Annotated in this window: 96 protein-coding genes and 7 pseudogenes (2 of these 103 running past the window's edge); 49 read left to right on the top strand and 54 right to left on the bottom strand. The window is 73.1% G+C overall.

Annotation, left to right across the window (positions count from 1 at the left end):
- Positions 1-366, bottom strand: the 5' portion of a protein-coding gene (locus ACFV9J_RS12050; RefSeq protein WP_385353569.1) for a PGPGW domain-containing protein. Its footprint begins 69 nt before the window's first position; 366 of the gene's 435 nt are visible here — the first part of the coding sequence; the start codon lies at positions 364-366; its stop codon lies off the left edge, out of view.
- Positions 367-663: 297 nt separating this feature from the next.
- On the opposite strand from ACFV9J_RS12050, the gene ACFV9J_RS12055 reads away from it, so the two are divergent.
- Both ACFV9J_RS12055 and ACFV9J_RS12060 read left to right on the top strand, forming a co-directional pair.
- Positions 664-2529: a CocE/NonD family hydrolase gene (locus ACFV9J_RS12055; protein WP_385353108.1), complete on the top strand. Its 1866-nt coding sequence runs from the start codon at positions 664-666 to the stop codon at positions 2527-2529.
- Between the two features lie 38 nt (positions 2530-2567).
- Complete coding sequence (locus tag ACFV9J_RS12060) at positions 2568-2807, top strand: DUF5302 domain-containing protein (protein ID WP_109030963.1); 240 nt, start codon at positions 2568-2570, stop codon at positions 2805-2807.
- Between the two features lie 85 nt (positions 2808-2892).
- Here the strand turns inward: ACFV9J_RS12060 and ACFV9J_RS12065 are convergent, their stop codons facing one another.
- A complete protein-coding gene (locus ACFV9J_RS12065) occupies positions 2893-3840 on the bottom strand; it encodes a methionyl-tRNA formyltransferase (RefSeq protein WP_385353110.1) in 948 nt (315 codons plus the stop codon).
- A 175-nt stretch (positions 3841-4015) separates the two neighbouring features.
- Between ACFV9J_RS12065 and ACFV9J_RS12070 the strand changes: the two genes are divergently transcribed.
- The 8 genes from ACFV9J_RS12070 to ACFV9J_RS12105 are packed head-to-tail and all read left to right on the top strand — an operon-like array spanning position 4016 to position 24057.
- Complete coding sequence (locus ACFV9J_RS12070; RefSeq protein ID WP_385353112.1) at positions 4016-5371, top strand: lysine N(6)-hydroxylase/L-ornithine N(5)-oxygenase family protein; 1356 nt, start codon at positions 4016-4018, stop codon at positions 5369-5371.
- A gap of 11 nt (positions 5372-5382) precedes the next feature.
- Entirely contained in the window at positions 5383-6447 is a 1065-nt protein-coding gene (locus ACFV9J_RS12075) for a FecCD family ABC transporter permease (RefSeq protein ID WP_385353114.1), read from the top strand.
- A gap of 11 nt (positions 6448-6458) precedes the next feature.
- On the top strand, positions 6459-7562 hold the full coding sequence (locus ACFV9J_RS12080; protein ID WP_385353116.1) for a FecCD family ABC transporter permease: 1104 nt from the start codon (positions 6459-6461) through the stop codon (positions 7560-7562).
- A 38-nt stretch (positions 7563-7600) separates the two neighbouring features.
- The gene (locus ACFV9J_RS12085) at positions 7601-8464 is read left to right on the top strand and encodes an ABC transporter ATP-binding protein (RefSeq protein WP_385353118.1); all 864 of its coding nucleotides are present in this window, start codon (positions 7601-7603) and stop codon (positions 8462-8464) included.
- 50 nt (positions 8465-8514) lie between these two features.
- A complete protein-coding gene (locus tag ACFV9J_RS12090) occupies positions 8515-9567 on the top strand; it encodes an iron-siderophore ABC transporter substrate-binding protein (RefSeq protein WP_385353120.1) in 1053 nt (350 codons plus the stop codon).
- A gap of 2 nt (positions 9568-9569) precedes the next feature.
- Positions 9570-11375, top strand: coding sequence for an ABC transporter ATP-binding protein (locus ACFV9J_RS12095; RefSeq protein WP_385353122.1), 1806 nt, complete (start codon positions 9570-9572; stop codon positions 11373-11375).
- Between the two features lie 57 nt (positions 11376-11432).
- Entirely contained in the window at positions 11433-22370 is a 10938-nt protein-coding gene (locus ACFV9J_RS12100) for an amino acid adenylation domain-containing protein (RefSeq protein ID WP_385353124.1), read from the top strand.
- On the top strand, positions 22357-24057 hold the full coding sequence (locus tag ACFV9J_RS12105; RefSeq protein ID WP_385353126.1) for an ABC transporter ATP-binding protein: 1701 nt from the start codon (positions 22357-22359) through the stop codon (positions 24055-24057). Before ACFV9J_RS12100 ends, ACFV9J_RS12105 begins: the two co-directional genes overlap by 14 nt.
- Before the next feature lie 32 nt (positions 24058-24089).
- Here ACFV9J_RS12105 and ACFV9J_RS12110 read toward each other — a convergent pair whose 3' ends face one another.
- Positions 24090-25181 carry an alpha/beta fold hydrolase gene (locus ACFV9J_RS12110; protein WP_385353128.1) on the bottom strand — a complete coding sequence of 364 codons (1092 nt, stop codon included), beginning with the start codon at positions 25179-25181 and terminating at the stop codon, positions 24090-24092.
- 88 nt (positions 25182-25269) lie between these two features.
- On the opposite strand from ACFV9J_RS12110, the gene ACFV9J_RS12115 reads away from it, so the two are divergent.
- Positions 25270-25482, top strand: a complete 213-nt coding sequence (locus ACFV9J_RS12115; RefSeq protein ID WP_385353130.1) for an MbtH family protein — start codon at positions 25270-25272, stop codon at positions 25480-25482.
- Positions 25483-25495: 13 nt separating this feature from the next.
- Here the strand turns inward: ACFV9J_RS12115 and ACFV9J_RS12120 are convergent, their stop codons facing one another.
- Both ACFV9J_RS12120 and ACFV9J_RS12125 read right to left on the bottom strand, forming a co-directional pair.
- Positions 25496-28876 (bottom strand): family 78 glycoside hydrolase catalytic domain, encoded by a 3381-nt coding sequence (locus ACFV9J_RS12120; protein WP_385353132.1) that lies wholly within the window; start codon positions 28874-28876, stop codon positions 25496-25498.
- Between the two features lie 102 nt (positions 28877-28978).
- Positions 28979-29503 carry a MarR family winged helix-turn-helix transcriptional regulator gene (locus ACFV9J_RS12125; protein ID WP_385353134.1) on the bottom strand — a complete coding sequence of 175 codons (525 nt, stop codon included), beginning with the start codon at positions 29501-29503 and terminating at the stop codon, positions 28979-28981.
- A 171-nt stretch (positions 29504-29674) separates the two neighbouring features.
- Here ACFV9J_RS12125 and ACFV9J_RS12130 point away from each other — a divergent pair, with 171 nt between their 5' ends.
- A complete protein-coding gene (locus tag ACFV9J_RS12130) occupies positions 29675-30898 on the top strand; it encodes an FAD-dependent monooxygenase (protein WP_385353136.1) in 1224 nt (407 codons plus the stop codon).
- Here the strand turns inward: ACFV9J_RS12130 and ACFV9J_RS12135 are convergent.
- A complete protein-coding gene (locus ACFV9J_RS12135) occupies positions 30880-31491 on the bottom strand; it encodes a TetR/AcrR family transcriptional regulator (protein WP_385353138.1) in 612 nt (203 codons plus the stop codon). The two genes, ACFV9J_RS12130 and ACFV9J_RS12135, sit on opposite strands and share 19 nt — an antisense overlap.
- A 148-nt stretch (positions 31492-31639) precedes the next feature.
- On the opposite strand from ACFV9J_RS12135, the gene ACFV9J_RS12140 reads away from it, so the two are divergent.
- Both ACFV9J_RS12140 and ACFV9J_RS12145 read left to right on the top strand, forming a co-directional pair.
- A complete protein-coding gene (locus ACFV9J_RS12140) occupies positions 31640-32806 on the top strand; it encodes an FAD-dependent oxidoreductase (RefSeq protein WP_385353140.1) in 1167 nt (388 codons plus the stop codon).
- A 100-nt stretch (positions 32807-32906) separates the two neighbouring features.
- Positions 32907-33311, top strand: a complete 405-nt coding sequence (locus tag ACFV9J_RS12145; RefSeq protein WP_385353142.1) for a hypothetical protein — start codon at positions 32907-32909, stop codon at positions 33309-33311.
- On the opposite strand, the gene ACFV9J_RS12150 is transcribed toward ACFV9J_RS12145, so the two are convergent.
- The 3 genes from ACFV9J_RS12150 to ACFV9J_RS12160 form a co-directional block, all read right to left on the bottom strand.
- The gene (locus ACFV9J_RS12150; RefSeq protein WP_385353144.1) at positions 33308-34042 is read right to left on the bottom strand and encodes a chitinase; all 735 of its coding nucleotides are present in this window, start codon (positions 34040-34042) and stop codon (positions 33308-33310) included. The two genes, ACFV9J_RS12145 and ACFV9J_RS12150, sit on opposite strands and share 4 nt — an antisense overlap.
- Positions 34043-34164: 122 nt before the next feature.
- Positions 34165-34683 (bottom strand): lytic polysaccharide monooxygenase auxiliary activity family 9 protein, encoded by a 519-nt coding sequence (locus ACFV9J_RS12155; RefSeq protein ID WP_385353146.1) that lies wholly within the window; start codon positions 34681-34683, stop codon positions 34165-34167.
- 282 nt (positions 34684-34965) lie between these two features.
- Complete coding sequence (locus tag ACFV9J_RS12160; protein WP_385353148.1) at positions 34966-35907, bottom strand: alpha/beta hydrolase family protein; 942 nt, start codon at positions 35905-35907, stop codon at positions 34966-34968.
- Between the two features lie 137 nt (positions 35908-36044).
- Between ACFV9J_RS12160 and ACFV9J_RS12165 the strand changes: the two genes are divergently transcribed.
- From ACFV9J_RS12165 to ACFV9J_RS12175, 3 genes are all read left to right on the top strand, one after another.
- Positions 36045-36422, top strand: a complete 378-nt coding sequence (locus ACFV9J_RS12165; RefSeq protein WP_385353150.1) for a MerR family transcriptional regulator — start codon at positions 36045-36047, stop codon at positions 36420-36422.
- A gap of 99 nt (positions 36423-36521) precedes the next feature.
- The gene (locus tag ACFV9J_RS12170; RefSeq protein WP_385353152.1) at positions 36522-37346 is read left to right on the top strand and encodes an inositol monophosphatase family protein; all 825 of its coding nucleotides are present in this window, start codon (positions 36522-36524) and stop codon (positions 37344-37346) included.
- Between the two features lie 135 nt (positions 37347-37481).
- Positions 37482-38615 carry a ferritin-like protein gene (locus ACFV9J_RS12175; RefSeq protein ID WP_385353154.1) on the top strand — a complete coding sequence of 378 codons (1134 nt, stop codon included), beginning with the start codon at positions 37482-37484 and terminating at the stop codon, positions 38613-38615.
- 52 nt (positions 38616-38667) lie between these two features.
- Here the strand turns inward: ACFV9J_RS12175 and ACFV9J_RS12180 are convergent, their stop codons facing one another.
- The gene (locus ACFV9J_RS12180; protein ID WP_385353156.1) at positions 38668-39060 is read right to left on the bottom strand and encodes a VOC family protein; all 393 of its coding nucleotides are present in this window, start codon (positions 39058-39060) and stop codon (positions 38668-38670) included.
- A 104-nt stretch (positions 39061-39164) separates the two neighbouring features.
- On the bottom strand, positions 39165-39923 hold the full coding sequence (gene aztA, locus ACFV9J_RS12185; protein ID WP_385353158.1) for a zinc ABC transporter ATP-binding protein AztA: 759 nt from the start codon (positions 39921-39923) through the stop codon (positions 39165-39167).
- A gap of 15 nt (positions 39924-39938) precedes the next feature.
- Between aztA and aztB the strand changes: the two genes are divergently transcribed.
- Genes aztB through aztD form a run of 4 tightly spaced genes read left to right on the top strand, consistent with a single transcriptional unit; the run spans position 39939 to position 44246 of the window.
- Positions 39939-40790, top strand: coding sequence for a zinc ABC transporter permease AztB (gene aztB, locus ACFV9J_RS12190; RefSeq protein ID WP_385353160.1), 852 nt, complete (start codon positions 39939-39941; stop codon positions 40788-40790).
- Between the two features lie 14 nt (positions 40791-40804).
- The gene (locus ACFV9J_RS12195; protein ID WP_385353162.1) at positions 40805-42049 is read left to right on the top strand and encodes a hypothetical protein; all 1245 of its coding nucleotides are present in this window, start codon (positions 40805-40807) and stop codon (positions 42047-42049) included.
- Complete coding sequence (aztC, locus tag ACFV9J_RS12200; protein ID WP_385353164.1) at positions 42046-43038, top strand: zinc ABC transporter substrate-binding protein AztC; 993 nt, start codon at positions 42046-42048, stop codon at positions 43036-43038. The genes ACFV9J_RS12195 and aztC overlap by 4 nt, the downstream gene beginning before the upstream one ends.
- Positions 43035-44246 carry a zinc metallochaperone AztD gene (gene aztD / locus ACFV9J_RS12205; RefSeq protein WP_385353166.1) on the top strand — a complete coding sequence of 404 codons (1212 nt, stop codon included), beginning with the start codon at positions 43035-43037 and terminating at the stop codon, positions 44244-44246. The genes aztC and aztD overlap by 4 nt, the downstream gene beginning before the upstream one ends.
- A gap of 172 nt (positions 44247-44418) precedes the next feature.
- Here the strand turns inward: aztD and ACFV9J_RS12210 are convergent, their stop codons facing one another.
- From ACFV9J_RS12210 to ACFV9J_RS12220, 3 genes and pseudogenes are all read right to left on the bottom strand, one after another.
- Positions 44419-45378 (bottom strand): helix-turn-helix domain-containing protein, encoded by a 960-nt coding sequence (locus ACFV9J_RS12210; protein ID WP_385353168.1) that lies wholly within the window; start codon positions 45376-45378, stop codon positions 44419-44421.
- A gap of 9 nt (positions 45379-45387) precedes the next feature.
- Positions 45388-46224 (bottom strand): alpha/beta fold hydrolase, encoded by an 837-nt coding sequence (locus ACFV9J_RS12215; RefSeq protein ID WP_385353170.1) that lies wholly within the window; start codon positions 46222-46224, stop codon positions 45388-45390.
- Positions 46225-46273: 49 nt separating this feature from the next.
- Positions 46274-46480: pseudogene (locus tag ACFV9J_RS12220) on the bottom strand (carboxymuconolactone decarboxylase family protein); the annotation flags it as partial.
- Between ACFV9J_RS12220 and ACFV9J_RS12225 the strand changes: the two are divergent.
- Positions 46480-46689, top strand: a pseudogene (locus tag ACFV9J_RS12225) (pirin family protein); the annotation flags it as partial. The pseudogenes ACFV9J_RS12220 and ACFV9J_RS12225 overlap by 1 nt on opposite strands.
- A 15-nt stretch (positions 46690-46704) precedes the next feature.
- Here ACFV9J_RS12225 and ACFV9J_RS12230 read toward each other — a convergent pair.
- Together ACFV9J_RS12230 and ACFV9J_RS12235 are read right to left on the bottom strand one after the other, a co-directional pair.
- Complete coding sequence (locus tag ACFV9J_RS12230) at positions 46705-47343, bottom strand: HD domain-containing protein (protein WP_385353172.1); 639 nt, start codon at positions 47341-47343, stop codon at positions 46705-46707.
- A 116-nt stretch (positions 47344-47459) separates the two neighbouring features.
- On the bottom strand, positions 47460-48428 hold the full coding sequence (locus tag ACFV9J_RS12235) for a GlxA family transcriptional regulator (protein ID WP_385353174.1): 969 nt from the start codon (positions 48426-48428) through the stop codon (positions 47460-47462).
- Positions 48429-48545: 117 nt separating this feature from the next.
- On the opposite strand from ACFV9J_RS12235, the gene ACFV9J_RS12240 reads away from it, so the two are divergent.
- The gene (locus ACFV9J_RS12240) at positions 48546-49376 is read left to right on the top strand and encodes an alpha/beta fold hydrolase (protein ID WP_385353176.1); all 831 of its coding nucleotides are present in this window, start codon (positions 48546-48548) and stop codon (positions 49374-49376) included.
- Between the two features lie 43 nt (positions 49377-49419).
- Here ACFV9J_RS12240 and ACFV9J_RS12245 read toward each other — a convergent pair whose 3' ends face one another.
- A complete protein-coding gene (locus tag ACFV9J_RS12245) occupies positions 49420-50034 on the bottom strand; it encodes a CGNR zinc finger domain-containing protein (protein ID WP_385353178.1) in 615 nt (204 codons plus the stop codon).
- A gap of 50 nt (positions 50035-50084) precedes the next feature.
- Here ACFV9J_RS12245 and ACFV9J_RS12250 point away from each other — a divergent pair, with 50 nt between their 5' ends.
- Positions 50085-51014 carry a ketopantoate reductase family protein gene (locus ACFV9J_RS12250; protein WP_385353180.1) on the top strand — a complete coding sequence of 310 codons (930 nt, stop codon included), beginning with the start codon at positions 50085-50087 and terminating at the stop codon, positions 51012-51014.
- 13 nt (positions 51015-51027) lie between these two features.
- Here ACFV9J_RS12250 and ACFV9J_RS12255 read toward each other — a convergent pair whose 3' ends face one another.
- A complete protein-coding gene (locus ACFV9J_RS12255) occupies positions 51028-51897 on the bottom strand; it encodes an alpha/beta fold hydrolase (protein WP_385353182.1) in 870 nt (289 codons plus the stop codon).
- Between the two features lie 139 nt (positions 51898-52036).
- On the opposite strand from ACFV9J_RS12255, the gene ACFV9J_RS12260 reads away from it, so the two are divergent.
- Positions 52037-52546, top strand: a complete 510-nt coding sequence (locus ACFV9J_RS12260) for a CGNR zinc finger domain-containing protein (protein ID WP_385353184.1) — start codon at positions 52037-52039, stop codon at positions 52544-52546.
- A gap of 18 nt (positions 52547-52564) precedes the next feature.
- On the opposite strand, the gene ACFV9J_RS12265 is transcribed toward ACFV9J_RS12260, so the two are convergent.
- From ACFV9J_RS12265 to ACFV9J_RS12300, 8 genes and pseudogenes are all read right to left on the bottom strand, one after another.
- On the bottom strand, positions 52565-53383 hold the full coding sequence (locus ACFV9J_RS12265) for a siderophore-interacting protein (protein WP_385353186.1): 819 nt from the start codon (positions 53381-53383) through the stop codon (positions 52565-52567).
- Between the two features lie 15 nt (positions 53384-53398).
- Positions 53399-55687 (bottom strand): glycoside hydrolase family 3 N-terminal domain-containing protein, encoded by a 2289-nt coding sequence (locus ACFV9J_RS12270; RefSeq protein ID WP_385353188.1) that lies wholly within the window; start codon positions 55685-55687, stop codon positions 53399-53401.
- Positions 55684-57618, bottom strand: coding sequence for a cellulase family glycosylhydrolase (locus ACFV9J_RS12275; RefSeq protein ID WP_385353190.1), 1935 nt, complete (start codon positions 57616-57618; stop codon positions 55684-55686). The genes ACFV9J_RS12270 and ACFV9J_RS12275 overlap by 4 nt, the downstream gene beginning before the upstream one ends.
- A gap of 68 nt (positions 57619-57686) precedes the next feature.
- Positions 57687-58730 (bottom strand): LacI family DNA-binding transcriptional regulator, encoded by a 1044-nt coding sequence (locus ACFV9J_RS12280; RefSeq protein ID WP_385353192.1) that lies wholly within the window; start codon positions 58728-58730, stop codon positions 57687-57689.
- Complete coding sequence (locus ACFV9J_RS12285; protein WP_361001839.1) at positions 58727-59554, bottom strand: carbohydrate ABC transporter permease; 828 nt, start codon at positions 59552-59554, stop codon at positions 58727-58729. Before ACFV9J_RS12285 ends, ACFV9J_RS12280 begins: the two co-directional genes overlap by 4 nt.
- A gap of 14 nt (positions 59555-59568) precedes the next feature.
- Positions 59569-60509: pseudogene (locus ACFV9J_RS12290) on the bottom strand (carbohydrate ABC transporter permease).
- 113 nt (positions 60510-60622) lie between these two features.
- A pseudogene (locus tag ACFV9J_RS12295) lies at positions 60623-61519 on the bottom strand (extracellular solute-binding protein); the annotation flags it as partial.
- A 507-nt stretch (positions 61520-62026) separates the two neighbouring features.
- On the bottom strand, positions 62027-62926 hold the full coding sequence (locus ACFV9J_RS12300; RefSeq protein WP_385353195.1) for an NAD-dependent protein deacetylase: 900 nt from the start codon (positions 62924-62926) through the stop codon (positions 62027-62029).
- Between the two features lie 214 nt (positions 62927-63140).
- Between ACFV9J_RS12300 and ACFV9J_RS12305 the strand changes: the two genes are divergently transcribed.
- Together ACFV9J_RS12305 and ACFV9J_RS12310 are read left to right on the top strand one after the other, a co-directional pair.
- Complete coding sequence (locus tag ACFV9J_RS12305; protein ID WP_385353197.1) at positions 63141-63995, top strand: PP2C family protein-serine/threonine phosphatase; 855 nt, start codon at positions 63141-63143, stop codon at positions 63993-63995.
- A 50-nt stretch (positions 63996-64045) separates the two neighbouring features.
- On the top strand, positions 64046-65035 hold the full coding sequence (locus tag ACFV9J_RS12310; protein ID WP_385353199.1) for an MASE1 domain-containing protein: 990 nt from the start codon (positions 64046-64048) through the stop codon (positions 65033-65035).
- Positions 65036-65134: 99 nt separating this feature from the next.
- Here ACFV9J_RS12310 and rhaS read toward each other — a convergent pair whose 3' ends face one another.
- The 3 genes from rhaS to ACFV9J_RS12325 form a co-directional block, all read right to left on the bottom strand.
- Entirely contained in the window at positions 65135-66214 is a 1080-nt protein-coding gene (gene rhaS, locus ACFV9J_RS12315) for a rhamnose ABC transporter substrate-binding protein (RefSeq protein ID WP_385353202.1), read from the bottom strand.
- Positions 66215-66377: 163 nt separating this feature from the next.
- Entirely contained in the window at positions 66378-67823 is a 1446-nt protein-coding gene (locus ACFV9J_RS12320) for an MFS transporter (RefSeq protein WP_385353204.1), read from the bottom strand.
- Positions 67816-68262 (bottom strand): MarR family winged helix-turn-helix transcriptional regulator, encoded by a 447-nt coding sequence (locus ACFV9J_RS12325; RefSeq protein WP_109031014.1) that lies wholly within the window; start codon positions 68260-68262, stop codon positions 67816-67818. Before ACFV9J_RS12325 ends, ACFV9J_RS12320 begins: the two co-directional genes overlap by 8 nt.
- A 103-nt stretch (positions 68263-68365) precedes the next feature.
- On the opposite strand from ACFV9J_RS12325, the gene ACFV9J_RS12330 reads away from it, so the two are divergent.
- The 3 genes from ACFV9J_RS12330 to ACFV9J_RS12340 all read left to right on the top strand — a co-directional run bounded on the left by ACFV9J_RS12330 (position 68366) and on the right by ACFV9J_RS12340 (position 70421).
- Positions 68366-68692, top strand: a complete 327-nt coding sequence (locus ACFV9J_RS12330; RefSeq protein WP_385353207.1) for a hypothetical protein — start codon at positions 68366-68368, stop codon at positions 68690-68692.
- On the top strand, positions 68623-69918 hold the full coding sequence (locus ACFV9J_RS12335) for a hypothetical protein (RefSeq protein WP_385353209.1): 1296 nt from the start codon (positions 68623-68625) through the stop codon (positions 69916-69918). Before ACFV9J_RS12330 ends, ACFV9J_RS12335 begins: the two co-directional genes overlap by 70 nt.
- Before the next feature lie 101 nt (positions 69919-70019).
- Complete coding sequence (locus tag ACFV9J_RS12340) at positions 70020-70421, top strand: DUF2809 domain-containing protein (RefSeq protein ID WP_385353211.1); 402 nt, start codon at positions 70020-70022, stop codon at positions 70419-70421.
- On the opposite strand, the gene ACFV9J_RS12345 is transcribed toward ACFV9J_RS12340, so the two are convergent.
- From ACFV9J_RS12345 to ACFV9J_RS12355, 3 genes and pseudogenes are all read right to left on the bottom strand, one after another.
- A complete protein-coding gene (locus ACFV9J_RS12345; protein WP_385353213.1) occupies positions 70408-71265 on the bottom strand; it encodes a biotin-dependent carboxyltransferase family protein in 858 nt (285 codons plus the stop codon). The two genes, ACFV9J_RS12340 and ACFV9J_RS12345, sit on opposite strands and share 14 nt — an antisense overlap.
- Before the next feature lie 539 nt (positions 71266-71804).
- Positions 71805-72440: pseudogene (locus ACFV9J_RS12350) on the bottom strand (allophanate hydrolase subunit 1); the annotation flags it as partial.
- Positions 72437-73189 (bottom strand): LamB/YcsF family protein, encoded by a 753-nt coding sequence (locus tag ACFV9J_RS12355; protein WP_385353215.1) that lies wholly within the window; start codon positions 73187-73189, stop codon positions 72437-72439. The pseudogene ACFV9J_RS12350 and the gene ACFV9J_RS12355, both read right to left, overlap by 4 nt.
- A gap of 238 nt (positions 73190-73427) precedes the next feature.
- Between ACFV9J_RS12355 and ACFV9J_RS12360 the strand changes: the two genes are divergently transcribed.
- The 4 genes from ACFV9J_RS12360 (at position 73428) to ACFV9J_RS12375 (ending at position 76884) form a co-directional block, all read left to right on the top strand.
- Positions 73428-74147 carry a DUF969 domain-containing protein gene (locus ACFV9J_RS12360; RefSeq protein ID WP_385353217.1) on the top strand — a complete coding sequence of 240 codons (720 nt, stop codon included), beginning with the start codon at positions 73428-73430 and terminating at the stop codon, positions 74145-74147.
- Positions 74144-75118 (top strand): DUF979 domain-containing protein, encoded by a 975-nt coding sequence (locus tag ACFV9J_RS12365; protein WP_385353219.1) that lies wholly within the window; start codon positions 74144-74146, stop codon positions 75116-75118. Before ACFV9J_RS12360 ends, ACFV9J_RS12365 begins: the two co-directional genes overlap by 4 nt.
- Positions 75119-75208: 90 nt before the next feature.
- Complete coding sequence (gene pcp / locus ACFV9J_RS12370; protein ID WP_385353221.1) at positions 75209-75859, top strand: pyroglutamyl-peptidase I; 651 nt, start codon at positions 75209-75211, stop codon at positions 75857-75859.
- Positions 75859-76884 carry a DUF2891 domain-containing protein gene (locus ACFV9J_RS12375; protein WP_385353223.1) on the top strand — a complete coding sequence of 342 codons (1026 nt, stop codon included), beginning with the start codon at positions 75859-75861 and terminating at the stop codon, positions 76882-76884. Before pcp ends, ACFV9J_RS12375 begins: the two co-directional genes overlap by 1 nt.
- Positions 76885-76889: 5 nt before the next feature.
- Here ACFV9J_RS12375 and rpmF read toward each other — a convergent pair.
- The 5 genes and pseudogenes from rpmF to ACFV9J_RS12400 form a co-directional block, all read right to left on the bottom strand.
- A pseudogene (gene rpmF, locus ACFV9J_RS12380) lies at positions 76890-76978 on the bottom strand (50S ribosomal protein L32); the annotation flags it as partial.
- Between the two features lie 86 nt (positions 76979-77064).
- On the bottom strand, positions 77065-78276 hold the full coding sequence (locus tag ACFV9J_RS12385; protein ID WP_385353225.1) for a MalY/PatB family protein: 1212 nt from the start codon (positions 78274-78276) through the stop codon (positions 77065-77067).
- Positions 78273-79922 carry a maltose/glucose-specific PTS transporter subunit IIBC gene (malX, locus tag ACFV9J_RS12390; RefSeq protein ID WP_385353227.1) on the bottom strand — a complete coding sequence of 550 codons (1650 nt, stop codon included), beginning with the start codon at positions 79920-79922 and terminating at the stop codon, positions 78273-78275. The genes ACFV9J_RS12385 and malX overlap by 4 nt, the downstream gene beginning before the upstream one ends.
- 167 nt (positions 79923-80089) lie before the next feature.
- Positions 80090-81094, bottom strand: a complete 1005-nt coding sequence (locus tag ACFV9J_RS12395) for a helix-turn-helix domain-containing protein (RefSeq protein ID WP_385353229.1) — start codon at positions 81092-81094, stop codon at positions 80090-80092.
- A 117-nt stretch (positions 81095-81211) separates the two neighbouring features.
- Complete coding sequence (locus ACFV9J_RS12400) at positions 81212-84949, bottom strand: S8 family serine peptidase (protein WP_385353231.1); 3738 nt, start codon at positions 84947-84949, stop codon at positions 81212-81214.
- Between the two features lie 203 nt (positions 84950-85152).
- Between ACFV9J_RS12400 and ACFV9J_RS12405 the strand changes: the two genes are divergently transcribed.
- Positions 85153-86481 carry an SGNH/GDSL hydrolase family protein gene (locus tag ACFV9J_RS12405; protein WP_385353233.1) on the top strand — a complete coding sequence of 443 codons (1329 nt, stop codon included), beginning with the start codon at positions 85153-85155 and terminating at the stop codon, positions 86479-86481.
- A 42-nt stretch (positions 86482-86523) separates the two neighbouring features.
- On the opposite strand, the gene ACFV9J_RS12410 is transcribed toward ACFV9J_RS12405, so the two are convergent.
- Positions 86524-87147: a TetR/AcrR family transcriptional regulator gene (locus tag ACFV9J_RS12410; protein WP_385353235.1), complete on the bottom strand. Its 624-nt coding sequence runs from the start codon at positions 87145-87147 to the stop codon at positions 86524-86526.
- Positions 87148-87231: 84 nt separating this feature from the next.
- Between ACFV9J_RS12410 and ACFV9J_RS12415 the strand changes: the two genes are divergently transcribed.
- Positions 87232-88179 carry an aldo/keto reductase gene (locus ACFV9J_RS12415; RefSeq protein WP_385353238.1) on the top strand — a complete coding sequence of 316 codons (948 nt, stop codon included), beginning with the start codon at positions 87232-87234 and terminating at the stop codon, positions 88177-88179.
- A gap of 60 nt (positions 88180-88239) precedes the next feature.
- Here the strand turns inward: ACFV9J_RS12415 and ACFV9J_RS12420 are convergent, their stop codons facing one another.
- The 3 genes from ACFV9J_RS12420 to ACFV9J_RS12430 form a co-directional block, all read right to left on the bottom strand.
- Positions 88240-88773, bottom strand: a complete 534-nt coding sequence (locus ACFV9J_RS12420; protein WP_385353571.1) for a TetR/AcrR family transcriptional regulator — start codon at positions 88771-88773, stop codon at positions 88240-88242.
- A gap of 22 nt (positions 88774-88795) precedes the next feature.
- The gene (locus ACFV9J_RS12425; protein WP_385353240.1) at positions 88796-89632 is read right to left on the bottom strand and encodes an alpha/beta fold hydrolase; all 837 of its coding nucleotides are present in this window, start codon (positions 89630-89632) and stop codon (positions 88796-88798) included.
- A 79-nt stretch (positions 89633-89711) separates the two neighbouring features.
- Positions 89712-89942 (bottom strand): hypothetical protein, encoded by a 231-nt coding sequence (locus ACFV9J_RS12430; protein ID WP_385353242.1) that lies wholly within the window; start codon positions 89940-89942, stop codon positions 89712-89714.
- A gap of 204 nt (positions 89943-90146) precedes the next feature.
- Here ACFV9J_RS12430 and ACFV9J_RS12435 point away from each other — a divergent pair, with 204 nt between their 5' ends.
- From ACFV9J_RS12435 to ACFV9J_RS12455, 5 genes are all read left to right on the top strand, one after another.
- Complete coding sequence (locus tag ACFV9J_RS12435) at positions 90147-91097, top strand: PmoA family protein (RefSeq protein ID WP_385353244.1); 951 nt, start codon at positions 90147-90149, stop codon at positions 91095-91097.
- A gap of 469 nt (positions 91098-91566) precedes the next feature.
- The gene (locus tag ACFV9J_RS12440; RefSeq protein ID WP_385353246.1) at positions 91567-93837 is read left to right on the top strand and encodes an MMPL family transporter; all 2271 of its coding nucleotides are present in this window, start codon (positions 91567-91569) and stop codon (positions 93835-93837) included.
- Between the two features lie 91 nt (positions 93838-93928).
- A complete protein-coding gene (locus ACFV9J_RS12445) occupies positions 93929-95125 on the top strand; it encodes a sensor histidine kinase (RefSeq protein WP_385353248.1) in 1197 nt (398 codons plus the stop codon).
- Complete coding sequence (locus ACFV9J_RS12450) at positions 95122-95793, top strand: response regulator (RefSeq protein ID WP_385353250.1); 672 nt, start codon at positions 95122-95124, stop codon at positions 95791-95793. The genes ACFV9J_RS12445 and ACFV9J_RS12450 overlap by 4 nt, the downstream gene beginning before the upstream one ends.
- Before the next feature lie 42 nt (positions 95794-95835).
- Positions 95836-96888, top strand: coding sequence for a homoserine dehydrogenase (locus ACFV9J_RS12455; RefSeq protein ID WP_385353252.1), 1053 nt, complete (start codon positions 95836-95838; stop codon positions 96886-96888).
- 32 nt (positions 96889-96920) lie between these two features.
- On the opposite strand, the gene ACFV9J_RS12460 is transcribed toward ACFV9J_RS12455, so the two are convergent.
- Both ACFV9J_RS12460 and ACFV9J_RS12465 read right to left on the bottom strand, forming a co-directional pair.
- A complete protein-coding gene (locus ACFV9J_RS12460; RefSeq protein ID WP_385353254.1) occupies positions 96921-97910 on the bottom strand; it encodes an NAD(P)-dependent alcohol dehydrogenase in 990 nt (329 codons plus the stop codon).
- Positions 97911-98041: 131 nt separating this feature from the next.
- Complete coding sequence (locus ACFV9J_RS12465; protein WP_385353256.1) at positions 98042-98656, bottom strand: dihydrofolate reductase family protein; 615 nt, start codon at positions 98654-98656, stop codon at positions 98042-98044.
- A 91-nt stretch (positions 98657-98747) separates the two neighbouring features.
- On the opposite strand from ACFV9J_RS12465, the gene ACFV9J_RS12470 reads away from it, so the two are divergent.
- Positions 98748-99494, top strand: a complete 747-nt coding sequence (locus ACFV9J_RS12470; protein ID WP_385353258.1) for a DUF1838 domain-containing protein — start codon at positions 98748-98750, stop codon at positions 99492-99494.
- Positions 99495-99555: 61 nt separating this feature from the next.
- Positions 99556-100161 carry a DUF998 domain-containing protein gene (locus tag ACFV9J_RS12475; RefSeq protein WP_385353260.1) on the top strand — a complete coding sequence of 202 codons (606 nt, stop codon included), beginning with the start codon at positions 99556-99558 and terminating at the stop codon, positions 100159-100161.
- Between the two features lie 6 nt (positions 100162-100167).
- Here ACFV9J_RS12475 and ACFV9J_RS12480 read toward each other — a convergent pair whose 3' ends face one another.
- Entirely contained in the window at positions 100168-100530 is a 363-nt protein-coding gene (locus ACFV9J_RS12480; protein ID WP_385353262.1) for a hypothetical protein, read from the bottom strand.
- Positions 100531-100631: 101 nt separating this feature from the next.
- Between ACFV9J_RS12480 and sigJ the strand changes: the two genes are divergently transcribed.
- Together sigJ and ACFV9J_RS12490 are read left to right on the top strand one after the other, a co-directional pair.
- Positions 100632-101528 carry an RNA polymerase sigma factor SigJ gene (gene sigJ, locus ACFV9J_RS12485; protein ID WP_385353264.1) on the top strand — a complete coding sequence of 299 codons (897 nt, stop codon included), beginning with the start codon at positions 100632-100634 and terminating at the stop codon, positions 101526-101528.
- Positions 101529-101580: 52 nt separating this feature from the next.
- Entirely contained in the window at positions 101581-102183 is a 603-nt protein-coding gene (locus tag ACFV9J_RS12490) for a GPP34 family phosphoprotein (RefSeq protein WP_385353266.1), read from the top strand.
- Positions 102184-102210: 27 nt separating this feature from the next.
- Here ACFV9J_RS12490 and ACFV9J_RS12495 read toward each other — a convergent pair whose 3' ends face one another.
- Together ACFV9J_RS12495 and ACFV9J_RS12500 are read right to left on the bottom strand one after the other, a co-directional pair.
- Positions 102211-102594, bottom strand: a complete 384-nt coding sequence (locus ACFV9J_RS12495) for a toxin Doc (RefSeq protein WP_385353268.1) — start codon at positions 102592-102594, stop codon at positions 102211-102213.
- A complete protein-coding gene (locus ACFV9J_RS12500; protein ID WP_003978454.1) occupies positions 102594-102833 on the bottom strand; it encodes a hypothetical protein in 240 nt (79 codons plus the stop codon). Before ACFV9J_RS12500 ends, ACFV9J_RS12495 begins: the two co-directional genes overlap by 1 nt.
- Positions 102834-102982: 149 nt before the next feature.
- Here ACFV9J_RS12500 and ACFV9J_RS12505 point away from each other — a divergent pair, with 149 nt between their 5' ends.
- Together ACFV9J_RS12505 and ACFV9J_RS12510 are read left to right on the top strand one after the other, a co-directional pair.
- Complete coding sequence (locus ACFV9J_RS12505; protein ID WP_385353271.1) at positions 102983-104053, top strand: NAD(+)/NADH kinase; 1071 nt, start codon at positions 102983-102985, stop codon at positions 104051-104053.
- A gap of 136 nt (positions 104054-104189) precedes the next feature.
- On the top strand, positions 104190-104654 hold the full coding sequence (locus ACFV9J_RS12510) for a spore-associated protein A (protein WP_385353573.1): 465 nt from the start codon (positions 104190-104192) through the stop codon (positions 104652-104654).
- 96 nt (positions 104655-104750) lie between these two features.
- Here the strand turns inward: ACFV9J_RS12510 and ACFV9J_RS12515 are convergent, their stop codons facing one another.
- The 3 genes from ACFV9J_RS12515 to ACFV9J_RS12525 are packed head-to-tail and all read right to left on the bottom strand — an operon-like array spanning position 104751 to position 107219.
- Positions 104751-105497 carry a class I SAM-dependent DNA methyltransferase gene (locus tag ACFV9J_RS12515; RefSeq protein WP_385353273.1) on the bottom strand — a complete coding sequence of 249 codons (747 nt, stop codon included), beginning with the start codon at positions 105495-105497 and terminating at the stop codon, positions 104751-104753.
- Positions 105498-105539: 42 nt separating this feature from the next.
- Positions 105540-106544, bottom strand: a complete 1005-nt coding sequence (locus tag ACFV9J_RS12520; protein ID WP_385353275.1) for a MerR family transcriptional regulator — start codon at positions 106542-106544, stop codon at positions 105540-105542.
- A gap of 3 nt (positions 106545-106547) precedes the next feature.
- Entirely contained in the window at positions 106548-107219 is a 672-nt protein-coding gene (locus ACFV9J_RS12525; protein WP_385353277.1) for a HEAT repeat domain-containing protein, read from the bottom strand.
- Positions 107220-107317: 98 nt separating this feature from the next.
- Here ACFV9J_RS12525 and ACFV9J_RS12530 point away from each other — a divergent pair, with 98 nt between their 5' ends.
- The gene (locus ACFV9J_RS12530) at positions 107318-108136 is read left to right on the top strand and encodes an SAM-dependent methyltransferase (protein WP_385353280.1); all 819 of its coding nucleotides are present in this window, start codon (positions 107318-107320) and stop codon (positions 108134-108136) included.
- On the opposite strand, the pseudogene ACFV9J_RS12535 reads toward ACFV9J_RS12530, so the two are convergent.
- Positions 108124-108282 (bottom strand): annotated as a pseudogene (locus ACFV9J_RS12535) (HAD-IA family hydrolase); the annotation flags it as partial. The gene ACFV9J_RS12530 and the pseudogene ACFV9J_RS12535 sit on opposite strands and share 13 nt — an antisense overlap.
- A 310-nt stretch (positions 108283-108592) precedes the next feature.
- On the opposite strand from ACFV9J_RS12535, the gene ACFV9J_RS12540 reads away from it, so the two are divergent.
- Positions 108593-109345, top strand: a complete 753-nt coding sequence (locus ACFV9J_RS12540; RefSeq protein ID WP_385353282.1) for a phosphatase PAP2 family protein — start codon at positions 108593-108595, stop codon at positions 109343-109345.
- 42 nt (positions 109346-109387) lie between these two features.
- Here ACFV9J_RS12540 and ACFV9J_RS12545 read toward each other — a convergent pair whose 3' ends face one another.
- The 4 genes in view from ACFV9J_RS12545 to ACFV9J_RS12560 are tightly spaced (at most 7 nt apart) and all read right to left on the bottom strand, a layout consistent with a single transcriptional unit that may run on beyond the window.
- Positions 109388-110713: a glutamate-1-semialdehyde 2,1-aminomutase gene (locus tag ACFV9J_RS12545; protein WP_385353284.1), complete on the bottom strand. Its 1326-nt coding sequence runs from the start codon at positions 110711-110713 to the stop codon at positions 109388-109390.
- A 7-nt stretch (positions 110714-110720) separates the two neighbouring features.
- A complete protein-coding gene (locus ACFV9J_RS12550) occupies positions 110721-111272 on the bottom strand; it encodes a dTDP-4-dehydrorhamnose 3,5-epimerase family protein (protein WP_385353286.1) in 552 nt (183 codons plus the stop codon).
- A complete protein-coding gene (locus ACFV9J_RS12555; protein WP_385353288.1) occupies positions 111269-112501 on the bottom strand; it encodes a polysaccharide pyruvyl transferase family protein in 1233 nt (410 codons plus the stop codon). Before ACFV9J_RS12555 ends, ACFV9J_RS12550 begins: the two co-directional genes overlap by 4 nt.
- Positions 112498-112650, bottom strand: partial view of a glycosyltransferase family 2 protein gene (locus ACFV9J_RS12560; protein ID WP_385353290.1) — the 3' portion only. The gene runs 795 nt beyond the window's last position; only the last 153 of its 948 coding nucleotides appear in the window; its start codon lies off the right edge, out of view; it ends in the stop codon at positions 112498-112500. The genes ACFV9J_RS12555 and ACFV9J_RS12560 overlap by 4 nt, the downstream gene beginning before the upstream one ends.

Below are 112650 nucleotides of genomic sequence, written 5' to 3' on the forward strand. Positions count from 1 at the left end.
GAGCAGGGCGAACAGCACGAAGCCCGAGATGATCAGACTCGCCCCGGTGGCCCATCCGGAGTACGGCAGCTCGGGCACGAGACCCCAGGCCACGCCGGCGGCGAGGAGGAACAGACCCACGAGCACGGAACCGGCGATACGCCATCGGGAGGAGACGCTCTCCTCGGCGGCACGCATCGCCCGGACACGGACCGGGGCGACGAACCGGTCCAGTGCCGGAACGGCGCGCGCCAGCAGCACCACTCCGGCGAAGACGAGCAGCAGGCCCGGCCCGGGCAGCACCAGCAGCGCGACGCCGATCAGCAGCAGGACGGCACCGAGGACACCCAGGGCGGTGCGCCGGATCGACTCGACACCCCGCGCCATGGCGCCCCACTCTCCTGCGGTCGGCAAGGACTCCGGTTCCGTCGGCGTGCCCAGCCTAGGCAGGGATCGGGGCGCGGGCGATTCCGGCGCGGCCGCGGCCGCGGAGCCGGATGCCCGGCCGGTGCGGGCCGGCTGCCGTCGTCCCGCGGGCCCGGCCGGACGCGGGTGGCCGGTCGCGTCCGTCAACGCCCGGTGTGGGAGGGGTAGTTGCGATTCGGCCCCATCGACGTGCGGGGGACTTCGCTGCTAGACCTGCACCACCCGTACCACCTGCACCCGCCTTCCAAGGAGGAGCATGTGAGACCACGTCGCGCGGTCGTCCGGACCGCCTCGGCACTCGTCGCCGCCCTCGCCCTCACCGTCGGCCTCGGGGGCCCCGCCGTCGCGGCGCACGAGGCGGAGGCCGGGCCGTCCGCCACCGGGGACGGTCCCGTCACGCACGAGGAGAACGACCGCGTCCCGGAGGGCTCGGTCTGGACCCAGCACTACTTCCCGTCCGCCGACCGCTCCGGCACCCGGCTGCACGCCGACGTCCTGCTGCCCGAAGGGCTGAAGCGCAAGGAGAAGGTGCCGGTCATCCTGTCGATCGGCCCGTACTTCGCCCACGCGGGCCAGACCGGCCCCGAGGGCTGGTCCCACACCGGCCCCTCCGCCCGCTTCCAGGACTTCGTCGAGGGCACCGACCTGTTCGACCAGGGGTACGCCTTCGTCATGGTGGACCTGCGCGGCTTCGGCGGCTCCACCGGCTGCCTGGACTGGGGCGGGCCCGGGGAACAGGCCGACGTCGAAGCCGCGATCGACTGGGCCGCGAAGCAGCCGTGGTCCACCGGCGCGGTCGGCATGTACGGCAAGTCGTACGACGCCGTCACGGGTCTCATCGGCAACAACCTGGACCAGCGGGCGCTCAAGGCCGTCGTGGCCCAGGAGCCGCTGTGGGACATGTACCCGTACATCTACTCCAACGGGGTGCCCCGCCCGAACGTCACCGGTACGGCCGGTGCCTACAACTCCATCGCCTCGATGCCCCCGATGGCGGACGACGACCCGCGGTACCGGGCCGCCGCCCGCTACGAGGAGACCCACCCGGAGTGCCTCACGGAGAACTCGGCCGGATACCGGATATCCGACCGGCGGGACGAGCACTGGGCCTCCCGTGACCTCGCGAGGATGGCCCGGGGCAGCGACACCCCGCTCTTCGTCACACAGGGCTTCGTCGAGAACAACACCAAGCCCGAGGAGATGGAGGAGTACCTCGACAACCACCGCGGCCCCGAGCGCGGCTGGCTCGGCCAGTGGGACCACGTGCGCGGCGGCGACCGGGTCGAGGACGGACGTCTGGCGATGGGCCGGGCGGGCTGGTACGACGAGACCCTCGCCTTCTACGACCAGTACCTGAAGGGGACCAGGCCGACGGTGCGTTACCCGGCCTACTCCGTCGAGGACTCCACCGGCGCCTGGCGGGCCCAGCGCACCTGGCCCGTCACCAAACGGACGGTCATGCTGCCGCTCGGCGGCGGCTCCTACGTGGACGACGGCGGGGCGTCCGCCCGTGCGGCCCTGACCGCGTCCGGCGGTCCGGCGCCGAAGGCTCCGCCGCAGCCGGCCGGCAGGTGGGACATGGAGAACGCGCCCGCGACCGAGCAGCCCGCCCCGGCGGGGCTGGCCGCGGAACTGGCGAAGCGTCAGCGCACGGGCGAGATCGCCTCCAGCTTCTTCGTGTGGTCGAAGCCGCTGAAGAGCACCGCGCGCGTCACCGGCACCCCGCGGGTGTCCCTGACGGCCCGCGGCGAGGGCAACGTCATGCTCAAGCTGTACGACGTCGCCCCCGACGGCACCGCGGTCATGTTCGACGAGCAGGTCTCCCTGGTGAGGTCCGGCCGGATGAGCGTCGACCTGAAGGCGACCGACTGGACCCTCGCCGCCGGTCACGTCCTGGCGGTGGAGATCGGTTCCATCCAGACCGGCTCCTGGCGCGACACGCCTTCCGGCGAGACCGTCGAGGTCAAGGGGGCCAGGCTCAGGCTGGCGCTGGACAACCCGGCGCACGACGTCGCCACCGCCGGTGACCGGTCGCCGTACCTGGACACGTATCTGCGCCAGTACACGGTGAGCCTGCCGGCCGGGCCGGGAACATTCTCGGTGGTTCCGGGCGGCCGGTCGTGACAAGCTGGGCTCCTGTTGTCCGAGCCCAGGAGGTCGCCATGACGGAAGAGTCTTCATCGCAAGCAGGTTCGGAACCGGCGGAGGCCGAAAGCACCGCCCTGACACCCGATGCCGACGGTCAGTACAACCTGAAGGACAAATTCCGCGAGGCGCTGGAGCGCAAGCGCGGCAAACAGGCGGAGGCCGCGGCCCTGGCCGCGAACGCCGATGTGGCGAAGATCCGGGGCACCCACGGTCCGGCCGCCAGCCAGCGGTCGTTCCGGCGCAAGAGCGGCTGAGGCCGCGCGGCACCCGTAACCCGGCAGGGCCCGACCGTGACGGCACGGTCGGGCCCTGCCCGTCATGGATGTCCGGTCGCGGCGCTCAGGGGCGGGCGGTCAGGTAGCCGCCCATCGAGGTGAAGTACTCCGTCGCGGCCAACTCCCGCCCGTCCTCGGTCCGTACGCGCGTGACGGCGAGGCCGTGGTTGCGGCCCCGGCGCGCGTCGGCCCCGGCGACGATCACCACGCCCTCGCCCTCGCGGTAGAAGATCCGGCCGGGCGTGCCGCCGTAGCGGCCCTCGGAGACCACGGCCGCGAGGATCTCCAGCCGCCTGCCCCGGTGGAAGGTGAAGGCGCTGGGGTACGGCTCGGACTGGGCCCGGACCAGACGCTCCAGATCCTCGGCCGGCCAGTTCCAGTCCATGCGGATGTCCTCGGCGGACCGCTTGTGGAAGAAGCTCGCCCGGGACCGGTCCTGCTTGGTGAACTCCGTCTGCCCGGACGCGATGAGCCCGAGGGCGCCGACGGTGACCGGGGCGATGAGATCGACGGTCTTGTGGAACAGGTCGGTCGCGGTGTCCGCCGGGCCCACCGGCACGGCCTCCTGGCGGACGATGTCACCGGCGTCCAGCTCGTCGTTCATCATGTGCGCGGTGACGCCCACCTCGGTCTCGCCGTTGATCAGCGCCCAGATCAGCGGGGAGAACCCGGCGTACTTCGGCAGCAGCGAGTCGTGCACGTTGAGCGTGCCGTGGCGCGGGAGGCCGAAGATGCGCGGGGGGATCCAGGTCCGCCAGTTGTTGGCGACGATGATGTCCGGATCGGCGTCCTTGAGGCGCTCGAACAGCTCGTCGTCGTCCGGGCGGTTGCGGATCAGCACCGGGACGCCGTGCTCCTCGGCGAGGTCGGCGACGGAGTCGCTCCAGATCTTCTCGTACGCGTGCTCGCTCTTGGGATGCGTGACCACGAGGACCACGTCGTGCTCGGAGTCCAGCAGGGCTCGCAGGGTGCGGTGGCCCCAGGTCTGGTAGCCGAACATGACGACCCGCATGGGGTTCCTCCTCAAGGCAGGGGCTGACCCGGGCAGTTAAGCAAGGCTTACCTTAGTGCGCAACACCGCCTTGGAGTTCCCCAGTTGGCCGGAACCGGCCTCTGGTGCGCCCTATCGACAGCCGTATCTCATTAGCTTAGGCTCACCTAAGTTTCCGGCGCACGATGGGAGTGACATGTCACAGGTTCTTCCTGCTGACTCAACGCTGGTCCACGACCTCATTGGTATCGGCTTCGGACCGTCCAATGTCGCCATGGCGATCGCGATCCGCGAACACAACGCACAGGCCGGCGGGCAGGAGGAACTCGACGCCCGCTTCTTCGAGCAGCAGCCGCGCTTCGGCTGGCACCGCGGCATGCTGATCGACGACGCGACCATGCAGGTGTCCTTCCTCAAGGACCTGGTGACCCTGCGCAATCCGGCCAGCAAGTACAGCTTCCTCTGCTACCTGCAGAGCAAGGGGAGGCTGATCGACTTCATCAACCACAAGAACCTCTTCCCGCTCCGGGTCGAGTTCCACGACTACTTCGAGTGGGCGGCGGCCAAGGTCGACGACATGGTCTCCTACGGCCACGAGGTCGTCGGCGTGGCACCCGTCGTGCGGAACGGCGTGGTGGACCACCTGGAGGTGACGGTGCGCTCGGGGGAGGGGCTCGAGGTCCACCGGGCGCGCAACCTCGTCGTCGGCACCGGGCTGCGCCCCCTGGTGCCGGAGGGCGTGGAGCGCGGCGACCGCGTCTGGCACAACTCCGAACTGCTGGCCAGGGTCGACACGTTGGAGGGCACCTCACCCTCCCGGTTCGTCGTCGTCGGCGCCGGGCAGAGCGCCGCCGAAAACGTCGCCTACCTGCACCGCCGCTTCCCCTCGGCCGAGGTCTGCGCGGTCTTCGCCCGCTACGGCTACAGCCCCGCCGACGACAGCGCGTTCGCCAACCGGATCTTCGACCCGGCGGCGGTCGACGACTACTTCACCGCGCCCGGCAGCGTCAAACGCCGGCTGATGGACTACCACGGCAACACCAACTACTCCGTGGTGGACATCGACCTGATCGACGACCTGTACCGGCAGATGTACCGGGAGAAGGTCCTCGGCACCGAGCGGCTGCGCTTTCTCAACGTGTCCCGGCTCTCCGACGTCAAGGAGACGCCCGACCGGGTGCGCGCCACCGTGACGTCGCTGGTCACCGGCGAGGAGAGCCACCTGGATGCCGACGTCGTGGTCCTCGCCACCGGCTACGGCCCCGCCGACCCCCTCGGCCTGCTCGGCGAGGTCGCGGACCGCTGCCTGCGCGACGACGAGGGCCGCGTGCGCGTCGAGCGCGACTACCGCGTCGCCACCGACCCCGCCCTGCGCTGCGGCATCTACCTCCAGGGCGGCACGGAGCACACGCACGGCATCACCTCGTCGCTGCTCTCCAACACCGCCGTCCGGGTCGGCGAGATCCTTGAGTCGCTCCTCGGCAGGGGCCTCAAGTCCGCTTCCGACGAGGCCCGTACGGTCGCCGACGGGACCGGCACCGGCGCGCGTTAATGTACGGCGCTATGACCACGACCGAGGTGGAGCGTCCCGCACCCACTCCCAGGGGCCCAACAGAGGCGCGCAGGCGCCGCGTTGCCGGTCTGGGGCTGCTCGCGGCGCTCCTCCTCGTCGCCGCGGCGGCCTCACTGGCCGTCGGCGCCCGTGCGCTCAGCCCCGCCGAGGTCTGGCACGGGCTGTTCGCGGCGCCCGAGTCCGACCAGCGCCTCACCGAGATCAGGCTCATCGTCCAGACCGTGCGGGTGCCCCGCACGGTCCTCGCCGTCGTGGCCGGCATCGCGCTGGGCGTCGGAGGGGCGCTGATCCAGGGGTACACACGCAACCCCATCGCCGACACGGGGCTGCTGGGGGTCAACTCCGGTGCCTCGTTCGCCGTGGTGTCGGGGATCGCCGCCTTCGGGTTCACCAGCCCGTTCCAGTACGTCTGGTTCGGCTTCGCGGGCGCTGCGGTCGCCGGTGTCGTCGTGTTCGGGCTGTCGAGCATCGGCCGGGGAGCGGGCAACCCGCTGACGCTCGCGCTGGCCGGGCAGGGCGTCACGGTGTTCCTGGCGGCGATGACCACGGCGGTCGCGCTGACGGACAAGGCCTCGCTGAACGCTCTGCGGTTCTGGAACGCGGGCTCGCTGACCGGGGTCGGCTTCGACGTCATCTGGCCCGTGTCGGCCTTCATCGCCGCCGGGCTGCTGCTGGCGCTGACCACACTGCCCTCGGTCAACCTGCTCAACCTGGGCGACGACGTGGCACGGGGACTCGGGGTGAACATCGCGCTGACCCGCACCCTCGGCATCGTCGCCATCACCCTGCTGGCCGGCGCGGCGACGGCGGCCTGCGGCCCCATCGCCTTCCTCGGGCTCATGGTGGCCCACGTGGCCCGGTACCTGACCGGCCCGGACTACCGCTGGCTGGTCCCGTACGCCGGTCTGCTCGGGGCCGTGGTGCTGCTGGTCTGCGACATCGTGGGGCGCCTGGTCGTACGGCCGGGGGAACTGGACGCCGGGGTCGTCGTCTCCCTCCTCGGCGCACCGTTCTTCGCCGTCCTGGTGTGGCGCGGGAAGTTCAAGAGCGCGTGAACGGGGCGGACATGAGGACGAACGGGGCGGATGCGGCGGTGGACGTGAAGGCGGACGTGAAGGCGGACGTGCGGACTCCGGTGGCGCCCGGCGTGCGGTTCGGCGGCCTGTCCTTCGTGTGGCGGCCCTGGATCGCGGGCGTCACCCTGCTTCTGGCGGTGGCGGGCTTCCTGGTGTTCTGCCTGTCCATCGGGGTCGGGGACTTTCCCATCGCCCTGCCCCGGGTCGTCGCCACCGTCTTCGGCGGGGGCGAGCAGGTCGACCGGTTCGTGATCATGGATCTGCGGATGCCCCGCGCCCTCGCCGGGCTCGTCGTGGGCGTCGCGCTCGGAGTGTCCGGCGCCCTCACCCAGTCGATCGCCCGCAATCCGCTGGCCAGCCCGGACGTCCTCGGCATCACCAGCGGCGCCGGCGCGGTCGCGGTGTTCCTGGTGACGGTGTCCGGCGGCGCCGCCACGGCCGTGGCCGACTCCGTGGGCCTGTCGGCGGCGGCGCTCGCGGGCGGTCTCGGCACGGGGCTGCTGGTGTACTTCATGGCGTGGCGCCGCGGGATCGACGGCTTCCGGCTCATCCTCATCGGCATCTCGGTGAACGCCGTGATGCAGGCGATCACGACGTGGCTGCTGGTCACCGCCGACATCAGGGACGTGGCCCGGGCCCAGGCGTGGCTGGTGGGCTCGCTGGACAACCGGTCGTGGGACGAGGTGCACGTCGCGCTGTGGTGCACGCTCGTCCTGCTGGTCGTCGTGGCCTCGGTCGCCTTCCAGTTCAAGCCGCTGCACTTCGGCGACGAGGTCGCCGCCGGACTCGGCGTCCGGTACGGGACGGTGCGCGCGGTCCTGCTGCTGTGCGCGGTGCTGCTGGCCGGTGTGGCGGTGAGCGCGGCGGGACCGGTGCCGTTCGTCGCGCTGGTGGCGCCGCAGGTGGCGATGCGGCTGGCCAGGTGCCCGACCCCGCCGCTGGTGGCCTCCGGCCTGGTGGGGGCGCTGCTGCTGACCGGCTCCGACCTTGTCGCGCGCACCGCCCTGCCCGTCTCGCTGCCGGTCGGCGTGGTCACCGCCGCCATCGGCGGACCCTTCCTCGTCTATCTGCTGGTGCGGGCGAACCGCAGATAGCTGGTACAAAGTAAGGCGAGCCTAATCGAGGGGGCCTTGTGGTCGTTCAGTCCATCACCGGGACCGAAACGGAAGTTGACGGCGCCTCACGCCTGGCGGCCAGGGCCGTCACCGTCGGGTACGGGTCCAGGTCCGTCATCGACGGCCTCGACGTGGCGATCCCGCCCGGGGTGATCACCACCATCATCGGACCGAACGGCTGCGGCAAGTCGACCCTGCTGCGCACCCTGTCCCGGCTGCTCAGGCCGACCGGCGGAACGGTCGTGCTGGACGGCGAGGACATCGCCGCGCTCCGGACCCGCGACGTGGCGAAGAAGCTCGGCCTGCTGCCCCAGGCACCGGTGGCCCCGGAGGGACTGACGGTGTCCGACCTGGTCGCCCGGGGCCGTCACCCGCACCAGAGCTGGCTGCGGCAGTGGTCCTCGGACGACGCCGACGTCGTACGGCGGGCGCTGGCCATGACCGGCGTGTCCGACCTCGCGGACCGGCCCGTCGACTCGCTGTCCGGGGGGCAGCGCCAGCGGGTGTGGATCTCGATGACCCTCGCCCAGGGCACCGACCTGCTGCTGCTGGACGAGCCGACCACCTATCTGGATCTCGCGCACGCGGTCGACGTGCTCGACCTCGTCGACGACCTGCACGAGTCCGGGCGCACCGTGGTCATGGTGCTGCACGACCTCAATCTGGCCGCGCGCTACAGCGACAACCTGGTCGTCATGCGGGAGGGCGCGATCCTGGCGCAGGGGCACCCGCGCGACGTCATCACCGCCGGCCTGCTGCACGAGGCGTTCGGGCTGCGCGCCAAGGTGATCGACGACCCGGTCGGGGGCCGCCCGCTCATCGTGCCGATCGGACGCACCCATGTCGAAGTCGACCGAACCGCACCCGAGTTGCTGAAGTGAGGGTAGGCTTACCTCACACTGGTTGGCGCGACAGCAAAGGGATGCCCGGGATGCTCCTCAGAACGACGCGTATGAAGCCCTGGCGACGACTCGCGGCGGCGCTGTCCGCCGCCGCGCTCGGCGTCGGACTCCTCGCGGGGTGCGGTTCCGACTCCGACGACCCGGCGGACGAGGCGGGCGGCGGCACCCCGGCCGCGGCCGGCGCCTTCCCGGTCACCGTGGAGCACGCGTTCGGAACGACGAAGATCGACAAGGCGCCCGAGCGGGTCGTCTCCGTCGGGTACACCGACGACCAGACCGTCCTGGCCTTCGGCATCAAGCCCGTCGGCATGGTCGACCAGTACCCGAACCCGGCCGGCCAGAGCCCCGACATCAACACCCAGTGGCCCTGGGTGAAGGACAAGTGGGGTGACACCAAGCCCGAGGTCATCATGAAGAACGGTGACACGGGCCCCAACTACGAGAAGATCGCCGCCCTGCGCCCCGACCTGATCGTCGCGGTCTACTCCGAGATCGACCAGGCCGCCTACGACAAGCTCTCCAAGATCGCGCCCACGGTGGGCCGCACCAAGGGCGAGAAGGAGCCGTTCAGCGCTCCCTGGCAGGACAACGCGCTGCACATCGCCAAGGCGCTCGGCAAGGCCGAGGAGGGCGAGAAGATGGTGGCCGACATCCAGGGCAAGCTGGACGCGGCCAAGCAGGCGCACCCCGAGTTCGCGGACCAGACCGCGGTCGTGCTGTCCTGGTACAAGGACTCGGTGGCCCCGTTCACCTCCACCGACGTGCGCGGACGGCTGGTGACCGGCATCGGCTTCAAGTACCAGACCGAGATCGACAAGGTCGCCGGCGGCGACTTCTACACCACGCTCTCGCCCGAGCGCGTCGACCTGGTCGACGTGGACCGCATCTTCGTCATCAACGACAAGGCGGACCAGGACGCGTTGAAGAAGTTCGAGCTGTTCACCAACCTGGACGCCGTCAAGAACGGCAAGGTGTCGTACCTGCTGGACAGCGAGGGCCCGGCGGTCGGCGCGGCGATCTCCCAGGGCACCCTGCTGTCCATGCCGTACGCCGTCGACGAACTCGTCAAGTCGGCCGGGTAGGTGTGAGCGTCAGCGACACCCGCGTCGCCACGGCCCCGGCCGTCCTGCGTACGGCGACCGGACGCGAGTCCGGCCGGTGGGTCGCGGCACACTGCCGCGAGGTGCCGTGGCTGACGGCCGCCACGGTGCTCACCACGGTGGCCGGAGCGGCACTCCAGGTGCTCCCCGTGCTGCTGCTCGGCCGGGTGGTCGACGCGGTGGCCGGGGGCGACTCGCAGTCCGTCCTGGTCGCGATCGGGGCCCTGATGGTCGCCGCGGCGCTGCTCGGCGCGGTGGCGACCGCGGTGTCGACCTACCTGATCGGGCGGCTGGGCGCCGACCTGCTCGCCCGGCTGCGGGAGGGCGCCGTCCGCGCCGTCCTGGCGATGCCCAGCGCACGGGTCGAACAGGTGGGCCGCGGCGACGTGCTGTCCCGGGTCGGCGACGACGTCGCGGTGATCTCCAAGGGGATCCGCACCGCCGTCCCCACGGTGTTCTCGGCCGGAGTCCTCGTCGCCATCGCCACGGCCGGCATGTTCGGGCTCGACTGGCGGCTCGGTCTGGCGGGCGCCGGTGCGCTGCCCGCGTACGCGCTGGCCCTGCGCTGGTACCTGCCGAGGTCCGCCCCGCTGTACCAGAAGCAGCGGGTGGCCCAGGCCGACCGGGCGCAGGCCCTGATCAGCGGCCTGAACGGCATCGACACCGTCCGCGCCTACCGGCTCGAAGGCGCCTTCCGCGAGCGGGTCACCCGGGAGTCGTGGCGGGTGCGCGAGCTGGGCATCGAGGTGTTCCGGTTCTTCGGCCGGTTCGTCGGCCGGGAGAACCGCGCCGAGTTCATCGGACTGACCCTCATCATCGTGGTGGGCTACGCGCTGCTGGAGGCGGACGCGGCCACCCTGGGCGAGGTGTCCGCGGCACCGCTGCTCTTCCACCGGCTGTTCACCCCCCTGGGCGCCATCATGTTCACCTTCGACGAGGCGCAGAAGTCGGGCGCGAGCCTGACCCGGCTGGTCGGCGTGCTGGGGGAGGACGCGGCGGACCGGCTGGTCGGCGACGCGTCCGTCGGGCCGGCGGCGGTCGGCGCGTACCCGGTGACCGTGCGGGGGCTGACGTTCACCTACCCGGGCGCCGACGAACCGGTCCTCAGGGACGTCGACCTGACGATCCCGGCAGGGGGCTCGCTCGCCCTCGTGGGGGCGACGGGCGCGGGCAAGACGACGCTGGCCGCGCTGGTCGCGGGCGTCGGCACCCCGCAGGCGGGGTCGGTGCGCGTCGGGCCGGTGGACCTGGCGGAGCTGGACGAGGCCGGGGCGCGGGCCCTGGTGAGCATCCTGACCCAGGAGACGCACGTGTTCTCCGGTCCGCTCGCCGACGACCTGCGGCTGGCCGCGCCGGAGGCGACCGACGCCGAACTCCTGGCCGCCCTGCGCACCGTCGGCGCCGGTCGGTGGGTGGACGCGCTGCCCGACGGGCTGGACACGCCCGTCGGTGAGGGCGGCGAGCGCCTCGACGTGACCAAGGTCGCCCAGATCGCGCTGGCCCGGCTGGTGCTCGGCCGGGCGCCCGTGGTGGTGCTCGACGAGTCGACCGCCGAGGCGGGCAGCGAGGGCGCCGCGGAGCTGGAGCGGGCCGTGCTCGCCGCGTGCGCGGGACGCACCACGCTGTTCGTGGCGCACCGCCTGACCCAGGCGATGGCGGCGGACCGGATCGCCGTCCTGGACGCCGGACGGGTCGTCGAGGAGGGCACGCACGCGGAGTTGGTGGCTCTGGGCGGGCGCTACGCACGGCTGTGGCGGGCCTGGCGGGAGGGCAGCCGGGCGGGGTGTTAGGCATGCCTAAGTTAGGTTAGCCTGCCTTCATTCCTTGGAAGGGGCGTTGAGTCTTCGATGATGGAACCGACCGCTTCTCTCGTACGGCTTTCTCCCGCGCAGCTGACCGGCCTGCGCCGCCGCACCGGCGACTTCTCCGACCAGGTCATCACCGAGGCGTGCGCCGTCGCCCTGGCGTACTGGGCCGAGGGACGCGGCCCCGCCGGACTCGACCTCACCCCGGGCACCCTGTTCACCGACGTGCTCGGCTGGGCCGACAACGCAGGTACCGCGCCCACCGGTTGGAGCGTCGACGCGACCGGCCGGACCATCACGCTCCCGGACGACGTGGTGCCGCACGAGGCGCAGCTCGCGCTCGACGACCTGGCCGACTTCCCGGACCGCCCGCTCGGCACCGTCGGCCCCTGTGGCCCGGCGGAGCGGCTGGAGCTCCTCGCCGGGTGGAACGACACCGACGCCGACCGGGTCCGCCCCGGCCTGGTGGAGATGTTCCGCGAACAGGCGCGCGCCAGGCCGGACGCGGTGGCCGTCGTCGACGAGCACCGCACCCTGACCTACCGTCAGGCTGCCGAACGATCGGCCCAGTTGGCCCACCACTTGATCGCACAAGGGCTCACCGCGGAAGACGTCGTCGGCATCTCCCTGGAACGCTCCGCCGAGATGGTGATCGGACTGCTCGCCGTCCTCCAGGCGGGCGGCGCGTTCGTCCCGCTCGACCCGCACTGGCCCGCCGAGCGCCGGGCCGTCGTCATCGAGGACGCCGGGGTCGCCGTACAGCTCAACGCCTCGGGCGAGAGCGCCCCGGGCGAACCGGAGGCCGTGGCCGTCGACCTCGGCGACTGGCGGTTCGGCGACCGTCCCACCGAGGGGACCGGCGTCACCGTTCCCGGCGACGCCCTGGCCTACGTCATCTTCACCTCGGGCTCGACCGGTCGTCCCAAGGGCGCCATGATCCGGCACGAGGCGATCAGCGAGCGCCTGCTCTGGCAGATCCACGAGATCCTGGGCTTCGGCCACGACGACGCGTCCCTGTTCAAGGCGCCGCTGTCCTTCGACATCTCCATCAACGAGATCTTCCTGCCCCTCGTCAGCGGCGGCAGACTCGTCGTCCTGCGGCCCGGCGGCGAACGCGACCCGCACCACCTGCTGAGCGTGATCGACGAACAGCGCGTCACCTTCACCTACCTGGTCTCGTCCATGCTGGACGTGCTGCTGGAGATGGCCGGCGACTCGGGGCGCCTCGGCAGCCTCCGCCACGTCTGGTGCGGCGGCGAGGTGCTCACGCCCGAACTCTACGAGCGCTTCCGCACCCGGCTCGACATCCCCCTCTACCACGGCTACGGACCCGCCGAGACGACGATCGGCGTGTCGCACGTCGTCTACCGGGGCGCGGCGGAGCGTCTGTCGACGTCGATCGGCCGGGCCAACCCCAACACCCGGCTGTACGTCCTGGACGACGAACTGCGCCCCGTCCCGGTCGGCGTCGGCGGCGAACTGTACGCGGGGGGACTGCTGCTGGGCCGCGGCTACGTGAACGCGCCGGGCCTGACCGCATCCAGGTTCGTGGCGAACCCCTTCGCCGACGACGGCTCCAGGCTCTACCGGACCGGCGACCTCGCGCGGTTCGCCCCCGACGGCTCGCTCGACTTCCTCGGCCGCGCGGACAACCAGGTCAAGATCCGGGGCATGCGCCTGGAGATCGAGGACGTCGAGGTCGGCCTCGCCGAACACCCCCGCGTGCGCCACACCTGCGTCGTCGCGAAGAAGAACACGGCGGGCGGCACCTACCTGGTGGGATACGTCATCCCGGCCGCCGGACACGAGGACCTGCGGGCGGACGAGGTCAAGGCCTGGGCCGGCCGGCACATGGTGGAGTACATGGTGCCCACCCACGTGGTCGTGATGAGGGAGTTCCCGCTCACCGCGAACGGCAAGCTCGACCGGAACGCGCTGCCCGAGCCCGTGATCCCCGCGGGCTCGTCCGCCCCGCCCGCCACCGACGAGGAGCGGACGGTGTGCGCGGCGGTCGCGGCGCTGCTCCAACTCGACCGGGTCGGCGTCGACCAGGACTTCTTCCAGCTCGGCGGCGACAGCATCCTGGCCATCTCGCTGCTCGGCAGGCTGCGCGACGCGGGACTCTACGTCACGGCCCGCCAGATCTTCACCCACAGCACGGTGGGAGCGCTGGCGGCGGTGGCCGGCCGCGAGGACACCACCGTCGTGGACCACCGTGACGTGCCCACCGGAAGCGTCGTGGGGTCGCCCGTCGTGCAGTGGCTCGGCGAGACCACGGACGCCGTCGACGGATTCGTCCAGTCGGTCGTGCTCAACACCCCGGCGGACCTGACCGCCGACGCCCTCGACGTGATCCTCGCCGCCGTGGTCCGGCGGCACCCCATGCTGCGGGCCAGGCTGGTGCGCGGCGAGCGCTGGGGATTCGACATCCCGGAGGCGGAGGCGGTCCCGGCCGCGGCGCTCTGGCGGGAGAGCGACCAGTCGCTCGACGCGTGCCTCGCCCTCGCCACCGAGGAACTGGACCCGGCGGGCGGCGCGATGCTGCGCGCCGTCTGGCGCCGCGAGGCACGGCAACTGGCCCTCGTCGTCCACCACGTGGTGATCGACGGTGTGTCCTGGCGGGTGCTGACGGACGACCTGGCCACGGCGTGGCGGCAGTTCACCTCGGGCACGGCGGTGGAACTCCCCTCGGCCGGAACGTCGTTCCGGCGCTGGACCCAGCTCCTGGAACGCGCGGCGTTCGACGCGGACAGCGCCTACTTCCGCCGCGCCCTGCCGGGACCCGACGAGCCGTTGGGCGGGCGCCCCCTGAGCGCGGACGACACGGTGGCACGCGAGCGGATCCGGACCGTGTCGATCGGCGCCACGACCACGGCCGCGCTCCTCGGCGACACGCCCGCGAAGTTCCACGCGGGGGTCAACGACGTCCTGGTGACCGCGCTCGCCGTCGCCCTCGCCCGACGGCGCCACGACCTCGGCCAGACCCAGACCTTCGCGCACATCGAACTGGAGGGCCACGGCCGCGAGGCCGCGTTCGTCGCCCCCTCCGCCGGCTTCGAACCGGAACTCTCCAGGACCGTGGGCTGGTTCACCACCCTCTTCCCGGTGACCGTCGACCCCGGCACCGCCCCGGACCCGACCGCACCCGCGTACCTGTCCGCCGCGCTCAAGGCGGTCAAGGAGGACCTCGCCCGCGTACCGGAGAACGGTGTCTCCTACGGCGCGCTGCGCCATCTGGCCCGGGTCGCCTTCGACACACCCGCCCCCCAGGTGCTCTTCAATTATCTGGGCCGCTTCGACGCGGGCTCCTCGGGCGACTGGCAACTCGCCAGTGTCAACGGACAGTTGGGCGAGAAGCGCGACCCGCGCATGCGGCTGCCCCGCGCCCTGGAGTTCAACGCGATCGCCGAACCCGACGCCACCGGCGCGTACACACTGGTCACCGCCATCTCCTGGCCGGACGGCATGTTCTGCGACACGGACATCACCACCCTCGGCGCGTACTACCTGGAGGCGCTCACGGGGCTGGCCGCCCTGGACGACGGCGGCCACTCGCCCAGCGACTTCCACCCGCTGCCGCTCACCCAGGCGGACGTCGACGCCCTCGACGGCCCGGCGCTGCGGGACATCCTCCCGCTGACCCCGCTGCAGGAGGGCCTGTACTTCCACTCGGCCTACGACGACGACACCACCGGCAGCTACGTCGAGCAGCAACTGCTCACGCTGGAGGGCGAGGTGGACCCCGGCCGACTGGCCGCGGCGGCCACCCGCCTGCTGGCCCTCCACCCGAACCTGGCCGCGCGCTTCGTGCCCCTGGCCGACGGCCGCGTCGTCTCCGTACTGGAGAGCGGGCACGAGGCGCCCTTCGCCGTCCTTGACCGCCCAGGCATCACCGACGACGAGATCCGTACCCACGCAGAGCGCGACCGCCGCGCCGGATTCGACCTGGCCACCGGTCCGCCGATGCGGTACACCCTCGTCCGCGCGGGAGCCGGCAGACACGTGCTGGTGCAGACGGTGCACCACATCGTCGCCGACGGCTGGTCCGTACCGCCCATGCTGCGCACCCTGCTGGCCGAATACCGGGCGCCGGGTTCCGGCCACGCGCTGGGCGGATTCCCCGAGCACGTGCGGCGGCTCGCCGCACGCGACGACGCGGTGAGCGACCGGGTGTGGGACGAGCAACTGGCGGACCTCCCCGGCCCGTCGCTGATCGCCGAGGGGCAGCCGCCCTCCGCCCACTTCGCCGACACCGCGACGACGGCGGACGCCGACGTCGACGCGGCCGCCCGGTCGGCCGGTGTGCCGCTGAGCGTCGCCGTGCACGGCGCCTGGGCCCTCACCCTGGGCGGCATCCTGCACCGCGACGACGTGGTGTTCGGCTCCACGGTCTCCGGACGGGACGCGGACGTGCCCGGGGTCGAGGACATGGTGGGCCTGTTCATCAACACGATCCCCCTGCGCGCCCGCTGGGCCGCCACCACCACCGCGCGGGAACTGCTGGCCGCCGTCCGGGCACACCAGGGCGCGGTACTGCCGCACCAGCACGTCTCGCTGGCCCGCATCGCCCGCCGGGCCGGTGCCGGACCGCTCTTCGACACCCTGGTCGTGTTCGACGTGGCGACCGACGTGGACGGACTGCGGCGCCCCGGCGACACCCTCGCCGTCACCGGCATCGTCAACGAGGGCGCCCCGCACTACCCGCTGACGTTGGTGGTGGAGCGCACACCGGACGGCCGCCCGCGCTTCAACCTGATCCACGACGCGGAGCTGCTGCGGGAACCCGAGGTCCGCGAGATCCTGCGCACCTTCACCCGGACCCTCACCGGTCTGCTCACCCGGCCGGAGGCACCGGTCGGCGCCCTGGCGTCCGAGAGCGCCGGGCGGGCCGAGCCGGTCTCGCCGACCACCCTGGGCGAACTGTTCGACGCCGCGGCGCGCCGCGACCCGGCCGCCACCGCCGTCACCCAGTGCGCCCTCGACGGCGCCACCCGCTCCTTGACCTACGGCGAACTGGTGCTGGCCAAGGACGAGTTGGCCGCCGTCCTGCGCGCGGCCGGGGTCGGTCCCGGCAAGCGGGTCGCCGTCGCCGTGCCGCGCTCCGTCGAGCAGGTCGTCGCCCTGATCGCCGTCGTCGGCGCGGGCGGCGCCTACGTACCACTGGACCTGGCCTACCCCGACGAGCGCCTGGAGTACGTCCTCGCCGACTCCGCCCCGCAGGTCGTCCTCGTGGCCCCGGAGCAGCGCGACCGGTTCACGCGGCTGCTGGACCGCGCGAACGTGCGGGCCCGCCTGCTCGTACCGGGACAGGAGCAGCCGCCCACCGCCGCGGAGCCCGGACCCGGAGGCGGCTGGCACGACCCCGCGTACGTGATCTACACCTCCGGATCGACCGGCCGCCCCAAGGGCGTCGTCGTCCCCCACTCCAGCGTGGTGACGCTGCTCGCCAACACCCGGCCCGCCATGGCCTTCGGCCCGGACGACGTGTGGGTCCAGTTCCACTCCTTCTCCTTCGACTTCGCCGTCTGGGAGCTGTGGGGCGCTCTCACGCACGGCGGTGAGCTGCTGGTGCCGGACTACGGTCTGACCCGTTCCCCGGTCGACTTCCACCGCCTGGTCCGCGAGCGCGGGGTCACGGTGCTCAACCAGACCCCTTCGGCGTTCCACCAATTCGCCGAGGCCGACCGGCACGCGGGCGAGCCGCTGCCCGCACTGCGCAGGATCATCTTCGGCGGCGAGGGACTGGACCTCGCACGGCTGCGCGACTGGGTGGCGCGGCACGGCACCGAATCGCCCGAACTGGTCAACATGTACGGCATCACCGAGACCACCGTCCACGTCACCCACCGGGTGCTGACCGCCGCCGACTTCGCCCCCGGCGACCGTGCCGCCAGCCCGATCGGCGGCCCGGTCCCCGGTCTCGTCACCCACGTGCTCGACGACCGGCTCCGCCTGGTGCCGCCGGGCCGGGTGGGCGCCATCTACGTCGCCGGCGACCAGGTGTCGCTCGGCTACCTGGGCAGGCCGGGGCTCACCGCCGGCCGGTTCGTGGCGAACCCGTTCACGGCCGACGGCTCCCGCATGTACCACACCGGCGACCTCGCCCGCCGCACCCTCGACGGGCAGCTGGAGTTCGCCGGCCGCGCCGACGACCAGGTGCAGCTCAAGGGCTTCCGCATCGAACCGGGCGAGGTGGAATCCGCGATCCGCGATTTCGACGGCGTGGTGGACGCCGCCGTCACCGTGGCGGACACCGACGACCACCTGGTCGCGCACGTCGTGGGCCGGGTGCCCGCGGACCTCACCGGTCTCCTGTCGGCGAAGCTGCCCGCCCACATGGTGCCGGGCCGGGTGCTGCCCGTGGACGCCCTGCCGCTGACGGTCAACGGGAAGCTCGACCGCAGGGTACTGACCGAGCGCGCGACCCGCACGCCGAGCGCGGAGGCCGCACCGCAGGGCGGGAACGACGCCGTACTCGCCACACTCGTCGACCTCTTCGCCGAGACCCTGCCCGGCTCCGCACCGGACGCCGACACCGACTTCTTCGGTGCCGGAGGCGACAGCATCGTCGCCATCACCGTGATCAACCGAGCCAGGGCGGCCGGCCTGCCCGTCGCACCCCGCGACGTGTTCCTGCTCCGGACACCCCGCGCGCTCGCCGCGCACCTGGCGACGCGCACACCGCCGCCCGAGGCGCCCCCCGCATCCACCGGCCACCAGGACGGCCCGCTGCCACCCACACCGATCATGCTGCGCCGGCGCGAACTGGGCGGATCACTCACCCGGTTCGCCCAGGCCAGGACACTGTCCGCACCCGAGGGAACCGGGTTCGCCGACGCGGAGCGCGCCGCGCGTGCCGTCGTCGCCACCCACCCGGCACTGCGGCTGCGGCTGCGCGTCGAGCACGGGGTGTGGTCCCTGAGCACCGCACCCGTCCGCGAGGTCACGGTGACCCGCGGGGCCGGAACCGACGTGACGCGGACCGCCGACGAGGCGGCCGGCCGGCTCGATCCCGAGAACGGCGGCATCGTCGCGTTCACCTGGCTGGACACCAGCCGCACTTTGGTGGTCGCCGTGCACCACCTCGCCGTCGACGCCGTGTCCTGGCTGATCCTGCTGGACGACCTGGCCGCCGCGATGCGCGGGGCCGTCCCGGCACCGCCGACCACGTCCTACGGCGAGTACGCACAGGCGCTCACGCGGCGGGCCGCGCAGGAGACCGACGGCCTGGACCACTGGATCACCACGCTCCGGGCGCCCGCACCGCTGCCCGCCGCCGGGAAGCGGCGCGAGACGACGGTCGTCCTCGCCCCCGAGATGAGCGACCGCGTGACCCGCACCGCTCCCGCCGCACTGGGCCTCGGCCTCACCGAGCTGCTGTGCGGCGCGCTGCGCACCGCGCTGACCCGCGTGCAGCCGACGCCCACCGACCTGGCGGTCGACCTGGAGCGGCACGGCCGGGTCCCGGCTCTCGGCCACCACGACTACACCCGCACCGTCGGCTGGTTCACGGCCATCGCGCCCGTACGGCTCACCGCGCACACCGACCCCGTCGCCGCGGCGCGCGAGGTCGCCGAACGCCAGCCGGACGAGCAGGCGCACGTCGCCTACGGCGGCCTCAGGTACCTCAACCCGCAGACCGCGCCGCTGCTCGGCACCGCCCGGCCGCAGGTCCTGTTCAACTATCTGGGCCGCGGCGGCGAGTCGGACGCACCGCGCCTCACCGGCGGCGACGCGGGCAGCCCGTACGCCGTCGAGGTGAACGCCTGGACCGACGCGGCCACCGGCAGCCTGCACGCGGTCTTCACCCTCGCCGAGGGCGTCCCGGACGAGATCACCGAGCACTGGCACCGCGCCCTGGAACGGATCGCCGAGGCAGCCGCGACGGCCGAGCGCACGGCACCCGTCACCCCCCTCCAACGGGGCCTGTACTTCCAGGCCCAGCTGACGGGCCCGGCCGGACACTACGTCGCCCAGAGCTACTTCACCTTCGAACGGCGCCTGGACCCGGACGCGTTGTCCCGGGCGGCGGCGTACGTGCTCGCCCGGCACCCGGCCGCCGGCGCGGGCTTCACCACGGACGAGGACGGCAACCCCGTCCAGGTCCTCGCCGCGGGCCGCCGGGTCGACGTCCACACGGCCGAGGCGGCGACGGAGGCCGAGGCCGACGCCCTGCGCCTCCGGGACCGGGAACGCGGATTCGACCCCGCCGAGCCGCCGCTGATCCGCCTGACCGTGGTGCGGCTGCCCGACGACCGCGACGGCCTGCTGCTCAGCTACCACCTGCTGCTGTGGGACGGCTGGTCGCGCGAGATCGTACTGCGCGACCTGTTCGACGCCTACCGTGCCGTCCTGGCGGGCGAGCCCCTCGACCCCGGGCCGGCCGCGCCGGGCTTCGAGGACCACGCCCGGGCCCTGGCCGCCAAGGACCCGGCCGCCTCGGAACGCTTCTGGGCGCGGCACCTGGCCGGCCTGCCCGGCCCCACCCTGCTCGCCGGACCGGCGCCCGCCCTCCCCGACGACCTGCCGCGCGCACTCGCGCACACGCTGACCGCCGAACGGTCGGACGCGCTGAGGGCGGCCGCCAGGACGTACGGCGTCACGCTGAACTCGGTGCTGACCGGCGCCTTCGGCCTTCTCCTCGGCGCCCGCACCGGCCGCGCCGACGCCGTCTTCGGCGTGACCGTCTCCGGCCGCGAGGGTGAGGGGCTGGCCGACATCGTCGGCGTACTGCTCAACACCGTGCCCATGTGGACCCGGGCCCGGCCGCACGACACGGTCCGCGCCTACCTCACGGCCGTGCAGCAGGCCAGGGTCGACGCCATGGAGCACGAGCACCTCGGGCTCGGCGAGATCCAGCGGGCCGGCGGCCACGACACGCTGTTCGACAACCTGTTCGTCCTCCAGAACTTCCTGGACCTGGACGCCTTCGCCGAGATGAACTCCCGGCACGGCATCACCTCGGTGCGGGCCGACGATTCCACCCACTATCCCTTCACCTGGGTGGTCACCCCCGGCGACCGGCTCACCGTCAAACTGGAGTACCGCGACCACGACACCGCCCACGCCCGGGCACTCCTCGACGACTACCTGCGGGTGCTCGACGACCTGGCCGGAGCCACCGGGGCCGCCGAGTCCCGTGCGCCGATCGGCGCCCTGCCCCCACTGGCCCCCGCCCCCGAGCCCGCGCCGCGCACCGGGATCGGCACGGACACCGTCGTGGACCGCTTCGACCGGGCGGCCGACCGGGAACCGGACCGGACGGCGCTGGTCGCCCACGGCTGCACGACGACCTTCGCGCAGCTGCGGGACCGCAGCCGGGCCGTGGCGGGTGTGCTGGCCCGGCGCGGCATCGGCCCCGGGGCGACGGTGGCCCTCGCCCTCCCGCGCTCCCTGGACTCGATCGTGGCCCTCTTCGCCGTACTGCGCACCGGCGCCGCCTATGTGCCGCTGGAACTGGACCACCCGGACGAGCGGATCGCCGCGATCGTCGCGGACGCCTGCCCCGACGCCGTACTCACGGTGAGCGCCGTGACGCCCCGGCTCACCGGCGGCCCGGACCTGATCGAGCTGGACCGGCCGCTGCCGGACGCCGAGCCGTGCGTGACCTTCGCGCCGGACGATCCCGACCGGCTGCGGCACCCCGCGTACACGATCTACACCTCCGGCTCGACCGGCCGGCCCAAGGGGGTGGTGACCGAGTACGCCGGACTCACCAACATGCTCGTCAACCACCAGCGCCGGATCTTCGAACCGGTCCTGGCACGGCACGGTCACCGCACCTTCCGCGTCGCCCACACCGTGTCCTTCGCCTTCGACATGTCGTGGGAGGAGCTGCTGTGGCTCGCCGACGGCCACGAAGTGCACATCTGCGACGAGGAGTTGCGCCGCGACGCACCCCGGCTGGTCGCGTACTGCCTGGAGCACGGGATCGACGTCGTCAACGTCACCCCGACCTACGCGCAGCAACTGCTCGCCGAGGGCCTGCTCGACGACCCGGCCCGCCGGCCCGCGCTGGTACTGCTGGGCGGCGAGGCGGTCACCCCGGCGCTGTGGCGGCGGCTGGCCGAGACCGACGGCACCGTCGGCTACAACCTGTACGGGCCCACCGAGTACACCATCAACACCCTCGGCGTCGGCACCTTCGAGTGCCCGGACCCGGTCGTCGGCGTCGCGATCGACAACACCGACGTGTACGTGCTGGACCCGTGGCTGCGGCCGCTGCCCGACGGCGTGCCCGGCGAGCTGTACGTCGCGGGGGTGGGCATCGCGCGCGGCTATCTCGGGCAGCCCGCCCAGACCGCGCACCGCTTCGTCGCCTGCCCGTTCGGCGCACCCGGCGAGCGCATGTACCGCACCGGTGACCTGGTGGTGCGACGCCCCGACGGCAACCTGATGTACCTCGGCCGCACCGACCAGCAGGTCAAGATCCGCGGCCACCGGGTCGAACTCGGCGAGGTCGAGGCCGCGTTCGCCGCCCACCCCGCGGTGCGGTTCGTGGCCGCGGTCGCCCAGCCCGACCCGCAGGTCGACGGCGCCCACCGGCTGGCCGCCTACCTCGTGCTGGACGGCGCCGGTCTGGCCCAGGTCGCCGCCCAAGTGGGGGCCGCGCTGCCGGACTTCCTGCGTCCCACCCACTACGCCCAGGTCGACCGCATCCCGCTGACCGTGAACGGGAAGGCCGACACCAAGGCGCTCCCGGAGGCCAGGCCGCTGGGCGCGCTGACCACGGCGGGGGAGCGCGCGCCGGAGACGGAGGCGGAGACGACGGTGTGCGAACTCTTCGCCGAGGCCCTGGACCTGGACGACGACGAGGTGAGCGCCGTGAGCGACTTCGTGGCCCTCGGCGGCCACTCCATGCTGGCGGTGCGGCTGACCGGGCTGCTCCGCCGGGAGTACGGTCCAGTGATCACCATCCGCGATCTGTTCACCCTGCGAACCCCGGAAGCGATTGCCCGCCACCTCGATGACCACTCCTGACACCCAGCGGCCCCGCGCGGGGTCCGACATCCTCCGCACCGCCCTGCGGCGCAACGTCGGCGCGATGGCGTGGGGCACCCTCCTCATGGGCCTCTACCAGGCCGGTGAGACCGCCTTCCCCATCGCGCTCGGCCTGATCGTCGAGCACACCATGCGGGACCGGAGCCCGCAGGCGCTCGGCGTCTCCGTCGCCGCCCTTGCCGTGATCATCACGACGGTGTCCCTGTCCTGGCGGTTCGGGATGCGGATCCTGCAGAAGGCCAACACCACCGAGGCGCACCGCTGGCGGGTCCGGGTCGCGGGCCGCGGACTCCAGCCGGTGGCCAGGGACGTCGACCTCAAGTCCGGCGAGGTGCTGACCATCGCCACCGAGGACGCCGACCAGACCGCCGACATCATCGAGGTGGTGCCGCTGCTGATCAGCTCGCTGGTGGCGGTGGTGATCGCGGCGGTGGCGCTGGGGCTGGCGGACGTCCGGCTCGGACTGCTGGTCATCGTGGGCACCGTCGCGATCCTGTCCGTCCTGAGCGTGATGTCCAGGCGCATCGGCTCCAGCACCCGCGAGCAGCAGGCCCGGGTGGCCCGGGCCGGCGCCAAGGTCGCCGACCTCATCATCGGCCTGCGCCCGCTGCACGGCTTCGGCGGCAACCACGCGGCGTTCCGCTCCTACCGCGAGATCAGCACGGAGGCGAAGCGCCAGTCCGTCACCGTCGCCCGGGTGAGCGGCGTCTACGCGGGCACGGCGCTCGCCCTCAACGCGGTGCTCGCCGCCGCGGTGACCCTCACGGCGGGCTGGCTGGCCTTCCGGGGCCGGATCACCATCGGTGAGCTGGTCATGGCCGTGGGCCTCGCGCAGTTCATCATGGAGCCGCTGAAGCTGTTCTCGGAGATGCCGAAGTACGTGATGATCGCGCGTGCCTCGGCCGAACGGATGGCGCTCGTCCTCACCGCGCCGCCGGTGACGACACCGGGGACGGAACGACCGGCCCCGGGCGGGGACCTGGAGGTCGCCGGCGTGCGGCACGGAGCGCTGCGCAAGGTGGGGTTCCGGGTGCGCGCCGGCGAGTTCGTGGCCGTCGCGGCGTACCAGCCGCGCGCGGCGGACGATCTCGCCGCGGTCCTGGCCCTGAACGTCCCGCCCGACACCTACGAGGGGACGGTGCGGGTCGGCGGACGGGACCTCGCGGAGCTGGCGGTCGAGGAGGTCCGCGAGCACCTGCTGGTCAACCCCTACGACGGCGAGATCTTCGCGGGCACCCTCCGTTCGAACATCGACCCGTCCGGCACCAGCCGGTCCGTCCCCGAGGCCGTCGAGGCGTCGATGCTGACCGATGTCGTCGCCCTGTACCGCGAGGGACTCGACTACGCCGTCCGCGACCGCGGTGCCAACCTCTCCGGCGGGCAGCGCCAACGGCTGTCCCTGGCCCGCGCCCTGGCCGCCGACACCGAGGTCCTGGTGCTGCGCGACCCGACCACGGCCGTGGACGCGGTCACCGAACAGCTCATCGCGCGGGGCGTCGCCAAGCTGCGCCGGGACCGCACCACCCTGGTGATCACCAGCAGCCCCGCCCTGCTGGACGCCGCAGACCGCGTCCTCGTCCTGGACGAGGGCGTCATCACCGCCGAGGACACGCACCGCAACCTCCTCGCCACCGACGAGGCGTACTGCCTGGCGGTGACGCGGTGACCCCTGCGCGGTGACCCCCGCGCGAGGGGCCTTTACGCGAGGGCCCAGGCCACGTCCCGGAGCAGCGCGTGCCGCCAGCCCGCGCGGTCGTGGCCCGAGGCCGACCTGGAGACGCGTACGGTCGCACCGGACTGTTCCGTCAGGGACTCGACAAGGGCGCAGTGGGGGAGCATCCGCTGCTCGTGTTCCCCCACGTCGAACGCGATCCGCAGCCCGGACAGGTCGGGACGCGCGCGCAGCCGCGCCGCGATCGTGCCGCCGACCGGGCCGCCCAGGGGGTCCGGCAGATCCGCGGCGCCGGGCGTCCACCACAGGGACGCCGACTGACAGGCGACCCGCGACACCAGGTCCGGGAACTCCAGCGCCGCGTACAACGCGCTCAGACCGCCGAGGCTCTGCCCCGCGACCACCGTCCGGCCGGGGTCGGCCCGCACCCCGCTCCCGGCCACCAGCGGCAGCAACTCGTCCCGCACCGCCTCCCACAGCGCGGGACGGCACCCGAACTCGGCGCCGCGGTCCCCGGCCGGGAGGAAGACCAGGGTGACCGGAGGCATCTCACCGCTCGCGACGGCCGACTCGAAGGCGGCCGTCGCCGGGTGCAGGTACAGCCAGTCGTCCCCGTCGAGCAGCAGGACCACCGGCCCGCCCCCGCCCACCGGATGGACCCGCACGGTGCGCCGCCCGCCGAGCCGCTCGCTGGTCCAGCGCAGCCGGGTGCGGGGCAGGGGCAGGACGTCGCCGGCGCCGACCAGGGGCCAGTGCGGCTGGGCCGGGGCGTCCGGGGTCGCGGCGACGGACCGTTCGCCGCCCGCGCCCGCGGGGTTGTACGGGTCGGCGTACGCGTCCTCGCCGACGACGAACCGGTACGTCACCCGCAGCCGCGCCGGCATGCGCACCTCGGCGTACCAGCAGTCCGTGTCGCGCCAGCGCCGCAGGGGCACCGGGGCCGACCAGCTCTCGAAGACGACGCTCGCCGCCCGCGGCCCGCGCCACAGGAACAGGGTCGTCCACCCGTCGCCGTCGGGTACCGGCAGGGGCGTCGACAGACCGTCCCAGAAGGCGTCGGTGCCGGGCACGGCGGTCAGCCCGAACGCGGCGAAGGAGTTCGCCTCCGCCCACCTCATGAACGTCTCCTTGTGGAGCGGAAATCCGGAAGGCTAAGCTCATCGCACATTAGGCGAGCCTAACCTAATCCACTGGGAGGTACCGGGTATGAGCACCAACCCCTTCGACGACGCCGACGGCCGCTTTCTCGTCCTGGCGAACGACGAGGGCCAGCACTCGCTCTGGCCGTCCTTCGCGGCCGTGCCGGGCGGGTGGACGACCGTGTTCGAGGAGAACACCCGGGACGCCTGCCTGGCCTACGTCGAGGCCAACTGGACCGACCTGCGCCCGCGTTCCCTCGCCCGGTCCGCGGACGCCTGAGGCCCGGCCCCCGTCACGCGTCGCCGGTGAACTCCCAACTGCCGTGGGCGGCCCGGAGGATGTCGAAGCCGGGCACCGACCGCACGAACTCTGCCCCGCGAGGGACGGTCGCGCGCCCTCCCTCGGACACCGGCACGTGGACCTCCGCCCGCGACCCGACGGGCACGCGGACCGTCAGCCGCAGCCTCCCGTCGACGGCGGACCACGCCACGGCCGCCTCCCCGCGCACGGTACGGATCGAGGTGTGCGCCCACTCCACCCCCGTACGGGCGTCGGGGCGCACGGTGAAGGTGCGCCACCCCGCGTCGCCCGGCCTGAGCCCGGCCACGTTCTCGTACAGCCACTGGGCCACGGTGCCCTGGAAGTAGTGGTCGCGCGAGCGGGAGTCCAGCGGCCACATCTCCCACATGGTGTCGGCACCGTTGTCGTGCCAGTAGCCCCAACCGGGGTACGTGCGCCGGGTGGCCACGGCATGGGCGACGTCCGGGCGGCCGTGGGCGCACAGGACCCGCAGCAGCACACTCGTGCCCAGGGCGCCCGTGTTGAGGTGGTTCCCGCGCTGCTCGATGTCGGCGACCAGGCTCTCCACGACCGTGGCCCGGGCTCCCGGCGGCACCAGCCCGAACGCCAGCGGTATCGCGTTGGACGTCTGCCGGTAGTCCGGGTCCTTGGCCGTGCGGTAGTACCCGTCCGGCCCGAGGAACGCCCCGTTGAACGCGTTGCGCAGTCCCTCGGCGGCGGCACGGTAGCGGCCGGGGACATCGTTGTCGCCGGGCAGGCCGGAGAGCGCCTCGCCCAGCTCCGCCGTGTGCAGCAGCGCCCGGTACAGGTAGGCCGTCGCGGTCAGCCGGGTGTCCTCGGGCGGGTTGCCGCCGTAGCCGGGTGCCAGATAGTCGCCGAGCGCGGTGACGGCCAGGCCGTCCCGCAGCCGGCCGAGTTCCCAGTCCAGGTAGCGGGTCAGCGTCTCCCAGTGCTCCCGGGCCGCCCGCTCGTCCCCGTACACCCGGTACAACTCACGCACCACGAAGGGGTACACGGTCGTCCACTCGGGCGAGGGCCCGAGGTCGCCGTAGCCCCAGCCGCCGCTGGGCACGATCACGGGGAGCTGTCCGTCGTCGTTCTGGCTGTCGGCGAGGTCCCCGAGCCACTTGGACAGGAAGCGCTGCATCCCGAAGGCGTACGTCATGACCGGCGTGCCGAGCTGGGCGTCGCCCGTCCAGCCGTTCTTCTCGTACATCGGCGTGTCGGTGGGGATGCCGTGCAGGTTGTTCAGGACGGTGCGCCGCATGGCCCGGTCGAGCCACTCGTAGAACGGCTCCGAGCAGGAGAACGAGCCGACCTCGTCCACGCGGGAGTGCACCAGCCGCCCCAGCACGTCCTCCGGGGCGGGCCGCGCGGGCAGGCCGTGGACCTCGACATACCGGAAGCCCTTGTACGGGAAGCTCAGCTCCCACACCTCCTCGTCCCGGCCGGCGCACACGTATTCGTCGGTCTGGAAGCGGCCCGGCACGTGCCCGGTCTCGGCGTGCACACCGCCGTCGGCCTCGAGCTTCTCGCCGTGGACGAGCCGGACCACCGTGCCCTCGGCGGCCCCGCGGACGGTCAGCCGGGTCCAGCCGGCCATGGTGCGGCCCATGTCCACGACGTACACGCCGTCGCGCAGCTCCTCGACGGCCTTCGGGCGGACGGTGTCGACGATCCCGATCGGGTCGTGCGGCTGCGCGCGCAGTGTGCCGCCCGGCGCCCCGCGCACTCCGGCCGGCCGCCACGCCGAGTCGTCGAACCCGGCCCGGGACCAGCCGTCGGGTGCCCGCCGGGAGTCGTAGGTCTCCCCGGCGTACAGGGAGTCGGACAGCGTCGGCCCCTCGGTGATGCGCCACTCGCCGTCCGTGGCGACGGTGGTGCGGGTCCCGTCCGGGTGGTCGATCTCCAACTGCGCGAGCAGCCGGGGCTCGCCGTGCCAGGGCGCGCGGTGCCAGTTCCAGACGTTGGGCGTCGTCATGCCGTAGAAGCCGCGCCCGAGGGCGACCCCGATGGCGTTCTCGCCGCGCCGCAGCAGCTCCGTCACGTCGTGGACGGCGTACAGCACCGTCTCGTCGTAGTCGGTGAATCCGGGGTCGAGGACCTGGTCGCCGACGCGCATGCCGTTGATCTCCGCCTCGTAGTAGGCGAGTCCGCTGATGTGCAGGCGTGCGCGCGCGACGCGGCCGCGGACGGTGAAGGAGCGGCGCAGCAGCGGGGCGGGCGCCTCGGGGCCGGTGACGGTGACGTCGCCGCCCCAGGGGCCCTGGCCGTAGGGGGCCAGTACGGCGGCCGCCTCCCAGTCGCCGTCGTCGAACCCGGGCCGTTCCCAGCCCTCCTGCGCGGCGCCGGTGGTGCGCCAGCCGTCGCCGGTGCGCAGTTCAAGGGTGCCTTCGTCGTCCGTCTCGACGAGGAGGCGGGCGAGGAGTCCGCCGGGGTTGACACTGGCCCCGGGCCGGTTGGTGGCGAGGGCGGCGACGAGGATCCCGCCGTCGGCGGAGCGCGCCTGCTCCGTGACGTCCGCCGTGCGGCCGGTGCGCCAGCCGTCGGTCTGCGACGGTGCGTGGAGCACCTGCTGCCCGCCGACGTAGAGGGTGAAGTCGTCGTCGGCCGTGGCACTCACCACGGCACGCTTCACCACGGAGCCCGCGGGCAGGGTGAGCGTGGCGCGGAACCGGGCTTCGCCCTCCGGGGCGTCCGAGGAGGTCGCGCCGGGGGACCAGATCCAGGACGCGCCCGCCAGGGACGGCGGCGCGGGCGGCTCCTCGGCGCCGATCCAGCTCGCCCGCCAGCCGTCGGCCGGCAGTGAGGTCTCCCACCAGCGGGTCTCGCTCCAGCGGGAACGGCGCCCGGCGGCGTCCCAGACCCGGACCTGCCAGTGGTAGCGGGTGCGGGGGAGCAGTGCGGGCCCGCCGTAGGGGATGCCGACGCTGCGGTCGGAGGCGACCTTGCCGGAGTCCCACACCGTGCGGGTGCGGCCCCTGCCACCGGAGTCCCGGGTGACCCGGACGTGGTAGGCGGTCTGCCGGGCGCCGTGCCCGGGGGCGGCCAGCTCCCAGGAGAGCCGCGGGCGTTCGACGTCCGTGCCGAGCAGGTTCTCGGTGTACTCGACGCTGGTGCGCACGACGCGCAGTCCGGCCGTCTTCGTCCCCGTCTCCGCCGGGCGGCCGGCCGTTTTGCCGCCCGCCGCCGCGACCGCGCCGCCGCCTGCCAGCGCCGTGACGCCCGCGGCACCCGCGGTCGTCACGGTGCCGCGGAGGAAGACTCTTCGGTTCCAGCCCTCGGTCCCGTTCCCGGTCGGTTCCCCGGCCGATCCTTCGGTCGATTCCTCGGTCGATTCCTCGGTCGTTTCCTCGGTCGATTCCTCGCTCATGTGGATCCGCCTTTGCGTTTGAAACGATTCAACCGCTCGCTTCACGATCCTATGCACCCGCTGTGGACCGCATCAAGGGATGCGACGACGGTCGCCGAGCGCTCAGTCCTCCGCGTCGAGCCGGGCCAGCCGTGCCGTCACGTCGTCCGCGAGGCGGGTGAGCAGGCGCGTGAGGTCCTCGCGGTCCTGCCGCGGCCAGTCGGCGAGCGCCTCGGCGAACCAGCCGAGCAGGGACGTCACGTACCGGTTGGCGGCCTCCAGTCCGTCCCCGGTCGGTTCGATGAGGCTCGCGCGGCGGTCGTGGGGGTCGGCGACCCGGCGTACCAGGCCGCGCTTCTCCAGCGCCTGTACCTGGCGGGTGACGTGCGGGCCCACGACCTGCATCCGGTCGGCGATCTCGCCGATCCGCAGCGGCTGGTCGGCCGTACGCAAGGTCACCAGCACGCCCATGGCGGGTCGGTCGAGGGCGAGCCCGGCCGCCTCGGCGGCGCGTTCCGTGAGCCGTCCCCTGTTGAAGGCGGCGCTGAGCTGGGTGAGCCGGGGCAGCACGGTGAGCAGGCCGTCGTGCGGATCGTCCGGTCCGGCGGGTCCGGCGGGTCGGGCAGGGCCGGCGGCTTCGGGGGTCATGAGATCTCCATTTGCATACCTGACTTAGGTATCTATATCATGGGGAGCGGCCGGTGTCCGGGAGGGCGCCGTATGGCCTCCATAAAGATACCTAAGGTACGCATATTTGCCGCTGGTGCGGCACGTGCCTCCGTCTTCCCGGGATTCGTCCCGGTGGAAGGGTGAGAAGCCATGGTCCACACATCCCGTCCCGCTCGCCGCGTACTGATCTCCGGGGCAAGTATCGCGGGCCCCGCGCTCGCGCACTGGCTCGACCGGTACGGCTTCGAGGTGACCGTCGTCGAGAAGGCGGCCGCCGTGCGCGGGGGCGGCTACGCGATCGACGTGCGCGGCACGGCCCGCGAGGCCGTCGACCGCATGGGTCTGCTGCCGGCGCTGACCAAGGCACACGTCGACAGTCAGCGCATCACCTTCGTGGACGCGGCGGGGGAGAGGGTCGGCTCGCTCCAGCCCGAGCAGCTGACCGGGGGAACGGCGGGGGTCGACCTCGAGGTCCGGCGCGGCGACCTGGCCGACGCGCTCTACTCCCCGCTGCGGGAGCGGGTCGAGTTCCTCTTCGAGGACTCGATCGCGACGCTCGACGACGCCGGCGACGCCGTGCACGTCGTCTTCGACAGCGGCCTGCGCCGGACCTTCGACCTCGTGGTCGGCGCGGACGGACTGCACTCGAACACGCGCAGGCTGGTCTTCGGGCCCGAGGAGCCGTTCCACCGCTACCTCGGGCACGTCTTCGCGGGCTTCACGCTGCCGAACGAGTTCGGGCTCGCGCACGAGGCCGTCATCTGGAACGAACCGGGACGCAGCGCCGTCCTCTACGCCCACGAGCCCGCCGGCCGGCTGCACGGCTTCCTCACCTTCACCCGCGACACCCCGCCCTTCAACGCCTTCCGCGACCCCCGCGCCCAGCGGGACCTGGTGGCGGCGCGCTTCCCCGAGCGGGTCTGGCACCTGCCGCGGCTGGTCGAGGGCATGCGCGAGGCCGACGACCTGTTCTTCGACATCGTGAGCCAGATCCACATGCGTACCTGGTCGCACGGGCGTGTCGTCCTCGCGGGCGACGCGGCGCACGCCACGTCGTTCATCTCCGGCCAGGGGTCGAGCGTCGCGCTCGTCGGCGCGTACGTCCTGGCCGGCGAACTGGCCACGCACGCGGACCACACGGAGGCCTTCGCCGCCTACGAGCGCCGAATCCGTCCCTTCGCCGAGCGCAACCAGGCGCTGGCCACCAGCGGCGGCTCGGCGGTCACCCCCGCCACACGTGAGGAGCTGGAAGCGCGCAACGCCCTGCTGCGCGATCCTCAGGCGGCGGCGCGGGCCATGGTGACCACGAGCGCGCGGGAAGGGCGCGCCGCCCACTCCTCCCTGGACCTGCCCGACTACCCGCGGTCCGGCTGAGGGGGAGGCGGGTCTTCCTGCGACCGCCAGCCGTGCAGGAGCAGGTCGAACACGGTCTCCACGGTCGCCCGGGGATCGTGCCGTCCCGTGGTCAGGGCGGGGATCTCCAGGACGAACCGGGCCAGCGCCGCGCACGCCAGGTCGTCCGGCTCCCGATCGAGTTCCTCCGCGATCACGGTGCTCAGGGTGTCGGCGTGTCGCATCCACATGCGCTCCCCGTACTCGCGGAGCGCGGGCGTGTCGCTGACCAGGGCGGTGAAGCTCGCCCGGCGCGGATCGGTCACGATCGGCACCCAGGACTCCAGGGCGTGTGCCCGCAGCGCCTCGACCACGCCCCGTCCGTCGGGCCGTTCCCGCACGGCGGCGGCCAGTGCGGCGTCGACGTCCTGCTCGCGGTCGAAGACCAGCGACTCCTTGCTCGGGAAGTGCGCGAAGAGGGTCGTCGTCGAGACGTCGGCCTGCTCGGCGACGTCGCGGACGCTGACCCGGTCGAAACCGTGCTCCAGGAACAGCTCCAGGGCGGCGTCGGCGATGGCCTGCCTGGTCGCCGCCTTCTTGCGCTCGCGGCGGCCGGGGGTCGAAGAGTCGGGCATGGCGCCACCCTAACCCACGACTGGAACGACACAGAAACCGAACCGAGACTGGAAGTGCAGTGAATAAGAAACTGGAACAGTTGCAGTTTCTCACTCGTTTCTGCTTTGGTGGTTTCCACGGGGGACCCGCCAACGGAAGGAAGCCACCATGAACTCTCCGACGCCCGCCGCCGCGCGGATCAGCATCATCGGTGCGGGCCCGGGAGGGCTCACCTGCGCACGTGTGCTGCGCCGGCACGGCATCGCGGTCACGGTGTACGACCGCGATCCGGACGCCGCCTCCCGCGACCAGGGAGGCTCGCTCGACCTGCATGAGGAGGACGGCCAACTCGCGCTCCGCGAAGCAGGCCTGCTGGAGGAGTTCTTCGCGCTCGCCAGGTGCGAGAGCCAGGAGGAGCGCCGCTTCGACACCGCGGGGCGGCTCCTCGGGCACCGGCTGCCGGACGAGGGCGAGACGGCCCGCCCGGAGATCGACCGCGGTCAGCTCCGGGAGCTCCTGCTGGGATCGCTCGACGCCGGGACGGTGCGGTGGGGACACGGCCTGGAATCGGTGGGCGGGCCGGCCGACGGACCGCGGACGCTGACGTTCGCCGACGGGAGCACCGTGGTGACGGACCTCGTGATCGGAGCGGACGGCGCGTTCTCCCGAGTTCGCGCGGCGGTGTCCGACGCGGTACCGCGCTACACCGGGGTCGGCTTCCTCGAGGCCTGGTTCGACGACATGGAATCCACGCACCCCAAGCTGTCCGACCTGGTCGGCCGGGGCAGCGCCCATGTGGCCGACGGACAGCGGGGCCTCTTCGCACAGCGGAACAGCGGTGGGCACATGCGCGTCTACCTCATGCGGAGGGTCGCCCTGGACTGGATGACGGCGAGCGGGCTGCGTCCGGACGACACCGACGGCATCCGGGCCCGGCTCCTCGCCGAGTACGCCGGCTGGTCACCCCGGATACTCCGGATGATCACCGAGAACGACGGCCCGTACGTCGACCGCCCGCTCTTCGCCCTGCCGGTGCCGCACACCTGGCGGCCCACACCGGGCGTGACCCTGCTGGGCGACGCCGCGCACCTCATGCCCCCGCTCGGGGTCGGAGTGAACCTCGCCATGCTCGACGCCGCGGAACTCGCGCTCGCCCTCGCGGCGTCCGCCACCGTCGACGACGCCGTGCGCACCTACGAGAAGACGATGCTCCCGCGCTCGGCCGAGATCGCCGGCATGCTCGAGGGAGGTGCCGGTTTCCTGCTGGAGGAGCCGGACGCCGAAGACCTCGCGCGGCTCGGTGCGCCCGGAGCGGAGGGCGGACCCCGGGAGTGACGCGGGCCCGGAGAGCTGCGCCTGCCCGGGGAGTGCGGCCCGCCCGGGGAGCGGTGCCTGCCCGGGGCGTGAGGCCCGCCCGGCCGGTAGGGTCGAGCTCATGGGTGCGCTCCTGCCGTTCGTGCTCCTCGCCGGTGGCCTCGCCGCGGTCCTCGGCTGCTTCACCCGGCTGGCGTCGCGCGTGCGCCGCCGGGGCCTGGCGGGCGGGGCGATGAGCGCGGCCCTCGCCTCCTACGAGGAGGCGTTCCGCACCACGGCGTACGCGTCCCACGTCGAGATCCGCAGCCAGGCGGAACGCAGGTCCCCGCTCCTTTCGCCCGACGACGACTGGCGCCGGGCTCCCGCCGCGCCGGACGGGACCGGTGCGGCGGCGGGCCGGACGGCTCGCCGCGCGCCGCGCCGGACCCGACGCGGCCCGGGCCGCTGGTTCCGCCGCCGACGCGGCCCCCTCGCGACCGGGCGCGCCGGTGGGCACGAGGGGGCGGGCGGGCCGGACGGGTCCTAACAGCTCAGGTTGCCGCCGGGCTCGACGCCGAGGAGCTGGGTGAAGCGCTCGTAGTTGTCGATCCGGCTCTGGACCTGCCCGGGATTGCCCCCGTCGCACTCCAGGCTGCCGTTGATGGACCGGATGGTCTCCCCGAAACCGGCGCCGTTGACCATGGCGTCGTGCGGGGTCATGGTGCCGGGCCCGGTCTGGGTGTTCCAGTACCACAGGCCCGTCTTCCAGGCCACGGCCGAGTCGTTCTGGACCAGGTCGGGGTTGTTGAGCAGATCGATGCCGAGGGCGTCTCCGGCGGCCTTGTAGTTGAAGTTCCAGCTCAGCTGGACGGGCCCGCGCCCGTAGTACTTGTCGTTGCCGGCCGGGCAGCCGTACGGCTGGGACGCGTCGCAGTAGTGCGGGTAGTTGGCGGTGTTCTGCTCCACCACGTACACCAGCCCACCGGTCTCGTGGCTGACGTTGGCGAGGAAGGCGGCGGCCTCCTGCTTCTTCACCGTGTCGCTGCCGGTGTTCGAGAACCCCGGGTAGGCGCTGAGCGCGGCGGTGAGACCGCTGTAGGTGTAGAAGGAGTTCCGGCTCGGGAACATCTGGTCGAACTGGGCTTCGCTGACCACGAATTCGGCGGCGGTGGTCCGGGTGTCGGACTTCTCGGCGACGGCCGACGGCGCCATGGTCAGCGTGCACAGGGCGGCGGCCGCACCGGTGGCGGCCAGCAGCGCGAGCTTGCGGTGCTGCACGGTATCTGCTCCTGCTCGATGGGAGGGAGGGCCGGGGGAGGGCGGAGGCGGCGGGCGGCGGGGGAGCGGTCGTGCACCCTCGAAGGGGCTGTGACCGCTCCCCGACCACTCCGACCGGCCCGTCAGCCCCCGACGTTGACGTCGATGCAGGCGTAGAACGCGTTGGACGTGTCGGCGACGTTCCACACGGCCAGCACCTTCTGCTGTCCGGTGAGTCCGCCGAAGTCGACCTGGTGGTTCACGACCGCGCCCGGCTTCGCGCCGCCGTCGTCGAACAGCGCGATCCGCTGACCACCGACGTAGTACTCCCAAGTGCTGGTGGCGTGCTGCGCGGTGAGCCGCCACGAGAACGTCGTGTTCTTCGACACCGGGGTGACCTGCCAGCCCTTGCTGTCGTCGTCCAGTTCCGCGAAGCGGCTGTTGCCGCCACTGCAACTGGTCAGGCCCTTGGGGCCCTCGACGCTCTGGGGCTCGTACGTGATGTCGCCGCAGGACACCGTGCCCGCGGCGCACTGGGCCTGGCGGCTGGGCGGGTCGGAGATGTAGCCGTGCGCGCTCGCCGAGGAGGCGGGCAGGCTCACGGCCACGACAGGGGCGAGGGCCGCGCCGATCAGGGCAGCGGTCTTCCGACGTGCGTGCATGGGAACTCCTTCACATCCGGCCGTCCCAGGCGCGCGCGGCCATGTGTGGGGGGACCGCGCGCACGCCGAGTACGGCCTCTCGTGGGTGGGGCCAGGAGGCGCGAAGGTGACGCGCACTCACCGTCCCCGCCGGGGCGTGGGACCCCGGCAGGGCTCAACTCCGTAAACGGAGCGGCGAGTTCTGTTGGACTAGACCATACAAGCGATCGACGTGACCGTGTCAAGAGTGTGTCAACGACGGTGTCCGGCGCGCGGGGTGCCGGGCGATCTCGCGCAGTGGGCTCACTTGGATTCGAGCCGGCCGAGGGGATGGGTCGTCCCGGTGAGGGTCTTGCGCGTGGCAGTCCAGTCCGTGCTGTCGATGCCGAGGGTGTGGCGGAGGTAGGCCAGGGTCACCCGTTGGACCAGGGCGACGTGGGCGGGGTTCTCGTCGGTGGTCTCCGCGGCCTGGTAGCCGGAGATCCCGCCGAGGAAGTGTTCCGCTCCGTAGAGGGTGAGGAGGCTCTTGCGGCCGGGGCTCAGGACGTACGGATCGGCCGTCCAGTCCGCGCCGCGTACGGTGAACGGCAGGTCGTCCCGGTCGCCCGCGACCACGAGTGCCGGGGTGGTCATGTGCGTGAAGTCGGGGTGCCTCAGCCACGGGAGGCGCTGGGCCGCGAACGGGGTCAGGTCGTCGCCGCCGTTGCCGGCCGTCGCGAGCAGCACGCCCGCCTTGATCCGGGAATCGGACAGGTCCTCCGCCTCCCCGGTCGCGGGGTCGCGCACGCGCAGGCCCAGCAGGAGACCCGCGGTCTGGCCGCCGAAGGAGTGACCGGCCGCCGCGACACGGCTTCGGTCCGGGCGCCCCCGGAGGCCGGGAACGGCCGCCTCCACCAGGTCCAGGCCGTCCAGGACGCGCTTCATGTCCTCCACGCGCGAGCGCCACAACCCCGGCCGGCGCGGGTCGTCCTCGGGAAGGGCCACGCTCTTCGAGTCGAGGTGGGTGGGCTGGATCACCACGAAGCCGTGGGCGGCCCAGTGGTCGGCGAGTGGGCCGTATCCGTCCAGCGACGAGCCGAAGCCGTGCGCGAGGAGTACGACGGGCAGACCGTGCCCGGTCACCGGGGCGGACACCCGCAGGCGCAGATCCTCGCCACGCTCGGGTGCGGGCAGCACCACGGGCTTGACCGAGACGACCGGAGCGGTGGCGGCGGCGCCGGTCGCCGCGAGGGCTGGTGCGGTCATGGAAGGGCCTTCTTTCTGCTGGTCAAGGGGGTTCGGAGCGGGACCCGGGACGAGTCGGGGGCCTTGGGGGTTACGCTAAAACCTGACGCCGACGTGAGAGGCAAGTCGTACGACCGCCTCACGAGAGGAGGCGCGGGATGCGCATCGGGGAGCTCGCCGCCAGGACGGGCGTCAGCGTGCGGGCGCTGCGCTACTACGAGGAACAGGAACTTCTCGTCCCGGAGCGCAGCCACAGCGGCCAGCGGCACTACCCCGAGGGCGCGGTCGACCGCGTCGGGCTGATCCAGCAGCTCTACGCCGCGGGCCTGTCGAGCAGGACCATCGTCGGACTCATGCCGTACGCGGCCGACGGCAGGGCCACGCCCGAGCTGCTCGACCGGCTGTCCACCGAGCGGGAGCGTGTCGAGGGCCGGATCGCCGAACTGGTCGGCACCCGGGACCGGCTGGACTCCGTCATCACCGGCGCCACGGGGAACCTCCGCACCGGCCGCTCCTGCCGCGCCGGGACCTCCTGAAGCAGACCGGCACCCCCGGCACCCCCGGCGCCGTCGGTGTAGGCCCGTACGCCTGTAGGCCCGTAGGCCCGGAATGCTTCGGCCGTTACCCTGCACACCGTGATCAACTTGCCTGTGCCCCATGACGACACCGGTGCGCGTCATGACGACACCGAAGTCGCGATCGCCGCCGCGCGGGCCGGCGCCGAGACCGTGCGAGCCCGCTACGGACAACGGCTGACCCGATTCGACAAGGGTGGCGGGGACTTCGCCACCGACGCCGACGTGGCCGCCGAGGAGGCGATCCTCAACGCCATCCGTGCCGCGCGGCCCCACGACGCGATATGCGGTGAGGAGGGCGGGCGGCGGGGAGCGGCCGACGCGGCACGCCAGTGGCTGGTGGACCCCCTGTGCGGCACGCTCAACTACGCCGCGGGCACCATGGCGGTGGCCGTCAACGTGGCGCTGCGCGGAGGCCCGGCGGCCGTGGCCGACCCGTTCGGCGGCGAGATCCTCTTCACCGACGGCGAGAGGGCCCGGGTCCGGCGCGACGGCCACGACACACCGCTGGCGCCCAGTGCGGCGACCCGGCTGGTCGACGTGAACCTGGACCCGCCCTTCCCGGGCGCGCCCGCGTTCCGGGCGGCCGACCTGCTCGCCCACCCCGGCTTCGTGCGGCGCCTGCGGCCGCGGGTCCTGTCCACGACGCTGGCCCTGGCCTGGGTCGCGGCCGGGAAACGCGCCGCCTACGTCACCGACGGCACCGGCCTGACCGAAAGCGTGCACTTCGCCGCCGGTATCGCGCTGTGCCGGGCGGCCGGCTGCGTCGTCACCGGAGTCGACGGCGAGCCCGTCGGCCCCGCGGGCCGCGGTCTCGTGGCGGCCGCCGATGCCGGGACGCACGCGCTGTTGCTGTCGCTGATACGTGAGGGGCGTCCCCGGTAGGGCCGACCGGGTAGAGGATGCCCCACCCGGTGCCGCCCGCCCGGGAAACGACCTCACCGCTGCTAGTTTCGCCAGCCGTCGGACGAATGCGGACGTCCCGGTCGGATGCGGCCGCCGCCTGCGGGAGGAGTACGGGTGACTGGTGTGCGCGAGGAAGCGTCGGGGACGGGTGCCCCGTTCGGGCGACGGACCTTCATGGCGTCGGCCGTCGTGGCGGCCGCCGCGTCCGTCCCGGCCGCCGCGCCCGCGCCTGCGGCCGGGCGGCCGGAAGGCGCCGCGCCGGGCTGCCGGTCCGTGGCGCACCTGCTCGCGGTCCCCGAGAGCGGACGCGGTGTCGACTGGCTCAGGGATGCCCTTCAGGTCGCCGTGGCACTCGAACTCGCCACCATCCCGCCCTACCTGTGCGGATGGTGGTCCGTGGGCGACCGCACGAGCCACGTCGCACGGCTGATCCGGCGCATCATCGGCGACGAGATGTACCACATGGGCGTCGTCTGCAACCTGCTGGTGGCGGTGGGCGGCCGGCCGCGGATCACGGACGCCGCCCTCGCCTACCCCGGCCCGCTGCCCGGCGGCGTGCGCGCGGAGGTGAACGTCTACCTCTCGGGTCTCAACAAGCCCTTCGTGCGCGACGTGATGATGGCCATCGAAGCCCCGGAGGCCCCCCTGGCCCGCGGCGTGAACAACTCACCCGGCATCGGCCACTTCTACGACGGCCTGCTGCGCGCCTTCCGGGCCACGGCACCGCCACTGTCGGCCGACGGGCAGTTGTCCCAGCGCATCGGCTCCGACGTCCTGGAACCCGTGTCCGACCTCGACGGCGTCGAGCGGGCGATCGAGATCATCAAGGAACAGGGCGAGGGCACAACCAGCTCCCCCGAGGACGCCTTCGGCGACGACCACCCGGCCCACTACTACGCCTTCGGCGAGATCTACCACGGCCGGCAACTGCGCCGGGAGGACGACGGCTGGCGGTTCACCGGCGCCCCCGTGCCCTTCCCCGACGCGCGCCCCATGGCCCGGGTCCCGGCCGGTGGCTGGCCCGACCCCTCGCAGCGGGTCGGGGACCTGCTCGACCGCTTCGACACCGCCTACGCCAAGGTGCTCGGCACCCTCGAGGCGGCCTGGGCCCACGGCGACGCACGCACCCTGGGCTCCGCCGTCCGGACGATGCGCGGGCTGGAGGGCCCCGCCGTGGAGCTGATGGAAACCGGCATCCCGGGCGGCCGGGGCACCTACGGCCCCCAGTTCCGCCCGCCCCGCGCTTGACGCCGGACGGCGCGAGCCGAGTCGACACGCGGGGCAGGGCGCGCCCCGCCGGCTACTGGACCTGCATGATCTGGATGAGGTTTCCGCAGGTGTCGTCGAGGACCGCCGTGGTGACCGCGCCCATCTCCATCGGATCCTGGGTGAAGTGCACCCCGAGCGAGCGCAGCCGGTCGTGCTCCGCCCGTACGTCGTCCACGGCGAAGGAGGCGGCCGGGATGCCGTCCTGGGCCAGCGCCGTCCGGTACGGCCGCACCGCGGGGTGACCGGACGGTTCGAGCAGCAGCTCGGTCCCGTCGGGGGCCTCGGGCGAGACCACGGTCAGCCACCGGTCCCCGCCCGCCCCCACCGGCACGTCGTGCTTCTTCAGGAAGCCCAGGGTCTCGGTGTAGAAGCGCAGCGCGTGCGCCTGATCGTCGACGAAGACGCTGGTGAGGTGGATCTTCATGGGGTCATCTCCGGTGCGTGGGTTCCGGGCCGTCGGGTCACGAGGTGCTCGGGCGGGCCGGAACCCTCCTGACTCTCCGGACCCTCCGGGACATCACCTGCCTATCAAGGGCCCGCGTGTCCGGCAACGGCCCAGACCTCGGCGAGGGCCGAGGTGGTGAGCACGCGGTCCGGGCGGCCGTGTCCCGCCAGGGTGCCCGCGCGGAGCAGGAGACAGGCCTCGGCCGAGCGTGCGGCCGCCAGGTCGTGGGTGGCGTGGACGACCGTCACGCCGTCGGCCGCCAGGTCCGTCAGGAGGTCGGTGATGCGCTCTCTGGCCTCCGGGTCGAGGCCGGTGGTCGGCTCGTCCAGGAGGAGCAGGTCGGACCGCTGGGCGAGTCCCTGGGCGAGGAGGGCGCGCTGCCGCTGTCCGCCCGACAGCTCCCCGAGCTGACGCGGGGCGAGGTCTGCGACGCCGAGCCGGTCCAGGGCCGAGTCCACGATCAGCCGGTCCCGGCGGTTCAGCCGGCGCCAGGGGCCGCGCTCGGCCCACCGCCCCATCTCCACGGTCTGGCGGACGGTCAGCGGCAGGGCGTCCGCGACGGCGCCGCGCTGCGGAACGAAGGCGGGCGGCCGCTCGCCGTCCCGGTGCAGATCTCCCGATGTCGGACGGATCACACCGGCCAGCACGCCGAGGAGCGTCGACTTGCCGCTGCCGTTCGGCCCGACCAGAGCCGTGACGGCCAACGCCGGTATCTCGCAGGTGAGTTGCTTCAGGACCGGTCGCCCCGAGTAGCCGGCGCACAGCCCGGTCAGGCGGACTCGTGACGTCCGGCCGGGCGCGGCGGGGGCCGAGGGGCGGGATTTGTTGAACATGATTTTCATTGTAGTGTCCTCCGCATGGATTGGTTGACGGCCCCGTTCGAAGTGACGTTTGTGCAAAGAGCCTTGTGGGGCGGCATCCTGGTGTCCGCCGTCTGCGCCCTGGCCGGCACCTGGGTCGTCCTCAGGGGGATGGCCTTCCTGGGCGACGCCATGTCCCACGGGCTGTTGCCCGGGGTCGCGCTGGCCGCCCTGCTCGGCGGCAACCTGCTGCTGGGAGCGGTGGTGAGCGCTGCCGTCATGGCCGCGGGCGTCACCGCGCTCGGGCGCACCCCGAGACTCTCCCAGGACACCGGCATCGGTCTGCTCTTCGTCGGCATGCTCTCGCTCGGCGTGATCATCGTGTCGCGCTCGCAGTCCTTCGCCGTGGATCTGACCGGCATCCTCTTCGGCGACGTCCTCGCCGTCCGCGAGCAGGACCTGCTCGTACTGGGCGGGGCACTGCTGGTGGCGCTGCTCGTCTCCGTGCTCGGCCACCGGGCCTTCCTCGCCCTCGCGTTCGACCCGCGCAAGGCCCACACCCTCGGACTGCGCCCGCGGCTTGCCCACGCGGTACTCCTCGCCCTGCTGGGCCTCGCGATCGTGGCCTCCTTCCACATCGTCGGCACGCTCCTCGTCCTCGGCCTGCTCATCGCGCCGCCGGCCGCGGCCCTGCCCTGGGCGCGCGGTGTCCGCGGCGTCATGGCCCTCGCGGCACTCCTCGGCGTCACCGCCACGTTCGGCGGGCTGCTCCTGTCCTGGCACCTGAGCACCGCCGCCGGCGCGACCGTCTCGGCCGTCGCGGTGGCCCTGTTCTTCCTCTCCCACACGGCGTCCGGCCTGCGGCACCTCCGCACGCGCCCCGCCACCCCCCACCCGACAGCCGACTGAAGGAATCCGAGGCGATGGAACCGACCGTCCGCAGAAACACAACCCGCCGGCTCCCGACCGCACTCGTCCTCAGCGCCGTACTGCTCGCCACGGGCTGTTCGGAGCAGTCGGACGACGGCCGGAAACCCGCGGCGACCGAGTCGTCCGCCACCCCGCACGGCTACGTCGAAGGAGCGCGGGAAGCGGCCGAGGAGCAGTCCCGGCTGATCCTCGCCGACCCCCGCACCGGCGCGAGCCGGGTGCTCGACCTCGTCACCGGCAAGGTGCACGAGAGCGCGCCGGTGACCGGCGCCGACGGGCTGAGCACGGACGGCCGCTTCGGCTTCTTCCACACCGACCGCGGCACGCACGTGGTCGACGGCGGTGCCTGGACGGTGGACCACGGCGACCACGTGCACTACTACCGGGCGGCGATACGCGACGTCGGCGACCTCCCGGGCGGCCGCGGCGCCGAGATCCGCAGCGACGCCGCGGTGACCGCGGTGACCGGCCCGGACGGCCGGACGACGCTGTACGACCGGACGGCGCTGGAGAAGGGCGAGGTCGGGCCCGCCCGGACGCTCGACGGTGTGCACGCCGGCGCCGTCGTGCCGTACGAGAAGCACCTGGTCGCGCTCGCCGGGGACGACGAGTTGGCCGAGGTCGCCGTGTACGACCGTACGGGCCGCCGGGTCGCCTCGCCCGACGCGACGTGCGAGCGGCCCAGGGGCGACGCCGTCACCCGCCGCGGCGTCGTCCTCGGGTGCGCCGACGGGGCCCTGCTCGTGAGCGCCGAGGACGGGACGTTCACGGCCGAGAGGATTCCGTACGGACAGGACGTACCCGAGAAGGAACGGGCCGCGGCCTTTCGCCACCGGGCCGGCAGCGACACGCTGACCGCACCCGCCGGCGAGCGGGCCGTGTGGGTCCTGGACGTCACCGACCGAGACTGGACCCGGGTGCAGACCGGACCGGTCCTCGCGGCCAACACCGCCGGCGAGGGCTCACCGCTCCTCGTCCTGGAGACCGACGGCGCGCTGCACGGCTACGACATCGCCACCGGCCGGAACACGGCGCGGACCGAGCCCCTCCTGACCGGAACCGCGAAGACCCCCACCGCCGCGGGAGCACCGGTCGTCGAGGTCGACCGCAGCCGCGCCTACGTCAACGACCGCACCGGTAAACGCGTGTACGAGATCGACTACAACGACGCCCTGCGCGTCGCGCGCTCCTTCGACCTCGACATCGCACCGGGGCTGATGGCGGAGACCGGACGATGAGGAGGGGAACGGGACGCACCCGGACCCGGGTGGCACGGCTGCGCCGCCTCCTGGTGGGACTGCTCGCCCTGGTCACGGTCGCCACCGCCACGGCCTGCAACGGCACGGACGAAGAACCCCGCATCGTTGTGACCACCAACATCCTGGGCGACATCACCCGCCAGGTCGTGGGCGACCAGGCGGAGGTCACCGTCCTGATGAAGCCCAACGCGGACCCGCACTCCTTCGGACTGTCGGCCGTGCAGGCCGCCCAGCTGGAACGCGCGGACCTCGTCGTCTTCAACGGACTGGGCCTGGAGGAGAACGTCCTGCGGCACGTGGACGCCGCCCGCGAGGCGGGTGTGGCGACCTTCGAGGTCGGCAGGGCGGTCGACCCGCTCACCTTCCACTCCGGTGACGACGGCGGACCCGAGGGGGAGTCCGGCCGGCCCGACCCGCACTTCTGGACCGACCCCGACCGGGTGCGCACGGCCGCCGGACTCATCGCCGACCGCGTGAGCGAGCACGTGACGGGCGTGGACGACGACGCGATCCGGGCCAACGCCGCCGAGTACGACGAGCAACTCGCCGACCTCACCGCCTTCATGGAGAAGTCCTTCGACCGGGTGCCCGAGGACCGACGCAACCTGGTGACCAACCACCACGTCTTCGGCTACCTCGCCGACCGCTTCGGCTTCCGCGTCATCGGCGCGGTGATCCCCAGCGGCACGACGCTGGCCTCCCCCAGCTCCTCCGACCTGCGCTCGCTCACCCGGGCCATGGAGCGGGCCGGGGTCCGGACGGTCTTCGCCGACTCCTCCCGGCCGGGGCGGCTCGCCGAGGTCCTGAGCAACGAACTCGGCGACGGCGTACGGGTCGTGGAGCTGTACTCCGAGTCCCTCACCGCCGAGAACGAGGGCGCCGCCACCTATCTGCGGATGATGCGCGCCAACACCACCGCCATGACCGACGGACTGACCGTCGGCAGCCCGAAAGGAACGCACAGTTGAACACGTCCATACGCAACAGGGCCGTCACGGGGACGGCACTCTCCCTGGCGGTGTCCGCGGTCCTCACCGCCTGCGGCGGCGGCGACACCTCCTCCTCGGACGCCACGTCCAAGGGCGACGGGAACCCCGCGGCGGCGACACCCGCGGCCTCGGTGCGGGACCCCCTGGTCGCCACCTTCGACGGCGGCCTGTACATCCTCGACGGCAAGAGCCTCGAACTCACCAAGACCATCGACCTGCCCGGCTTCAACCGCGTCAACCCCGCGGGGGACAAGGACCACGTGGTCGTCTCCACCGACAGCGGCTTCCGCCTGCTGAACGCCGCCCGGCAGACCCTCACCGACATCGAGTACAAGGGCGCGAAGCCCGGCCACGTCGTCCGCCACGCCGGGAAGACCGTGCTCTTCACCGACGGCACCGGTGAGGTCAACGTCTTCTCGCCGGAGGACCTGGGCACCGGCGGGAAGCCGGACGGGCGCACCTACAGGTCGGCCGAGGCCCACCACGGCGTCGCCATCGAACTGAGCGACGGCCGGCTCCTCACCACCCTCGGGGACGAGGAGAAGCGCACCGGCGCCCTGGTGGTGGACAAGGACGGCAAGGAGATCGCCCGCAGCGAGAACTGCCCGGGCGTCCACGGCGAGGCGGCCGCCCGCGGCGAGGCGATCGCCCTGGGCTGCGAGGACGGCGTCCTGATCTACAACGACGGCGGGTTCACCAAGGTCGACGCCCCCGACGACTACGGCCGCACCGGCAACCAGGCGGGCAGCGACGCGTCCCCCGTGCTCCTCGGCGACTACAAGACGGACCCGGACGCCGAACTGGAACGGCCGACCCGCATCTCCCTGATCGACACCGAGACGGCGAAGCTGCGCCTGGTCGAGCTGGGCACCAGCTACTCCTTCCGCTCCCTCGCCCGTGGACCGCACGGCGAGGCGCTCGTCCTCGGGACCGACGGCGCCATCCACGTCGTCGATCCGGACAAGGGCACGGTCGAGAAGAGGATCCCCGCCGTGGGGGAGTGGCAGGAACCCCTGGACTGGCAGCAGGCCCGGCCCACCCTGTTCGTCCGCGGCAACACCGCCTACGTGTCGGAACCGGGCAAGAAGGCCGTGCACGCCATCGACCTCGAATCCGGCCGGAAGCGAACCTCGGTGACCCTGCCGCAGGGCACCAACGAGCTGTCCGGAACGGTCGCGGGCCACTGACGGGCGCGTCCCCCCGACACCGGGGCCGGGGGGACGTACCGAACAGCGGCCCTAGGACTGGGGCCGTCGTCCGTGGTTGGCCGGGTGATTGCGGCGTGCCTTCTTCTTCCGGCGTCGCTTCGAGGACATGCGTGCCTCCTTCGGAAGACGTCCGATCGGTGCGCGTTCCGTGTCAGTGCGCATCCGTCCATGCCGTCCGTCCACGATTCCACGCACGTCCGTGCCGTGCCATTCGGCGAGGCACGGACCTCACGGACGCCGTGGCGCTCACGGACCGCGCCGGTGACGAGCCCGGCCAGGCGACGTCGTCGATCGCGAGCCACGGCGCGCCGGCCACGGCCGTGGGGGTGAGGCCGGTGAACGCCCTGACCTCCCGGTGCAGGTGGGACTGGTCGGCGTAGCCGCTCTCGAAGGCGACCGAGGCCGGGGCCAGGCCGGCCGCGAGCAGATGGGCGGCATGGTCGAACCGCACCAGCCGGGCGGCCCGCTTGGGCGTGATGCCGAGCTGGGCGTGAAAGCGGGCAGAAAGCCGCTTGCGGCTCCAGCCGACCTCCTCGGCCAGACCCTCGACCCGTACGCGCCCCCGGCCCGCGAGCGTCGTCCGCCAGGTGTGGGCGACCTCCGGATCGACCGGACGCCGGTCCGCCGCGCGGCGGCGCAGGATGTCCGCGGCGACCGCGAACCGCTCGTCCCAGGACCCGGCGGCGCGCAGCTCGTCCCGGACCCGCTCCGCATCCCGGCCCCAGACGTCCTCGAACGACTCCACCCTCCCGCCGAGCCCCGCCGACGGGCCGAACACCGCGGCCGCCACCGCCGGTTCCAGCCGGATCTGCAGGCACGCGCCCACCCGGCCCGCCACCCTGAGATCCCCCGGGGCGAGCCCGACGACGAAGCTGCCGTGCCCGGGCCCGTGCCGGTCCCTGGCGCTGTGCAGGATGCCGTCGCCGTCGCTCAGGTCGATGAGCAGGGTGACGGACGGATGCGCGACCATGGCCATGTCCACGAAGGCGGACACGTGCTGACTGAACCCGGCCATGGCGACCCCCGCGAGCCGGGCCGACGGACGCGGGACCGCGACGTCCACGATCGACCAGTCCGGCGGCGCCCCGGTCGGTGTCCCGGTGGACAACACGCCGCCAGTCTAGGTCTCGGGACCGACGGCCGGGAGGTCCGCGTCCCGGGCGGAGAGGCCGAGCAGCAACTCGCCGGTCGGTCCGGGCGCTTCCAGCGGCGGCAGGTGCCCGACGCCCGGCAGCAGCTCGAGCCGCGCGTTCGGTACAGCCTCGTACCGGTGCGCCGACGACGGGTCCCAGCGCGGGTCGGCGGCGCCGAAGAGCACCAGCACCGGGACGGTGAGGGCGGCGAGGCGTTCGGGCACGCCGCGCTCGGCGAGGTAGGCCGTGTTCCCGCGGGCCACCGTCCGGAAGGAGCGGTACGAGATGTCCCGCACGTCGTCGATCATCTCGGCCGGGACCTCGACGGGGCCGGCGGCCGTCGCGGCGATCGCCTTGCGGAGCATCGCGTCCGTGCGCCGCGGCCACAGGAGCGGACCGAAGGGCGGGGCCAGCAGCAGCCGGAGGATCACCGGCTGCGGAAGGAGCGCGTCCAGGCTCGGGCCCGTGCTCACCAGGGCGAGGGCGCCCACCAGGTCGGGACACCGCTCCGCGAGCGCCGTGGCGACGTAGCCGCCGCTCGAGTGGCCGGCCACGGTCACGGAACGCAGGCCGAGGTCGTCCAGGAGCGCCGCCAACCGGTCCGCCTGCCGCGGCACGTCGTACGACGGGGTGGGCGGCGACTTGCCGCAGCCCGGGAGATCGACGCGCAGAACGCGCCGGTGCTCGGCCAGCGCCGGGACCACCCGGCCCCACGACGCGCCCGAGGCGCCGGAACCGTGGATGAGCAGGACGGGCGGCGCCTGCGGCGGGCCGTCGTGGACCACGTGCATGCCGTGCGAGAGGTCGGCGTCGTACTGACTCATGCCGCAAGGGTGCGCCCGGTGCCGGACACGGGTCTTGTACGAATGTCGCCGCACCCGCCACCCTCGGCGCCCCCGCGTCGGCGGGATGCGTGGTGGCCTCCGCGAGGGCCAGCGCGGCGCGTTCCCTGGGCGAGAACAGCTCGGTGTCGCGCCAGGCCGGCAGCACGCCGAGCCGTTGGGTGGTCTCGTCGCCGCGCAGCGCGGCCCTGGTGTGCGCGTTGAGGCAGTAGGCACAGGCGTTGAGCTGGGAGACGCGCCGCGCCGGGACGAAGGACCCTCACGCTGACGAACGCGGCACCCGGGGACGCCCGACTGGTGGTGCTGGGCGGTCCGCCCTTCCCGGAGGAGAGCGGCATGTGGTGGAACTTCGTCGGACGCACCCACGATGTCTACCCCGGTGACCGCCTCCCGGCGCCCGTACTCCCCAACGCCACGCTCTCCCCGCGCAGGAACCCGAAGTCGTAGGAGCCCCGCAAGGAGTCACTCCGGCCAGGCGGAGTTCTCGATCACCTCGACGAAGTCCGTGCGCCGGAAGCCCGGCAGGAAGTGTTCCAGGACGTCCGCGTTCACCGTGCCGAAGGTGGTCTGCGGACGGTGCCCGAAGCCGTCGGTGAACGCCTGGAGGATCTGCTTCTTGAAGTCCGGGCGGGGGTGGGCGGCGGTGACCGCGTCGATCTCCGCCCGGGTGAGGCGGGCCAGGTTCAGACCGAGCACGTCCGTCTCGACGCCCGCGGTGGTCGCCGCGATCTCCGGTGCCAGCTTGTAGGGGACCTCCGGGGTGGTGTGCAGCGCGACGGCCGTCCACACGGTGTCCGCGTCGGTCTCCGGCACGCCGTGGGCCAGCAGGAACGCCCGTGCCTGGTCCGCGCCGTCCATCTCGAAGCGCTGGTCGTCGCCGCGGTAGGGCGGCACCAGGCCGGTGTCGTGGAAGAGCGCGGCGACGTACAGCAGCTCCGGATCCGGCCGCAGGCCCAGGGCGGCGGCCTGGAGACTGCCGAACAGGTAGACGCGCCGCGAGTGGTCGAAGATCAGCGGCGGTGTGGTGTCACGGACGAGTTCGGTCGCCTCCCGCGCCAGCGAGCTGTCGGGAATGTCGATTCCGGCGATGGTCTCCGTCATGGTGGTCCTCCCGGGACGATGCCTGTCGTGTCGGTTCCCACCCTGCGCCGGGAGGCCGGACCGCGTCCGCTGCCCGATGGCCACGAACCCCTCGGAACCGGTCATGACTCCGCGCGTCACGTCTCCCGGGAGGTGGTGGCGAAGCGCTGCTGGTACCGGATCGGGGACAGCCCCAGGTGCCGGGCGAAGGCCCGGCGCAGACTCTCGTAGCTCGGGAAGCCCGATCGGGTGGCGGCCTCCGTGGCGTTGTGCCCGGCGTCGAGCAGGGCCTTGGCCATGTCGAAGCGGATCAGTTCCACGTACTTCATCGGCGTCGTGTCCAGCTCGGCCCGGAACATCCGCGTCAGATGCCGCGGGCTGACCCGCACCCGGGCCGCCAGCGCCTCCAGACCGTGGTCCGCCGCCGGATCGCCCTGCACCGCCTCCTGGACCAGCCGCAGCACCGGCGTGCGGGGCGCCGGGCCCTGGAGCGAGGCGGAGAACTGCGACTGGCCGCCGGCCCGCTGCATGTACACCACCAGTGAGCGGGCGACCCGACGGGCCAGGCCGGGGCCGTGGTCCTCCTCCAGCAGGGCGAGGGCGAGGTCGATGCCCGCGGTCACCCCGGCGGACGTGTACGTGCTGCCGTCCTTCACGAACAGCGCGTCGGCCTCGACCCGCGTCGACGGAAACCGGCGGGCCAGCGTCGCGGTGTGCTGCCAGTGCGTCGTCGCCCGCCGGCCCTCCAGCAGGCCCGCCGCGCCGAGCACGAAGGCACCGGTGCACACCGAGGCGATGCGCCCCGCCCGTTGTGCCAGTGCCTTCGCGGCCGCCCCGAGGCCGGGGTCCACGGGGGAGTCGGGCAACGCGTCGCCGCCGACGACGACCAGCGTGTCGTGGGCGGCGGCGGCCTGCGCGTCCGTGTCCGCCGGCACCCGCATGCCGATGGACGAGCGCACCGGCGATCCGTCCGCCGAGACGATGCTCAGCCGGTAGTCCGCCCCGAACCGGTTGGCCTCGCTGAAGACCTCCGCCGGACCGGACAGGTCGAGCAGCTTCATGCCGTCGAACACGAGGACGACCACCCGGTGCGGTCCCGCTGTCATTGCTTCCTCCGCGTTGAGCTTTGCGCGATTTGATGAATATGAGTGAAAAATGAGGTATGCCGGTTCTCGGCGTAAGGTGGCTGCCGGGGATCAGTCACACATGCGGAAGGGTCAGCCATGGGTACGGTCGCCACCTCCGACGGCACGAGCATTTTCTACAAGGACTGGGGTCCGCGCGACGGGCAGCCGATCGTGTTCCATCATGGTTGGCCCCTGAGCGGCGACGACTGGGACAACCAGATGTTGTTCTTCCTCTCCCACGGCTACCGCGTGATCGCCCACGACCGGCGCGGTCACGGACGGTCCGGCCAGCCGTCGACCGGCCACGACATGGACACCTACGCCGCCGACGTCGCGGCCCTGGCCGAGGCGCTCGACCTGCGGGACGCCGTGCACATCGGGCACTCGACCGGCGGCGGCGAGGTCGCGCGCTACGTGGCGCGAGCCGAGCGGGGCCGCGTCGCGAAGGCCGTACTCCTCAGCTCCGTGCCTCCGGTGATGGTCAAGTCCGACTCCAACCCGGGGGGCACGCCGATCGAGGTCTTCGACGGGTTCCGTGCCGCTCTCGCCGCCAATCGCGCGCAGTTCTACATCGAGGTGCCCTCCGGTCCCTTCTACGGCTTCAACCGGGAAGGCGCGAAGGTGTCCCAGGGCCTCATCGACAACTGGTGGCGGCAGGGAATGAGAGGCGCGGCCAACGCGCACTACGAGTGCATCAAGGCGTTCTCGGAGACCGACTTCACCGAGGACCTCAGGCAGATCGACGTACCGCTCCTCGCCGCGCACGGCACGGACGACCAGGTCGTGCCCTACGCCGACGCGGGGCCACTGTCCGCCGAACTCGCGCCGAACGGCACCCTCAAGTCGTACGAGGGGTTCCCGCACGGTATGCACTCGACGCACCCGGAGGTCGTCAACCCCGACCTGCTGGCCTTCGTGAAGTCGTAGCAGCGGGTGCCCCGCCCGGCGGCGTGGGACCCTCGGGCGCCCCTCAGAGCGCCGATTCCCGCAGCCGGCGCCCGGCCGCCTTGGCCTGGTTGCCGCAGCGTCGCATGGAGCACCACTTGCGCGGTCGGCCGCCACCGGAGTCGAGGCAGAGCATCCGGCACGCCTCCGAGGCACAGGCGGTCAGCCGGGACCGGCGTGCCTCGTCGGTCATGAGATCGATCAGGTCCCGTGCGACCAGCGACAGCAGGGCCTCCTTGCTCAGTGTCCGGCGCCCCTCCGTCACCCACGCGCCTTCGGCCGACAACTTCAGTTGGGGAGCCGGAGGTTCGGTCCGCGCGAGACGATTGACCAGGTCCACCGACTCTTGCCGTGGCCGGTGTGCGTCGAGGGCACCGGAAGCGATGTCGTGGGCGGCCGCGCGCAGTGCGTGCAGCGACCGCAGGACGTCCTGAGGGTCGTAGTCGTCCTCCAGTGCCAACCCCACGCCGCGGCACCAGGCTTCGAGGCGTTCGGCGTCGCCCATCCGCTCGACGGGGGCCCCGGGCCTGCGGCCCACGGTGGCCACCAGGTTCAGGCACAGTGTTCCGGCGTCGAAGCGAAGCGCCCGCAGTCGGGCGGTGACCCTGGTGCGGGGCGGCTCGTGCTGCTCGGCGTCCATGGTTCTATAGTAACCGTTCAGGTGGTTACTAAGGGAGCGGGGGCGGAGCCATGCGTATCGCGGTGATCGGGGCGGGCGGCGTCGGAGGCTACTTCGGGGCGCGGTTGGCCGCCGCGGGGAACGAGGTCACCTTCGTGGCCCGCGGCGGGCACCTGGAGGCCATGCGCCGGTCCGGACTGGTCGTCCACAGCCCCCTTGGGGAGCTGCGCACCTCGCCCGGCTCCGTCGTGGCGAGCGTCTCGGAGCTGGGCCCCACCGATCTGGTCCTGGTCGCCGTGAAGCTGTGGGACACCGAGGCCGTGGCCGAGGAGCTGCGGACCTCGGCGGCGCACGGGGCGCCGGTGCTGTCCCTGCAGAACGGCGTCCACAAGGACGAGATCCTGCGCGGCCGACTGACGGACGAACAGGTCCTGGGCGGGGTCTGCTTCATCTCCGCGTTCATCGAGGAACCCGGGGTGGTCCGGCACAACAGCGCCTTGCAGAAGGTCGTGCTCGGCCCGTACCGGTCCGCCTCCGCGGCGACCGGCCGGGCCGTGCTGGCCACGTTCCGTGACGCCGGGATCGACGCGGAGGGCAGCGACGACATCGAGCGGGCGATCTGGGAGAAGTTCGTGTTCCTGGTGGGCCTGTCGGCCACCACGGCGACCGTCCGGCAGCCCGTAGGAGTCGTCCGCGCCAACGAGCGGAGCAGGCGCCTCCTGTACGACGTCATGGCCGAGACGGTGGCCGTGGCGCGGGCGTCCGGGGTGCGGCTGGACAGCGACTTCGCCGAGGACCGGCTCGCTTTCTGCGACACCCTTCCCGCGGCCATGACCTCCTCCATGCACAACGACCTGGAGAAGGGCAACCGCCTCGAACTGCCCTGGCTCAGCGGGGGAGTGGTGGACCTCGCCGACCGGCTGGACGTGCCCGTACCGCGCAACCGGACGGTGGCCGACATCCTCGCGCCGTACGTCCTCGGCCGGCCGACCGGGTCGTGACCGGCGCGGAGGTCTACTTCCCGACCCGGGCGAGGAAGTCCCGCATGTGACCGGTGATCTCCTCCAGGTGGGTCTCCAGGGCGAAGTGCCCGGTGTCGAGGAGGTGGATCTCGGCGTCGGGCAGGTCGCGCCGGAAGGCGTGGGCGCCGTCGGGGCCGAAGATCTCGTCGTTCGCTCCCCACACGGCCAGCAGCGGCACCCGGCTGTCGCGGAAGTACTGCTGGAGCCGGGGGTAGAGGCCGACGTTGGTCGGATAGTCGCGGAACAGCGTGAGCTGGACGGCGTCGTTGCCGGGCCGGCCCAGCAGGGCCAGGTCCAGGGACCAGGTGTCGGGGCTGACCAGGCTCTGGTCGCGGACCCCGTTCAGGTACTGCCAGCGGATCATCCCGGGGCTCAGCGCCGCCCGGGCGGGAGCCTCGGTCTCGGGGGTCGGGTCGTCGGTGTAGGCGAACAACCCGTCCCAGAAGTCCTTGACGAAGCCGTCGGTGTAGCCGTTGCCGTTCTGCGTGACGATCGCGGTGATGCGGTGCGGGGTCCGGGTGGCGATCCGCCACGCCACCGGGGCCCCGTAGTCCTGCACGTACACCGCGAAGCGCTCCACCCCGAGCTGGTCCAGCAGGCCGACGGTCACGTCCGTGAGGGAGTCGAAGCTGTAGTCGAACGCGTCGGCCGAGGGCATGGCCGAGTACCCGAAGCCGATCATGTCGGGTGCGATCACGTGGTAGGTGTCCGCGAGCTTCGGGATCAGGCGGCGGAACATGTGGCTGCTGGTCGGGAAGCCGTGCAGCAGCACGACGGCCGGTGCCCGCGGGTCACCGGCCTCCCGGTAGAAGACGTCCAGGCCGTCGACGGTGGCGGTCCTGTGGTGCACGGCGACGCCCATGGCAAACCCCTTTGGTCTCTTTTAGTGGTTAGGTAGAGTTCAGCACTCCGGGCTTAACCTGTCAAGTGCATTTAAGGGGTTAGGTCAAGGTTGTTGTTGTAACCTGCCAATGTCGACGAAACAGTTAGGGGTGAGAGCGGTGACCGACAGGGCCGCGGAGGACGTCCTCCTGGAGCTGCTCAACACGACACCCCTCGTGCGGGGCTCGGTGAGCGACGCTCTGGGGACGCCCGCCGAAGGCCGCGCGTGGGCGCGTGGCCGTGGGGGCACCGGGTCGGACGACGAGGTCGCCCTGCTGGTCGCCGTGCGCGACGCTCTCCAGGACGTCGTCCGGGGGCGGCGGGACCCCGCCTGTCTGGGCGGGTTCCTCCAGGGCGTCAGCAGGCTGCCGGTCATCGAGGACGGCGGGCTGCGATGGGTGCTTCAGGTCCCCGACGCGCACCGCATGGCCGTCGAGCTGGTGCTGACCTGGGCGCACGTCGAGGAGGCCAGGCCAGGACGGCTCAAGCCGTGCGGCAACCCGGAGTGCCGGCGCTTCCTGCTGGACCGGAGCAAGCCCAACAGCGCCCGCTGGTGCTCCATGGCCGAGTGCGGGAACCGGATGAAGGCCCGGCGGCACTACCAGCGCGCCAAGGGACCCCAGGCGTAGGGGGAGTGGACCCGGGCGTCAGGCCGCCGCCATCGCCTCGTGCTTCCAGAAGCCCGAGAAGGTGATGCGCTCCTTCGGCAGTCCCAGCCGGTGCAGGTGCCTGCGTCCCTCGGTGGCCAGAGTCGACTCGCCGACGACGAAGGCGTAACCCGACGCGTCGGCGCGGGTCAGCCGGCGCAGCTCACGGAGCGCGGCGGCCCCGGGGACCGAGGCGCCGTCCCGTCGCACGACCCAGGAGACCGCCACCCCGGCCGGGGCGTTCAGCTCGCGGCGGTCGGCGTCGGTGGGGATCTCCTGGATGAGCCGTCCCACGGTGCCCTCGGGGAGCGAACGCATGATGCTCGCCGTGGCCGGCAGCCCGGTCTCGTCGGCCACCACGGTGACCTCGGAGGCGTCGTGCGGGCAGTCGAAGAGGATGCCCTGGTCGAGCAGGGCGAGCGCGTCCCCGGCCCGGGCGCCGCAGGCCCAGATCGCGGCCCTGCCCTCGATCTCGCCGGTGGGGCCGCGGTGGACGACGAAGTCGATGTCCAGCTCGGCCGCGGTGCGACGGTAGTCGGCCACCGAGTAGTTGGCGCAGTGCGGCCGCTCGTTTTCCGGGATGGCGAGGTACGGCTGCCACCACTGCGAGCCCGTGAACTCCGGCAGACGCAGGTCCCGTTGGTGGGGGAGCTGGAGGAACAGACGGAACCAGTGGTCGTACCCCAGCCACGGAAAGCCGCCGAGCCCCGGCCCGGTGACCGTGACGCGCTGCATGGACGGGGAGACCCGCCGGGTCCGCACGACGCGGGCGCGGAACATCTCCGGATGCTGGGGCGTGAGCCGCCGAACCTTCGCCATGAAGGCAAGGCTAGCCTAAGTTGTCTTCGATTCCGAGTCCGTGATCTCCAGCCGCGCGCCCCGGGTCCGGTCGGACGCCGGGCCCGTCTCCAGCTCGACCGACCCCGGCTCCACGACCGGGCGGAGGTCGCGCCCCACCGAGGCCAGGGTGTCCGGGCCCACCTCGAAGACCGCGTCGGCCTCCGCACCGGGCGCGAGGCTCAGGCGGACGAAGCCCCGCAGCTCGCGCACGCGCGGCCAGGAGGAACCCCCGGACAGGCGACGCACGTAGAGCTGGACCGTCTCCTCGGCGGTCCGGGACCCCGTGTTGCGGACCGTGACCCGGCAGGTCAGTCGCGGTGCGCGGGTGCCGACCCGGTCGTGCGACAGGCGCGGTGCCCCGTACGCGACGCTCGTGTACGACAGACCGTGCCCGAAGGCATGCAGCGGCCGGGCACTCTGGTCGACGTACCCGCGGTAGCGGTGGTCCTTCCCGTTGTAGTAGACGGGCAGTTGGGCGGCCGAGCGGGGCACGGAGACCGGCAGCCGTCCGCGGGGTTCCGCGTCGCCGAACAGCACCTCGGCCACCGCACGCCCGCCCCGCGGCCCGGGATACCAGGCGCTCAGCACCGCCGCCGCGGGTGCGTCCAGCTCGGGCAGGGCGTGCGGCCGGCCCTGGACCAGCACCGCCACGACCGGGGTCCCGGTCGCCGACACCGCCGCCAGCAGGGCCCGTTGCCCGGGCGGCAGTGCCAGGTCCGCCAGGTCCACCCCCTCGCCGCACGTCATGCCGGACGCCGTCCCGGAACCGGTGACGGCCGCCCCGTTCGCGTCGAAGACCGTGTCCGGGGAGCGGGCACTGGAGCCCCCCAGCACCAGCACGGCCACGTCGGAACCTGCCGCCAGCGCGACGGCCGCCGGGACGTCCGACACGTCGTCACCCACCAGGCCGCACCCTGGGCCGTGCACCACCTCGGTGCCCGGCCCGACCGCCGCGCGGATGCCCGCCAGCACGGTGATCCCGCCACCGGGCCGCTGCGGCGCCGTGTAGTCGCCGGTCTGCTGCGCCACGGAGTCGGCGCCCGGACCGAGCACGGCGATCCGCCGCACCGCACGGGACAGCGGGAGGACGCCGCCCTCATGGGCGAGCAGCGTGACCGACGCACGGGCCACCCGCTCGCCCAGCTCGGCGGGGTCCGGCAGATCCACCGCCTCGGAGCGGGCCGGAGCCGGCGGCTGTTCGAACAGGCCGAGACGGAACTTCAGCGTGAGGACCCGCGCCACCGAGGCGTCCAGCACCGACTCCGGCACCAGACCCCGCCGCACCGCCTCGCCCAGGTGGGCGAAGGAGTCGTCCCACAGACTCAGGTCACACCCGGCGTTCAGGGCCAGCGCCCCGGCCCGCACCGGGTCGCCGGTCAGCCGCACCAGGCGGTCCACCGCGGTGCCGTCCGCCATGACGACGCCCTCGAAGCCCCACTCCGCACGGAGCAGGTCGGTCAGCAGGTACCGGTTCGCGACGCAGGGCAGGCCGTCGAACTCGTTGTAGGCGGCCATCACCCCGGCCGCACCGGCGGCCACCCCGGCCCGGGCCGCCGCCAGGTGCACCTCGTGCAGTTCGCGCGCCCCCAGCTCGGTCGCCGCGCTGTTGCGGCCGCCGACCGTGGCGCCCTGCCCGGCGAAGTGCTTGAGGACCACCGCCACCCCCGCCCGCCGCGCACCCTCGACCAGCGCCTCGGTCATCCGCGCGGCGAGGTACGGGTCCTCCGTGAAGCACTCCTCGCTGCGCCCCCAGCGCGGGTCGCGCACCAGATCGAGCGCGGAGACCAGCGCGATGTGCGCGCCGCGCGCCCGCAGTTCGGCGGCCGCCCCCGCCACCGCGTCGGCGTACAGGTCCGGATCCCAGGTGGCGCCGACCGCGAGGTTCACCGGCAGCACCGTCCCGTCCAGCGCCTGGTGGCCGTGCGGCATCTCCTCGACCAGCAGGACGGGGATGCCCAGCCGGGTGTGGTCCACGACGTACCGCTGCACGGCCGCCGCCGTCCGCGCCCCGTCCCGTGCGTCGAGGCCGTCCGCGAAGCCGACGCCGGACCAGGCGTCGGCCCGCTGCAACCCGTACAGCGCGCCCATGCCGTCGAAGGCGGCGACCTCGGCGCGGAAGGCGTCGGTGAGGCGGTGCCCCTCCCCGGCGCGCTCGTAGGCGTCCCAGCCGTACATGCGCTGGTTGACCTGGCCGATCTTCTCCGCGAGGGTCATGCGGCCCAGCAGGTCACGGACGCGGTCCGGCACCGGCGCGGCCGGGTCGCGGTAGCGCGGGAGGGTCATCGCAGCTCCAGCACGGCCACGCCGTACGCGTCGAGCGCCACGTCCTCCACCGGCACGCCGTCCGTCAGGCCGTGCAGCTTCCCCTCGGCGGCCGGACGGACCACCAGCGGGTCGGGACTCTGACTGACCAGCCACACGAAACGGCGGCCGTCGGCGTGCACCAGGACGTCCGCCGACACGTGCGGGTCGGTCACCGTGACGGGCCGCCGCACCCCCGCCACCTGCGCCAGCGCGCCGTAGAGACGCTGCGTGACATCGGGGTTGACGCGCGCCGTGCGGGCCGCCATGTGCTCCAGCGGATAGGTGGACAGCACCGTCTGGCCCGCCCCCGTCTCGTGGACGACCAGGGCCGGCCGCCCGTGGGCGTCCACCGCGACGACCCGGCCCGCCCGCGGTACGACGGGCAGGTAGGCGCGGCTGTCCTCGTTCCCGGCCACCGGGAAACGCAGCACCTCGCCGGCCCGCAGGTCGCCGAAGTCCTCGGTGAACGTCATCTCCAGCACGTCGTCCTCGATCGGCTCGGCGACGCCGTAGGACAACTGCAGCTCCACGCCGAAGAGCCCGTCGAGGTCGTCGAACCAGGGACCGCGGGTGGCCGGGTGCTCACCGGAGCAGAAGGACAGGTACATGGTGGCGCCCTCGGCGGCCCGGCGGGCCAGCTCCCTGCGGGTGCGGGTGGTGAGCTGCCGGGTGGCGGGCAGCAGGTAGAGCGACGCCTCGCCCGGCATCCCGTCGGCCTCGCGGGTCAGCGCCACCGGCAGGTCGGCCGCGCGCGCGGTGACGTAACCCTGGTGCAGGGACGTGAAGATGAGCGGCCGGTCGGCGGGACGGCTGTAGGGGTAGCCCCGTTCGAGGAAGGCGGGGACGACGAGGGCGGCGTCCGCGTCGGTCCGGGAGCAGCGCGGGAAGTCCACCGCCTTCAGCACCCCCGCGAAGGCGGCCAGTTCCCGCAGGGGCTCCTTGGGTGCCCCGGTGGAGTCGGTGATGCCGAAGTGCATCTCGAAGGGGTGGTGGTCGTAGGGGGACCGGTCCCACAGGTCGTCGTAGTCGGTGTTGTTCCAGGCGAGCCAGCCGGTGGCCCCGCCCAGCAGCGAGTTGTGCAGCGTCTGCCGGTAGAAGACCCCCGCGTTGGCGGCCGAGACCGTGTCGGTGGACAGCCCGAACTCCTCCAGCACGACCGGCTGTCCGGTCACCGAGGCCAGCTCGCACTCGAAGGCGGCCCGGTAGTGCTGCCGCGGCCGGTCGGTGTCCGAGCGGTACACGTGCGGGCCCACGAAGTCGACGTACTCGGCCGTCTCCCGCAGCGAGAAGCCGTTGTCGCGGCCGGTGACCTCGATGCCCCACGCCCCGTCGCCCAGCGACACCGGCTGCGTCGCGCCGGTCGCCCGGACCGCGTTGCACATGGCCTGGGCCCACGCGGTCACCACGTCGGTGGAGGGCGGGTCGACCTGGTAGATCCGCCCGTACCCGGGCATCTCGTTGGTGATCAGCCAGCCCGTGACCGCCGGATGGTCCTTGAAGCGGCGCGCCATGCGGGAGACGAACCACGCCTGCCGGCCCACCATCCACACGTCCTCGTAGAGGTCGCGGTTGCCGCGCCAGACGGGGTCCCAGTTCTCCCCTGACATGTGGCCGACGATGAAGGTCGGTATGGTCCCCATCCCCGTCTCCGCATGGGCGTCGAGGAAGTCCTCGAACCGCGCGCAGAGTTCCTCGTCGATCCGGTCGGGCTCCGGGTGGAAGTCCGGCCAGTAGAAGAAGGACCGGGTCGTGTTGAGGCCGTGGCCGGCGAGCACGCGCAGTTCCTCGCGCACGGTCCTCGGGTCGTAGTTCCGCCACATCAGCGGGCCGCCGGTGCGGGACCAGAAGTTGGCGCCGAGCCAGGGCAGGACGTCGGGCTGGTGGGTGAGCTGGGCGCTGTGGCGTCGCATGGTCCTTCTCGGGTGGTGGGGGTGCGGATGGTGCGCGGCCGCGGCGACGTGCCGCGGCCGGGTGGTTCTCAGGTGGGGGCGGGCCCCGTGGACTCGCGTACGACCAGACGGGGGCGCTCGGCGAGGGCGGTGTCCTCGACCTCCTCGCCGCACAGGGCGAGCAGCATGCGCGCGGCCGCCGCGCCCACCCGCTGCACCTGCTGGTCGACCGTGGTCAGCCGGGGATGGAGCCAGGAACCGAGCGGCAGGTTGTCATAGCCGACGACGGACACGTCCCTGGGAACGGCCAGTGCGGCGCGCTGCGCGGTGCCGATGCCGCAGACCGCCATCGAGTCGTTGGCGTACACGATCGCGGTGGGCCGGTCGGCGGAGTCGAGGAGCGCCTCGGTGGCACCGACGGCCCGCCGCTCGCTGAAGTCGGTGGGCAGCACCGCGAACGGGCGCAGGCCCGCCTCGCGCAGGGCGCCCTCGAAGGCCGCCCGGCGCACACGCGTGTGCTGGAGCTCGGGCGGCCCGCTGACGTAGGCGACCCGCCGGTGACCGAGGCCCAGCAGGTGCGCGACGGCCTCGGCGATCCCAGCACCCTGGTCGCGCAGTCCGACCCGCGGGACGACGGCCGTGTCGTCGGGCGAGCCGAGCAGCACCGCGGGGAGTTCCAGGCGGGCGAGCAGTGCGGGACGGGCGTCGTCGTCGCGGGCGTCGGTGAGCACGGCGCCGTCCACCCGGCCCTCGGCCGCGAGCCGCTCGTACAGCGCGTTCTCCTCCCGGTGACCGCTGACCAGGTGCAGCAGCAGACCGTAGCCGCGCGGCGCCAACTCGCCCTCTATGCCGGTGATCAGCTCGCTGAAGTGCGGGTCGGAGCCCAGCACGTCCGTGGGGCGCCGGACCACCAGGGCCAGACTGCGGGTACGGGCGTTGCGCAGCGCCGCGGCGGAGGCACTGGGCGACCAGCCCAGCTCCAGCGCGGCGTCCAGGATCCGGCGGCGGGTCGCCTCGGAGAGCCGGCCCTTGTTGTTGAAGGCCTGGGACACGGCGGCCGTCGACACCCCGGCCGCCGCCGCGACCGCCTTGATGGTGGGCCGGCGTCCCGACCGCTCGATGGAGACGCTCACATCTTCACCGCCCCGCTGACCAGGGCCTGCTGCATGCGCTTCTGCAGCAGGGTGTAGACGAGCCACACCGGCACCAGGGTCAGCACCGTGCCCGCCGTCAGCACGCCGTAGTCCGTGCCGGTGATCGACTTCAGCGTGGGCAGCGCCACCTGGACGGTGCGCTGCGCCGGGTCGGGGCCGATGATGACCAGCGAGTACAGGTACTCGTTCCAGAAGGTCAGGAAGTTCAGCAGCAGCACCGTGGCGATGCCCGGCAGGCACATCGGCGTGTACACGTGCCGCAGCACCGCGAAGGTGGACGCCCCGTCCAGCCGGGCGGCCTCCTCCATCTCCGGCGGGATGGTGCGCATGAACTGCACCAGGATCACCACCGACAGCGGCAGCGCCGTCGCGGGCAGGAACAGCACCATGAAGATCCGGGTGTGGAACAGTCCCGTGGCCGCCGCGAGCAGGAAGGTGGGGAAGAGCGCCGCGAACGTCGGGATCAGGAAGCCCAGCGAGAAGACCTTCTCGACCACGCCCGCCAGCCGCCCGGTCGAACGCGCCAGCGCGAACGCGGCCGGGATCGCCAGCAGCAGGGTCAGCGCCAGCGAGAAGACCGTCACCAGCGCCGAGTTGACGACCGCGAGCCCGAGGTCGGCGCTCTCGAACGCGGTCCGGAAGTTGCCGAGCCCCAGGGAGGACGGCGGCGCGAAGGGGTGCGCGAAGATCTCGTCGTTCGACTTGAACGCCGAGGCGAGGAAGTAGTACAGCGGGACGACGAGCAGCACCGCGTACGTCCACACCAGGATGTGGGCCGGGAGCCAGCGCTTGCCGAGCTTCATCAGTGCTGCTCCGATCAGTAGTTCTGGCGGAAGACGCGGCGGATCGTCAGCAGCCCGACGAGTCCGGCGAGGAAGAGGAGGACGCCGACGGTCTGGCTGTAGCCGAGGTCGGCGGCGATGAACGCCTTCTGGTAGACGAGGAACGACAGCGTGGTGGACGACGTGCCGGGGCCGCCCTGCGTGAGCAGCAGCACGTGCTGCGCGGAGCCGAACAGCGTCCACAGGAACTGCAGCATCGTCACCACGCCCACGTAGTCGCGGATGACGGGGAAGTGGACCGACCACATCGTCCGCCAGTGCCCCGCCCCGTCCAGTTGCGCGGCCTCACCCAGCTCGTCCGGCACACTGCCCAGCCGGGCGGCGAACAGTACGGCGGTGAAGCCGATGCCCGCCCAGATGTCCAGGGCGATCAGACACGCCAGGGCCGTCGACGGCGAGGCCAGCCAGGCGTCGGCGAGGGAGCCGAGGCCGACGCTCTCCAGCCCGCCGTTGAGCAGACCGTCCGGGGAGAGGGCCGCGTAGAACACCATTGCCTTCGCGGGCGTCGAGATCAGCCCCGGGATGAAGAGCAGGTACCGGATGACCCGGTGACCGGGCGGGCGCTGGGCCACGTAGTACCCCAGCATGAACGCGCAGACGATCATCACCGGGACGGCTACGGCCAGTTGCACGGCGGTGTTGCGGACCGCGTCCCAGAACACCGGGTCGTCCAGCACCGTCCGGACGTTGTCGAGACCGGCGAAGGACACCGGCTGGAGCATGCCGGGCCAGTGCAGGGCCGCGATCACGAAGATCGCGAGCAGCGGCCCGACCATGAAGACCAGGTACCAGACCAGCGCGGGCACCGCGAGGACGGTGCCGCCCTGCCGGCGCCGGCCCGCGGCCGGGGCGGGGGAGGCGGCGGGACGGACCTGCGGGCCGCGCTCCCGTCCGGCGTCGTCGTGAGCGTCGTCATGCGGTGACTCCCGGGGAACGGGTGGAACGGGGGAGGGGGAGGGAGAAAGGGAGAGGGAGGGCGAGGGGGGGCGAGGGAGAACCGGGCGGCGGATCCGTCGGTGTCCGGGCGGGTCATGCGGACCGGTACGCGGACTCGAGGGCGGCGCGCACGCGGGCCGGACTGGTGCCCCGGGTGAAGGAGGTGCTGGTCGCGGTGATCAGCGGCTGCGCGGCGGCGGGCGGCACGTACACGTCGGGCAGCAGGACCTGGCTCACCTCGGAGCCCAGCCGCTGGGCCGCCCCGACCAGCGGGAAGCCGGTGGAGACGGCGTCCGTGCGCAGCGCCATGTCCCGGCCGCTCTCCGTCACGAACCGCGCCACGACGTCCGGGCGGTACATGAACCGCAGGAACTTCTCGACCTGCTCGATCTTGCGGACGCCGTTGGGGCTGATCCAGAAGCCGATGAGGGTGTAGGCGCGGATGACGGTGGGACCGTCGTGCGCCGCCCCGTCGGCCAGCGGCCAGCCGCCGACCTCCGTGTGCCGGGCCACCTTCTCGGGCACCTTGGCCAGGGCGGAGGACATCGCCGACTGGACGGCCGCCTCCTCGGTGTTGAACTGCGTGGTCATCGAGTCGGAGGTGAGACCCTGGGCCTTGTCCGCGAACACACCGGCGTCGCGCAGGTGCGTGAAGTACTCGATGCCCAGGCGTGCGCCGCGAACGCCGAAGTCACCCGTGGAGTAGACGTGCCGGGCCTCGTCCTGGGACAGGAACGTCTGGATGATCTGCGCCAGCAGCTTCTGGCCGGTCCAGTCGTTGCCGCCCACGGTCACCGGGGCGATGCCCTTGGCGCGGAGCTTGCGGGCCGCGGCGATCAGCTGGTCCCCCGTGGTGGGGATCGCGTCGACCCCGGCCCGGTCGAGCAGGGCGCGGTTGTAGGCGACGGGCCAGTTGGTGGCGAAGTAGGGAAAGGCCCGGACCCGGCCCTCGTCGTCCGTCCAGTCGGCCAGTGCGGCGGGCAGGACGCGTCACGTCACGACGAAATCCCAGGGGGTGGAGCGGCTGCTCGTTGATGAGGTCGGCTTAGCTCGATCGTGTGATCGTGTGCTTGCCCGCTTGCGGTGTCAGGGGCCGACTGGGCTAACGTGATCAGCACGATCTGGGACGCCGGGTAGGGCGCCAGTTGCGGGGCCCCCGCTCCACCGGAGTGATGGTTCGGGGCCTCCCCGCAACCTCTGGTCATACCCAACTGGCCAGGTCGTGAGGGAACCGACCTCCCGAGATCGGACCACGGACAGGATCCGTGCCGCCGCCTCGGGGCTGAGTACGCCGGGGACCAGTGCGCCCAAGACCGTTCGGGGTGCGCGGCTGGGAGGACTCAACCCTGCTCAGTCTTGAGGAACGGTGGTCTCCAACCAAGCGGTTTGGTTGGTCGATGCACCCAGTAAGGTGCGAGGACCCTATGAGTGAAGGGTCCAGGGGCAAGGGCGGACCAAGTGAAGGTTCCGGCCACCCAGAGGGCGCGGGCGGCCTGGTCAGGCGGTCGCCGCGTCCTCGACCCGGACGCCTAGCCGGTCCGCCACCCTCGTCAGGGTCGGCCCCAGGTCGAGCTCGACCCGGGTGACGGCCAGCCGGTCGCCGCGGGTGGCGTCGCGGTTGACGATCAGGACCGGCTTGCCCGCCTCGGCCGCCTGGCGGACGAAGCGGAGCCCGGACATCACCGTCAGCGAGGAGCCGAGGACCAGCAGCGAGGACGCTGCGCGCACCAGCTCGCGGCAGTGTTCGACGCGGCGCGGCGGTACGTTCTCGCCGAAGAACACCACGTCCGGCTTGAGGATGCCGCCGCACACCGTGCACGGCACCACCCGGAAGTCCCCGACCTGCTCGTCGGTGAGGTCGGCGTCGCCGTCCGGGTTGATTCCGGCGGCCACCGGCGAAAAGCCGACGTTGGCCTCCTCCAGGCGTCGGGCGAGTTCACGGCGCGGGCTGAAGACACCGCACGACAGGCAGACGACCCGGTCCAGGCTGCCGTGCAGTTCCACGACGCCCTCGCTGCCCGCGGACTGGTGCAGACCGTCGACGTTCTGGGTGATCACGCCGGTGAGCAGGCCGTGCCGCCCGAACGCCGCCACCGAACGGTGTCCCGCGTTGGGCCGGGCGCGGCCGAAGGTGCGCCAGCCGAGGTGACTGCGCGCCCAGTACCGGCGGCGGGCCTCGGGGTGGGCGGTGAAGTCCTGGTAGGTCATCGGCGTGTGCCGGCTCAGGCTGCCGCCCTCGCCCCGGTAGTCGGGGATGCCCGACTCCGTGGAGATGCCCGCCCCGCTGAGCACCAGCACCCCGCCGGCCCGCAGCGCGTCGGCGACGGGCGCCAGGTCCGTGGTGCCCGGCGGCAGGTCCGCTCCCGGGGTCCAGCTCAGAGTGGGGCGCATGCGCATGCGGCAAGGGTACGGAACGCGCCGCCGTCCCCGGCGTGGCGGGGCGCACACCGACGCCGCCCGCTTCGGGAGTGCCGCCGCCACCGGCCCGCCACCGCCCCGCCACCGCCCCCGGACGTTCCCGGCATGACCTTTTCCGTCCCGGGTGACAGACTTGCACTGTCCAGGGGGCCGTGAGGCTCCTGCCGGGAGGCGGCCTGGCCGGGAGTGGTCGATGTTCCGCAAGCGTCCCGCACCTGACGGTGAAGAGCTGCTCGCCCGGCTGGCCTCACTGACCACACAGGCGAAGGAGCTGGCCGAGCTGCGGCGGTCGCAGGTGGAGCTGGCGATCGCCCTGCAGCGCGACATGCTCCCCGCGGACCTGCCCGCCGTCCCCGGCATCCACCTGGCCGCGTGCTACTCGCCCGCGTACGCCGGGCTCAACGTGGGCGGCGACTGGTACGACGCCTTCAGCCTCCCCGACGGCCGCATCGGACTCTCCGTCGGTGACGTCCAGGGCCACGCCATCGACGCGGCCGCCTTCATGGGCCAGGTCCGGGTCGGCCTGCGGGCGCTGGCCTCCGTGACCAGCGAGCCCGGCGACCTGCTGGCCTGCACGAACGAACTGGTCCTGTCCCTCAACAAGGACCTGTTCGCCACCTGCACCTTCATGCGCTACGACCCGGCGACCGGCCTCCTGGAGAGCGCCCGGGCCGGCCACATCCCCTGCGTGCGTGCCACGGCGGACGGCAGGGCGGAGGTCTGCCGGGACGAGGGCGGACCCCCGCTGGGCGTCCTGGAGGGCACCGAGTACCCGGTGACCCGCTACCGGCTTGCCACCGGCGGAGTGTTCGTCCTGGTCACGGACGGCGTGGTGGAGGGTCCCTCGCTGAGCGTCGACGAGGGCCTGGAACGGGTGGTGCGACTGGCGAGCCTCGCCGCCGTCGTCGGCATGGAGGCGAACGCGCTGGCGGCCGCCGTGCTGAAGAACGCCGAGCTGATCGGTCACGAGGACGACGCGGCCGTACTCGTCGTCGGCCATGACGGGCGCGGCGCTACGCGTGGGGTTACCCGTGGCGTTACGCCGTAGGGCGTCACGGAGCGCCCCTCGCCTCGCCGACCCGGCGGCACCGGTGTCTGATGACTGCTGTGGTGGGTATCCGTGCGTGGCCTCGACCGGTCGTCCTCACCTGCGCGACGCTGCTGCTCGCCGGCTGCTACTACGCGGCGGGGCGGCTGGGGCTGTCGCAGCAGCTGACCGCGGACGGTTCGACCGTCACGCCCATCTGGCCGCCCACCGGCCTCGCGGTGGCCTGCCTGCTCCTGTTCGGTCCGTGGTGCGTGCCGGGCATCGCCCTCGGCGCGCTGCTGGTCATCGCCTCCCTGGGAGTCCCTGGGCCCGAGACCGCGGGCATCGTGGCGGGCAACACCGCCGCCCCCGTCTGCGCCTGGCTGATGCTGCGCGCGGTGGGGTTCCGGGTGAGCCTGAGCCGGCTGCGCGACGGACTGGCCCTCGTCTTCCTGGGGGCGCTGATCGCGATGCTGATCAGTTCGGGCACGGGCATCGGCATGCTCCTGCTGTCGGGCAAACTCCCCACCGAGCACCTCGGGCTCGTCTGGCTGGCCTGGTGGGTCGGTGATGCCATGGGCGTCGTCCTCGTCACCCCGCTGCTGCTCCTGCTGTACCGCGCCCGCCTGCCGCCCCCGTCCGCGCGCTGGACCGAGGCCGCCGGGCTCACCGTGGTCGTGTGCGTCCTGGTGCCGCTGATCATGTACAGCTCGGTCAGCGTGCTGTTCCTCGCCTACCCGATCCTGATCTGGTCGGTGCTGCGCTTCCAGCTGGCGGGCGGCATCCCGTGCGCCCTGTTCGTGTCGGTGACGGCCACCGTCGTGGCCCGGCAGGAGGCCGGCTCCTTCGGGAAGCTGACCGACATCGAGACGATGATGAAGCTCCAGGCGTTCAACGGGACCCTGGGACTGACCGCTCTCCTGCTCTCCGCGGTGATCAGCGAACAGCTCAACACCAGACGGTCGGTGGAGCGCGCCTGCCACGAGCTGGTCGAGGCGCTGCAGCACCTGAACGCCGGCGGCTCCGCGACTCCGGGTCCACCCGGAGGAGACGGCCGGTGAGCGCGGTTCCGGGCCCCCGCCGGCGGCAACCAGGGGGGGGCGGAACCCGTCGGCGGCACCCGCCCGGACGGCACCCGCCCGGGCAAGTGCGCGCGGGCGTCAGAAGTCGTAGTCGTCGATGTTCCCGGCGTCGAAGACCGTCGGCTCGCCGAGGGTGATGACCCCGTTCCCGGTGAGCTGGAACCAGCCCATGTCCCCGGCCAGGAACATCTGCCCCTCCCGGCCGGTGATCTGCCCGGAGGCGAGGGCCACCGCGGCGTGACCGGCCAGCTCGCCGAGCTTGGCCGGGTCCCACAGCAGGAACGCCTCCACCGTGCCGTCCTTGATGTAGGGACGCATGTCGTTGGGGGAGCCGAGCCCGGTGAGCTTCACCTCGCCCTTGTACTCCGACTGGGACAGGTACTTCGCGGCCGCCTTGATCCCGTTGGTGGTGGGGGAGATGATCCCCTTCAGCTTCCCGTGCTCCTGGAGGAGTTCCTCCGCCTTCTGGTACGACTTCTCGGCCTCGTCGTCGCCGTGGACGACGTCCACCAGGCGCATCTCCTTGTACCGCGGATCCTCCAGCTCCCTCTTGATGCTCCTGATCCAGGCGTTCTGGTTGGTCGCCGTCTGCGCGGCGGACAGGATCGCGATGTCGCCCTTGTAGCCGATCTGCTCGCCGAGCAGCTCCAGCTGCCGTACGGCGATGTCCTCGGCGCTCGCGGGGGAGACGAAGGCGTAGCGGCACTCGGGCTTCGTGTCGGAGTCGTACGTGACGACCTTGACGCCCTCCGCCATGGCCTTCTTGAGGGCGTCGCACAGCGCGTCGGGGTCCAGCGCCGAGACGGCGATCGCGTCGGCCTTCTGCTCGGTGAGGTCGTTGATGTGCGACACCTGCCCGGAGGCGTCGGCGCCCTGGTCCGTGCCCACCTCCTTGAAGGTCGAGCCCAGTGACTTGACGGCGTGCTCCCCGCCCCGGTCGGCGACCGAGAAGTACGGGGTGTTGACCTGCTTGGGAAGGAAGCCGACGGTCAGACCGGTCTTGGTGGGGGCGTTGGGGGAGGCCTCGGCGTTCCTGGCGTTCGTCGCCGTGTCGCCGTCCGCCGAACCGTCGCCGTCACCGCACCCGGCGGTGAGCAGGTTGAGGGAGGACACGGCGGCGACGAGGACGGAGGCACGGCGTGAGGGGGTTTTGTACATGTGCTTCTTTCGTGGGGCCGCCCGAGCGTGGGGGCAGGGGGGCGCTGAAAGGATTCAATAGAGCTTGACCGGACGTTAGGCAGAAAGGTCGATGTGGTCAATGCACGTGCGGGAAGCAGTTCTTGGGCCCGCGGCCCCCCGGGTCTGCCCCTGCGGGAGTTGCTCAGGCCGATGCCCGCGTGCCCGTCCCCGGTGCTCGGCCGAGCGTGCGGTCGAAGAGGGTGAGCAGCAGGTAGAGCACACCGGCGCCGAGCATGACCCAGGCCAGCCGGTGCAGGCCGCCGGTGTCGGCGTGCTGCCCGAAGGAGGCCGCGGTCGCGGAGGAGGCGACCATCGAGCCGATGTAGGCGAAGGTGCGCAGCAGCCCGGCGGAGGAGGCGGTGCGCTCCGGATCGGCCTGGAAGTAGACGGAGTTCTGCAGGGCCAGGTTGTTCAGCCCCTGCGGGACGCCGAAGATCAGGGCGACCAGCAGCAGCATCCACAGCGGGCTGTCCCCGCCCAGCACCAGGATCACCGAACACGCGGTGATCTGTCCGACCGCGCCGAGCAGCAGCTTCCCCCGGACGCTCGTGCTGCGCCCCGACACGACGGAGACGCCTATCGCCAGCAGGAACATGGGGATCTGCGCCAGACCGGCGTGGAAGGGGGTCAGCCCGAAGCCCTCCTCGGTCCACTGGGTGAAGCCGTAGAGGAAGGAGTACGAGACGACGTAGGCGACGAGCGCCCGCCCGTAGGTGGCCAGGAGCGGGGTGTTGCCGCCGAGCACCCGCAGGTCTATGAAGGGCGTGGCCGCCCGCAGTTCCCGTGCCGCGAACGCCGCTCCCGCGGCGGCGGCGAGCGCGAGCAGGTACCAGTCGCGCAGGTGCAGGTTCATCAGGAAGAGCAGCAGCGAGACGAGCATCGCGGCGAACAGTCCCATGCCGGGCAGGTCGAGACGGGCGGCCAGGCTCCCGCGCGGGGTGGATCCGCCCGTGGGCTCCTCCGTGGGCTCCTCCGCGGGCTTCACCTTGGGTAGTCGCAGCAGTCCCAGCAGTACGGCCGCGAGGGCCAGGGGCACGTTCAGCGCGAACGTGGCACGCCAGCCGCCCACCGCGATCAGCAGGCCGCCCAGCAGCGGGCCGACGACGGCGACGGTCTGGTTGGCCACCGCCAGCGCGGTCAGCACCCCGCCGGGGCTGTCCCGTCCGGTGCGCTCGGCCTCGCTGCGCACCAGGGCCATCGCGGCCGGATAGCCGGCGCAGGTGCCGAACCCGAGCAGGACCCGCGCGCCGATCAGCACCCCCAGATTGGGAGCCAGCGCGCCCACGACACCGGCGACGCCGACGAGGCCGGTACTGAGGAGGAAGAGCCGGCGCGGTCCGAAGACGTCGATGAGCCTGCCGACGACCGGCTGACCGAGCGACGTGGCCAGATAGAGCGCGGAGACGAGCCAGGCGGTCTGCGAGGCCGGTGCGCCGAGCGCCCTGCCGATCGGGACCAGGGCGACCGCGATGATCGTCGAGTTGATCGGGTTGAGCACCGAACCGAGCAGCATCGGCGGCAGCAGTCTGCGGTCGAAGACCGGCTTGTCCGTGCCGGCCTCGGGGCAGCCCGCCTTCGCGTCAGTCACGGTTCAGTCGCTCCAGTACGGCCATGGCCGCGATCACGGTGCGCCGTTCCTCCTCGGTGCACCTGTCCTGCAACCGCTCGGCGAGCCATTCCGTGCGTACCTGCCGCCCTTCCTCCACGCGGCGGACGCCCTCGGGGGTCAGCGTGATCAGCAGGCGCCGTCCGTCGTCCGGGTCGGGGCGCCGCTCGACCAGCCCCATGGAGGCGAGTGCGGTGACCGTCGCCGTCATCGACTGGTGTCTGACCCCTTCGATCGCGGCGAGTTCGCTGGCCGTGACGCTCCCCTGGTCGGACAGCCGGGCCAGTACCGAGGACTGGCCGAGGGTGAGGTCCTCGACCTCGGAGGCCTTGAGGATGCGTCGGCGCAGCCGGCTGATGACCGCTCGGACCTCCCGCGAGGCCTGGACCGCCGACGGTGAAGGACTCTCGTTCTCGCTCATGCCGCCAGGCTAATGTCCACAGACCGGACTGTACAGTCTTAGCTGTACATGTGACTCGTGCGAGTGGCCGTGACGACGTCCACTCAGAGCGGAGCGCCCCCACATGTCCTCCGGACTCCCCGTCCCCGCCCGGGGGACCGACGTGAGCGCCCGTCAGCAGCCGGCGACCGACTCCGCACGGGTGGCGAGTCTGCCCGGACCGACGTCCGTCCGCGTGGCCTGCCGGGTCCACGGCGGCCTCGTCGAGTACGACGGCTACAGCAAAGACGCCGGGTCTTACCTGCCCGACCACGGCGGCTACGTCTCCAGCATCCTCATCGACGTCGATGTCGACGACGCCCGGCTCCCAGGAGTGCCCACATGCCGACCCTCTCATCCCGGCGCCGCGGATCCGCCCCGCGGCGCAGACCCCGCACCGCACACGCCCTGACCGGCGCGGTGTGCCTGCTCGCCCTCGCCGGTACGACGCTCGCCGCCGCGCCCGCCCCGGCCGCGGAACCCGTGCCGTCCGCTCCGGTGTCCTGGCGCGCGGACCTGTCCAGGACCGGCGCCGACGACGTCAACGTCCGGTACGACGCGGGCGCCCTGCGGGTGCGGGACGGTTCCCTCAGCCCCGCCTCCCTCGGCCGGGACCGCGGCTACGCCTCCGCCGTACTGGATCCGCACCACGTCGGCCGGCCGGTCGACCGGGTCACCGCGGACCTCGACGCGACGGTGCCCGACGCGGCCGGCGTCGAGGTCGACGTGCGCGGGCGCGCGGCCGACGGCACCTGGACCGAGTGGCGGCGGGCGGCGGCCGGCGCCCCGGCCGGGCTGCCCCGCGACGTGGTCGACGTCCAGGCCCGGCTCACCCTGTGGAACGCCAGGGGCGGACCCACCGCGGCCGTGCGCGCGCTGACCCTGACGGCCGACGACGCGGGCACCGCCTCCGCCGAGCCCGCACCGGCCACCAGGGCCGCCGCCTTCTCCGCCCGCGTCTACGCCACCCGCGAGGGCCTCGTCGGGCACACCACCGCCAACGGTCACGTCATCCAGGCGAACGACCGCTTCGTGGCTCTCCCCTCCCGCCGCGCCCTGTCGCCGAACGGCAGCGGCCAGTACTCGGTGCAGGTGTGCGGGCCGGCCCGCTGCGAGACGGCGCCGGTCTGGGACGTCGGCCCGTGGAACACGCACGACGACCACTGGAACCCCTCGGCGCAGCGCGAGCAGTGGAAGGACCTGCCGCAGGGGCTGCCCGAGGCGCAGGCCGCCTACGAGGACGGGTACAACGGCGGACGCGACGAGTTCGGCCGGCAGGTCGCCAACCCGGCCGGCATCGACCTGGCCGACGGCACCTTCTACAACGTCGGCCTGAACGACAACGGCTGGGTGACCGTCACCTACCTGTGGACCGAGGGCGGCGGCGACACCACGTCCTTCCCGACCCGGGGCACCGACGTGAGCGTGCGGCAGCAGGCGACGACCGACTCCACCCGCGTGGCGAGCCTGCCCGGGCCCACGACCGTACGGGTGCGGTGCCAGGTCCGCGGCCAGGTCGTGAACCACGACGGCTACAGCAACGACGCCTGGTCCTACCTGCCCGACTACGGCGGCTACCTCTCCAACATCTTCGTCGACGTGGCCGACTCCTGGCTCCCGGGCGTGCCCACCTGCTGACCGTCGAGCAGCGCGGTCCCCGACGCCGGCACATGCGGCCGCGACTCGTCCGCCAGGCGGCAGGGGGTCCGTACGCAGAAGAAGAACCGCACAATGGGCGCATGGTTTCCTCTACTCGGGCCCGCGTCGCCGTGCGGGACGATCCGCGGCGGACGCGGTCGGCGGCGGCGGTGTCCGCGGCGTTGATCGTCGGCGCCGGACTGGCGCTCAGGGCCTTCGCGGCGGGTGAGGTGGCCAAGTACGGCGGAGACGCGCTGTACACCCTGCTGCTGTTCGCCCTCGTGTTCGTGGCGGCGCCGAGGACGGCACCGGCGAAGGCCGCCGCCCTGGCTCTGGCGGTGAGTTGGGGCGTGGAGTTCCTCCAGCTCAGCGACGTGCCGGCGCACCTCGCCCGGGAGAGTACGGCGGCCCGTCTGGTGCTGGGTTCCACCTTCAACGCACCGGATCTGTTCTGGTACGCGGTGGGCGCGGTGACCGGCCTGTCGGCCGTCAGACGAGCGTGAAGCGCACCGGAGTTCCGGCCACGGCCTGGGCGGCGGCGGCCAGAGCCGGCTCCGGGACGACCGCGACGACCGGGTAGCCCCCCGTCGTCGGGTGGTCGTGCAGGAAGATCACCGGGCGGCCGTCCGGCGGGACCTGTACGGCGCCCAGGACCATGCCCTCGCTGGGCAGTTCGCCCGTCGACAGGCGCTGGAGCGGCGGGCCCTCGGTACGCAGGCCGATGCGGTTGCTGTGCGGGGAGACGCGGTAGGCGGCGGAGGTGAGCGTGCGCAGCGCGGCCGGCGTGAACCAGTCGGCGCGCGGGCCGGGGCGGACCGGCAGGACCAGCTCGGCCGGCGGACCCGGCCAGGGAGCGGCGACCGGCGGCGGCGCGGGCCGCGCGGGGGCGCCGACCGCCAGGACGTCCCCGTCCCGCAGGGGCCTGGGACCCAGCCCGGACAGCAGGTCCGTGGAACGGCTGCCCAGGACGGGCTCGGCGGCGATGCCGCCCGCGACGGCCACGTACGAGCGGACGCCCCCGGTCGCGGTCCCCACGTCCAGGACCGAGCCGGCCGGTACCCGCACCGGGGCGCCCCAGGCGGCCGGCCTGCCGTCGACCGTCACCGCGCAGGGCGCCCCGCCGACCACGGCGGCGACGTCCCGGTCGGGACGCAGGGCGCAGCCGGTCAGGGTCGTCTCCAGGACGGCGGTGTCCGGGTCGTTGCCGAGGAGGCGGTTGGCGAGCCGCATCGCGGGCGCGTCCAGCGCACCGGAGCGGGGCACGCCCAGGTGGGCGTGGCCGGGCCGGCCCGCGTCCTGCACCGTCGTGAGCGCCCCGGCGCGCACCGTCGTGAGTCCGGCGGTCATACCCCGGCCTCCGGCCTCGCCCCGGCCTCCGGCCTCGCCCCGGCCTCCGGCCTCGCCCCGGCCTCCGGGCTCGCCCCGGCCTCCGGCCTCGCCCCGGCCTCCGGGCTCGCCCCGGCCTCCGGACCGTCGCCGGCCCCGGAGCCGCCGGCCCCAGTCCCGGTCCCAGTCCCGGCCCCGGCCCCGCTCCCGGCCCCGCTCCCGGTCCCAGTCCCGGCCCCGGCCCCGCTCCCGGCCCCGCTCCCGGTCCCAGTCCCGGCCCCGGCTCCGGTCCCGGCTCCGGCCCCGGCTCCGGTCCCGGCTCCGGTCCCGGCTCCGGCCCCGGTCCCGGTCCCGGCTCCGGCTCCGGCCCCGGTCCCGGCCCCGGCCCCGGTCCCAGTCCCGGCCCAGCTCCCGCTCCCGGCCCCAGTCCTGCTCCCGGCCCCAGTCCCGGTCCCGGTCCCGGCTCCGGCCCCGGCCCCAGTCCCGCTCCCGGCCCCAGTCCCGCTCCCGGCCCCGGTCCCAGTCCCGGCCCCGGTCCCGCTCCCGTACGCCGTGGCGTCGTCGGCCGTGACAAATCGCACACGTGTCCCCGGCGTGAGGAGCGCCGCCCGCTCCCGCGTCGGGTCCCACAGCGGCCGTGGGTCTGGCATGGTGCCGATCAGCTGCCAGCCGCCCGGCGTGGCACGGGGGTAGACCGCGCTGTACGGACCGGCGAGGGCCACCGCACCGGCCGGGACGCGGGTCCTGGGCGTGGACCGGCGGGGGACGTGCAGCCGAGGGGGAAGGCCGGTGAGATAGCCGAAGCCGGGGGCGAAGCCGCAGAACGCGACCCGGTAGGTGTGCGAGCGGTGGAGGGCACCGACCTCGTCGGGACCCACGCCCCACAGCGCCGCCACGTCGGCCAGGTCCGGCCCGTCGTAGCGCACGGGAATCTCCACCACGGCGCCCGTGTCGTCCGCGACCGGCGGCACCTGCCAGTCGGCGACCCGGCGGGCCAGCGCGTCCGGGTCCGCCACTCCGTCCAGCAGGACGGTCCGCGCCCCCGGCACCACCTCGGTGACCGGCGGCAGGGTCCCCGCGGCGCGACGGCGCAGCACTTCCGCGTGGAAGGCCGCGGTGTGCTCGGCGTCGCGCAACTCGACCAGGAGGGCGTGACGGCCCGCCGGGCGCGCCGTGAGGGACCGGCCGTCCGTCATGCGAACGCCCCGATCCCCACCCCGGCCGTCTCCAGCGCCTCGCGCACCCGGGCCGCGATCCGGGCGGCGTTCGGGGTGTCGCCGTGCACGCACAGGGAACGGGCGGCGACCGCGACGGCCGTACCGTCCACGGCCTCGACGGAGCCCTCCACGGCGAACGCCAGCGCGCGGCGCACCACCGCGTCCTCGTCCGTCACCACCGAGCCCGCCTCGCTACGGGGGACCAAGCTCCCCCCGGGGGTGTACGCGCGGTCCGCGAAGGCCTCCGGGACGCCGGTGAGGCCCGCCTCCGCGGCGGCCGTGAGCAGCCGCGAGCCCGGGAGGCCGAGCACGGGCAGCGCGCCGCCGGCCAGCCGCACCCCGGCCACGACGGCACGGGCCTGACCCTCGTCGTGGACGGTGCGGTTGTAGAGCGCGCCGTGCGGCTTCACGTAGGCGACCGGGGCGCCGGCGGCCTCGGCGAACACCCGGAGGGCGCCGATCTGATACGCCACCTCGGCCGCCAGCTCGTCGGCGGGCACGTCCATGGCGCGCCGGCCGAAGCCCGCCAGGTCGCGGTAGGACACCTGCGCCCCGATCCGCACCCCGCGCTCCGCGGCGAGGTCGCAGACGCGGCGCATCACCGAGGGGTCGCCCGCGTGGAAGCCGCACGCGACGTTGGCGCTGGTGACGACGGAGAGCAGGGCGTCGTCGTCGGTGAGGGTCCAGCGGCCGAAGCCCTCACCGAGATCTGCGTTGAGGTCGATCACATCTTGAACGTAGACGATCGTTGAACGATCCGACAAGAGGCACCAGCTCGACCGCTCGACCGTCCCCTCGCTCGCTCCCGGCGACGGAGAGGATTCACCTCTTGTTAGATCGTTCAACGATCGCTAGTGTCCGTGCATCTGCCACACATCTGGAGCTATGGTCCCCGGGACCACATGAGTCACGTTCCGAAGCTCCGGATCCGTGCCCTGCCCCCTCATGCCTGAAGAAGGCCACCGAATGATCGTTCTCCTCGGTGTGGTCGTGGTGATCCTCGGATTCGTCACGCGCCGCAACCCCGTCCTCGTGGTGGGCGTCGCCGGTATCGTCACCGGACTGCTCGGCAGGATGAACCCGCTGGAGGTCCTCGCGGCCTTCGGCCGGTCCTTCGCCGACAGCCGCTCGGTCACCGTCTACGCCATCGTGCTCCCGGTGATCGGGCTGCTCGAGCGCTACGGCCTGCGCGAGCAGGCCCGCAATCTCATCGGCCGCCTGGGCAAGCTCAGCGCCGGCCGGTTCCTCACCGTCTACCTGCTGGTCCGGCAGGTCACGGCGGCCTTCGGCCTCAACAGTATCGGCGGCCCCGCACAGACCGTGCGGCCCCTGGTGGCACCGATGGCCGAGGCCGCCGCCGAACGCTCCACCGGGGCCAAGCTGCCCGACAAGCTGCGCGAGAAGGTCCGTTCCTACTCGGCCTCGGCCGACACCGTGGGCGTCTTCTTCGGCGAGGACTGCTTCATCGCGATCGGCTCCATCCTGCTGATCACCGGCTTCGTGAACTCCACGTACCACCAGGACATCGAGCCGACCCAGCTCGCCCTGTGGGCGATCCCGCTGGCCGTCTGCGCCTTCCTCATCCACGGCGCCCGGCTGCTGCTCATGGACAAGCAGCTCGAACGCGAGATGGCGCAGGCCGCCGCCGAGCACGACCTGCCGCTTCCCGAGGGGGCCGACAAGTGATCAAGGTCGAATGGCTCTACTGGCTGATAGGCCTCGTCTTCGTCGTGATGGCCGTGCAGATGGCCACCGACCGCAGCAACCCCAAGCGGTGGACGTCCGCCGCCTTCTGGGGCCTGCTCGGGCTCACCTTCCCCTACGGCACCGGCGTCACCAACGCCACAGCGGGCAACGGCGGCTGGACCCTGCCCGCCGAACCGCTCGGCGTGGCCGTCCTCGCCCTGATCGTGCTCGCCGGCTTCAACTTCCTCGGCAAGGGCGTCCCGGTCACCACCACCGGCGAGCAGCGCGAAGCCTCGGCCGCCCGGCTCGGCAGCAAGATCTTCATCCCCGCGCTGACCATCCCGCTCGTCGCCATCGTCTGCGCCTCCGTGCTGGACGAGTCCGGACTCTTCGAGTCGGGCAAGGCCACCCTCCTCGGGCTCGGCCTCGGCTGCATCGCCGCGCTCGTGGTCGGCATGCTCGTCACGGGCGAGAAGAAGCTCTCCGTGCCGATCCACTCCGGCCGCTCCATGCTGGAGGCGATGGGCTCCGCCCTGCTGCTGCCCCAGCTCCTCGCCGTGCTCGGCTCGATCTTCGCCGCCGCCGGGGTCGGCGACCAGGTCGGCGACATCATGAACAAGGTCCTGCCCGAGGACTCGAAGTACTTCGCCGTCGTCGCGTACTGCGTCGGCATGTTCCTGTTCACCGTCATCATGGGCAACGCCTTCGCCGCCTTCCCGGTGATGACGGCGGCGATCGGCTGGCCCGTACTCATCCAGCAGATGCACGGCAACGAGCCCGCCGTCCTCGCGATCGGCATGCTGGCCGGCTTCGCCGGCACGCTGTGCACCCCGATGGCCGCCAACTTCAACATCGTCCCGGCCACCCTGCTCGAACTGAAGGACCAGTACGGGCCGATCAGGGCACAGCTCCCGACGGGCATCGCACTGCTCGGCTGCTGCACGGTGATCATGGCGCTCTTCGCCTTCTGACCCCACCCCCACCCCCACCCCTGCCCCCGCGCCCGCCCCCGCGCCCGCCGTCCGATCCGCACGGCAAGGAACTTGAAAGGTAGGACGCCCATGACCCGTGTCCTCATCACCGGCTTCGCCCCCTTCGGCGGGGAGCGCGTGAACCCCTCCTGGCAAGCGGCCTCCCTGGTGGCCGCCGAACCGCCCGCCGGGCTCGCGGTCACCGCCGCCGAACTGCCCTGTGTCTTCGGCAAGTCCCTCGACGCCCTGCGCGACGCCATCCGGGCGGACAACCCCGACCTGGTGCTCTGCCTCGGGCAGGCGGGCGGACGCCCGGGCGTCACCGTCGAGCGCGTCGGCGTCAACGTCGACGACGCGCGCATCCCCGACAACGCCGGCGGGCAGCCCATCGACGAACCCGTGGTCCCGGGCGGCCCCGCCGCCTACTTCTCCACCCTCCCCGTCAAGGCGTGCGTCGCCGCGATGCGCGAGGCGGGGGTCCCGGCCGCCGTCTCCAACACGGCCGGCACCTTCGTCTGCAACCACGTGGCCTACGGCCTCGGCCATCTCATCGCCACCGAGTTCCCGCACCTACGGGGCGGCTTCGCGCACGTGCCCTGGGCGCCGGAACAGGTACCCGACGGCACCGCGCCCGCCCTCCCGCCCGCCACCGTCGCCCACGGCCTGCGCGCCCTGCTGGCCACCGCCGCCCGCACCCCCGCCGAGCAGGATCTGAAGATCACCGAAGGAGCCACCCACTGATGCCGCTCAGCACCCACGCGGCCCCCTTCGCCCAGCTCGCCCTGGCGAACATCACCCGCGAGTACCCCAACTTCCCCGCCCATCTGGTCACTTCCGCCGAGGAGCGGCTCGAACCCCGCTCGCTGCACCCCGCCTTCTACGGCGCCTACGACTGGCACTCCTCGGTGCACATGCACTGGCTGCTGGTCCGCCTGCTGCGCCGGCACGGCGGCACCCCCGCGCTGCCCGCCACCGAGGAGGCCGTCGCCGTGCTCGACCGGCACCTCACTCCCGGCAACCTCTCCACCGAGGCCGCCTACCTGCGCGAACGCCCCTCCTTCGAGCGCCCGTACGGCTGGGCGTGGCTGCTCGCGCTAGCCGCCGAGTGCCGGGCGCACGGGGGCGCGGAGGGCCAGCGGTGGGCCGGAGCGCTGGAACCGGCCGTGGACGCCGTCGACGCGCTGCTGGCCGACTGGCTGCCCAAGGCCACCTATCCCGTCCGCCACGGCAACCACCCCAACAGCGCCTTCGCCCTGGGCCTGGCCCTCGACTCGGGCGAACTGACGGCCGGGACCGAACGGGCCGTACGGGAACGCCTGCTGAGCTGGTTCGCCGACGACCACGACGCGCCCGCGCACTGGGAACCGTCCGGGCAGGACTTCCTGTCCCCGGCGCTCACCGAGGCCGACGCGATGCGCAGGGTCCTCGCGCCGGAACGGCTCGCGCAATGGCTCGACCGCTTCCTGCCCGGGCTCGGGACCGGCACCCGCTGCGCACTGCTGGAGGTGCCGGTCGTCTCCGACCACGCCGACCCGCAGATCGGCCATCTGCTCGGACTGACGCTCAGCAGGGCCGCCGCGCTGCGCGCCCTGGCCGACGCCCTGCCCGACGGTCCGGTCCGGGCCCGCCTGGACGAGGCGGCGGGGGCGCATCTCACGGCCGGCCTGCCGGCGGTGGAACGCGGTGACTTCACCACCGACCACTGGCTGGCGACCTTCGCCGCACTGGCCCTCGACCCGGTGGCTCCGCCGGCTGCGCGTCACTGACGTCGCACGGTCACCGGATCCGGCGTACTCGCCTTCCACTGGGCCCGGCGGTGGCGGGTGTGCTGCGGGACATCCTGCGCTTGGGAACGGCCATGGTGAGGCTCCTTTCGGACGTGGAACCCCGACCCTACATGAAAACGATGTTCATGTTGGACGTGTCATGTCCCGGAGCGCCCATGCTCATCGCCGCTCCGTGCCGGTGAGACGTCCCAGCGCCCGCACCATCGCCTCGACGCCCGCCTCCGCCTTCGACCGCGGACACCCGACGTTGAGCCGTACCCGTCCCGGGGAGCCGTAGGCGGCCCCGGGCATCACCGCCACCTTCTCGACCTCGACCAGTTCGCGTTGCAGCTCCTCGTCGTCGACGCCCAGCGGGCGCAGGTCGATCCACGCCAGGTAACCCGCCTGCGGGGGCCGCCAGCCGAGCCCCGGGAACGCCTCTTGGAGGCGGTCGGCGACCATCGCGAGGTTGCCCGCGAGATACGTCCGCAGCGCGTCCAGCCAGGGCGCCCCCTCGCGGTACGCGGCGATGTGGCCGACCAGCGACAGCACCGCGGGGGAGGAGAGCCCGTCCGCGTCCTTGAGCTGCCGCAGGTAGGCCTCGCGCGAGGCCGGGTCGCCGATGATGCCGTAACTGCCGGTCAGTGCGGGAATGTTGAAGGACTTGGACGCCGAGGTGACCACGGCCCACCGGCCGTCGCCGCCGTGGCGGACCCAGGGGCGGTGGAGGTGCGGAGCGTGGGCCAGGTCGCAATGGATCTCGTCGCTGACGACCGCCACGCCGTGTCGTGCGCACAGCCGGGCCATCCGGTCCAGCTCCGCGGCCGACCACACCCTGCCCGTCGGGTTGTGCGGCGAACACAGCAGCAGCACGGCCGTGTCGGGCAGCGCCAGCAGGCGTTCCAGCTCCGGCCAGTCGTCCAGGGGACACTCCAGGAGCCGCCGGCCGCTCGCCGCGACCGTCCTGGGGAACGCGTCGTACATCGGGGTGTGCGCGACCACCCCGTCACCGGGCCGCGACCACAGGTGCAGCAACCGCGAGACCTGGTAGATCACGGAGGGCGCGTAGACGACCGACCCGGGGTCCACGGCCGTGCCGTGCCGTGCCGCGTACCAGTGGACGATCGCGGACAGGAAGTCGTCCTGGCGCCAGCGGGAGTAGCCGAGCACCCCGTGGTCCAGCCGGCCGCGCAGCGCCGCCAGCACCTCGGGGGCGGTCTCGAAGTCCATGTCGGAGATCGTGAACGGCAGCAGGTCCGGCACGCCGAACCGGTCCTGCACGTAGTCCCACTGCGTGCACCAGGTGCCGCGCCGGTCCACCGGGGTGTCGAAGTCGTACGGCGCGGACGCGGGGGCGGGCCCCGATGTGGCGGGAGACGAGTGCGCGGTCACGGCCGACCCGCCGGGACCATCGTCGCGATGGCGTCCTTCACGGACTGCACCTGCGGACCGATGATGACCTGGACGTTGTGCCCGTCGAGTTTGACGACGCCCACGGCCCCCAGCTTCTTCAGCCGTGCCTCGTCCACCACTTCGGCGTCCGCCACCGTCATGCGCAGGCGGGTGATGCAGTTGTCCAGGGACCGGATGTTGCCGGCGCCGCCGATCGCGTCGAGCATGGCGGCCGCGTCGTACTTCCCGGCGACCAGCTCGCGCGCCGGCTCGGGAGCCGCTCCGACCCGGTCCTCCTCGTGTTCACCATCATGTGCACCCTCGTGCTCGTCGTGCTCGTCGTGCTCGTCGTCCGCCGGCGGGTCCTCCCGGCCGGGCGTCTTGAGGTCGAAGCGGGTGATGGCCCAGCGGAACAGGAAGTAGTACGCGGCGAACCACACCGCCGCGATCACCGGCACCAGATACCACTTGGTCGTCGAGCCCTGGAGCACACCGAAGACGAGCCAGTCGATGACGTTGCCGTCCGTGTTGCCGATGAACACGCCGAGCACGGCCGCCGTGAGGAAGCCGAGGCCCACCAGGACCGCGTGGATGAGGTACAGCCACGGGGCGACGAACAGGAACAGGAACTCCAGCGGCTCCGTGATGCCGCCGACCACGCAGGCCACCACGCCGGACACGAGCAGGGCCTTGATCTCCGGCCGCATCTGGCGCCTCGCGCAGTGGTACATCGCGAGCGCGGCGCCCGGCAGGCCGCCCAGGTAGGCCGCCATCTTGCCCTGGGAGAGGAAGTGCGTGGCGTCGGTGACGGCGGAGCCCAGTGCCGCCGAGCAGTCCAGCTGGGCGTAGAACAGGTTCAGTGCGCCGGAGACCTGGTCGCCGCAGACGGTTCCCGAGCCGCCGACGTCCGTGAAGCGGAACATGGCGACGAGGATGTGGTGCAGGCCGATCGGGCGCAGCAGCACCTCGCCCATGCCGAAGAAGAACGGTCCGAAGACGCCCGTGTGCCCGATGCCGCGGCCCACCGCGCTGATCCAGCCGTTGAAGGTCGGCCACACCAGCGGGATGAGCAGACCGAGCACGCTCAGGACCAGGGCCGAGACGATCGGGACGAAGCGCAGCCCGCCGAAGAAGGCCAGCGCGTCGGGCATCCGCTGGGTGCGAAAGCGCCGGTGGAGCAGGCTGACAACGATGCCAACGGCCACGGCGCCCAGCAGCCCCGTGTCGATGGACTGCACGCCCAGCACGTCGGCTATGCCGTAGTGCTCGATCGCCTTCTCGTCCTCGAAGTCGACGCCCTTGGCGGTGAGATAGAAGTTCACCGCGAGGTTCATGGCGACGAAGCCGACGAAACCGGAGAACGCGGCCACGCCCTTGTCCTCGCGGGCGAGGCCCAGCGGGATCGCCATGGCGAACAGGACGGGCAGGAAGGTGAAGGCGACCAGGCCCGTGTTGGCCATCCAGGTGAAGACGAGGTGGAACCCCTCGCCCTTGAGGAAGGCAACGTTGTCAGTGACCGCGTCACTCGACAGCGAGGAGCCGATGCCCAGCATGATGCCGCAGAACGCGAGCAGGGCCACCGGGAGCATGAACGTCTTGCCGAGCCCCTGGAGGAATTCCCAGAGTGCGGCCTTGGTCTTCTGCATGTGTACGGAACTTTCGGGCCTGGGGGACGGGCCCGTCCGCTCGTCGTGACGACGCGGCGCGGGCCGGCGGGCGGAACGGGCGGCTGGGGGGAGACGCCGCCGCAGGGATCACATCACAGCGGGTCGGTGGCTGTCCACGGTGTCCCGTCGCCCCATGCGCCCGCCCGTCACAACCATCCCCGCCGCGCCGCCTGCCAGGCGAGCTGCATGCGGGTCCCGGCGTTGGCGCGCTCCATCATGCCCTGGATACGGCGCTGGACCGTGCGGCGGCTGAGCTGCATCTGGGAGGCGATCGCCTTGTCGGCCACTCCCGCCACCAGCAGCGACAGCAGCCTGCGGTCGGTGGGGGCCAGCGCGTCGGGCGCCGCGGGCCCGTCGGTCCCGGAGAGTTCGCCCGAGTCGTCGACGTCCAGCGGGACGGCGTCCTCCCAGTACCGCTCGAACAGCGCGATCAGGGCCGCCAGCAGATTGCTGTCCCTGACCAGCGCCGTGGTGGGTTCCTCCGGACTGCCGTGCGGCCCCCCGGCGACGAGTGGGAAGACGGCCACCGCGCGGTCCGCGATCGCCAGGCGCAGCGGCAGATGCGGCACCGCGCGGGCGACCTCACCGGCCCGCACGCCCGCCACGACGTTGTCGACCGCGCCCTCGTCGTCGAAGAACGCCTTCTCGTACAGCACCCGGTAACGCACGCCGCGGGCCAGCGCCTCGAACTCCTCGGTGTTGCTGCCCGAGGGCATGGCCACGTACTGGGCCTTGCAGAACCAGAGCATCTCCTCGCGCACGCTGGTCTGGATCTGCCGCAGGTGCTGGCGCAGCGCCTCGGCGCCGGTGATGACCTCCAGGAGCTGCCCCGCGTCCCGCCTGCGCATGGTGTCCCGGTAGGACTCGATCAGCCGGGCCGCCTCGTGCTGGGCGAGGTCCAGCGCCTCGGCACTGCGCTTGAGCCGGGGCAGCAGGGCGACATCGGGCGGCGCCGCCTGGTAGAGCCGGGGGACACCGTCGGTGGGGCTGGCGAGTCCCTTGGCGGTGAGCGACTCCAGGACGCGGTCCATCCGCACGACCGGCATGCCGTCACGCTCCGCCAGGTCGGCGGCGCCGGCCCGGCCGAAGGCCACGAGCAGTGCGTACACCGACTCCTCGTCGGGCGACAGACCAGCGATCTCCAGCACCACGAACGCCCTCCCCGGATCCTGGGCCGTGACGGTTGAACACCGTACTGCACAGGTGGGGAGGGCGCGGCGGGGGTGTACGGCGTCACCCGCCGCACACCCTTCGTGCCGGACGGGCCGCTACCGGCGTACCGCGTAGGCGCGTTGCACCGTCTGCCGAACCGAGTCGCCCGCCGAGTCGCGCGCCGTGACGCGGAGCGTGACCCACGACTCCCCGTGGGCGGGCGGCGTGAGCGAGGCCCGGAAGGCGTTGCGGCCGTGCGCGTGGGTGCGCGCCGTCGACCAGGTGCGCCCGTCGTCGTAGGACGCCTCGACCCGGACGCTCACACCCCGCGGAACGGGCAGCCCTTCCTGGGCACGCACCCGCACGTCCACATGGTGCGAACGGGTGCCGCGCACGGAATTGCGCACGTCGACCGGTACGTCGTAGTCCAGTTGGAGCAGCGACAGCGGGGTGGCGGTGTCCGTGCGACCCGACTCGAAGGACCAGGACGTACTGGTGGCCACGCCCCTCGTCCAGGCCTCGGAGTCGCGCGAGGTCGCCATGTCCAGCCGGTAGCGCGCCCGTTCGGCCGGAACGGCCACGTTCTGCCAGGCGCTGCCGACCCCGTCGACCCGCTCGCCGTCCCGGTACAGCACGGCGCTCGCGGTGTCACCGCCGGAGGTGGGCGACCAGTGCCCGGCCTGCGAGTCGGTGAACTCCGGGACCCGCAGCCGCAGCACGTTGCCGTCCCGCACGGTCGGCGTCGTGGTGCCGGCCGGGATCGACGGACGGACGACCGCGCCCTGCCAGGTCTCCCGGGGCCGCACGCCGGCCCGGTAGGTGCGCGGATCGTCCCGCATCCCGGCGATGAGCGGCTGGTCCACGTCGAACGTCGTGGTGTGGTGCACCCGGTGCTGCCAGGCGGTGTCGCCCGCGCTCACGTACTCGGTGCGCTGGAAGCCGAGCGGCACGAACCGGGTGTACTGGAGCCAGGCGGTGTTCTGGTACGGCCGCCAGCCGAAGCGCTGCTCGCTCGCCCACCCCGTGACACCGTTGTCGGCGTAGGTGGTGCGGACGACCGCGCTGTTGCGGGCGGACACCGAGTGCACGACCTTGCGGGGCACCTGCTGCTGGGAGACCTGCATCACGTCGTACAGGTACGGGCTGCGCGCGGTGCCGGTGAACCGCACCGAGGTCGAGCCGCGGGCGATGCGCGCGAGCAGCTCGGCGCCCGTGTCCCTGCCGATCCGCAGCGTGGGCAGGGCGTTGCGGTCGCCCGTCGGCCGCCAGCGGGTCCAGCCGGTGTCGTTGAAGTGGATGAGGATCACCGCACGGACCCCGGCGGCGGCCGCCCGTTCGACCAGGGCCCGCTCACCGGCTCCCGTCGGGTTGTCCACCACCGCGACCCTGCCGCGGGCGCGACTGAAGTCGGCGTCGGCCGCGTCACCGGCGTCGACAGCGGTCAGGGTCGCGCCGCGCTCGGGGAAGAGCGGCGACGCGGGCATGTAGTAGGCGCCCAGGTCGAACCGCGTGCGGGACACCTTCGCCTCGACGAGCGGGGCGACGAGCTGCCAGCGGGAGGCGAACTCGAAGGTGCCCTCGGTGACCTTGGCCGTGGGACTGATGTACAGCCGCTTGGCGATGTCGAAGTACATCGTGCCCTGCGTCAGGCTGCGGCCCCCGATCTCGCGGTAGGTCTGGTAGCTCATGATCCCGCGCTGCTCCGCGGGCCGGGGCGTGCGGATCTCCACGGGAACCGTTTTCCGGGCGTCCAGGGTGACGGTCATGTCCTTGGTGACCTTGACCTCGGGCAGCACCACGTGGCGCAGCTCCTGGCCGTCCTCGGCCGACGTGGTCCAGCTGGTGTTGAGCTGGTACACGCCCTCCTCGACCTCGGCGACGGCGGCCGCGGGGTCGCTGTAGCCGACGAAGCCCTCCGCGCCCCAGATGGTGGGGAGGTCGTCGACCTGCTCGCCGTCCTTGTCGATCGTCTTCACGGTGATCCGGTGCGTCGGCCCGTGCACCACCAGGCTCAGCGTGGTGTGCGCGGCCACCGAGCCGTCGGCGGTCGTCGCGGTGACGTAGCCGTAGAACTTGCCCTGTCCGGCGCGGGCGGGATCGACGGTCAGCGGCACCTCGGCCGAGCTGCCGGCGGGCACGCGTACGGAGTCGGAGCCGAGCCGCGCCGATCCCTCGGCGGGCGCCTTGCCCCCTTCCGTGGCCAGCTCGACGGCGAGCGAGAGCGTGACGTCCTGGTCCGAGGAGTTGGTGTACCGCACCTTCGACGTCACGGGCTCCGTGTCCTGCGAGGTGAACGGGCCCATGACGAGGGTGCCGGTGGCGGTCACCGCGCCCAGTCCCGCGGCACGCACGTCGATCCGCCCGCCGCCCTGTTCGGTCACCTTCTGGCCGTCGACCGTGACCGCCGTGCTGATCAGGGCGTCCTTCAACTGCGCGCCGGTCCAGTCGGGATGACGCTGGGCGAGAAGCGCGGCCGCGCCCGCCACATGGGGGGTGGCCATCGAGGTGCCCGAGGCGGCGGTGTAGTGCTCGTCGACCGGGTCGCCCATCGCCGACCCGGCCGCGCGTGCCGCCACGATGCCCACACCGGGGGCCGTGACGTCCGGCTTCACCGCGTCGTCACCGAGGCGCGGGCCGCGGCTGGAGAACGGGGCGAGGGAATCGTCCCGGTCGACGGCCCCGACGGTGAGTGCGGCGTCCGCGGCCCCGGGCGAGCCGACCGTGCGGGGACCCTGCTCGCCCTCGTTGCCGGCCGCGACCACGAACAGCGTGCCGGTGCGCCGGCTGAGGTCGTTGAGCGCCTGGCTCATGGGATCGGTGCCGTCGGTGGCCCCGGAGGAGCCGAGGCTCATGTTGACGACGTCGGCGCCCTGGTCCGCCGCCCACTCCATGCCCGCGATCACCTGCGACTCGCTGCCGAAGCCGTCGTCCCCGAGCACCTTGCCCACCAGCAACTGCGCGGCGGGCGCGACACCTTGGCGGCTCCCGCCGGAGGCGGCGCCGCTGCCGCCGACGATGGAGGCGACGTGGGTGCCGTGCCCGAAGACGTCGTTGGTGCCGGAGCTGCCGGAGAAGTCCTTGGCCGCCGCGACCCGGCCGGCGAGGTCGGGATGGCTCTGGTCCGCACCGGTGTCCAGGACGGCGACCTTGACGCCGTCGCCCCGGTAACCGGCCGACCACACGTCCGGAGCGCCGATCTGGGCCGTACTGCGGTCCAGGGACGCGCCCACCCTGCCGTCCAGCCACACGCGCGCAGTGGTGGCCGCGGCCTTCGCGCGCTGCCCGCCGGCCGGGACGAGCCGCTTCCAGAACCGGCCGAGGTCCGCCTCGTCGACCCGCACGGCACGCGCGTCGATGCTGTCGAGTTCGCGGACCGACGCGTCCCGCGCCAGGTCGGTCAACGCGTTCAGGGAGGAGGCCGCCACGCCCTCGGTCTGCTCCACGATGAGCGGCAGCGCGTCGGTGTGCGCGGTGTCGTACCGCTGCGCGAGGAGCGCCGTCACGTCGAACAGGTCCCGGTCCAGGCGTCCGGCGGCGACCAGGGCGTCGGCGTCGGAGGGAAGGACCGTCACATGGCCGTCCTCTTCGAGGGTGCGGAAGAGGACGCCCCGTCTCCCGGGCCCCGGCGTGACGGACGCCGCCTGGCGTCCGTCCGCGGCCCGGGTGACGGTCACACTGTCACCGGTGATCAGCTTGACCGTCGCGGTGCCGTCGCCCGTCGCGGCGCCGTGGTCCGTCGCAGGCGCGACGGCGGCTTGACGCGGGGCGCCCGCCAGTGCGGGTACGGGGGCCACGGCGCCGGCGGCCAGCGCCAGGCCTGCCGATATCGCGGCCAAGAGGCGGATCCGTCTCATCAGTGCGCTGCCTTCCCATGCGTTCGATGCGAGTTGGTGCGTTGGCCAGAATGAGCTTGCCGAAGACGGGGTGTCATTCGATTCGGGTGGCACAGGTGGGACATGTCGCAAGGGCGACACCGCGGCGCCGCGAGTGGCGTGAGTTGGGGAAAGGCCGGGGAGGATCCAGCCCTGCACCCGTCACGTCGGAAAGGCAGGCACCGATGCGCCGTCTCCTTGCCCGAGTACTCGACCCCGTCCGCGCGCCCCTGGCCACAGGCGTAGCCGCCGCCCTGGCCCTCACTCTGGCGTCCTCCGTCCTGGCCGCGTCCACGAGCACCGCCGCCGCTCCCGCCGGCACCGAGCAAGGCGGTCGGCCGGGAGGCAACGCCTGGTTCACGTCCTGGGCGGCCTCACAGCAGAACGTCGCGCCCACACCGCTGCGCGACCAGTCGATGCGCATGATCACCCACCTGAGCCAGGGAGGTGACGCGGTCCGGATACGCGTGCAGAACACCTTCGGCGATTCACCGCTCACCGTCGACGCGGCGACGGTGGCCCACAGCGACGGCGCGGACGCCGCGACGGAGGGACGCCCGCGTCCCGTGACGTTCGAAGGCCGGCGCCGGGTCGTCGTCCCGCCCGGCGGTGAGGTGTGGAGCGACAGCACCGGGCTCCGCACCGCCGCCCAGGACGACATCGCGGTGTCGCTCTCCGTCTCGGGCACGGTGGCTCCGGGGCGCCACGACAGCGCCTTCCGCACCAACTACCTGACCCCGCCCGGCTCCGGCGACCACACCGCCGACCCGGACGGCACCGCGTTCACCGAAACGACCGGCTCCACGCTCCTGGTCAGCGCGGTCGATGTGCGCAACCCGCGCCTGCGGGGGAGCCTGGTCGCCTACGGCAGTTCGGTCGTCGACGGCACCGGGTCGACGAACTGCGGACCGGACTGCAGCCGCCCGGGCGCAGACCTGAGGTGGACCGACGACCTCGCCCGGCGGATCACCTCGGAACTGCCTCCCAGCCGGCAGTTCGCCGTCGCCAACGCGGGCATCGGCGGCACCACGAGCGCCGCCACCTGCCCGGGCATCGGTGAGTCCGTCCGCGGTCTGGACGCCGCCGCCCGGCTGGAGCGCGACGTACTGTCCCTGCACGGGGTCACGGGAGTCCTCTACTACTACGGGACCAACGACCTCCCGGCCGGCTGCGACGCCGCCCGGATCGAGGCGAGTTACCGCGAGGTCTTCCAGCGACTGCGCGCCGCGGGCATCAAGGTGTACGTCACGCCCATCACCCCTCGCCCCGGCTACACCGACCAGCACAACCGCGACCGGCACGCCGTCGGCACGTTCGTCTCGAAGTGGAACAGCTGCGGCGGCACCTGCGACGGGATCCTCCCCTTCGACCAGGTGCTCGAAGACCCGGTACGGCCGAACAGCATCAACCCGCCGTACGACACCGGCGACGGCGTCCACGCGAACATCGCCGGCCAGCAGGCCCTCGCCGACATCGTTTCCCTCCCGATGCTGGCGGCGTCGGCCCGCCGGTGACCGGTGACCGGTGACCGGTGACCGCTGACCCAACGGCGCGGGTCAGGAACTCCCCGGCGGCCTGAGGGCGTCGACGACGAGATCGAGCAGGCGCTCCGTGCGCTCCGGCTCGTCGTCGGCGGCCGTCGAGAGGAACACGCCCAGCAGCATCGCGGTGACGTCGTCGGGTGCCACATCCCCGCGCAGCGAGCCCGCCCGTGCCCCCTGCGCGAGCATGGTGCCGATCGCGGCCGTGATGCGCTCGCGGGTGGCGGGCGTCGCGAGGCGTCCCGAGGCCCAGCCGCTGTGGAGGGTGTTGAGCATGGATCGCTTCGTCGCGACGAACGCCGCGTAGCGCTCCATCCAGGCGCGCAGCGCCCGCTCGGGCGGCAGCGTGTCCAGCAGCGCGGAGGCACTGGCCGTGACGTCGTCCAGTTCGGCGGCGTAGACGGCCTCGACCAGCGCCTCGCGGGTGGGGAAGTGGCGGTAGAGCGTGCCGATGCCGACACCCGCATCGCGGGCGATGCCGTCCAGCGGGACGGTGTCGTCCGCGGCCGTGAACGCGGCCCGGGCGGCGGCGACGAGCTTGTCGCGGTTGCGCCGCGCGTGTGCGCGCAGCGGGCGTTCGGCGCCGGCCGGCCGGTCGGGCCGGCCGGGGGCAGCGCTCGGTTCCTGGTCCGGACTCAAAGCGGAGGATCCTCCGGTAGTGCTACAGTCGTAGAAGCGGAGGGTCCTCCGCTTCCTTTATCATCGCACGAGGACGGACTTCCCATGACGTCGACCGGCACCCCCTCCTCTTCCCGTGCCACGCACGGCGGCACCCCCCGCCCCGGCGGGGCCGGAGTGCTCGCCGGCCGCACCGTCTCCCGGATCGGCTACGGCGCGATGCAGCTCGAACGCCTGCACGCCGACCGGGCCGCCGCCGTCGCCCTCGTGCGCCGAGCGGTGGAACGCGGCGTCGACCACCTCGACACCGCCCAGTTCTACGGCGACGGATTCGTCAACGAGGTCATCCGCGAGGTGCTCCGCCCCGAGGACGACGTCGTGGTGGTGAGCAAGGTCGGCGCCGACCCCGACCCCGGTGGCCCCCTCCCGCTGCGCCCCGCACAGCGACCTGAGGAACTGCGGGCGAGCGTCGAGGACAACCTCAGGAGCCTCGGCACCGACCGGATCCCGGTCGTGAACCTGCGCCGCCTCGACACCGGCCCCGGCCTGCGCGCGGAGGGCGACCAGGTGGTCGGCCTCGACGACCAGCTCGCCGTGATGACGGCGCTGCGCGACGAGGGCAAGATCGGTGCCATCGGTCTGAGCAGCGTGACGCCGGACGGGCTGCGCCGGGCCCTCCCGGCGGGCATCGTCTGCGTGCAGAACGCCTACAGCGTCGTGAGCCGGGACGACGAGGACATGCTCGCGCTGTGCTCCGCCGAGGGCGTCGCCTGGGTGCCGTACTTCCCGCTCGGCGGCGCGTTCCCCGCCATGCCCAAGGTCGCCGACGAGCCCGCGGTGCACACCGTGGCCAGGACGCTCGGCGTGACGCCGGCCCAGGTGGGTCTCGCCTGGCTGCTCCACCACGCCCCGAACGTGCTGCTCATCCCCGGCACCGCCGACGCCGGTCATCTGGACGCCAACCTCGCCGTGGGCGAGATCGCCCTGGACGCGTCGTCCCTCACCGCGCTCGACGCCGTGCGCAGCCGCTCCGCGGACGTGCCGCTCGGCTGACACGGCCCGGGGTGCCACTGCCCCGGCCGGGGTGCCCGGCAGGCTTGCGCGGCGCCGGTGTCACAGGGTGCGCAGGCCCCGGTCGGCGAAGGCGATGAGCCACTCGAAGCTGTCGTCGACGTCGGTGCTCCACCGGAAGCCGTCCGAGGCCTGCAGGGTGGCGAAGCCGTGGAAGAGGCTGCGCAGCAGGCGCAGGGCGTGGTTCACGTCGCGGTCCTCGATGTCGTAGCCGCGCAGGATCGCGGTGAACGCGCCGAGCAGCCGCTGCCCGGCGGCGGCCAGCGGATCGTCCGGCCCCGAGGGTTCCTGGCCGATCGTCGCGGCGTACCGGCCGGGGTGCTCCAGGACGAAGGCGCGGAACGCGCGCGCGGCGGCGGCCAGGGCGTCGGGCCCCGCGTACCCCTGGACCGCGCCGCCGACGGCGTCCGCGGCCTCGTTCAGGGCGCGGACCGCGATCCGCCGGGTGAGGTCGTCCTGGCCGCCCACGTGCTTGTACAGGGACGGGGTGCGTACCCCGACCCGCTCGGCCAGCAGGCCCATCGTCAGGTTGGCGAAGCCCACTTCGTCGGCCAGCGCGGCACCGGCCGCGACCACGGCCGCCGGATCCAGGCCCGCCCTAGGCACGGGCGGCGTCCGAGCGGAGGAAGGCGAGCACGAGCGCGGCCACCTCGTCGGGGAACTGGTCGTGCGGGTAGTGTCCGGCGCCCTCGATCATCTCCAGGCGGCCGAGCCCGGCGGGCAGGTCCGCGACGACGGCCGAGCCCTCCGCGCGCGGGTCGGCCCAGTCCGGGTCGAGGGTGCCCATCACCACCAGAACCGGGCAGCGGACGTTGCCGAGTTGGGCGCCGGCGTCCGTCGGGGCGCTGCGGCCCATGGCCTGCATGGCCTTCATCCGGCCCGGCTCGCGCAGCCGGGACTCGATGCGGCCGAGCCGCTCGCCCCAATGGGCCGGCTTCGCGCCCGGGTACGCGACGTCGAGGTACGAGCGCCACAGTCGCAGGCTGCCGAACGTGCCCGCGCCGAGCAGGCGGAGCATGCCCCGCCGGAACCGCCTCACCCGCAGGTCGCCGAGTCGCACCGACTGCTTGCGGGTGAACGGCGCCAGCTCGACGACCGCCGTGACCAGGGAGGGCTCCCGGGCCGCGGCGATGGTGGCGGCGCCGCCCGAGACCGAGTGGCCGACCACCACGGCCGGGCCGCCCAGGTGGCGGATCAGGGCGATCAGGTCGCCGGCGATGGCGGTGCGGCTCCACTGCGGCCAGTGGACGCTCGACTCGCCGCAGCCGCGCAGGTCCACCGCGGCGACCCGGTGACCGGCCGCCACCAGCTTCGGGACGACGGCGCGGTACGCGGCGCGGCTGTCTCCCATGCCGTGCGCGAGCACGATCAGCGGGCCGGACCCGGTCACTTCGTACGCGATCGTGCCGCCGTCGACGGCAAGGCGCTCGGTCATGTCACTCCCCAGTAGGGCTAACGGCATTAACTAAAAGCTACTGTCGTTAGCCACCACTGTCAACGGCCCGTACGAGCGTTCACCGCGCAGGGGTGTGTCGTCCCGTCGCGCGTTGCACGGCCGCTTCCACCTCGCGGTGCGGCATGCCGGTCTCCTCGGCGTAGGCGGCGATGCCCCGGGCCAGCGCGGCGGTGGCATCGGACCAGACCGCCAGGGCGACCGTGGCGTTCTCGCCCCTGTTGCTGCGGTAGCGGTTGTCCGCCGCCTCGACGGCGCGCCGGAGTTCGATGAGGTGTCTCGGGATTTCCATGGTCAAAAAGCCTAGGGCGGCACGAGTCGCGTCCCAGTGTCTCGCCGAGCGGGAGTCCTCTCGACGAGGGCACTCGTCCTTGCCCCCGCCGGTGCCCATGTGGCCCGGCCGCGCGGCGAGCCGCCTTGTGGCAAGCGCTTGCTATCGTGGTCGCCCGACGGTGACGGTGCCGCGGCGTACTTCCGCCGGGAGGAAGAGGACCCCATGACGCTCTCACTCACCCACGTCCACGGCGACCGCGTCACCGTGGCCCACGGGGCGGCCGGAACCGAGCTGTTCTCCTACGTGTACCGCCCCGAGGCCGCGTGGGAGGCGCCCAAGCCGTACCTCCACCCGGTCCGGGCCCTGTCCGGCGCGATCGTCACGGACTACCGCCCCAACGACCACCGCTGGCACAAGGGGCTCCAACTGACCGCCTCCCACCTGTCCGGGCAGAACCTGTGGGGCGGCAACACCTATGTGCACGGCGAGGGTTACCGCGCGCTGCCGGAGCGGGTCGGGTCGATGGCCCACGTGTCCTTCGAGGAGGTCGGCGCCGAGGCGGACCGCGCCGTCATCGCCGAGCGGCTGACCTGGCACCCGCACGGCGGCGAGCTGTGGGCCGAGGAGGAGCGCCGCATCGAGGTCCGCGACGTCGACCCGGACACCGGCAGCTGGACGCTCACCTGGACGTCCGCGGTGACCAACCGGCGCGCCGAACCCCTGCGGTTCGGCAGTCCCACCACCCACGGACGCCCCGCCGCCGGCTACACGGGGCTGTTCTGGCGCGGGCCCCGCGCGTTCCGCGGCGGCCGGGTCCTCACGGCGGAGTCCGCCGCTTCCGCGGAGTCCGGCGAGCCCGCCGACGCCGACCCGATGGGCTCCAGCGCCCGCTGGCTGGCCTACGTGGGCGAGCACGACGGACGGGACGGCCACGCCACGCTCGTCTTCGAACACGCCCCCTCCAACGACCACTCGGGCGAGAAGGGCACCCACCCGGCCCACTGGTTCGTGCGCAGCGACCCCTTCGCCGCGGTCGCACCCTCCTGGGCCTTCCACGAGGAACTGGTCCTGCCACCCGGCGAGACCCTCGCCCGGGCCTACCGCGTGGTCGTCGCCGACGGCGCCTGGGACCGCGCGCGGGTCGCCGCGCACCTGGCGGGACTCACGTGGTGAGCCCGACGTGCGACGGCTTCCCGGGGGCGGCCGGCGTGCCCCGCCTGACCATGCACGACTGGCCGACCGTCGGGGAACTGCCCGGCGGCGGCACCCGCACCTGCACCTGACGTGCAGCGAGGGCTACGTCGTCACGGCCGGCCGGCCGGTCGCGGCGCGGTGCAGACGCCCCAGGACCGTCTCGCCGGCCCCGGACCCGGCCCCGGCACCTGCGCCGACGCGATCCGCGTCCTCGACGCACTGCGCGGCCGGGACGCCGGACACCTGAGGGCCGCCCGGGTCCCCGCGACCGGCCCCGCGGCCCGTGGACGCTTCGGCATGTGCGGCGGCCGGCCGTCCACCCGGGGGTCCGAGCTCTGCCGCGGTACTCGAAAGTGAGTACACGCGACGGTCGGTGCGGACGACGACGGGACGGTGGCCGCCCCGTGAGTCTGGAGAGGTTCCCCAGATCAGATGCGGAGACCTCTCCATGGCAACTTTGCTGTACCGGCTGGGCCGTGGCGCCTTCCGACGGCGCCGGTGGGTGACCCTGGCGTGGGCGGCCGTCGTCCTCGGCGTCGTGCTCGGCGCCATGAGCGCCGGCGAGGCGGCCGACGACTCGGACTCGATGCCGGGGATCGAGTCCCAGCACGCCTTCGACCTCATCAACGAGCGGTTCCCGGGCGCCGAGGCGGAAGGCGCCGGTGCCCGGATCGTCCTCGTCGCACCGGACGGCCGGCAGGTCACGGCGACCGAGTACCGAGCGGCGATCGACACCCTGGTCGCCGAGGTGGCCGACGGACCGCAGGTCGCCGCCGTCTCCGACCCCCTCGACGCGTCGACGGTCAGCGAGGACGGATCCACCGCGTACGCCACCGTCACCTACGAGGTGACCGAGGACCACGTCACCGACGCCGGACGGGCGGACCTCATGGCGGCGGTGGAGCAGGCCCGGACCTCCGGCCTGACCGTCGAGGCCGGTGGAGGGGCCGTGGCCGGTGAGCCGCCGGCCGGGATCGGCGAGTTCCTGGGCATCGGCGTCGCCGCGGGGGTCCTGCTGATCACCTTCGGCTCGCTGGCGGCCGCCGGACTGCCGCTGATCACCGCCGTCGTCGGCGTGGCCGTCACCCTCGCCTCGATCGTCGCGCTGGGCGGCACCCTCGGCATGTCGACGGCCGACGGTGACCTGGCCATGATGATCGGGATCGCGGTCGGCGTCGACTACGCCCTGCTCGTCGTCTCCCGCTACCGCGAGGAGCGCGCCAAGGGGCACGACGCCCGCGAGGCGGCGGGGCTGGCCGCGGGCACGGCCGGATCCGCGGTCGTCTTCGCCGGACTCACCGTCGTCATCGCGCTGGCCGGTCTGTCGGTGATCGGAGTGCCGTCGCTGACGAAGATGGGAATGGCCGCCGCGGGCGCGGTCGTCATCGCGGTGCTGATCACCCTCACCCTGGTCCCGGCGCTGCTCGGCTTCTGGCCCGACGCCCTGCTGGCCCGCCGGGTCCGCCGGGTCCGCAAGGGACGGAGCGCCCCTCCCGCCCGCCGGTTCCGCAAGCGGCCGGCCCGCGGTGCCGCCCGGCGCGCGGGCGAGGCCGGGGCGTGGAGCGTGCGCTGGGCGCGGTTCGTACAGCGCCGCCCGGTTCCCGTACTGCTCGGCTCGGCGGTCCTCCTGGGCGCCCTCGCCGTACCGGCGCTCGACCTGCGGCTCGGCATGCCCGGCGACGAGGCCAAGCCCACCTCCACCACCGAACGCCGGGCGTACGACGCCCTCGCGGACGGCTTCGGGCCCGGGTTCAACGGGCCACTCACCGTCGTCGTGGACGCCCGAGGGGCCGACGACCCGCGGTCGGCGGTCGCGGCCGTCTCCGACCGGCTCGCCGGCACCGCCGGAGTGGTCTCCGTGGCGCCGCCCCGCTTCAACGCGGCGAAGGACACCGCGGTGATCCAGGCCGTCCCGTCCACCGCGCCCACCAGCGAGCGGACCGAGGAACTCGTCCACACCATCCGCGACGAGCGCCACGCCACCGAGTCCGCCACCGGCGCCACCTTCGAGGTGACCGGCACCACCGCGCTCAACATCGACGTCGCCCGCAAGATGACGGACGCCCTGATCCCCTACCTCCTCGTCGTGGTGGGCCTGGCCTTCCTCCTGCTGCTCGTCGTCTTCCGCTCCGTACTCGTCCCGCTCAAGGCCGCCCTCGGCTTCCTGCTGTCGGTCGGGGCGTCCTTCGGGGCGCTGGTCACCATCTTCCAGAACGGCCACGGCGCCGGGCTCCTGGGAGTCGAGGAGACCGGACCGGTCATGAGTACCATGCCGCTCATGCTGGTGGGCATCGTCTTCGGCCTCGCCATGGACTACCAGGTGTTCCTGGTGTCGCGGATGCGGGAGGCCGTCGTCCACGGAGAGCGGCCCGCCGAGGCCGTCGTCACCGGATTCCGCCACAGCGGCCGGGTCGTGACCGCCGCCGCCGTCATCATGACGTCCGTCTTCGCCGGCTTCATGACCGGCGGCGAAACCCTCCTCAAAATGGTCGGCTTCGGCCTGGCGGTCGCCGTCCTGTTCGACGCCTTCGTCGTCCGCATGGCCTTCGTGCCCGCCGTCCTGGTCCTGCTCGGCGAGCGCGCCTGGTGGCTGCCGCGCCGACTGGACCGGCTGCTGCCGCGGGTCGACGTGGAGGGCGAGGCGCTCGGCCGGCGGACCCCGGCCCCCGCGCTCGCGGCCGTCCCCGACGCCGACCGGCAGGGCTCGGTACCCGCCTGACCCGCGCCGCAGGGAGGCCGCCCGTGCCGGACCCGGGCGGCCTCCCGCCGCGCGGCGGGCGCATCGGCGATCCTGGTCCCAGGAGGAAACCATGCTCAGCAGTTGGCGGCGGTACGCCGACAGCCACCCGCACCTCGTCGAGACGGCCTTCCTGCTGCTGGTGCTCGCCGTCACCAGCCGGCAGTACGTGCACCAAGGCCCCGGCTGGTGGCCGGGCCAGCCCTGGGCGCTCGCGGCCACCGCGGGCCTGCTGCCGCGCCGCGGCCACCCGCGCGCCGCGGTCCTCGGCACGGCCGCCTGCGCCGCCGCCTCCGTCGCTCTCGGCTACCTGATCTCCCCACTCCTGCTGCTGCCCGTCCTGATCGCGCTCTACGAACTGGCCGTCCGCACCCCGCAGCGCACCGCGTACGCCTGCTACGGCGCCACCGTCGCGCTGGTCGTCCCCGCCGCCCTGCTCTCCGTACGCGACGACCAGCCGTGGATGGACGAGAGCGTCGGCCCCGTGTTCTGGATCCTGCTGCCGGTCCTGGCCGGCACGGCGGTCCGCAGCCGCCGCGCCCACCTCGACGCCGTCCACACCCGGGCCGAGCACGCCGAACGCACCCGCGAAGAGGAGGCCCGCCACCGCGTCGCCGAGGAACGCATCCGCATCGCCCGCGAACTGCACGACGTCGTCGCCCACCACATGGCGCTGGCCAACGCCCAGGCCGGCACCGCCGCCCACCTCGCCCGCACCCACCCGGAGCAGGCCCACGAGATCCTCACGCACCTCACCGGCACCACCGCCTCGGCACTGCGCGAACTGAAGGCCACCGTGGGCCTCCTGCGCAGTCCCGACGACGCCGGCGACACGGGCGACCCCGACGACGACCTGCGACCGCCCCCGGGGCTCGGCCGACTCCCCGAACTGGTCTCCGCGTTCGGCTCCGCCGGACTCCACGTCACCGTCACCGTCCGGGGCACGCGGCGCCCCCTGCCGCCCGGAGCCGACCTGACCGCCTTCCGCATTGTGCAGGAGGCCCTCACCAACGTCACCAAGCACACCGACGCCGGCACGGCCGACGTGCACCTCGCCTACGCCCACGACCGCCTCACCCTCACGGTCACCGACGACGGCGGCGCCACCCCGCGCCCACCGGGCCCCGGCGGCGGCTTCGGCCTCGTCGGCATGCGGGAACGCGCCGAGACCTCCGGCGGACGACTGAGCGCGGGCGCCCTCGCGGACGGCGGCTTCGCCGTCACCGCCGAACTCCCCGCCCCGCCACCACCAAGGGAACAGCCCTCATGACGATCCGCGTGCTGCTCGCCGACGACCAGGCCCTGCTGCGGGCGACCTTCCGCATCCTGATCGACTCCAGCGAGGACATGGACGTGGTCGCCGAAGCCGCCGACGGCCGGGACGCCGTCGCGCTGACCCGCACCCACCGACCCGACATCGTCCTCATGGACATCCGCATGCCCGGCACCGACGGCCTCGCCGCCACCGCCGAGATCTGCGCCGACCCCGCCCTCCGGGGCACCCGGGTCCTCATCCTCACCACCTTCGAGACCGACGAACACGTCGCCCGGGCGCTGCGCATCGGGGCGAGCGGATTCCTCGGCAAGGACGTCACGGCCGAGGAACTCCTCGACGGCATCCGCACGGTGGCCGCCGGCGACGCCCTCCTGTCCGCCGCGGCCACCCGCAGCCTCATCACCCGGTTCCTCGATTCCCCCGACCCCGGGGCGTCCCCCGTGCCGCCCGAGGATTTGGCCGCCCTCACCGCCCGCGAGCGCGAGGTGACCGCCCTGGTCGCGGACGGCAAGTCCGACAAGGAGATCGCGGCCGAACTGTTCCTCAGCCCGCTGACGGTACGCACCCACGTCCAGCGCGCCAAGACGAAGCTCGGCGCCCGGGACCGCGCCCAACTGGTCGCCCACGCCTACCGCTCCGGCCTCGCGCGACCGCCCCGCTGACGGGCCTTCTCGCGGCCGGTGGTGTGAGAGGATCCCGGACCCATGAATGAACTGACCGGAGCGACCGGAACAACCGGAGCGACTGAAGCGACCGGAGCGACGACGACCGCTGTGGTCCTCGCCGGGTACGGCCCGGTCGGGCAGGCCTTCGTCGACCGGCTGGCCCGGGACGGAGAAGCGCTCGCCCGCCGTCACGGCGTACGACCGCGGGTGGCCGCCGTACGCGCGAGCGCGGCCCAGTGCCGGCCGGACGCGGACGGGTCGGTGCCGCCGCGCTCTCGGTGGGGTCCCGCGAGGCCGCTGGAGGAGACCTTCGACCGCACCGGCGCGCGGGTGTTCGTCCAGGCCGTCCCGTCCTCGCCCGGGCTGCGGGAGCGCGCCGCCGAGGAGGCAGTGGCGGCACTGCGCCGGGGCATCCACGTGGTGACGGCCACCAAGAGCCATCTGCTCACGCACTGGCGGGACCTCGACGCGGCCGCCAGGGCGGGCGGCAGCATGATCAGGATCTCCGGGGCCACCGGGGCGGCGCTCCCGGCCGGCGACCTGTCGCGCACGTCCCTGCGCGGCCTGGACTGCCGGACGATCCGCGCCTGTCCCAACGGCACCGCCACCTTCGTGCTCGACCGGCTGGCCGAGGGCGACACGCTGGGCGACGCGATCCGCGCCGCACGGCTGCGGGGCATCGCGGAGGCGGATCCCTCGGCGGACCTGTCGGGCGACGACGCCGCCACCAAGGTGCGACTGCTGGCCGCGCTGGCCTGGGGCTGGGACCCCGCCGAGGTGCGGGTGCGGGCGGAGCCGGTGGACGGGACCACGGCGCGGCGGGCCCTGGCCGCGGCCGCCCGGTCCCGTCGGCTGCGGGCGGTCGCCGGCGCGGCGGTGGCCGAGCCCGGCGTCGTGCGCGTACGGCTCGAGGAGACGGAACCCGGGGACCCGCTGCACGCACTGACCGGGCCCGAGAAGGCCGTGGTGTTCGGTTGCCCGGACGCGGGCGACGTCACGGTGAGCGGCGGGCGGTCGAGCCCGGTGGGAGCGGCACTGGCCCTGGTGAAGGACACCGTCGAGGTCACGGCGGCGCGCACCGGCTTCCACTGACGCAGGGGGTACGGCGACTCGGCCGGGGGCGCCTACGCCACGGTGACGACGGTCTTGCCGCGCGCGTGGCCCCCCTCGACGTGCCGCAGCGCCTGCGCGGTGTCGGCCAGGGCGAAGGTCCTGCCGACCACGGGCGTGACCTGCCCGGCGTCGACGAGCGCGATGACGGCCGACAGGTCCTCGTGGACCGGCCCGTCCGGGGTTGCCGGCAGGATCGGACGCAGCCTCTGCCGCGTGACGGCGTTGGCCGCCGCCAGCTTCAGCATGGCGCCGATGGCCCCGAACACCCGGCCGGGGGAGCCGCCGCCGTTGGCCACCAGGACGCCCGCCGGGGTGAGCGCCCGCCGCAACCGGCCCAGCGGGTGGTTGCCCACGTTGTCCAGCACGACGTCGTAGCGCCCGCGTCCGTCGGTGAAGTCCTCCCGGGCGTAGTCCAGGACGTGAGCGGCGCCCAGGGAACGCACCAGGTCGGCGTTGGCGGCGCTGCACACCCCGGTGACCTCCGCGTCCAGGACCGCCGCGATCTGCACCGCGAAGGTGCCCACGCCGCCGCCCGCCCCGTTGACCAGTACCCGCTGCCCGGACCGTACGCGAGCGACGGTCCGGATACCGCGCAGGGCGGTCACCGCCGCCATCGGCAGTGCCGCGGCCTGCTCGAAGGTCAGGCCCTCGGGCACGGGCACCAGCATCGCTGCGGTGGTGCGCGCGTACTGGGCGAAGGCTCCCGGGCAGAACCCCAGGACCCGGTCGCCGGGGCCGAGCCCCCGCACGTCCGCGCCGACCCGCTCCACCACCCCCGCCGCGTCGATTCCGGCCACCCGGCACTTCGGCCGGGTCAGCCCCATGCCGCCCAGCAGCCGTGCCGCGTACGGGTCTCCGCGCAGCATGTGCCAGTCGTAGGGGTTCACCGCGGCGGCGTGCACGCGCACCAGCACCTGGCCGGCACCGGCGTGAGGCCCATCCACGTCCCGCAGCCGCAGGCTGTCCGGGGGACCGAACCGCTCCTGGACCACTGCCTTCATCGCCCTGCCACCATCCCCTCGGGGACCCCCGGCACCGATCGCGGGTCGCGCGGTGAGGGCACCGTAGGGGCGGGGCCCGTCCCCGTCAACAGGCCGCCCGGCCCGGGGGCGCGTGATCGTCGCGTCGCACGTCAGAGGAGTTCGTAGAGCAGGTGCGTGGCGTTCGGTGTGGCGTGGGCGCTCCGCCGGACGAGCGTGTGCGGTGTGCCCCCGGTGAACAGCGGCGTTCCGGAGCCCAGCACGACGGGAGCCAGGTGCAGGGACAGCATCTCGACCAGCCCGGCGTCGAGCGCGGAGCCGATCAGGGCCCCGCCGCCCATCAGGACGACGTCGAGGTCCCGGCCGAGGTCCGCCGAAGCCGCCTCGGCACGCTCGCGCGCCGCGGTGACGGCGTCGGGCAGTCCGGTCGTGACGAACGTCCAGTCGAGGCCGGTGAGCCGGACCGACTCCGGTGGCGAGGCCGTCACGACGACGAACGGCGGTCTGCCGACCTCCGCGGCGCCGTAGCCGACGGTGTCGTCCCAGCCGCCCGGTCCGTCCACCAGGTCGAAGAGCCGGCGGCCGAGGACGACGGCGCCCGACCGGGCGGTCGTCTCGCGCACGATCCGGCGCTCCTCGGGATCGTCGGAGAATGCCCAGGTGTGCAGGGCCTCGCCGCCGGTGCCCAGACCGTTGCCCGGGCCGGGACCGGGCCCGGTGACACGGCCGTCGAGGGAGATCGAGATGTCCGCGATGATGCGAGTCATACAGGGGAGACCCGGTCCGCCGCCCGAATTCATCGGGCGGATCGCCCCGATTCCCGGCCGGCGGGGGCGGCGGTCGCGCAGAGTACGTCCCATGACGACACCCGCGCAGTCGCTCCGCTCCCTCGCCCGCACCCGGGCCTCCCTCGACGGCGAAGAGGTCACGTACTGGTGGTCCGGAAGTGTGTTCGCCTGGGCTCCCGACGAACCCTACGAGCGCCTCTTCGGCTTCGAAGGCGTCAACGTCGCCCGCCTCGTCCACGACGCCGAGGACGGCCCGGACTCCTACCGGCTGCTCACCCGTGAGGCCGCGTTCTACCTGGACCCCGTCACCGGCGACATCCTGGAAACCTGGCGGGACCTGCCGGTGGTGCACGTCTGGAACGACCCCGCGAACCAGAAGTGGCGCCCCTTCCCGGTCCCGGCGACCGACCTCGGCGACCAGGTCTGCTTCAGCCTGGAGATCCCGCTCGCCTACCCCTCGCCCCTGCCGGCGGCCCAGTACCCCCGTCACTCGGCCGGTGACACCTACCGGGCCCTGGAACTCTTCCAGTTCTTCGCCCGCCGCGAGGACCTGGCCGGACCGGACCCCGGCGTCCCGGCGACCATGTCGTGGACCCGGATGTCCCCGTGGGTCCCGTGGATGGCCCGCGGCGGGCGGCCCGGCGGCCTCACCTACCACTGCCGGGGCCGCAAGCTGGGCTCGTACACGGAGGTCCCCGAGCGCACCCGTGCCCACATCGCCGACCACCACCCGCGGTTCGCACGGACCCCGGAGCAGTGGAGCGAGCCGAACGAGACCAGCTGGACGTACTTCCGCGCACTCGACCCGCCCGTGTGAGGTCCAGGAGCACGGCGGTGCGTGCGGTGCGTCCGCTGGCCGCCCGCTTTATGGTTGCCCGATGCGATTTGTTCCCAGATGGGTCCTGCTCTCGTCGGGATGTGCACCCGTACTGCTGATCGCAGGCTGGACCGGCGCCGCGTACGCCGAAGGGACTTCCTACGATCCCGTCACGCAGACCATCAGCGTTCTGGGGGCCTACGGAGCCGCCGGATTCTGGGTGATGACGGCGGCGTTCCTGGCTCTGGGCGTCTGCCACCTGCTGACCGCCTGGGGGCTGCGGACCGCCGCCGCCGCCGGGCGCGTGGCGCTGGGCGGGGGCGGACTCGCCGCGCTGGTCCTGGTGGCGCTGCCCGCGCCCAGCAGCGGGGGCTCCCTGCGGCACGGCGCGGTGGTGGTGGTCGGGTTCACGCTCCTGGCGGTCTGGCCAGTGCTGGCCGTCAACGGAGGTCCGGCCGCTCCCTGGGCGCTGCGTCTCGCGCCCTCGATCGCCGTGACGACCCTGATGGCCGCCGGTGGAGTGTGGTTCCTGATCGAGATGCGGCGACACGGCGACGCCGGCGTCGCCGAACGCGTCGTGACGTCCCTCCAGTCGCTGTGGCCCTTCGTGGTGGCCGCCTCCTGCCTCCGCCATGCCCGGCAACCGGGGAGGGCCCCGGAAGGGTGAGGGCGCTCAACGCCGCGCCAGCGCCAGCACGCTCAGGCCGAACATCAGGACCCCCAGGGGCAGATGGACCGACGGAACGTGCGCGATGCCGAGCACGACCTGGACCGAGGCGAGGACGAGGAAGCCGCAGGCGTGCCAGACGGGCCGCGGCGGACCGCCGCCCGGCTTCCACGCCAGCACCGCCGCGAGCACGTACAGCATCGACGCCCCGTACATCACCCGGGCACCGACGCTGTGCAGCGTCTCCCCGTAGGACGCGGTGAGCAGCAGTCCGGCGGAGACCGCCTGGAGGAAGATGGTCAGTGTCTGCAGGGCGATCGCGATCCGCAGGAACGAGAGTCGGCGCTGCGCCGTCGCCTGGGTTGCCATGCCGCGGTCCCCGTTTCCGCCCCGGGGGGCAGTGGATCGGTAAGGTCTCACCAGCCCGACGACGCGGGCCGGCGAAAGGTAAGGCGAGGGGGCGGTCGGGCATGGGGACGGCTGGGACGAGTACCGACGCGACGGTCGGCGAACGGCGTCAACTGATCAATGTCGCCTACCGGTTGCTCGGCTCGCTCGCCGAGGCCGAGGACGCCGTGCAGGAGGCCTACGCACGCTGGTACGCGCTGCCCCGGAGCCGGCAGGAGGAGATCGTGTCCCCGGGGGCCTGGCTGACGACCGTGACCGGCCGAGTCTGTCTGGACGCGCTCGGCTCGGCGCGGGCCCGGCGGGAACGCTACGTCGGCGCCTGGCTGCCGGACTCGCTCCCCGCCCACGCCGAGCGGGGCCACGGCCACGGCGCCGACCCCGCCGACCAGATGGTCCTGGACGAGTCGGTGACCATGGCCTTCCTCGTCGTCCTGGAGTCGATGACCCCGGCCGAGCGGGTCGCCTTCGTCCTCCACGACGTCTTCCGCTACCCCTTCGCCGACATCGCGGGCATCCTCCGCCGGACCCCCGCGGCCTGCAAGCAGCTCGCGGCCTCGGCCCGGCGCCGGGTGCGCGGCGCGCCGGCTCCGCAGACGCCGGACGCGGTGCGGGCCGACGTGGTGCGCCAGGTCAAGGAGGCGTGGCAGAGCAAGGACATCGCGGCCCTCGTCGACCTCCTCGACCCGGCCGCGGTCATGACCGCCGACGGCGGCGGCATGGCCGGCACCGCCCTGCGCCCGATCGAGGGCGGTGCCCGCATCGCCCAGTACATGGCCGCCATCGCCGGCAAGGCCCCGGGACTCGAACTCCTGGAGCGCTCGGTCAACGGGGTACCGGGCCTGGTGGCCCGGCGCGACGGCGCCGTCACGACCGTCGCGGCCTTCGACGTCGCCGACGGCCGCGTCACCCGCATCTGGGTGGTCCGCAACCCCGAGAAGCTGGGGCCGTGGGTAGGCTGAACGGCATCGCGGCCGGCGTGTCGCAGCAGATCTGACAGATGTGGAGATCCGCATGACCACGGCGCACGACCTGACGATCGTCTCTCTCGAGGTCCCCTCCGACTATCCGGTCGAGCGCGGCGACCTGTCGCTGGCCCTGGCCGGAGCGGAACTGATCGACCTGATGGAGGCGGGGACGGTCGCGCTGGACGGCGTCCTGCTGCGGCCGGTGTCGCGGGCCGCGTCGGGTGACCGGCTCCTCGACGCGGCGGCGTCGCTGCTCGGCGCGGACCCGGCCGAGTCCGTGACGGACTGGCTGTGGCGCCGGGGCGACGGGCTGGCGGCGCAGTACCTCGCGGCCGCGGGAGCGGACGAGGGCGGCCGAAAGCGCCCGCGACGGATCGCGCGCGGCGGCACCGGCCGTCCGGCCCCGGCCGATCCGTCGGCCCACCGGCGCGCCACCGACCGCTGGTCCGGCACAGACCCCGTGCTGACGGGTCTCGCCGCCGCCGTGGGCGTCCGGCACGAGTCGGCGGACCAGGTGGCGGATCCCGAGGACGACGGGGTCGCCATGGTGCTCGCCGCGGTGAACGACGCCGTGGTGGAACTGGCCGCGATCCGGCAGCGCCGCAGCATCGAGGAAGCGGCGTTCGACAACATCTGGCGCGGGATGTGACGGCTCCGGACGCTGGACACCCGGAGGTCAGATGCGCCAGGAACGGAGCACGCCGGCGATGTCGTAGATGCTCAGTCGGGTCTCGCGGACCTTTCTGATCAGGTCGGACAGGGCCCCGTAGGGCGGGTCGATTCCCTCCCCGGACTGGTCCATGTACTGACCGGTGACGAAGGCCGCGAAGAGGCTGTTGCGGTGGGGGAGCGGTTCGAGCCGCACCACCGTGTGCAGCAGCGCGGCGGCGCGCCAGGCGCTGTCGGGATTGGACGCGGCCAGCGTAGGCATCCGGGTCTTGTGCCGGGCCACCGCCGCGACCAGGGCCGAGTAGTCCGTGACCGACACGTCCTCGTTGTCCAGAGCGGCGTCCTGGACGTCCAGGAGCCAGGGGACGTCGATGTACAGGGGCTCGCTCATCAGGCGGCAGTGACTCCCTCGCCGCGCTGGGACGGGGGGATCTCGTCCGGGAAGGCCTCGTCGAACTCGGCGCGCAGCCGGTCCGCCCACGAGACGGCCCCGGCGACGAACCGCTTGCGCTGCATCTCGCGGACACCGAGGTCGTGCATGTACTGCTTCAGGCTCTTGCCCTCGGCTGCGGCGGCAGCGCGGACGCCTTCCATTTCTTCCTCGGTGAAGGTCACGTTCAGTGATGGCATACCGGCATGGTACCTACTCGGTACCTGGCGCGCGACTCGCCGGACGGGCGAGGGTGCCCCGGCATGTCGCGGCCCGCCCCGCCACGGGGGTCGGCGAGGATTTCGTCGATCGCGGTTCCAGGAGCACGGCCCGGCGGCAGGAGGCAGTGGTGACGATCGAGCGGGTCGGACTCGTGGTCCACGGCGGTCGCGAGGGCGCCGCCGAAGCGGCCCGGGAAGTCCGGGAGTGGTGCGACGCGAACGCCGTCGCCTGCACGGACATCGACGTGTGGAGCGATGCCGGCCGGCACAGCGCCCGGGAGGAGGTGGACGCGGCCGGCGACCCGGACCTCGTCGTGACCCTGGGCGGTGACGGCACCTTCCTGCGCGGCGCACGGCTGGCGGCGGAGAACGACGCCCTGATCCTGGGCGTGGACCTGGGACGAGTGGGGTTCCTGACCGAGGTGCCCGCCCCGGCGGTGCGCTCCGCCCTCGACGCCGTCCGGGACGGCGGGCTGGAGCCGGAGAGCCGGATGCTGCTCACTCTGCGTGCCTCCCGGCTCCTGGAGATCCCCTCGGAGATGGAAGCGCTCCTGCGCTACGGGCGCGGACCCCTGCTGCCGCCCCCGCGGGTGCGGACCGACTGCGAGAGCGGCGACGAGTGGGGCATCGCCCTGAACGTCACGGCCCTCAACGACGTCGTGCTCGAGAAGCTGTCGAGGGACCGGCAGATCTCCGTCGGCGTCTACATCGCGGGCCGGCTGCTCGCCTCGTACTCCGCCGACGCGCTGCTCGTCGCGACCCCGACGGGATCCACCGCCTACAGCTTCGCCGCGGGCGGCCCGGTCGTCTCGCCCCGCGCCGAGGCGCTCGTCTTCACCGCGGTGGCCCCGCACATGACGTTCGACCGCTCCGTGGTCACCGCGCCGGACGAGCCCGTCGGGCTGCGGATCCTGGAACGGTCGGGCCGGGCCGCCGTGAGCATCGACGGGCAGTTGCGAGGCGTGCTCGATCCCGGTGACTGGCTCGGCGTCTACGCCGCTCCCCGCCGGCTGCGGGCGGTGCGGCTGGGGCCGATGGACTTCTACGGCCGCCTGCGCGAGCGCATGCGGCTCACCGACGCCCCGGCCGCGGTCGCCGACGGTACGCCCGCCCCGCTGTGGCCGGTGAGCACGCCACCACCGGGAGACCTCGCCCATCTGGCGCTGCCGGCGCCGGGCACCGAAGGGGCCCTGCGGTGATCTTCTCCGCGAACAGTCGTAAACATCTGCCAACGACGTACAACCCCCGAAGGGGTGCAAAGGTCTCAACTGGTGGCTTCAGCAACACCAAGGGGAGGCCAGTCGATTCACGGATCGAGGTGCCATGAAGCGTTCCATGCAAGCCGTAGGGGCGACGCTGACCGCAGTCGGGGCGATCGGGGCGGGGCTGTTGGTGACGGCCCCCGCCGCCGGCGCGGCGACCGCGGGCGCGACCGCGTCGTACAACGGGGTCTGCGGCTCCGGCTACAAGGTGGTGAACTCCATGCCGATCGGCTCCACCGGCACGGTGTACCTCACCTACAACTCGGCCACGGGCAAGAACTGCACCGTGACCATCCGCAACAAGACGGGCGCACCGACGTACATGGTGGCCTACGTGCGCAACATCGAAAGCGGCGCGGACCAGTACGACGAGGGTGACTACCGGTCGTACGCCGGGCCGGTGTACGTGTCCGCGCGCGGCGCCTGCGTCGAGTGGGGCGGCGTCATCGACAACCTGCAGGCCTGGAACTACGGCTCCAACTGCGGCGCGCTGGCCGCCAAGGCCCCGCAGAAGGACTGGTTCGCCGGCGAACGCTGACGCGGTGCCGGACCGGCCGGGGGCTCCACCGTACGGCGGAGCCCCCTTTCGAAGGTCTTTGCACCCACCGCCCCGAAGGAGCACGTCGTGAGCGGCTCAGGCCGGCTTGCGCCACACGGAGATGTGCTTCGCCGAGTCCTCGGTGAACGCAGACCCGTCCCAGTCCGCGACGCGTCGCTCCAGCCGGAGTCCGGCGATCCGGGCCATCAGGTCGAGCTCGGCCGGCCAGGCGTACCGGTGCCGGGAGTTGTCCCGGCGGTAGGAGCCGTCGCGGGGGTCGCGCGTGAAGTGGTTGGAGACGAGGATCTGCTCGACCAGGTCGAAGGTGTCGAAGCCGAGGTGCCGCTCGGAGACGTCGAACGGCACCGCGACCTGCCCGGGCGGCAGGAACCGCAGCGGTGGCACACCCAGTTCGATGACGAATCGGCCGCCGGGGCTCAGATGGCGGGCCGCGTTGCGGAAGCACTCGACCTGCTCGTCCTGCGTGAGCAGGTTGGTGATGGTGTTGTACACGAGATAGACCAGAGTGAACTCGCCGGGCACCACGGTCGTGGCCATGTCCCCGAGGGTCACCGGCAGCGTCTCCTCGGCGGCCTTGCGCCGCAGGACCGCCGCCATGTGCTCGGAAAGCTCGATGCCCGCCACCGGCACGCCGCGTTCCCGCAGCGGAACGCCCACGCGTCCGGTCCCGATGGCGAACTCCAGTGCCCGGCCGTCCCCGGCCAGCTCGGCGAGGAAGTCGAGGGTCGGTCCCAGAACGGCGGCGGAGCCCATCCCGGTCTCCGCCTCCTCGGCGTCGTAGCGGTCGGCGGTCTCACGGGTCCACAGTTGGCTGCTCGTCACGGGCGGCCATGTTGCCCGGTGGGAGGCGAACTGTCGAAGCATTTACGGCTCCTCGCGCAGCCGCAGCAGATACGTCGCGGTGAGCGCGACGGCGCGGTCCCCGTCCCGGGACAGTTCCGCCAGGGCACTGGACGCCCGCGTGCCCGGGATGCCCGCGAGCGCCTGCGTCAGCCGGCCGCGCGCGGCCGCGTCGGTGGTGTCGTCGGCGACACGGCCGACGAGCCCGGCGGCGATCCGGTCCGCCGTCGCGGTGTCGCTCGCCAGCACGCTCAGCGCGTCGGCCGCGTCGGTGTCGTTCCGTCCGGCCACGATCATGTCGATGAGCGCCGGCACCGCCTCGCCCACCCCGCGCGACCCGAGCGCCAGTGCCGCGCACCCGCGGACCACGGCGTCGGGTCCGTCGAGGGCGTGCCGCAGCCGCGCGGTGGCCTCGGCGCCGGACAGCTCCGCGAGCGCCCGCACGGCACGCGCCCGCACCTCCGCCACCGGTGAGTCCAGGCCCCGGGCCAGCAGTGCCGCGGCGTCGTCGCCCGATCGTGCCAGCGCCCAGCGCAGGGCTCCGGCGACGTTGGTGTCCGTCTCGCTCAGCGCCGCGTCGACCAGGGCCTCCACGGGCACCGAGGCGTCCTGGACGGAGGAGAGGGCCGCGCGCTGGCGTGCGTCCGCGCTCTTCGAGCCCAGTGCCTGCAGGAGCGCGACGGCCTGGAGGACGTCCTCCCAGCCGGCCGGGCCCGCCGCGTCGATCCGGCGCAGCCGGGTGAGCAACTCCGTCTCCGCCGCGATCCGTTCACGCGTGCGGTGGATGAGGTCGTCCACGAGTGCCGCGGGGGCGAACCCGGGTTCGTCGAGCGCGCGGCCGATCTCGCGCAGCGACAGCCCCAGCGACCGCAGGCTCTCGATGTGGAAGATCCGCCGGATGTCCGCCCGGGAGTACTCCCGGTATCCCGAGCCCGTACGGCCCGAGGGCCGCACCAGGCCGAGCGACTCGTAGTGCCTGAGCATGCGGGCACTGACCCCGGACCGTCGCGCCACCTCACCGATCAACACGTTCTAGTCTCCCTCGGGACCGGACCCGCCGAGGGCCACGACGCGCTTCGCCTCCTCGATCGCCGCCTCGAACCCGGAGTCCGGGTCGCGCAGCAGCCGCCGCGTGGCCAGGGCGTGCGCACGCACGTGCGGGGCGGGGGCGGTCGTCGCGGCCTCCAGAACCGCCCCGGCCGCCTCGCCCAGCGCGACCAGCGCCCGGCTGAGACTCAGCTGCGTCTCCCGGTCGCCGCGCCCCAACTGCGGGGCCAGCGCCCGGGCCAGGGCCTGCTCCTCGCCCCCGGGGACGAGGACGACCGCGGCCCGCCAGGCGCTGCGCGCCACCTCGTCGTCGGCGTCGGACAGCACCGCCCCGGTGACCGCCGGCCACGCCCGCCGGTCCCCGATCTTGGACAGGGTGTGCAGCGCCTGGCTGCGCGCCTGCGGGAGCTTCGAGCCCACCTCACGGACCAGCGGGGGAAGCGTCGCGGCCACCGGATGGCGGGTGAGCGCCCAGGTCAGCATGTCGCGGACGAAGAACTCCGGCTCGACCGCGGACCGCTCGACGAGCCCGCCCACGAAGTGCGGGTCCGGTGCCGTACCGACCGCGAGGGCCGCCCGCAGCCGCACGGACGCACGCGGGTCGGCCAGGCTCTCGAACGCTCGCAGGGCATCCGTGCCCTGTCTCGTCATGGTCATCGGGACCACCTCCTGGGCAGCCAGTGAAGACCTTGTCACGGTGTGAAGGTCAAACAAGTGGTGGCCGGGGTGCCTCCGCGCGGGAGAGGATGGGTGCCATGACGGGAGAGAGTTCCTCCATCGACAGCACCAGGCCGACCATCGCCCGGGTCTACGACTACCTGCTCGGCGGCAAGGACAACTACGCGGCGGACCGCGAGATCGGCGACGTGTTCAAGCGCGACCTCCCGGGTTCGGTGGCGATCGCCTTCGCCAATCGCGCGGCGCTGACGCGGGCGGTGGGGGAGATCGTGACCAGGACCGGGGTGCGCCAGTTCATCGACCTCGGCAGCGGCCTGCCCACCGCCGACAACGTGCACCAGGTCGCGCAACGGCGGGCACCGGAGACCCGGGTGGTGTACGTCGACACCGATCCCCAAGTCCTCGTCCACGGGCGGGCGCTGCTGGAGGAGAACGACCGGACCCGGTTCGTACCCGTCGATGTGCGCGACCCCGAGGGGATCCGCAGCCACCCGGACACCCGGGAGCTGATCGACTTCGACCGTCCCGTCGCCGTCATGTTCAGCGCCATCCTCCACCACGTCAACGACGACGAGGACCCCGCCGCGATCGTCCGCTACTGGCGCGGCCAAGTGCCGTCCGGGAGCCTCTTCTTCGTCAGCCACTTCCGCTCCGGGAACAACCCGGAGACGGCGGAGGCCGAGAAGGTCCTCCAGAAGACGTTCGGCCGGGGCCGGTGGCGGACGGACGCGGAGATCGAGGCCCTGCTGGAGGGACTGGAGATCCTGGAGCCGGGGATAGTGCCGGCGTCCCTGTGGCGTCCCGAGGCGACCGCCGCGACGCACAGCGACGGCGGTGAACGGGAGTTGACCGTCTGGGAGCGTCTCATCGCCGCCGGGATGGCCCGCAAGCCGTAGACCCGGCCGCCGCGGAGGTCCCAGGCGTGGGCGGCCACCATGAGCACGCGGTCCGGCGGGCACCCCGCGGTGTCGACGGCGAGCCGGTAGACGTCCGGCGCCGGCTTGCAGGCGCGGACCGTCGCCGTTTCGACATCCCGAGCCTCGAGGTCGTCAACGAAGCGGCCGCGGGAGTGCGCAACCGCGTCAAGGCCGCGGCCTGCAGAGCCCGCGGACGCACGTCGTCCGCACCGTCCGGCCGGGCGGAAGGGTGAGGACGCGCGCATGCCGACCGCGTCCGAACGATTCGCGGCACCCTTTGCGCAATGGCGCGAATCGGCTGTTATCCGGCCCGCTGGAGCGACTACGGTGGCCTCGACCGGAGGCTGACCGGCGCGACCGCCGCCGAGCCGGGCGAAGCGGGGGAGTGGACGAGGACGTGGGACAGTACCGCAGGCCGCCCGGGGCGGTGGGCGGGTGACCGGCCGGCCGGGGCCCGCGGTGCTGCCGTCGTGGCTGCGCGTGTGGCTCGGGCTGATCGCCTGCCTCGCCGCGCCGGTGGTCCTCGTCCTCGGCGTCGGGTACGCCGACGAGAGCGAGCCGCGCGAGTGGGACATGCGGATCTTCGCGGCGGTGGACGGGGTCGGGCCGCCGTGGCGGCACGTCGCCGTGGTCACGGACTTCCTGGGGGAGCCCGCGGGGGCGGTGCTGCTGGTCGCGGCCGTCGTGACCGGCTGCCTGCTGCTTCGGCACCCGCGCGCGGCGGTGTTCGTCGTGACCGGCGCAGGCCTGACCGTGGGGACGACGACGCTGCTCAAACCCGTGGTGGGGCGCACCATCCACGGCGACAACCTCTCCTACCCGAGCGGGCACACCGCCTTCCTCACCGCGATGGCCCTCATGGTGTCGCTGCTCGCGGCCGGACGCCTCGGTCTCGGCAGGGTGGCCGGCACGGCCCTCGTGTTCGCGGCGGGGCTGGTGGCCGGCGCGACCATGGGCTGGGCGCAGGTAGCCCTGGGCTCCCACTACGCGACCGACACCCTCGGCGGCTGGTGCACCGCGCTGGCGGTGCTCCCGGTCACCGCGTGGCTGGTCGACCGGACGGCTGACCGGCTGACCGACCGGTCGGCCGGCCTCCCGGCCCACCCGCCGGACCAGTGGACGGCCGGCCGGCCCTCCGACCGGCCGTCCGGGCGGAGGGCCGACGCCGGGCGGCAGCAGGGCCGCTGACGTCACGTCGCCCCGAGCCGCCCCTCCACGGTTCGCCCGGCCTCACACCAAGGGGCGGAACACCGGCTTCACCGGCCGGCCGGCCATCCAGGGCGTGGGATCGGCGGCGTCCAGCGCCTTGCGGTACACCGCGCACGCCTGGGCCACCACGTCCACGGTGTGGTCGAGGTCGGCGTCGCCGAGCGCGCTGCTCACCACGAACGACGGGGCCAGCACCCCGCCCGCCAGGAGTTGGCGCAGGAACAGGGTGCGGTACCGCTGCGACGGCCGCCCGTCGTCGTCGAGCGTGGCGAAGACCAGGTTGCTGGCCCGTCCCCGCACCACGAGGTGGTCGCCGACGCCCATGCTCGCCGCGGCCTCCCGGACACCGGCGGCCAGCCGGTCGCCCAGGGCGTGCAGCCGCGCGGTGACGTCCTCCTCGACGTAGGTGCCCTGCACGGCCATCGCGGCGGCCAGCGCGTGCGTCTCCGCCCCGTGGGTGGTGGACAGCAGGAAGACCCGGTCGCCGGAGTGCCGCAGTCCGCCCAGCTCCATCAGCTCCCGGCGCCCGGCCAGCGCGGCGACGGCGAACCCGTTGCCCAGCGCCTTTCCGAACGTGGAGAGGTCGGGGACTACGCCGTACAGGCCCTGGGCGCCCGCCTCCGACCACCGGAACCCGGTGATCATCTCGTCGAAGACCAGGACGCACCCGTGCCGGTCGGCCAGCTCGCGCAGACCGGCGAGGTAGCCGGGCGGCGGCTCGGTGTGGGTGGCGGGCTCCAGGATCAGGCAGGCCACCTCGCCCTCGTGCCGGGCGAGCAGTTCCTCCGTGGCGGCCAGGTCGCCGTAGGGGAACGCCACGGTCAGCTCGCTGGTCGCCGCCGGAATCCCGGCGGACATCGGCGTGGTGCCGATGAACCAGTCGTCGACCGAGAAGAACGGATGGTCGGCGCAGACGGCCACCCGGGGCCGTCCGGTGGCGGCGCGGGCCAGGCGCACCGCCGCCGTGGTGGCGTCGGAGCCGTTCTTCGCGAACTTCACCATCTCCGCGGTCGGCACCGTGGCCAGGAACCGTTCCGCGGCCTCGACCTCCACGATGGACGGCCGGACGAAGTTGCTGCCCCGGTCGAGCTCCCGTCGTACGGCCTCCGTCACGCGCGGGTGGGCGTGGCCGAGGCTGACCGACCGCAGGCCGGAGCCGTACTCGACGTAGCGGTTGCCGTCGACGTCCCACACGTGGGCACCCCGGCCGTGGCTGATCACCGGGGCCAGGTTCTCCGGGTACTGGTCGTCGCCCTTGGCGTAGGTGTGCGCGCCGCCGGGGACCATGGCGTGCAGCCGCTCGTTGGCCTGCCGCGACCGGGGCAGGCCGAGTTCTTCGGCGTTCACTTCGGGCTCATCCCTCCCTGTGCTTGAGGAAGTCGGCGAGGCTCGGCGCCTCCCGGTCCCGGGCGGACGCCGAGGTCACCGGCAGCGGCCAGTCGATGGCGAGGTCCGGGTCGTCGAAGGCGATCGTCACGTCCTCGGCCGGGTCGTGCGGGCGGTCGATCCGGTACGAGACGTCGGAGGTCTCCGTCAGCGACTGGAAGCCGTGCGCGCACCCCGCCGGGATGTACAGCGTCGTCTGCGTCTCGCCGGACAGCTCGAAGAACGCCCGGCCCAGATAGGTCGGCGAGTCCGGCCGCAGGTCCACGACGACGTCGAAGATCCTCCCGTTCGAGCACCGAACCAGCTTGGCCTCACCGGCGCCGGAGCGCAGATGCAGGCCGCGCAGCACGCCCCGGACCGAGCGCGACACGCTGTCCTGGACGAAGGCGGCCGGGTCGAGACCCACCGAGCGGACGACGTCGGCGTCGAAGGTGCGGCAGAAGAATCCGCGTGCGTCCGCGTGCGGCGTGGACCGGAACAGGTAGGCGCCGGAGATCTCCGGCACTTCGGTCGCCTTCATGGTGCCTCCCGCAGGGCGTGGGCTTGGTCGGTCGCCGGGAACAGCGCCGTGGTCAGCGCGGTGAACTGGTCCTCGACGCGCCGGGCGACGACCAGGTTCCGCTCGAAGAGGGTGCGCCGCACCGGGCCCGACCGCCGTTCCAGCTCGCGGAACTGTGCGAGCAGCCGGTCGGCGTCGGCCTCCCGGGCCGGATGGCAGTAGGCATCCATCCCCATCTCGGCCATCAGCGCGTCGCTCTTGCCCGAGTAGCTGAGAGCGAGGGTCGGTGTGCCGACCTTCAGGGCGCAGACCAGGTTGTGGTAACGGGTCGCCACCACGGTGTCGGCACTGGCCGTCTCCTTCATCAGGTCGGCGAGCGAGGCCGCCTCGGCGACGGTGACCAGCGGCGAGCCCACCGCGTCGACGATCGCGGCGGCCACCGGCCGGTCGAGCTCGTCGCCGGTGAGCAGCCGGACCGGCCTGCCCTCCTCGACCAGCGCGTGGACGAACCGCGTCGTCCCGTCGAGGTAGCGCCGGTGGATCTCCTCGGCCACGTCCCGCTCGTCGTTGCTGCCGTGGAAGTCCATCACGCCGACGCAGACCGGGCCCCGCGTCTCCACGGGCTCGCTCGCGGACGGCCCCGGCAGGGCGAAGACCAGGTCCGCGTAGACCTCGTCCCGCGCGGTGTCGACGCCCATCGCCCGCATCGCCTCGCGCGACTGGGTGTCCCGGTACGACCGGTACGCGGCCAGCCGCGTCGACCAGCGCGTCAGGACCCGGGTGGCCCGGTTGCCGATCGGGCCCGCGCCGACGCTGACCAGCGCGACACGGGCGCCGGACAACCGGCCCGTCAGGCAGAGCAGGAACAGCGAGTACGGGAAGCCCCAGGGCCTGAGCGGCAGCGTGGTCTCCAGGACGCCCGTGCCCGGCACGATCACCGCGTCGTGCCGGCGGACCCAGGCGGCGGTGCGGAAGACGTCGACGAGCTTGCCCAGGGCCTTGGCGGCGATCGCGCTCGCGCGGGAAGAGGTCCGGTACTCACCGCGGTACCAGTTGAGCCGCGTCGCGGGAACCCCGTACCGGGTCGCGACGGTTTCGGGTCCGCCGCACATCGCGTCCACGACCGCGTCGGGATGTGCGGCCCTGAGGTGGTCGAGCACGGCTTCCAGTGACCCGTCGTTGCCGCTGTTCCCGGCACCGAACAGGCCGAACACGCCAATGCGTAAAGGCTTTTCGCGCATGGAGGTCATGCCTGCCTTCCCTCGCGGCCGGCGACCAGGTCGTCGACGGAGACGGTGAGCCGGTCCGGGTCCACGGGAGCGCGGTCCTCGACCCGCTCGCCGGCGCCCGGCCGGACGCGGCTGGTCATCCACGCCGCCAGATGGCGGTGGCAGGCACG

Origin of the sequence: Streptomyces sp. NPDC059906 (assembly GCF_042730645.1) — a bacterium.
Classification (GTDB): domain Bacteria; phylum Actinomycetota; class Actinomycetes; order Streptomycetales; family Streptomycetaceae; genus Streptomyces; species Streptomyces rubrogriseus.

Bases quoted from the DNA above. Each gene is read 5' to 3' on its own strand.
- ACFV9J_RS12060 (WP_109030963.1), top strand. From the start codon at position 2,568: ATGACGGAAGAGTCTTCATCGCAAGCAGGTTCGGAACCGGCGGAGGCC.
- ACFV9J_RS12065 (WP_385353110.1), bottom strand. From the start codon at position 3,840: ATGCGGGTCGTCATGTTCGGCTACCAGACCTGGGGCCACCGCACCCTG.
- ACFV9J_RS12070 (WP_385353112.1), top strand. From the start codon at position 4,016: ATGTCACAGGTTCTTCCTGCTGACTCAACGCTGGTCCACGACCTCATT.
- ACFV9J_RS12075 (WP_385353114.1), top strand. From the start codon at position 5,383: ATGACCACGACCGAGGTGGAGCGTCCCGCACCCACTCCCAGGGGCCCA.
- ACFV9J_RS12080 (WP_385353116.1), top strand. From the start codon at position 6,459: ATGAGGACGAACGGGGCGGATGCGGCGGTGGACGTGAAGGCGGACGTG.
- ACFV9J_RS12090 (WP_385353120.1), top strand. From the start codon at position 8,515: ATGCTCCTCAGAACGACGCGTATGAAGCCCTGGCGACGACTCGCGGCG.
- ACFV9J_RS12100 (WP_385353124.1), top strand. From the start codon at position 11,433: ATGATGGAACCGACCGCTTCTCTCGTACGGCTTTCTCCCGCGCAGCTG.
- ACFV9J_RS12105 (WP_385353126.1), top strand. From the start codon at position 22,357: ATGACCACTCCTGACACCCAGCGGCCCCGCGCGGGGTCCGACATCCTC.
- ACFV9J_RS12110 (WP_385353128.1), bottom strand. From the start codon at position 25,181: ATGAGGTGGGCGGAGGCGAACTCCTTCGCCGCGTTCGGGCTGACCGCC.
- ACFV9J_RS12115 (WP_385353130.1), top strand. From the start codon at position 25,270: ATGAGCACCAACCCCTTCGACGACGCCGACGGCCGCTTTCTCGTCCTG.
- ACFV9J_RS12120 (WP_385353132.1), bottom strand. From the start codon at position 28,876: ATGAGCGAGGAATCGACCGAGGAAACGACCGAGGAATCGACCGAGGAA.
- ACFV9J_RS12125 (WP_385353134.1), bottom strand. From the start codon at position 29,503: ATGACCCCCGAAGCCGCCGGCCCTGCCCGACCCGCCGGACCCGCCGGA.
- ACFV9J_RS12130 (WP_385353136.1), top strand. From the start codon at position 29,675: ATGGTCCACACATCCCGTCCCGCTCGCCGCGTACTGATCTCCGGGGCA.
- ACFV9J_RS12135 (WP_385353138.1), bottom strand. From the start codon at position 31,491: ATGCCCGACTCTTCGACCCCCGGCCGCCGCGAGCGCAAGAAGGCGGCG.
- ACFV9J_RS12140 (WP_385353140.1), top strand. From the start codon at position 31,640: ATGAACTCTCCGACGCCCGCCGCCGCGCGGATCAGCATCATCGGTGCG.
- ACFV9J_RS12145 (WP_385353142.1), top strand. From the start codon at position 32,907: ATGGGTGCGCTCCTGCCGTTCGTGCTCCTCGCCGGTGGCCTCGCCGCG.
- ACFV9J_RS12155 (WP_385353146.1), bottom strand. From the start codon at position 34,683: ATGCACGCACGTCGGAAGACCGCTGCCCTGATCGGCGCGGCCCTCGCC.
- ACFV9J_RS12160 (WP_385353148.1), bottom strand. From the start codon at position 35,907: ATGACCGCACCAGCCCTCGCGGCGACCGGCGCCGCCGCCACCGCTCCG.
- ACFV9J_RS12165 (WP_385353150.1), top strand. From the start codon at position 36,045: ATGCGCATCGGGGAGCTCGCCGCCAGGACGGGCGTCAGCGTGCGGGCG.
- ACFV9J_RS12180 (WP_385353156.1), bottom strand. From the start codon at position 39,060: ATGAAGATCCACCTCACCAGCGTCTTCGTCGACGATCAGGCGCACGCG.
- aztA (WP_385353158.1), bottom strand. From the start codon at position 39,923: ATGAAAATCATGTTCAACAAATCCCGCCCCTCGGCCCCCGCCGCGCCC.
- aztB (WP_385353160.1), top strand. From the start codon at position 39,939: ATGGATTGGTTGACGGCCCCGTTCGAAGTGACGTTTGTGCAAAGAGCC.
- ACFV9J_RS12195 (WP_385353162.1), top strand. From the start codon at position 40,805: ATGGAACCGACCGTCCGCAGAAACACAACCCGCCGGCTCCCGACCGCA.
- aztC (WP_385353164.1), top strand. From the start codon at position 42,046: ATGAGGAGGGGAACGGGACGCACCCGGACCCGGGTGGCACGGCTGCGC.
- ACFV9J_RS12215 (WP_385353170.1), bottom strand. From the start codon at position 46,224: ATGAGTCAGTACGACGCCGACCTCTCGCACGGCATGCACGTGGTCCAC.
- ACFV9J_RS12230 (WP_385353172.1), bottom strand. From the start codon at position 47,343: ATGACGGAGACCATCGCCGGAATCGACATTCCCGACAGCTCGCTGGCG.
- ACFV9J_RS12235 (WP_385353174.1), bottom strand. From the start codon at position 48,428: ATGACAGCGGGACCGCACCGGGTGGTCGTCCTCGTGTTCGACGGCATG.
- ACFV9J_RS12240 (WP_385353176.1), top strand. From the start codon at position 48,546: ATGGGTACGGTCGCCACCTCCGACGGCACGAGCATTTTCTACAAGGAC.
- ACFV9J_RS12245 (WP_385353178.1), bottom strand. From the start codon at position 50,034: ATGGACGCCGAGCAGCACGAGCCGCCCCGCACCAGGGTCACCGCCCGA.
- ACFV9J_RS12250 (WP_385353180.1), top strand. From the start codon at position 50,085: ATGCGTATCGCGGTGATCGGGGCGGGCGGCGTCGGAGGCTACTTCGGG.
- ACFV9J_RS12255 (WP_385353182.1), bottom strand. From the start codon at position 51,897: ATGGGCGTCGCCGTGCACCACAGGACCGCCACCGTCGACGGCCTGGAC.
- ACFV9J_RS12265 (WP_385353186.1), bottom strand. From the start codon at position 53,383: ATGGCGAAGGTTCGGCGGCTCACGCCCCAGCATCCGGAGATGTTCCGC.
- ACFV9J_RS12270 (WP_385353188.1), bottom strand. From the start codon at position 55,687: ATGACCCTCCCGCGCTACCGCGACCCGGCCGCGCCGGTGCCGGACCGC.
- ACFV9J_RS12275 (WP_385353190.1), bottom strand. From the start codon at position 57,618: ATGCGACGCCACAGCGCCCAGCTCACCCACCAGCCCGACGTCCTGCCC.
- ACFV9J_RS12285 (WP_361001839.1), bottom strand. From the start codon at position 59,554: ATGAAGCTCGGCAAGCGCTGGCTCCCGGCCCACATCCTGGTGTGGACG.
- ACFV9J_RS12300 (WP_385353195.1), bottom strand. From the start codon at position 62,926: ATGCGCATGCGCCCCACTCTGAGCTGGACCCCGGGAGCGGACCTGCCG.
- ACFV9J_RS12305 (WP_385353197.1), top strand. From the start codon at position 63,141: ATGTTCCGCAAGCGTCCCGCACCTGACGGTGAAGAGCTGCTCGCCCGG.
- ACFV9J_RS12310 (WP_385353199.1), top strand. From the start codon at position 64,046: ATGACTGCTGTGGTGGGTATCCGTGCGTGGCCTCGACCGGTCGTCCTC.
- rhaS (WP_385353202.1), bottom strand. From the start codon at position 66,214: ATGTACAAAACCCCCTCACGCCGTGCCTCCGTCCTCGTCGCCGCCGTG.
- ACFV9J_RS12325 (WP_109031014.1), bottom strand. From the start codon at position 68,262: ATGAGCGAGAACGAGAGTCCTTCACCGTCGGCGGTCCAGGCCTCGCGG.
- ACFV9J_RS12330 (WP_385353207.1), top strand. From the start codon at position 68,366: ATGTCCTCCGGACTCCCCGTCCCCGCCCGGGGGACCGACGTGAGCGCC.
- ACFV9J_RS12335 (WP_385353209.1), top strand. From the start codon at position 68,623: ATGCCGACCCTCTCATCCCGGCGCCGCGGATCCGCCCCGCGGCGCAGA.
- ACFV9J_RS12340 (WP_385353211.1), top strand. From the start codon at position 70,020: ATGGTTTCCTCTACTCGGGCCCGCGTCGCCGTGCGGGACGATCCGCGG.
- ACFV9J_RS12345 (WP_385353213.1), bottom strand. From the start codon at position 71,265: ATGACCGCCGGACTCACGACGGTGCGCGCCGGGGCGCTCACGACGGTG.
- ACFV9J_RS12360 (WP_385353217.1), top strand. From the start codon at position 73,428: ATGATCGTTCTCCTCGGTGTGGTCGTGGTGATCCTCGGATTCGTCACG.
- pcp (WP_385353221.1), top strand. From the start codon at position 75,209: ATGACCCGTGTCCTCATCACCGGCTTCGCCCCCTTCGGCGGGGAGCGC.
- ACFV9J_RS12375 (WP_385353223.1), top strand. From the start codon at position 75,859: ATGCCGCTCAGCACCCACGCGGCCCCCTTCGCCCAGCTCGCCCTGGCG.
- malX (WP_385353227.1), bottom strand. From the start codon at position 79,922: ATGCAGAAGACCAAGGCCGCACTCTGGGAATTCCTCCAGGGGCTCGGC.
- ACFV9J_RS12400 (WP_385353231.1), bottom strand. From the start codon at position 84,949: ATGAGACGGATCCGCCTCTTGGCCGCGATATCGGCAGGCCTGGCGCTG.
- ACFV9J_RS12405 (WP_385353233.1), top strand. From the start codon at position 85,153: ATGCGCCGTCTCCTTGCCCGAGTACTCGACCCCGTCCGCGCGCCCCTG.
- ACFV9J_RS12415 (WP_385353238.1), top strand. From the start codon at position 87,232: ATGACGTCGACCGGCACCCCCTCCTCTTCCCGTGCCACGCACGGCGGC.
- ACFV9J_RS12425 (WP_385353240.1), bottom strand. From the start codon at position 89,632: ATGACCGAGCGCCTTGCCGTCGACGGCGGCACGATCGCGTACGAAGTG.
- ACFV9J_RS12430 (WP_385353242.1), bottom strand. From the start codon at position 89,942: ATGGAAATCCCGAGACACCTCATCGAACTCCGGCGCGCCGTCGAGGCG.
- ACFV9J_RS12435 (WP_385353244.1), top strand. From the start codon at position 90,147: ATGACGCTCTCACTCACCCACGTCCACGGCGACCGCGTCACCGTGGCC.
- ACFV9J_RS12440 (WP_385353246.1), top strand. From the start codon at position 91,567: ATGGCAACTTTGCTGTACCGGCTGGGCCGTGGCGCCTTCCGACGGCGC.
- ACFV9J_RS12445 (WP_385353248.1), top strand. From the start codon at position 93,929: ATGCTCAGCAGTTGGCGGCGGTACGCCGACAGCCACCCGCACCTCGTC.
- ACFV9J_RS12450 (WP_385353250.1), top strand. From the start codon at position 95,122: ATGACGATCCGCGTGCTGCTCGCCGACGACCAGGCCCTGCTGCGGGCG.
- ACFV9J_RS12455 (WP_385353252.1), top strand. From the start codon at position 95,836: ATGAATGAACTGACCGGAGCGACCGGAACAACCGGAGCGACTGAAGCG.
- ACFV9J_RS12460 (WP_385353254.1), bottom strand. From the start codon at position 97,910: ATGAAGGCAGTGGTCCAGGAGCGGTTCGGTCCCCCGGACAGCCTGCGG.
- ACFV9J_RS12465 (WP_385353256.1), bottom strand. From the start codon at position 98,656: ATGACTCGCATCATCGCGGACATCTCGATCTCCCTCGACGGCCGTGTC.
- ACFV9J_RS12470 (WP_385353258.1), top strand. From the start codon at position 98,748: ATGACGACACCCGCGCAGTCGCTCCGCTCCCTCGCCCGCACCCGGGCC.
- ACFV9J_RS12475 (WP_385353260.1), top strand. From the start codon at position 99,556: ATGCGATTTGTTCCCAGATGGGTCCTGCTCTCGTCGGGATGTGCACCC.
- ACFV9J_RS12480 (WP_385353262.1), bottom strand. From the start codon at position 100,530: ATGGCAACCCAGGCGACGGCGCAGCGCCGACTCTCGTTCCTGCGGATC.
- sigJ (WP_385353264.1), top strand. From the start codon at position 100,632: ATGGGGACGGCTGGGACGAGTACCGACGCGACGGTCGGCGAACGGCGT.
- ACFV9J_RS12490 (WP_385353266.1), top strand. From the start codon at position 101,581: ATGACCACGGCGCACGACCTGACGATCGTCTCTCTCGAGGTCCCCTCC.
- ACFV9J_RS12495 (WP_385353268.1), bottom strand. From the start codon at position 102,594: ATGAGCGAGCCCCTGTACATCGACGTCCCCTGGCTCCTGGACGTCCAG.
- ACFV9J_RS12500 (WP_003978454.1), bottom strand. From the start codon at position 102,833: ATGCCATCACTGAACGTGACCTTCACCGAGGAAGAAATGGAAGGCGTC.
- ACFV9J_RS12510 (WP_385353573.1), top strand. From the start codon at position 104,190: ATGCAAGCCGTAGGGGCGACGCTGACCGCAGTCGGGGCGATCGGGGCG.
- ACFV9J_RS12525 (WP_385353277.1), bottom strand. From the start codon at position 107,219: ATGACCATGACGAGACAGGGCACGGATGCCCTGCGAGCGTTCGAGAGC.
- ACFV9J_RS12530 (WP_385353280.1), top strand. From the start codon at position 107,318: ATGACGGGAGAGAGTTCCTCCATCGACAGCACCAGGCCGACCATCGCC.
- ACFV9J_RS12550 (WP_385353286.1), bottom strand. From the start codon at position 111,272: ATGAAGGCGACCGAAGTGCCGGAGATCTCCGGCGCCTACCTGTTCCGG.
- ACFV9J_RS12555 (WP_385353288.1), bottom strand. From the start codon at position 112,501: ATGACCTCCATGCGCGAAAAGCCTTTACGCATTGGCGTGTTCGGCCTG.